At 69.3% G+C, this 81,468-nt stretch carries 77 protein-coding genes, 4 tRNA genes, 1 pseudogene and 1 riboswitch; of the genes and pseudogenes, 37 read left to right on the top strand and 45 right to left on the bottom strand.

The genetic code is table 11. The features are described 5' to 3' along the window. Positions 1–1,494: ABC transporter permease (locus AB0J09_RS04265; RefSeq protein ID WP_360684841.1), on the top strand; the 1,494-nt coding region annotated here is incomplete at its 5' end. A 50-nt stretch (positions 1,495–1,544) separates the two neighbouring features. On the opposite strand, the gene AB0J09_RS04260 is transcribed toward AB0J09_RS04265, so the two are convergent. The 4 genes from AB0J09_RS04260 to AB0J09_RS04245 all read right to left on the bottom strand — a co-directional run bounded on the left by AB0J09_RS04260 (position 1,545) and on the right by AB0J09_RS04245 (position 5,239). Further along, complete coding sequence (locus AB0J09_RS04260) at positions 1,545–2,207, bottom strand: response regulator transcription factor (RefSeq protein WP_360684838.1); 663 nt, start codon at positions 2,205–2,207, stop codon at positions 1,545–1,547. Next, positions 2,207–3,478, bottom strand: a complete 1,272-nt coding sequence (locus AB0J09_RS04255; protein ID WP_360684835.1) for a histidine kinase — start codon at positions 3,476–3,478, stop codon at positions 2,207–2,209. The genes AB0J09_RS04260 and AB0J09_RS04255 overlap by 1 nt, the downstream gene beginning before the upstream one ends. A gap of 481 nt (positions 3,479–3,959) precedes the next feature. Then, a tRNA-Lys gene (locus AB0J09_RS04250) sits at positions 3,960–4,035 on the bottom strand. 49 nt (positions 4,036–4,084) lie between these two features. Beyond that, the gene (locus AB0J09_RS04245) at positions 4,085–5,239 is read right to left on the bottom strand and encodes an acyl-CoA dehydrogenase family protein (protein ID WP_360684832.1); all 1,155 of its coding nucleotides are present in this window, start codon (positions 5,237–5,239) and stop codon (positions 4,085–4,087) included. A gap of 91 nt (positions 5,240–5,330) precedes the next feature. Between AB0J09_RS04245 and AB0J09_RS04240 the strand changes: the two genes are divergently transcribed. Then, complete coding sequence (locus AB0J09_RS04240) at positions 5,331–5,615, top strand: PspC domain-containing protein (protein WP_360684829.1); 285 nt, start codon at positions 5,331–5,333, stop codon at positions 5,613–5,615. On the opposite strand, the gene AB0J09_RS04235 is transcribed toward AB0J09_RS04240, so the two are convergent. Together AB0J09_RS04235 and AB0J09_RS04230 are read right to left on the bottom strand one after the other, a co-directional pair. After that, positions 5,616–6,878 carry an MFS transporter gene (locus AB0J09_RS04235; protein ID WP_360684826.1) on the bottom strand — a complete coding sequence of 421 codons (1,263 nt, stop codon included), beginning with the start codon at positions 6,876–6,878 and terminating at the stop codon, positions 5,616–5,618. 110 nt (positions 6,879–6,988) lie between these two features. Further along, a complete protein-coding gene (locus AB0J09_RS04230) occupies positions 6,989–7,330 on the bottom strand; it encodes a metallopeptidase family protein (protein ID WP_360684852.1) in 342 nt (113 codons plus the stop codon). A 42-nt stretch (positions 7,331–7,372) separates the two neighbouring features. Here AB0J09_RS04230 and AB0J09_RS04225 point away from each other — a divergent pair, with 42 nt between their 5' ends. From AB0J09_RS04225 to AB0J09_RS04190, 8 genes are all read left to right on the top strand, one after another. Beyond that, positions 7,373–8,932, top strand: coding sequence for a metallophosphoesterase (locus AB0J09_RS04225; RefSeq protein ID WP_360684823.1), 1,560 nt, complete (start codon positions 7,373–7,375; stop codon positions 8,930–8,932). Next, positions 8,933–9,005: transfer RNA gene (locus AB0J09_RS04220), tRNA-Glu, on the top strand. Between the two features lie 89 nt (positions 9,006–9,094). After that, positions 9,095–9,169 (top strand) — tRNA-Asp (locus AB0J09_RS04215). Positions 9,170–9,174: 5 nt separating this feature from the next. Next, positions 9,175–9,251, top strand: a tRNA-Phe gene (locus AB0J09_RS04210). Between the two features lie 447 nt (positions 9,252–9,698). Next, positions 9,699–10,610: an ABC transporter ATP-binding protein gene (locus tag AB0J09_RS04205; protein ID WP_360684820.1), complete on the top strand. Its 912-nt coding sequence runs from the start codon at positions 9,699–9,701 to the stop codon at positions 10,608–10,610. Positions 10,611–10,763: 153 nt separating this feature from the next. Next, positions 10,764–11,213: a helix-turn-helix transcriptional regulator gene (locus tag AB0J09_RS04200; RefSeq protein ID WP_360684817.1), complete on the top strand. Its 450-nt coding sequence runs from the start codon at positions 10,764–10,766 to the stop codon at positions 11,211–11,213. Positions 11,214–11,218: 5 nt separating this feature from the next. Next, a complete protein-coding gene (locus tag AB0J09_RS04195; RefSeq protein ID WP_360684814.1) occupies positions 11,219–11,629 on the top strand; it encodes a VOC family protein in 411 nt (136 codons plus the stop codon). A 267-nt stretch (positions 11,630–11,896) separates the two neighbouring features. After that, positions 11,897–14,275 carry an excinuclease ABC subunit UvrA gene (locus AB0J09_RS04190; protein WP_360684811.1) on the top strand — a complete coding sequence of 793 codons (2,379 nt, stop codon included), beginning with the start codon at positions 11,897–11,899 and terminating at the stop codon, positions 14,273–14,275. A 97-nt stretch (positions 14,276–14,372) separates the two neighbouring features. Here the strand turns inward: AB0J09_RS04190 and AB0J09_RS04185 are convergent, their stop codons facing one another. Continuing rightward, complete coding sequence (locus AB0J09_RS04185; RefSeq protein ID WP_360684808.1) at positions 14,373–15,047, bottom strand: hypothetical protein; 675 nt, start codon at positions 15,045–15,047, stop codon at positions 14,373–14,375. A 175-nt stretch (positions 15,048–15,222) separates the two neighbouring features. Between AB0J09_RS04185 and AB0J09_RS04180 the strand changes: the two genes are divergently transcribed. From AB0J09_RS04180 to AB0J09_RS04170, 3 genes are all read left to right on the top strand, one after another. Then, entirely contained in the window at positions 15,223–16,434 is a 1,212-nt protein-coding gene (locus AB0J09_RS04180) for a HupE/UreJ family protein (RefSeq protein ID WP_360684805.1), read from the top strand. Positions 16,435–16,552: 118 nt separating this feature from the next. Next, positions 16,553–18,094, top strand: a complete 1,542-nt coding sequence (locus AB0J09_RS04175) for a metallophosphoesterase family protein (RefSeq protein WP_360684802.1) — start codon at positions 16,553–16,555, stop codon at positions 18,092–18,094. 146 nt (positions 18,095–18,240) lie between these two features. Further along, on the top strand, positions 18,241–19,245 hold the full coding sequence (locus AB0J09_RS04170) for a DUF916 domain-containing protein (RefSeq protein WP_360684799.1): 1,005 nt from the start codon (positions 18,241–18,243) through the stop codon (positions 19,243–19,245). An 81-nt stretch (positions 19,246–19,326) separates the two neighbouring features. Here the strand turns inward: AB0J09_RS04170 and AB0J09_RS04165 are convergent, their stop codons facing one another. The 7 genes from AB0J09_RS04165 to AB0J09_RS04135 all read right to left on the bottom strand — a co-directional run bounded on the left by AB0J09_RS04165 (position 19,327) and on the right by AB0J09_RS04135 (position 27,399). Next, on the bottom strand, positions 19,327–20,547 hold the full coding sequence (locus tag AB0J09_RS04165) for a cytochrome P450 (RefSeq protein ID WP_360684796.1): 1,221 nt from the start codon (positions 20,545–20,547) through the stop codon (positions 19,327–19,329). Beyond that, positions 20,451–21,776 (bottom strand): cytochrome P450, encoded by a 1,326-nt coding sequence (locus tag AB0J09_RS04160; RefSeq protein ID WP_360684793.1) that lies wholly within the window; start codon positions 21,774–21,776, stop codon positions 20,451–20,453. Before AB0J09_RS04160 ends, AB0J09_RS04165 begins: the two co-directional genes overlap by 97 nt. Beyond that, positions 21,773–22,351, bottom strand: coding sequence for an ATP/GTP-binding protein (locus tag AB0J09_RS04155; protein ID WP_360684790.1), 579 nt, complete (start codon positions 22,349–22,351; stop codon positions 21,773–21,775). Before AB0J09_RS04155 ends, AB0J09_RS04160 begins: the two co-directional genes overlap by 4 nt. Next, on the bottom strand, positions 22,332–22,682 hold the full coding sequence (locus AB0J09_RS04150) for a DUF742 domain-containing protein (protein WP_360684787.1): 351 nt from the start codon (positions 22,680–22,682) through the stop codon (positions 22,332–22,334). The genes AB0J09_RS04155 and AB0J09_RS04150 overlap by 20 nt, the downstream gene beginning before the upstream one ends. Continuing rightward, positions 22,679–23,086 (bottom strand): roadblock/LC7 domain-containing protein, encoded by a 408-nt coding sequence (locus tag AB0J09_RS04145; RefSeq protein ID WP_360684784.1) that lies wholly within the window; start codon positions 23,084–23,086, stop codon positions 22,679–22,681. The genes AB0J09_RS04150 and AB0J09_RS04145 overlap by 4 nt, the downstream gene beginning before the upstream one ends. A 55-nt stretch (positions 23,087–23,141) precedes the next feature. After that, positions 23,142–24,740 (bottom strand): hypothetical protein, encoded by a 1,599-nt coding sequence (locus AB0J09_RS04140; RefSeq protein ID WP_360684781.1) that lies wholly within the window; start codon positions 24,738–24,740, stop codon positions 23,142–23,144. A 619-nt stretch (positions 24,741–25,359) separates the two neighbouring features. Further along, positions 25,360–27,399 (bottom strand): cellulose binding domain-containing protein, encoded by a 2,040-nt coding sequence (locus AB0J09_RS04135; RefSeq protein ID WP_360684778.1) that lies wholly within the window; start codon positions 27,397–27,399, stop codon positions 25,360–25,362. A gap of 114 nt (positions 27,400–27,513) precedes the next feature. Between AB0J09_RS04135 and AB0J09_RS04130 the strand changes: the two genes are divergently transcribed. Further along, a complete protein-coding gene (locus tag AB0J09_RS04130) occupies positions 27,514–28,371 on the top strand; it encodes a fructosamine kinase family protein (RefSeq protein ID WP_360684775.1) in 858 nt (285 codons plus the stop codon). Here AB0J09_RS04130 and AB0J09_RS04125 read toward each other — a convergent pair. The 4 genes from AB0J09_RS04125 to AB0J09_RS04110 form a co-directional block, all read right to left on the bottom strand. Next, complete coding sequence (locus tag AB0J09_RS04125) at positions 28,368–29,096, bottom strand: hypothetical protein (protein ID WP_360684772.1); 729 nt, start codon at positions 29,094–29,096, stop codon at positions 28,368–28,370. The two genes, AB0J09_RS04130 and AB0J09_RS04125, sit on opposite strands and share 4 nt — an antisense overlap. Before the next feature lie 127 nt (positions 29,097–29,223). Beyond that, positions 29,224–29,697 carry a hypothetical protein gene (locus AB0J09_RS04120; protein WP_360684769.1) on the bottom strand — a complete coding sequence of 158 codons (474 nt, stop codon included), beginning with the start codon at positions 29,695–29,697 and terminating at the stop codon, positions 29,224–29,226. 105 nt (positions 29,698–29,802) lie between these two features. Next, positions 29,803–30,357, bottom strand: a complete 555-nt coding sequence (locus AB0J09_RS04115; protein WP_360684766.1) for an exonuclease — start codon at positions 30,355–30,357, stop codon at positions 29,803–29,805. A gap of 19 nt (positions 30,358–30,376) precedes the next feature. Then, positions 30,377–30,931, bottom strand: a complete 555-nt coding sequence (locus AB0J09_RS04110) for a hypothetical protein (RefSeq protein ID WP_360684763.1) — start codon at positions 30,929–30,931, stop codon at positions 30,377–30,379. Positions 30,932–31,088: 157 nt separating this feature from the next. Here AB0J09_RS04110 and AB0J09_RS04105 point away from each other — a divergent pair, with 157 nt between their 5' ends. Next, a complete protein-coding gene (locus AB0J09_RS04105) occupies positions 31,089–31,553 on the top strand; it encodes an anthrone oxygenase family protein (protein WP_360684760.1) in 465 nt (154 codons plus the stop codon). 40 nt (positions 31,554–31,593) lie between these two features. Here the strand turns inward: AB0J09_RS04105 and AB0J09_RS04100 are convergent, their stop codons facing one another. The 4 genes and pseudogenes from AB0J09_RS04100 to AB0J09_RS04085 form a co-directional block, all read right to left on the bottom strand. Next, a complete protein-coding gene (locus AB0J09_RS04100; protein ID WP_360684850.1) occupies positions 31,594–31,776 on the bottom strand; it encodes a zinc ribbon domain-containing protein in 183 nt (60 codons plus the stop codon). 64 nt (positions 31,777–31,840) lie between these two features. After that, positions 31,841–32,782: pseudogene (locus AB0J09_RS04095) on the bottom strand (transposase); the annotation flags it as partial. A gap of 148 nt (positions 32,783–32,930) precedes the next feature. Then, positions 32,931–34,310 (bottom strand): dihydrolipoyl dehydrogenase, encoded by a 1,380-nt coding sequence (lpdA, locus tag AB0J09_RS04090; protein WP_360684757.1) that lies wholly within the window; start codon positions 34,308–34,310, stop codon positions 32,931–32,933. 20 nt (positions 34,311–34,330) lie between these two features. Beyond that, entirely contained in the window at positions 34,331–34,705 is a 375-nt protein-coding gene (locus tag AB0J09_RS04085; protein WP_360684754.1) for a tautomerase family protein, read from the bottom strand. Between the two features lie 19 nt (positions 34,706–34,724). On the opposite strand from AB0J09_RS04085, the gene AB0J09_RS04080 reads away from it, so the two are divergent. Genes AB0J09_RS04080 through AB0J09_RS04070 form a run of 3 tightly spaced genes read left to right on the top strand, consistent with a single transcriptional unit; the run spans position 34,725 to position 36,999 of the window. Continuing rightward, entirely contained in the window at positions 34,725–35,375 is a 651-nt protein-coding gene (locus AB0J09_RS04080; RefSeq protein WP_360684751.1) for a response regulator transcription factor, read from the top strand. 6 nt (positions 35,376–35,381) lie between these two features. Further along, entirely contained in the window at positions 35,382–36,434 is a 1,053-nt protein-coding gene (locus AB0J09_RS04075; protein ID WP_360684748.1) for a quinone-dependent dihydroorotate dehydrogenase, read from the top strand. A 10-nt stretch (positions 36,435–36,444) separates the two neighbouring features. Continuing rightward, positions 36,445–36,999 (top strand): GNAT family N-acetyltransferase, encoded by a 555-nt coding sequence (locus AB0J09_RS04070; protein WP_360684745.1) that lies wholly within the window; start codon positions 36,445–36,447, stop codon positions 36,997–36,999. Between the two features lies 1 nt (position 37,000). On the opposite strand, the gene AB0J09_RS04065 is transcribed toward AB0J09_RS04070, so the two are convergent. The 4 genes from AB0J09_RS04065 to AB0J09_RS04050 all read right to left on the bottom strand — a co-directional run bounded on the left by AB0J09_RS04065 (position 37,001) and on the right by AB0J09_RS04050 (position 41,008). After that, a complete protein-coding gene (locus tag AB0J09_RS04065; protein ID WP_360684742.1) occupies positions 37,001–38,593 on the bottom strand; it encodes a beta-N-acetylhexosaminidase in 1,593 nt (530 codons plus the stop codon). Then, positions 38,590–39,402, bottom strand: coding sequence for an N-acetylmuramoyl-L-alanine amidase (locus AB0J09_RS04060; protein WP_360684739.1), 813 nt, complete (start codon positions 39,400–39,402; stop codon positions 38,590–38,592). The genes AB0J09_RS04065 and AB0J09_RS04060 overlap by 4 nt, the downstream gene beginning before the upstream one ends. Before the next feature lie 92 nt (positions 39,403–39,494). After that, positions 39,495–39,743, bottom strand: a complete 249-nt coding sequence (locus AB0J09_RS04055) for a hypothetical protein (RefSeq protein WP_349454252.1) — start codon at positions 39,741–39,743, stop codon at positions 39,495–39,497. A 215-nt stretch (positions 39,744–39,958) separates the two neighbouring features. Next, positions 39,959–41,008: a LacI family DNA-binding transcriptional regulator gene (locus AB0J09_RS04050; protein ID WP_360684736.1), complete on the bottom strand. Its 1,050-nt coding sequence runs from the start codon at positions 41,006–41,008 to the stop codon at positions 39,959–39,961. Between the two features lie 155 nt (positions 41,009–41,163). Here AB0J09_RS04050 and AB0J09_RS04045 point away from each other — a divergent pair, with 155 nt between their 5' ends. Then, on the top strand, positions 41,164–41,814 hold the full coding sequence (locus AB0J09_RS04045) for a TetR/AcrR family transcriptional regulator (RefSeq protein ID WP_360684733.1): 651 nt from the start codon (positions 41,164–41,166) through the stop codon (positions 41,812–41,814). Positions 41,815–41,945: 131 nt separating this feature from the next. On the opposite strand, the gene bldC is transcribed toward AB0J09_RS04045, so the two are convergent. Continuing rightward, positions 41,946–42,149 carry a developmental transcriptional regulator BldC gene (gene bldC / locus AB0J09_RS04040; RefSeq protein ID WP_013133571.1) on the bottom strand — a complete coding sequence of 68 codons (204 nt, stop codon included), beginning with the start codon at positions 42,147–42,149 and terminating at the stop codon, positions 41,946–41,948. Between the two features lie 322 nt (positions 42,150–42,471). Next, complete coding sequence (locus AB0J09_RS04035) at positions 42,472–43,335, bottom strand: hypothetical protein (RefSeq protein WP_360684730.1); 864 nt, start codon at positions 43,333–43,335, stop codon at positions 42,472–42,474. Between the two features lie 107 nt (positions 43,336–43,442). On the opposite strand from AB0J09_RS04035, the gene AB0J09_RS04030 reads away from it, so the two are divergent. Both AB0J09_RS04030 and AB0J09_RS04025 read left to right on the top strand, forming a co-directional pair. Continuing rightward, on the top strand, positions 43,443–44,522 hold the full coding sequence (locus tag AB0J09_RS04030; RefSeq protein WP_360684728.1) for a Glu/Leu/Phe/Val dehydrogenase dimerization domain-containing protein: 1,080 nt from the start codon (positions 43,443–43,445) through the stop codon (positions 44,520–44,522). Between the two features lie 150 nt (positions 44,523–44,672). Continuing rightward, positions 44,673–44,900 carry a DUF3073 domain-containing protein gene (locus AB0J09_RS04025; RefSeq protein WP_345001228.1) on the top strand — a complete coding sequence of 76 codons (228 nt, stop codon included), beginning with the start codon at positions 44,673–44,675 and terminating at the stop codon, positions 44,898–44,900. Between the two features lie 154 nt (positions 44,901–45,054). Here the strand turns inward: AB0J09_RS04025 and purM are convergent, their stop codons facing one another. Next, complete coding sequence (purM, locus tag AB0J09_RS04020; protein WP_360684725.1) at positions 45,055–46,080, bottom strand: phosphoribosylformylglycinamidine cyclo-ligase; 1,026 nt, start codon at positions 46,078–46,080, stop codon at positions 45,055–45,057. Between the two features lie 67 nt (positions 46,081–46,147). Continuing rightward, entirely contained in the window at positions 46,148–47,584 is a 1,437-nt protein-coding gene (purF, locus tag AB0J09_RS04015) for an amidophosphoribosyltransferase (protein WP_360684722.1), read from the bottom strand. 231 nt (positions 47,585–47,815) lie between these two features. On the opposite strand from purF, the gene AB0J09_RS04010 reads away from it, so the two are divergent. Further along, a complete protein-coding gene (locus AB0J09_RS04010) occupies positions 47,816–48,808 on the top strand; it encodes a hypothetical protein (RefSeq protein WP_360684719.1) in 993 nt (330 codons plus the stop codon). On the opposite strand, the gene AB0J09_RS04005 is transcribed toward AB0J09_RS04010, so the two are convergent. Further along, positions 48,805–49,242 (bottom strand): sterol carrier family protein, encoded by a 438-nt coding sequence (locus AB0J09_RS04005; RefSeq protein ID WP_360684716.1) that lies wholly within the window; start codon positions 49,240–49,242, stop codon positions 48,805–48,807. The genes AB0J09_RS04010 and AB0J09_RS04005 overlap by 4 nt on opposite strands. A 114-nt stretch (positions 49,243–49,356) precedes the next feature. Between AB0J09_RS04005 and AB0J09_RS04000 the strand changes: the two genes are divergently transcribed. Further along, positions 49,357–51,417 carry a PhoX family phosphatase gene (locus tag AB0J09_RS04000; RefSeq protein WP_360684713.1) on the top strand — a complete coding sequence of 687 codons (2,061 nt, stop codon included), beginning with the start codon at positions 49,357–49,359 and terminating at the stop codon, positions 51,415–51,417. A 35-nt stretch (positions 51,418–51,452) separates the two neighbouring features. Beyond that, on the top strand, positions 51,453–53,327 hold the full coding sequence (locus AB0J09_RS03995; protein ID WP_360684711.1) for an ABC transporter ATP-binding protein: 1,875 nt from the start codon (positions 51,453–51,455) through the stop codon (positions 53,325–53,327). 24 nt (positions 53,328–53,351) lie between these two features. Here the strand turns inward: AB0J09_RS03995 and AB0J09_RS03990 are convergent, their stop codons facing one another. Then, positions 53,352–54,818, bottom strand: a complete 1,467-nt coding sequence (locus tag AB0J09_RS03990; protein ID WP_360684708.1) for a DHA2 family efflux MFS transporter permease subunit — start codon at positions 54,816–54,818, stop codon at positions 53,352–53,354. 72 nt (positions 54,819–54,890) lie between these two features. Here AB0J09_RS03990 and AB0J09_RS03985 point away from each other — a divergent pair, with 72 nt between their 5' ends. Together AB0J09_RS03985 and AB0J09_RS03980 are read left to right on the top strand one after the other, a co-directional pair. Continuing rightward, a complete protein-coding gene (locus AB0J09_RS03985) occupies positions 54,891–55,529 on the top strand; it encodes a TetR family transcriptional regulator (protein WP_360684847.1) in 639 nt (212 codons plus the stop codon). 10 nt (positions 55,530–55,539) lie between these two features. Then, a complete protein-coding gene (locus AB0J09_RS03980) occupies positions 55,540–56,286 on the top strand; it encodes a methylenetetrahydrofolate reductase (protein WP_360684705.1) in 747 nt (248 codons plus the stop codon). Here AB0J09_RS03980 and AB0J09_RS03975 read toward each other — a convergent pair. Genes AB0J09_RS03975 through AB0J09_RS03965 form a run of 3 tightly spaced genes read right to left on the bottom strand, consistent with a single transcriptional unit; the run spans position 56,247 to position 60,441 of the window. After that, positions 56,247–57,716 carry an MFS transporter gene (locus AB0J09_RS03975; RefSeq protein WP_360684702.1) on the bottom strand — a complete coding sequence of 490 codons (1,470 nt, stop codon included), beginning with the start codon at positions 57,714–57,716 and terminating at the stop codon, positions 56,247–56,249. The genes AB0J09_RS03980 and AB0J09_RS03975 overlap by 40 nt on opposite strands. A 16-nt stretch (positions 57,717–57,732) precedes the next feature. Then, positions 57,733–58,395, bottom strand: a complete 663-nt coding sequence (locus AB0J09_RS03970) for a Crp/Fnr family transcriptional regulator (RefSeq protein WP_360684699.1) — start codon at positions 58,393–58,395, stop codon at positions 57,733–57,735. Between the two features lie 33 nt (positions 58,396–58,428). After that, a complete protein-coding gene (locus AB0J09_RS03965; RefSeq protein WP_360684696.1) occupies positions 58,429–60,441 on the bottom strand; it encodes an adenylate/guanylate cyclase domain-containing protein in 2,013 nt (670 codons plus the stop codon). Between the two features lie 196 nt (positions 60,442–60,637). Here AB0J09_RS03965 and AB0J09_RS03960 point away from each other — a divergent pair, with 196 nt between their 5' ends. After that, positions 60,638–61,432 carry a hypothetical protein gene (locus tag AB0J09_RS03960; RefSeq protein WP_360684694.1) on the top strand — a complete coding sequence of 265 codons (795 nt, stop codon included), beginning with the start codon at positions 60,638–60,640 and terminating at the stop codon, positions 61,430–61,432. Between the two features lie 51 nt (positions 61,433–61,483). On the opposite strand, the gene purL is transcribed toward AB0J09_RS03960, so the two are convergent. The 4 genes from purL to purS form a co-directional block, all read right to left on the bottom strand. Next, positions 61,484–63,733, bottom strand: a complete 2,250-nt coding sequence (purL, locus tag AB0J09_RS03955) for a phosphoribosylformylglycinamidine synthase subunit PurL (RefSeq protein WP_360684691.1) — start codon at positions 63,731–63,733, stop codon at positions 61,484–61,486. Positions 63,734–63,800: 67 nt separating this feature from the next. Continuing rightward, the gene (gene purQ / locus AB0J09_RS03950) at positions 63,801–64,481 is read right to left on the bottom strand and encodes a phosphoribosylformylglycinamidine synthase subunit PurQ (RefSeq protein WP_360684688.1); all 681 of its coding nucleotides are present in this window, start codon (positions 64,479–64,481) and stop codon (positions 63,801–63,803) included. Positions 64,482–64,710: 229 nt separating this feature from the next. Next, positions 64,711–65,097: an ATP-binding protein gene (locus AB0J09_RS03945; protein ID WP_360684844.1), complete on the bottom strand. Its 387-nt coding sequence runs from the start codon at positions 65,095–65,097 to the stop codon at positions 64,711–64,713. A 219-nt stretch (positions 65,098–65,316) separates the two neighbouring features. Next, complete coding sequence (gene purS, locus AB0J09_RS03940; protein ID WP_360684685.1) at positions 65,317–65,562, bottom strand: phosphoribosylformylglycinamidine synthase subunit PurS; 246 nt, start codon at positions 65,560–65,562, stop codon at positions 65,317–65,319. Between the two features lie 227 nt (positions 65,563–65,789). Between purS and pdhA the strand changes: the two genes are divergently transcribed. The 4 genes from pdhA to AB0J09_RS03920 all read left to right on the top strand — a co-directional run bounded on the left by pdhA (position 65,790) and on the right by AB0J09_RS03920 (position 69,816). Then, complete coding sequence (gene pdhA / locus AB0J09_RS03935; protein WP_360684682.1) at positions 65,790–66,881, top strand: pyruvate dehydrogenase (acetyl-transferring) E1 component subunit alpha; 1,092 nt, start codon at positions 65,790–65,792, stop codon at positions 66,879–66,881. A 60-nt stretch (positions 66,882–66,941) separates the two neighbouring features. Further along, the gene (locus AB0J09_RS03930; RefSeq protein ID WP_360684679.1) at positions 66,942–67,922 is read left to right on the top strand and encodes an alpha-ketoacid dehydrogenase subunit beta; all 981 of its coding nucleotides are present in this window, start codon (positions 66,942–66,944) and stop codon (positions 67,920–67,922) included. A gap of 11 nt (positions 67,923–67,933) precedes the next feature. Further along, complete coding sequence (locus tag AB0J09_RS03925) at positions 67,934–69,391, top strand: dihydrolipoamide acetyltransferase family protein (RefSeq protein WP_360684676.1); 1,458 nt, start codon at positions 67,934–67,936, stop codon at positions 69,389–69,391. A 131-nt stretch (positions 69,392–69,522) separates the two neighbouring features. Continuing rightward, the gene (locus AB0J09_RS03920; RefSeq protein WP_360684673.1) at positions 69,523–69,816 is read left to right on the top strand and encodes a Dabb family protein; all 294 of its coding nucleotides are present in this window, start codon (positions 69,523–69,525) and stop codon (positions 69,814–69,816) included. Here the strand turns inward: AB0J09_RS03920 and AB0J09_RS03915 are convergent. The 3 genes from AB0J09_RS03915 to AB0J09_RS03905 all read right to left on the bottom strand — a co-directional run bounded on the left by AB0J09_RS03915 (position 69,813) and on the right by AB0J09_RS03905 (position 72,896). After that, positions 69,813–70,037: a hypothetical protein gene (locus AB0J09_RS03915; protein WP_349454212.1), complete on the bottom strand. Its 225-nt coding sequence runs from the start codon at positions 70,035–70,037 to the stop codon at positions 69,813–69,815. The genes AB0J09_RS03920 and AB0J09_RS03915 overlap by 4 nt on opposite strands. Positions 70,038–70,108: 71 nt before the next feature. Further along, positions 70,109–71,047 (bottom strand): MBL fold metallo-hydrolase, encoded by a 939-nt coding sequence (locus tag AB0J09_RS03910; RefSeq protein ID WP_360684670.1) that lies wholly within the window; start codon positions 71,045–71,047, stop codon positions 70,109–70,111. Positions 71,048–71,090: 43 nt separating this feature from the next. After that, positions 71,091–72,896 (bottom strand): acyl-CoA dehydrogenase, encoded by a 1,806-nt coding sequence (locus AB0J09_RS03905; protein ID WP_360684667.1) that lies wholly within the window; start codon positions 72,894–72,896, stop codon positions 71,091–71,093. Positions 72,897–72,998: 102 nt separating this feature from the next. On the opposite strand from AB0J09_RS03905, the gene AB0J09_RS03900 reads away from it, so the two are divergent. The 3 genes from AB0J09_RS03900 (at position 72,999) to AB0J09_RS03890 (ending at position 74,643) form a co-directional block, all read left to right on the top strand. Beyond that, a complete protein-coding gene (locus tag AB0J09_RS03900) occupies positions 72,999–73,796 on the top strand; it encodes a methyltransferase domain-containing protein (protein WP_360684664.1) in 798 nt (265 codons plus the stop codon). A 25-nt stretch (positions 73,797–73,821) separates the two neighbouring features. Next, a riboswitch (guanidine-III (ykkC-III) riboswitch) is annotated at positions 73,822–73,880 on the top strand. 32 nt (positions 73,881–73,912) lie between these two features. Beyond that, positions 73,913–74,227, top strand: a complete 315-nt coding sequence (locus tag AB0J09_RS03895; protein ID WP_360684661.1) for a multidrug efflux SMR transporter — start codon at positions 73,913–73,915, stop codon at positions 74,225–74,227. Between the two features lie 32 nt (positions 74,228–74,259). Further along, positions 74,260–74,643 carry a VOC family protein gene (locus AB0J09_RS03890; RefSeq protein ID WP_360684658.1) on the top strand — a complete coding sequence of 128 codons (384 nt, stop codon included), beginning with the start codon at positions 74,260–74,262 and terminating at the stop codon, positions 74,641–74,643. Between the two features lie 29 nt (positions 74,644–74,672). Here AB0J09_RS03890 and AB0J09_RS03885 read toward each other — a convergent pair whose 3' ends face one another. Then, a complete protein-coding gene (locus AB0J09_RS03885) occupies positions 74,673–75,122 on the bottom strand; it encodes a hypothetical protein (RefSeq protein WP_360684655.1) in 450 nt (149 codons plus the stop codon). A 76-nt stretch (positions 75,123–75,198) separates the two neighbouring features. Here AB0J09_RS03885 and AB0J09_RS03880 point away from each other — a divergent pair, with 76 nt between their 5' ends. Further along, positions 75,199–75,663 carry a GNAT family N-acetyltransferase gene (locus AB0J09_RS03880; protein WP_360684652.1) on the top strand — a complete coding sequence of 155 codons (465 nt, stop codon included), beginning with the start codon at positions 75,199–75,201 and terminating at the stop codon, positions 75,661–75,663. On the opposite strand, the gene AB0J09_RS03875 is transcribed toward AB0J09_RS03880, so the two are convergent. Then, on the bottom strand, positions 75,642–76,184 hold the full coding sequence (locus AB0J09_RS03875; protein WP_360684649.1) for a helix-turn-helix transcriptional regulator: 543 nt from the start codon (positions 76,182–76,184) through the stop codon (positions 75,642–75,644). The genes AB0J09_RS03880 and AB0J09_RS03875 overlap by 22 nt on opposite strands. 71 nt (positions 76,185–76,255) lie before the next feature. Between AB0J09_RS03875 and AB0J09_RS03870 the strand changes: the two genes are divergently transcribed. Further along, positions 76,256–77,020, top strand: a complete 765-nt coding sequence (locus AB0J09_RS03870; protein WP_360684646.1) for a hypothetical protein — start codon at positions 76,256–76,258, stop codon at positions 77,018–77,020. Here AB0J09_RS03870 and AB0J09_RS03865 read toward each other — a convergent pair. Further along, on the bottom strand, positions 76,998–79,013 hold the full coding sequence (locus AB0J09_RS03865; protein ID WP_360684643.1) for a molybdopterin oxidoreductase family protein: 2,016 nt from the start codon (positions 79,011–79,013) through the stop codon (positions 76,998–77,000). The two genes, AB0J09_RS03870 and AB0J09_RS03865, sit on opposite strands and share 23 nt — an antisense overlap. A 204-nt stretch (positions 79,014–79,217) precedes the next feature. Here AB0J09_RS03865 and AB0J09_RS03860 point away from each other — a divergent pair. Further along, positions 79,218–81,468 (top strand): lysylphosphatidylglycerol synthase transmembrane domain-containing protein (locus tag AB0J09_RS03860; RefSeq protein WP_360684640.1); only part of this gene is annotated, 2,251 nt, incomplete at its 3' end.

Below are 81,468 nucleotides of genomic sequence, written 5' to 3'. Positions count from 1 at the left end.
CTCGGCTACGGGCTGATCGCCCTGATCAACACCCTCGCACCCACCACCCCGATGGGCGCCCCCGAGCTGCCCACGCCCTGGCTGTTGGGCGGGTTCACCGTCGGCCTGGCCGTCACCATGCTCGCCTCCTGGTTGCCGACCCGGCGTGTGGTCCGGGTGAGCCCGCTGGCGGCGCTGCGCCCGGATGCCGCGGTCGACATACACACGGCCACCGGCCGGGTACGGCTGGCGCTCGCTGCACTCCTCCTGGTCACCGGGCTGGCCCTGCTCGGGGTGGCGATGAGCCAGGACAGCACGGCGCTCTTGCTGGCCGGCGGAGGCTCGGTGTTCACCGGCGTACTCCTGTTCGGGCCGGTGCTCGTTCCCCGCCTGGTCCAGATCACCGGCGCGCTGCTCGGCCCCGCGGGGCGGCTGGCAACCAAGAACGCCGTGCGCAACCCCCGCCAGACCGCCACCACCACCGCCTCCCTGCTGGTCTGCGTCACCCTGACGACCGCCGTGCTCACCGGATCGGCCACGACACGTGCGGCCGTGGACGAGGAACGCGACAGGTCTCACCCCATCGATGCCGCGCTCACCTCGCCCGAGACGCCCGTCACCACCGACCTCCTCGACCAGGTACGCCGCACTCCCGGTGTGGAGCAGGCCATATCGGTGGAGGGCGCCATGGCTCAGGTGGCGGGGCTCGACGAACCGATCCTGGTCGTCACCGCGCCGGACGCGGAGCAGGTGGCCCGCGACGGCGGGGCGTTCGCCCAGGTAGAGCCAGGGATGATCAGCCTCGATCCGGCGGCCTTTCGCAAGGACCTGGGCATCCAGCTCGGTGACCAGGTCACGGTGCAGGCCGGCGACCGCCAAGACCAGCTGCAGGCCACCTTCCTGTCCGGCTGGGGCCAGACGGGCGGGGTCGCGCCCGAGACCCTGGCACAGCTCACCGACTCCCCCGAACCGCATGCCATCTGGATTCGCGCCGCCCCCGACGCCGACCCGATCCAGCTCGTCGACGATCTGGCCGGGCTGGCGGATGCGGCTGGCGCGGAGATCCACGACCAGCTGCAGGCCCGGGCGACGGAGGACCAACAGCTGGACATCCTCACCTGGTCGGTGCTCGGCCTGCTCGGAATCGCCGTGGTGATCGCCCTGATCGGGATCGCGAACACCCTGGGGCTGTCCGTACTCGAACGCGCTCGCGAACACGCGATGCTGCGCGCGCTCGGGCTCACCCGCAGGCAGCTGCGGCGGATGCTGGCGGCCGAGGCGGTGCTGCTGTCCGTGGTGGCCACCCTGCTCGGCACCGTGATCGGCGTTGGGTTCGCCTGGGCCGGCTACGAGACGGTCGTGAAGCGGGCTCTCAGCGACGCCACCATGCAAGTCCCCTGGCTGTCACTCGGCGTCGTCGTCCTCATCGCCGCCCTGGCCGGACTACTCGCCGCTGTTCTCCCGGCGCGCCGGGCCGCCCGGGTGACTTCGGCCGCAGGGCTATCCCTCGACTGACACCCTCGTCAATCGCTCCGGCGGTGTGCCCACGGTCACGGGACGGTCGCTCAGACCAGACCGTGTTCGTGGGCGAACACGACGATCTGTACCCGGTCGCGCAGCGCCAGCTTGCGCAGGATGGCGCCCACATGGGTTTTGACTGTGGACTCGCTGGCGAACACGGTGCCAGCGATCTCCGCGTTGGACAGACCGCGGGCCACGGCGGTGAACACCTCGCGTTCCTTGTCGGTGAGCCCGAGAAACGCCGCCGGCGGCGCTACCTCGACCTGGAACTGCCTGTCCAGCAAGGTGGCCAGGTCCTGCGGGGCGAGTACGGCGTTGCCGCCGTGCACGGTGCGGATCGCGTCGCGCAGCATCAGCGGCGTCGTGTCCTTGAGCAGGAAGCCGCTGGCACCGTGCCGGATCGCGGTGGCGGCCCGTTCGTCGAGGTTGAACGTGGTCAGCACGATCACGCGGACGGGCTTGGCCCGCCGGGCGACCCGCTCGGATGCGAAGATCTGCCGGGACGCCTCGACGCCGTCCATCTCCGGCATCCGGATGTCCATCAGGACGACGTCGGGCCGCAACTCTTCGACCAGGCGGACCGCCTCCATCCCGTTGCCTGCCCCGCCGATCACCCGCATGCCTTCCTGCGCGTCGACGATGACTCGTACTCCTTCGCGGAACAGCTCTTGATCGTCGACGAGCAGCATGGTGATCTCGTCGCTCATCACTCGCCGCCCCGCACCGGCAGGTATGCGGTGACGGTGAAGGTGGTGCCGGCGAGTTGCTCGCGGCGGCGCACGTCGAGGTGGCCGCCGATCGCTTCGAGCCGGCGCCGCATGCCGTCCAGGCCACGTCCGGCGCGGGTGCCGTCGTGACCGGAGGCCTCGTGACCGGACGCCTCGGTATCGGAGGCCTCGGTCATGTTGGTCACCTGGATGCGCAAGGTGTCCTCGACGCCGCCGGCCGGTTGCGCCGCCGGCCAGTGCCGCTCGGCCGTAATGGGCTGGTCTCGCCGGCCGTGCTTGATGGCGTTGGTGAGCATTTCCTGGAAAACCCGGTAGGCGACCGCCCCGGTTTCGCGTGGCAGCTGACGTGGGGTGCCCAACTCGGTCGCGATGATCTCGTGTCCGCTGCGGCGCACCCCGGCGATGAGAGTGTCGAACCGGCCCGCATCATCGCGCACCATGGTCGTGTCCTGGGTCGAGGAGAGCACCTGGCGTACATCCCGCAGGGACGAGCGCGCCGAGGTGGCGATCGTCTGCAGGGTCTTCTTCAGCTTCACGGTGTCGTCCAGGTACTGCCCCGACTCGGCCTGCGCCAGGATCACCGCCAGCGAATGGCCGACGACATCGTGGACGTCAAGGGCCAGGCTGGTCTGCTGATCGCGCAGATGCGCGATTTCACGGGCATGCTCGGTCTCGCGCCATGCCCCGGCGGCGGCCTCCTCCGCCGCCAGCATCGAGGCCCGCGAGGTGCTCGCCCGTTCGAGGAAACGCATCACCAGGCCGGCCGGCCAGGGAGCGGCGACGACCAACAACGAGATCAGCGACAGGGTCAGTTGCACAGTCGGCTCCTGGCGGATCATGTCGCCCAGCTTCGATCCGCCCAGCAGCAGATGGAGGCTGACAACCTGGCCGTCGTGCAGGACGAACGCCACGACCACGGCCAGCGGCACTGACAGCGCGCTTATCACCACGGTCGGCGGGCGGCCCCACCGCGCACCGCCGAAGAACACGGCGGTCAACGCGAACTCGATCAGCATGATCGGCACACCGATCACGTGGATCAGGCCCAGCCCCCATACCAGTCCGAGCGCCGCGCCCGGCGCGCGGCGGCACAAGCCCACCGCGAACGCGATGGCCAGCGCCTGCGCGAAGACTTCCGGACGGCCGTTCAGCATCGCCCACGTCGGCACGGCCTCGGTGGAGCCGATCGCGAGCACTATGAGCGCCGCGATTGCCTCGGGCAACCATGGGCGCCAGCCCGTTTCGCTCATACGGTCATCCAGGTGGGTTGGAGCATGTCACCGCAAGGGAACCATCCGTAGGGCCTGACCGGCAACGTGGTGATGATCGCCACGCGGATTGGACGGTACTTCTGAGAAGAGTAAACGAGCGATCAGGCGCAGATCCGTTCCGTAGAGAAGATCAGAACGGCAGTCACTGTGAAGGCGCTCCACCTCGGCCGAAAGCGGCTTTGCCCAGCGCTTGGACGGGTCTGAGATCAAGTAGGGCGCGGCCCGCCCGCCAGTCCTTCCGCACGGCCCTTCTCTTGGGCTTCTCGGGAGTCTCGCTTTACCTGCCAGGTCTGGGCGGCGCGCGATGGCCCTGGCAAAGCGGCCCATTTCGGCCACGGTGTTCGGCCGCTGATGTGCCGGGCGCGTGCCGAAGAGCATGTGACGAGCATGGACTCGGCCATCTTCGCCTGACAAGAGATGATCGAGAACCGAGAAAGCGCAGGTCGGATGGGGTGTGGAATGGTAGGGCGCCCGGGGCTCGAACCCGGAACCTACGGATTAAAAGTCCGCAGCTCTGCCAATTGAGCTAACGCCCCTCGCAACAGCAAGGGTACAGAGATTACCGCCCTGCCCGCGACGCCTGCATCACCGGTAAGCGGCCAGTCCCGTCAGCGCCTCCCCGAGCACCAGCGTGTGGATCTCTTGCGTCCCCTCGTACGTCAGCACCGACTCCAGATTGTTCATGTGCCTGATCACAGGGTACTCCAGCGTGATCCCGTTACCGCCCAAGATGGAGCGGGCCTGGCGGGCGATGTCCAGGGCGGCGCGTACGTTGGCCAGCTTGCCGAAGCTGATCTGCCGGGGCTCCAGCTGTCCCGCGTCCTTGAGCGCACCCAGATGCAGGGCGGTGAGCCCCGCCTGGGCGGTGCCGACGTACATCCAGGCGAGTTTCTCCTGCGTCAGCTGGAACGCGCCGATCGGCTTGTCGAACTGGACGCGGGTCTTCGCGTACTCCACCGCCGCCTCCAGGCAGGCGCGGGCGGCGCCCACGACGCCCCACACGATGCCGAAGCGAGCCTCCGAGAGGCAGGAGAGCGGGCCGCGGAGGCCGGCGACGCCCGGGAGGACGGCGGAGGCGGGCAGGCGGACGTCGTCGAAGTAGAGGGACGAGGTGACCGAGGCCCTTAGGGACAGTTTCTTGTGGATCTCAGGGGCGGAGAAGCCAGGGGTGGAGGTCGGTACGACGAAGCCGCGGATGCCTTCGTCGGTCTGTGCCCACACCACGGCCACGTCGGCGATGGAGCCGTTGGTGATCCACATCTTGGAGCCGTTCAGGACCCAGTCGGATCCGTCCTTCTTGGCATAAGTCCGCATATTTGCGGGGTCGGACCCGTGGTCCGGCTCCGTCAGCCCGAAGCAGCCGATCGCCGTCCCGGCGGCCATCCGGGGCAGCCACTCATCCTTCTGCTCATCCGAGCCATATCGCCAGATGGGGAACATGGCCAGCGAACCCTGGACGGAGACGAAGGAGCGCAGGCCCGAATCGCCGGCCTCCAGCTCGCGGCACGCCACCCCGTACGACACCGCGTCCGTCCCCGCGCAGCCGTACCCCTCCAGGTGCATGCCCAGCAGGCCGAGCGAGCCGAGCTCGGGCGCGAGCTCGCGGGCCGGGAAGACAGCCTTCTCGAACCAGTCGCCCACGTACGGCAGGATGCGGTCGGAAACGAACGACTTGACCGTGTCGCGGATCAGCCGCTGGTCGGCGTTGAGCTGGTCGTCCAGGCGAAGCAGGTCGTCCATCGCGGGTCCCTTCGTTACATAGGGGGCTACCAGGGTTCTACCAGGGGGAATCCTGATGTGCGAACACCGGGCACAAGGGCAGTCTTGAGGCATGAGCGAATACAACGTCAAGAAGCTGCGTCGGACTCACAAGGGCAGGATCGTCGCGGGCGTCTGCTCCGGCATCGGCGAGTACGTCGGGATCGACGCCAACCTGGTGCGCATCGCACTGGCCATCGCGACGCTCTTCGGCGGACTGGGCGTCGGCGTGTACGCGATCGGCTGGCTCCTCATGCCCGAGGAGGACAGCGACACCTCCATCGTGCAGGACCTGATCCACAAGCAGCAGGACCGCAGCAGAACGGACTGGAGCGGCGAGCACAAGCCGCAGCAGTGATCAGACCGTGGCGGGCACGCGTTCCCGGGCCTCGGTCCAGATCATGGCGAGCACGGCCGCGCAGATCACTCCGGTGATCCCGGCCAGCGCGACCACCGGCTCTGGACCGAGTCTCTCCGCCGCGAACCCACCGGCCAAGATCCCGATCCCCTGTACGGCCATCAGCCCCGACTGCACGAGGCCGAACGCCTGGGCGCGACGTTCGGCCGGAACATGCTGGACGAAGGCGGCATTGGCCGCGAGCTGGTACGCCCCGCCGATCCCCGACAGAACCCACGCGGCGAGCACCACGGCCAGCGGCGGCCGGAGCGCCGTCACGATCAGGGGCGCGCAGCTCAGCATGGCCATCCACCCCATAAGCCGCAACCTCTGCTGCGGCCCTACGAACCTGCTGAAAAGGAACGCCCCCACCACCGTTCCGGTCGGCATCGCCGCCATCAGCAACCCAGTGATCACGGGGACCGGCAGCGTCCCCGTGGCGAGTTTGGCCGCGTACGGCACCGCGATGCCCTCAGGCAGGATGTAGAAGCCGCACAACCACGCGAACAGGACAAGCGTCCGCAGCTGCCGCGATCCGAAGACGAGCCGGGCTCCCGCCGCGGTCATGGTCCACATGGACGGTTTCGTGTCGTCGCGGTTGGCGGCGGGGCGGCGCCGTACCCCGGAGATCAGGATCAGCGCGGAGCCGAGGAACGTCGCGGCGTCCAGAGCGAGCGCCCGGTAGGGGCCTATGGTCGCGATGACCGCTCCGCCCGCCGCGAAACCGAGCATCTGTACGGCCTGGTTCGTCATGTTCTGGAGGGCCGAGCCGATGACGTACTGGTCGCCTTCGAGCACTTCGGGCAGCAGCGCGGCCCGCGCGGCCGAGAACGGCGCACTGAGCAGCACCACCAGGAACACCAGCGCGCACAGCGCCCAGAACGGCATGCCGGGAACCGCCATCACGCCCACCAGCACGGCCCTGATCAGGTCGCAGATGAGCATGACGCCCCTGCGCGCGAACCGGTCCGCCAGCCCGGCCAGCAGCGGCCCTCCCACGATCGGCGGGAGGTACGTCAGCGCGTACACCGCGGCCGTGGCCAGCGGCGAGCGCGTGCGATCGTAGACGAGTATGGCGAGCGCCACCTGCGCGAGCTGGTCACCCAGGAGCGAAAGGCCCTGGCCGTACCAGAGCGCCCTGAACTCCCTGATGGCGATGACTTCTCGGTATGTGGCTTGGTCCTCGGCACGGCGATGCCGTCCCTGCGGCCGTCGCGCCCGCATGGCCCCCATTGGACTCCGCTGTGCCTGACTTACGGTGCTCGGTGTGTTACCTAAGGTGCCCGATCATTATGGCAAGCCGCAACCCAAAGCAGCGAACCAAAAGCAAAGGGTTACCAACCCAGCTCGTGAAGTCTGGCGTCGTCGATGCCGAAGTGGTGCCCGACCTCGTGGAGGACCGTGATGCGGACCTCGTCGACGACATCCGCCTCCGTATCGCAGATCTGACATATCGGATGACGGTAGATCTCGATGCGGTCGGGCAGGACTGCTGAGTACCAGTCGCCGCGTTCGGTGAGGGGGACACCGGTGTACAGGCCGAGCAGGTGGGGCTCCGGCGGGTCATCGACGACCGTTACGACGACATTGCTCATGGCGCGGGCGAGGTCGGGAGGAATCGTGTCCAATGCCTCGGCCACGAGTTCTTCGAACTTCTCCCGCGAAACCTCGATCACGCTGCCCATTCTGCCTCGTCGCTCGGGTAGGCAAGAAACTGTATGAAGTTCGTTCACAGGTCAAAAGCAGTCATCAACTCCAGGACGGCGAGAGCGGCGGCGGTGCTCCTCGTCGCCGCTGTGGGTGCCTGGCTGGGCATCTTCCTCAGCGGCACCGTACGCGCCCAGATCGGTCCCGTGGAGACCGGAATGTCTCTCCGCCCGGCATGGAACGGCGAGACGGTCGTGGACGCCAGCCCGCTGGGCACGCTCACGTTCCGCACACACGACGCGCCGCTGCGGCTGCGCATCACGCTCGAGAACATCGACCAGGACCGCGCCAAAGCCCTTATAGAGGACCCGCGGCTGGCCGACCGTCTGCCCGGTCTCATCGAGAGCGACCTCCTGGACGGCGTACGTGCCCTTGTGATCCGCTCGCTCCTGTGCGCGGGGGCGGGGGCGCTGATCGCCGTCCTGATGGTCTTCAGGCGCCCCCGTGTGGCCTTCGTGGGCCTCCTGGCCGCCGCCGTGGGTCTGGCGGCCACGGGAGCCCTCGCAGCGCTCACCTTCCGTCCCAGCTCGCTCGTCGAGCCCCGCTACTCGGGGCTCATCGCCGCCGCGCCGTCGCTGGTGGGCAGCGCCGAGTCGATCGTGTCCCGCTTCGAGTCGTACAGGTCGCAACTCACCAAGCTCGTCACGAACGTCTCGAAGCTCTACGACACCGTCTCCACCCTGCCTCTGTACGACACCAACCCCAGGACCATCCGGGTCCTCCATGTCTCCGATATCCACATAAATCCCATCGCCTGGAACGTCATCCGCTCCCTCAAGGACCAGTTCGGCGTGGACATGATCATCGACACGGGCGACATTTCCGACCACGGCACCAAGGCGGAGAACAAGTTCGTCGACGAGATCGGCCGCCTGGGGGTTCCGTATGTGTACGTACGGGGCAACCACGACTCGATGACCACCCAGAAAGCGGTCGAGAAGCAGAAGAACTCCATAGTCCTCGACAACACCACGGAGACGGTGGCGGGCCTGAAAATCTACGGCCTAGGGGATCCTCGCTTCACCCCGGACAAGTCCGTGGCAACAGACTCAGACCCTGCCGTACTCAGCCAGTTCGCCCGCTCCCACCTCGGCCAGGTCGGCAACCCGGACGTGATCGCGGTACACGACCCGGACGTCGGTCAGGGCTTCTCCGGAGTGGCGCCCATGATCCTCGCCGGCCACACGCACGCGCGCAAGACGACCCTGCTTCCTTCGGGCACCCGCCTGCTCGTCCAGGGCTCGACCGGCGGCGCCGGCCTGCGCGCCCTCGAACACGCCCAGCCCACGCCCGTGCAGGCCTCGGTCCTGTACTTCGACAGGGAGACCAAGCGCATGCAGGCGTGGGACGACATCACGCTGGGCGGCCTGGGGGAGCAGTCGGTGTACATCCAGCGTCACGTGGAGCCCGACCCACAACGTATGATTTCTCCGGAGCCAGCGAACGCCCCGTCGCCAACGGGACCGGTCACTGGCACTCCGACGCCGACCACCGGTCCGCCGCTTTGGCATCAAGGGCAATCGTCCCCTATGCTTCAGAGGTCTCCGACGGAAGGCGACAGGGAATCCTGAGCCCCCATCGTCTAGCGGCCTAGGACACCGCCCTTTCAAGGCGGCGGCACGGGTTCGAATCCCGTTGGGGGCACTGCGAGCGTTTGGCGCACCGGAAAACGGCTGGTCCAAGACCACCGAAGAGCTGGTAAGCTAAGCGAGCGCAAACCGCAAGAAACGCAAGGTCCTGTAGAGCAGTTTGGAGTGCTCGCCACCCTGTCAAGGTGGAGGTCGCGGGTTCAAGTCCCGTCAGGACCGCTCTGGGTCAGGTAGCTCAGTTGGTACGAGCGTCCGCCTGAAAAGCGGAAGGTCGGCAGTTCGACCCTGCCCCTGACCACCAGTCTTGAACAGCAAAGATGCCCCGAGGCTTGATCGCTCCGGGGCTTTTTTTGTGTTTGTTGACGGCAACGCCAGGCGGACGGTCAGCCTCCAGGAGCCAGCGCGCCGAGGTCGCGGACGACGTGGGCGGGGATGGCGTGGATGGTCTCGTCGGTGCTCACGAGATTGATCAGTGCGTCGCTGTTGGTCAGGTGCGGGCAGCGTTCGATCGCGCGGCCTTTCGGGGTGTGGAAGGGCAGTAGCGGTCCTCTCAGCAGCTCGGCCTTGGGGGGTTACCTTGAACGGCAGCGCGGCTGACCGCAGCGAAGTGCCGATCGAGGTCATGAAAGTACGGCGTAGCTCCTCGGCGGTATCAACCGATCGGTGGATTTTCGGGTCAGCAGCATTCGCGGACGAGTATGGCCAGCAGATCGATTCGCCCCGGGCGCAGGCAAAAGATGCTTGAGCCATGGCAGTCATCGAAGTCACAGACCTCCGCAAGAGGTACGCGGACCTGACAGTTCTAGACGGGGTGTCGTTCTCCGTGGAGGAGGGCGAGATCTTCGGCATCCTCGGGCCGAACGGCACCGGCAAGACCACCACCGTGGAGTGCGTGGAGGGGTTGAGGCGGCCCGACGGCGGGTCGATCAAGGTGCTCGGGCTCGACCCGGTCAAGGACAGGCGCAAGGTACGCGAGCAGATCGGGGTGCAGCTCCAGCACACGCAGTTGCCGGAGAACATCAAGGTGTGGGAGGCGCTCGACCTGTATGCGTCCTTTTATGCCGAGCCGCGGGACTGGCGTGACCTGCTGGAGGAGTGGGGGCTGGCGGACAAGCGTAATGCCCGCTTCGGGAAGTTGTCCGGCGGCCAGAAGCAACGGCTGTTCATCGCGCTGGCGCTGGTGGGCAATCCGCGGGTGGCGTTTCTCGACGAGTTGACCACGGGGCTCGACCCGCAGGCTCGCCGTACCACCTGGGAGCTGATCAAGCGCGTCCGGGCGAGTGGCGTGACGGTGGTGCTGGTCAGCCACTTCATGGACGAGGTGGAGGAGCTGTGCGACCGCGTCGCCGTCTTCGACCGCGGCAAGGTCGTCGCTATCGACACCCCGGCCGGGCTGGTCGACGGGATCGACGCCGAACACCAGATGCGGTTCACGCTGATGGCGGGGGACATGGTCGAGCTGGGTGGGCTGCCTGGGGTGACCGGCGTGACCAGGACCGGAAACCTGGTGGTCGTCACGGGCAGGGGTGATTTCGCCACGGCGGTTACCGCTCAGCTCGCCCGCCACCACGTCCTGGTCAGCGATCTGCGCATCGACAAGCGCACCCTCGACGACGCTTTCGTCGCCCTGACCGGCCGTTCGTTCGACCCCAACCACTAACGGAGAAAACCATGACCAAGCTCACCATCGTCGAACTGAAGCTGTGCTCGTAGGCCTCCTGGACGAACTCGATGTCCTTGAACGTGGAGCAGAGCTGGGCGGGGACGTCGGCGGCGCTGGGCAACTCCGGCGCGACGTGGCACGATCGCGTAGGTGACCAGCAGACCCGCCGCGGCGCAGCACCTGCGTGACCTCGCGCGGCTGCGCCGCGTCCGCGACCGGATCGACCGGGAGTACGCGCAGCCGCTGGACGTCGAGGCGCTCGCCCGAGGCGTGAACATGTCGGCCGGGCACCTCAGCCGCCAGTTCCGGCTCGCCTACGGTGAGTCGCCGTACGCCTATCTCATGACGCGGCGCATCGAGCGCGCGATGGCGCTGCTGCGTCGTGGCGACCTCAGCGTCACCGAGGTCTGTTTCGCGGTCGGCTGCGCGTCGCTGGGCACCTTCAGCACCCGCTTTGCCGAGTTGGTCGGGGTGCCGCCCAGCACCTATCGGATCCAGACAGCTCACGCGACGGCGGGGATGCCGTCGTGCGTGGCGAAACAGGTGACCAGACCGGTCAGGAATCGAGAAGCGCGGGTCACGGAGCCGCAACTAGCCTGACCGCCATGGGCATCACTATTCACGCGAGCTTCCTCCCGCACGACGACCCGGACGCGTCCCTGGCCTTCTATCGCGACATCCTCGGGTTCGAGGTCCGCAACGATGTCGGATACGACGGGATGCGCTGGATCACCGTCGGCCCCGCCGACCAGCCCGGCACGTCCATCGTCCTGCAGCCGCCGGTCGTCGACCCCGGCGTCACCGACGACGAGCGCCGCACCATCGTCGAGATGATGGCCAAGGGCACCTACGCCGGCATCGTCCTGGCTACCTCCGACCTCGACGGCACCTTCGAGCGGCTGCAGGCCGGCGATGCCGAGGTCGTCCAGGAGCCGACCGATCAGCCGTACGGGGTTCGCGACTGTGCCTTCCGCGATCCCGCGGGCAACCTGATCCGCATCCAGGAACTGCGCTGAGCCGTCCGGCGATCGCAGCACACGCGGCACCGTGAAGGCGCCGAGGTGAACGGGCTGCCCGGCCGTGAGCTGATGCGCGACGGCCGCTGGCCGGTCTGACGCTGCCTCGGACGCGCATCGCGCCATGCCGGCCCACACCGACGATCAGGTAGACAGTAGAGCGTTGCCGCGACCGCGCTGAGGCGTACCTGCTCGAAGCTGGTCAGATCGAGCCAGGCGACGCCGATGGAGACCGCGAAGGCGGCCCCCGTAACAGATGGAGACACGATGAGAACGGACGCGCAGTCGCCTGCGCCGCACGTCGCCGACAGCCATGACTTGATCCGCGTGCACGGCGCGCGCGTGAACAACCTCAAGGACGTCAGCGTCGAGATCCCGAAGCGCCGGCTGACGGTGTTCACCGGCGTCTCCGGCTCGGGTAAGAGCTCGCTGGTGTTCGGCACGATCGCCGCGGAGTCGCAGCGGATGATCAACGAGACCTACAGCGCCTTCGTGCAGGGCTTCATGCCGACGCTGGCGCGGCCGGAGGTCGACGTACTCGAAGGGCTGACGACCGCGATCATCGTCGACCAGCAGCGGATGGGTGGCGACCCCCGCTCCACGGTCGGCACCGCCACCGACGCCAACGCGATGCTGCGCATCCTCTTCAGCCGGCTCGGGCAGCCGCATATCGGCTCTCCTCAGGCGTTCTCCTTCAACGTCGCCTCGATAAGTGGAGCGGGTGCGGTCACGCTGGAGCGCGCCGGGAAGACCATGAAGGAGCGTCGCAGCTTCAGCATCACTGGCGGCATGTGCCCGCGCTGCGAGGGCAGCGGCTCGGTCAACGACATCGACCTGACTCAGCTGTACGACGAAACCAAGTCGCTCAACGAGGGCGCGCTCACCATCCCCGGCTACAGCATGGACGGCTGGTACGGCCGGATCTTCTCTGGGTGCGGCTTCTTCGACCCGGACAAGCCGATCAAGAAGTTCACCAAGAGAGAGCTCAACGACCTGCTCTACAAGGAGCCGACCAAGATCAAGGTCGAAGGCATCAACCTGACCTACGAGGGCCTGATCCCGAAGATCCGGAAGTCGATGCTGTCCAAGGACGTCGACTCACTGCAGCCGCACATCCGCGCCTTCGTGGAGCGGACGGTCACCTTCGCAATCTGCCCCGAGTGCGACGGCACCCGGCTCAGCAAGGAAGCCCGGTCGTCGAAGATCAAGGGGGTCAGCATCGCCGACGCCTGCGCGATGCAGATCAGCGACCTGGCCGAATGGGTCCGCGGCCTCGACGAGCCGTCGGTGACGCCGCTGCTCACGACCCTGGAGCGGACCCTCGAGTCGTTCGTGGAGATCGGGCTGGGCTACCTCTCACTCAACCGGCCGTCCGGCACGCTGTCCGGCGGCGAGGCGCAGCGCGTCAAGATGATCCGCCACCTCGGCTCCTCGCTCACCGACGTCACGTACGTGTTCGACGAGCCCACCATCGGCCTGCACCCCCATGACATCCAGCGGATGAACGACCTGCTGCTGCGGTTGCGGGACAAGGGCAACACGGTGCTCGTCGTCGAGCACAAGCCGGAGGCGATCGCGATCGCCGACCACATCGTCGACCTCGGCCCCGGCGCCGGTACGGCGGGTGGCACCATCTGTTTCGAGGGCACCGTCGAGGGGCTGCGGACCGGCGGCACCATCACCGGGCGCCATTTCGACGACCGGGCTGCCCTCAAGGAGACGGTACGGACGGGCAAGGGCACCCTGGAGATCCGTGGCGCGACCGCGAACAACCTGCAGGACGTCGACGTCGACATCCCGCTCGGGGTGCTCTGTGTAGTCACCGGCGTGGCGGGCTCCGGCAAGAGCTCGCTCATGCACGGGTCGGTCCCCGCCTCGGCGGGTGTGGTGTCGGTCGACCAGGCGCCCATCCGCGGCTCGCGACGGAGCAACCCGGCGACGTACACCGGACTGCTCGACCCGATCCGCAAGGCGTTCGCGAAGGCCAACGGCGTGAAGCCGGCGCTGTTCAGCGCCAACTCCGAGGGCGCCTGCCCCAACTGCAACGGCGCCGGCGTCATCTACACCGACCTGGCAATGATGGCCGGCGTCGCCAACACCTGCGAGGAGTGCGAGGGGAAGCGGTTCCAGGCAGCGGTGCTGGACTACCACCTCGGCGGCCGCGACATCAGCGAGGTGCTCGCGATGTCGGTGAACGAGGCCGAGGAGTTCTTCGGCGCCGGCGAGGCGCGCACGCCGGCCGCGCACGCCATCCTCGGCCGGCTCGCCGACGTCGGGCTCGGCTACCTCAGCATCGGCCAGCCGCTCACCACGCTGTCCGGCGGCGAGCGGCAGCGCCTCAAGCTCGCCACCCACATGGCCGACAAGGGCGGCGTGTACGTCCTCGACGAGCCGACCACCGGCCTGCACCTCGCCGACGTCGAGCACCTGCTCGGCCTGCTCGACCGGCTCGTCGACTCCGGCAAGTCGGTCATCGTCATCGAGCACCACCAGGCGGTCATGGCGCACGCCGACTGGATCATCGATCTCGGCCCCGGCGCCGGCCACGACGGCGGCCGCATCGTCTTCGAGGGCACACCCGCCGACCTCGTCGCCGCCCGCTCCACCCTCACCGGCGAGCACCTCGCGGCCTACGTCGGCGCCTGATCGAGGCCCTCGCGGACACCGCGAGACGATTCATCCCCGGCGAACTCGAGGCGTTCGCCGGGGTGGCCGACTCGTCACCCATGCGCCCACAGGCCGGCTAGTCGAGCCAGACCACGATGCCGGTCAGGCCGTTGAGCACGGCCGCGACACCCGCCCGGACGGCGCGCCCGGCGCGCTCGGTGGTGAAGGTGGCGGGATCGTACGTCGAGGACATGCCGAGTCCCTCGCCGCGGAACGACGCGCCGGTCCAGTCGGCGGCGGTGACGTTCTCCGTGGGCTCGGCCAGCTCGGCGCCGACCACGAGGAACCGCTGGTCGAGGTGGTTCGGAGTGACCATGGCCAGGGGGTCGACGAGGTCGTTGCCGGCGCTGATGATGAGGTCGGGCGTCAGGTTGATCGCCCTGCTGATGCTCGGGATGAACTGGTCCGGCTTCGCGGCCGCGATGGTCTTGAGGCTGACGTCCTCCTCCTCGGCCCACTCTGTCACGGCGCTCACCAGCGTCCTGGTCTGAGGGTCTTCTCCCGCGGTGAGCAGCACCACGCGGTAGCCCTCCGACGGACGGACCCCGTCCCAGGAGCGGGGCCGCGGCGTGATCGTCGCCTCCGGGGCGGGTGGTGCGGCCGGGTCGGAGAACCCCGGGCCGAGAGTGCCGACGGCGGTGGGCTTCGCGTGCGGCTGGGACCAGTCGTCGCTTGAGCTGCACCCGCTGACCAGTACGGCGGTCGCGACTGCCGCGGCCAGTATGCCGGCGGGCAGAAGCCGGGAGCGCATAGAGATCGTCCTTCGGGGGTGGTGGGGAAGTGCGCCTACTTCCTACCCCATCACCTGGGGCATTTCGAGACGGCGGCCCTTTCCGCCGGGTGTGGTTCGTCGTTGGTTTGCGCATGAGCTGCCGTTCGTTCATCTGAGCCGAGCAGATTGCGTTCGCAAACCGAAGAGGAGTCACATGTTTCACGCCGCTCGGCGTCGTGCCTGTGCCGTCGTCGCCGCGGTAGCCGTGGCCGTTCTGCTCAGTGCCGTGCCCGCTCTTGCCCACGGGTTCACCTCGACCGTGTACGTCGACCTCACCTCGCCCGGGATCGGGCACGTCCGCTCCGAGCTCGAGCTGGAGTACGACCTGCTCGTCGTCTCGGCTGCCGACTCCGAGAAGGACGATCCGCTCTTCCGCGCGGGCACCGCGGCGTTCGAGGCCCGCGACGCGGCGGAGCAGGCCGCCGCGCTCCACGCTCACGCCGGCTCGGTGGTCGCGTACGTGACCGAGCGCTTCGGCGTCACGGCCGAGGGCGCGGCGTGCACGGCGGCCCAAGACGGCGACTTCACGATCGAGCAACGCGAGGGTGTCCCGTACGCGCTGCTGGTTCTCGACTACCGGTGCCCGGGGTCCGCCGAAGCGCACGAGGTGCGCAGCGGGCTGTTCCCGGATTCCGAGGGCTATGTGCGCGACACCAAGACGGTGGTCACCTACGACCTCGACCTGACGTCCGGAAGCGCCGCCCTCGACGCCAAGCAGCGGTCGTTCTCCACGCAACAGTCCTGGGCCGAGCGGTTCTGGGAGTTCTTCCGGCTCGGAGCCGAGCACCTGCTCACTGGGCTCGACCACATCCTGTTTCTCCTGGCGCTCATCGCGGGGTCACGCCGCCTGCGCGAGATCGTGCTGGCGGCGACGACCTTCACGCTGGCCCACTCGGTGACCTTCATCCTTGCCGCCCTCGGCCTCGTACAGGTGCCCGCGTCGTTCGTCGAGCCTGTCATCGCCCTCTCGATCGCGGTCGTCGCGGGCTGGCATCTGTGGCGGATCTGGCGGCGCCGATCGCATGCCACGGATCTTGAGAAGGCCGGGCACAGTCACCTCAGCCTGGACCCCGCCGGCTGGGCGCGGCTCGCGGTGGTCTTCTGCTTCGGCCTCGTGCACGGACTCGGCTTCGCCGCGGCGCTGGGCATCGACCAGGCCTTGTCGTGGACGCTTCTGTGGTCGCTGCTCGTCTTCAACGTGGGCATCGAGGCCGTCCAACTGGCGATCATACTCGTCGTCTTCCCGCTGCTCGCCCTGCTGCGCCACCGCCGACCTGTCGCGGGGCTGTGGGCGACCGGGACGATCGCAGCGGGTGTGTCCGTGATGGGCCTGGTGTGGTTCGTGCAGCGAGTCCTCGGAATCTGAGACTCCGTCACAACTTCTGCCGTGCGCAACAGTGCGCCTGTCCCGCGTTCACCCCGAGGACACCGAACTCCGCAATCTTGACAAAGCTCACTATCACCCTCAAATGGATGGAAATCTGATGAAGCTCGACAACCGGGCACAAGGCCCGGGGTTTGCTCGACGCCGGCTGGCTTCGGGTGCCACCGCGGTGGTCATGGGCGTGACCGCGGTGCTCGGCAGCGGCCTGACGACCGCGGCCCACGCTGCCGATGGCGCGCAGCTCACCGGCATCGTCCTCGGCGTGGGCGCCAATGAGTCGCAGCGTGTCGTGTCCTGGTACTCCTTGGCCAACACCGCGCAGGTGGTCGAGGTCGCGCCGACTTCCCGGCTCGTCGACGGCAAGTTCCCCGCGGACGCCGTGACGTTCCCGGCCACGGTCGCCGCCAACAGCGTCAACGGCGGCTACAGCGCTCACGCCACGATCGACGGCCTGAAGCAGAACACCGCGTACTCCTACCGCGTCGGCGCCGAGGGCAGCTGGTCCACGACGTACTCCTTCAAGACCCAGGACTTCAAGGGCAACAACCTCGACTTCCTGTTCTTCGGCGACCCGCAGATCGGCTCGTCCGGCAACGTGGCGAAGGACGGCGCCGGGTGGGAAGACACCCTGAACGTCGCCCTCGCCGCCAACCCGAACGCCGAGCTGCTGGTCTCGGGCGGTGACCAGGTCGAGAGCGCCAACAACGAGCCGCAGTGGGACGCGTTCCTCGCGCCCGACAAGCTGCGCCAGTACCCGTGGGCCGCCACCATCGGTAACCATGACGTCGGCGGCAAGGCATACGAACAGCACTTCTGGACTCCGAACACCGACCGATCGGCGCCGTACTACAACGGCGCGGCAACCACCCGGTCGGGCGGTGACTACTGGTTCACGTACAAGAACGTCCTGTTCATCGACATCAACAGCAACGCCTACGCCAGCGGCTCCGATGCCGCGCACATCGGCTACATCACCGATGTCGTCAAGAAGCACGGCGCCGATGCCAAGCACACGGTGCTCATCTACCATCACTCGATCTACTCGCCGGCGTCCCACGCGAACGACAGCGACAACAAGCAGCGTCGTCAGGACTTCCCGACCGCCTTCTCGCGTCTCGGCGTCGACCTGGTCCTGCAGGGTCACGACCACAGCTACTCCCGCAGCTACATGATCAAGAATGGTCAGAAGGCGAACAAGGACGAGCAGCCCGCCGCCACGGAGGTGTCCCAGGGCCCGGGCGGCGTCATCTACGTGACGGCGAACTCCGCGTCCGGGTCGAAGTACTACGACCTCACCGCTCCGGACACGACCAAAGACCCGAACTTCGGTCCCGACCCGCTCAACCCCAAGAGCCACTGGGCCAACTCGGTCGAGAACCAGGAGCACGTCCGCACCTACGTGAAGGTCCAGGTGCGTGGCAACAAGCTCGTCGTCGAGAACATCCGCAGCGGCACCTGCGCCGCCCCCAACGCCGCGGTGGAGCTGGGTCAGGAGTCGTGGTGCGGCCCGGACAGCGGCGCCAGCGCCGCCCAGCCGGTCGGCTCCACCGTCGACAAGGTGGTCATCCACTCGAACGGCGACGACAACGGCGAGGCCGACGTCGCCGCGTCGGCCTCGCCTGAGTCCAGCTGGCTTCAGTAGAGAACCGAGGGCGGTGCCGACGCCCTCACGCTGCAACGCGCTGAGTTGATGGGGCCCGCTCCACCTGGTGGGGTGAGCACCCTCGGGTGCCCACCCCACCGCACGCTTTTCATCCCGCCGCTCCCAGACTGCCCGAGGATCACCAGATGCGCCCGCCCACACCGCGTACGACCACAGCAGCCGGAACCCTCACCCAGGCCACTGTCGTGGTGCTGCTCGCCGCGCTCGGTTTCCTGGGGCTGGGGGCCGGACCCGCGGCGGCGGACGGCGACGTCCCCTGGACGGTCGGCACGGCCTCTAATGACTTCGGGTCAGGCCGGCAGAACTACAGCTACACCCTCAACCCGGGCGGGCAGCTCAAGGACGGTCTCGTGGTCGTCAACCGCGGCACCACACCGCTCCACCTGGCCGTGTACGCCGCCGACGCGTTCACCGCCGAGGAGGGCAAGCTCGACCTGGTCACCAAGGACACGAAGTCGACAGAGGTGGGTGCGTGGGTCCACACGGAGCGGCCCGACGTGACGGTCCGGCCGGGGGAGTCGGTTGAAGTGCCGTTCACGGTCGCTCTTCCGGACGACGCCGCGCCCGGCGAATACATGGGCGGCATCGTCACCTCGCTGACGGATGGGGTCAATACGGACCGGCGTCTCGGCATCCGGATCCGTCTGCGCGTGGGTGGCGAGCTCAAGCCGGGCCTGGCGGTAGAGGACCTGCGCGTGCGCTACTCGGGTACGCCCAATCCGTTCGGGAAGGGTGACGCCACCGTCACGTACACGATCCACAACACGGGCAACGCCATCCTCACCGCTCGGCAGGCGGTGTCCATATCCGGTCCCTTCGGGCGCCTGGGCGTCCGCGTGGGGCAGATCGACGACTCGCCCCAACTGCTCCCGGGCGATACCTGGAAGGTGTCCGTCCCGGTACACGAAGTGGTTCCCGCGCTGAGACTGACGGGGACGGTCGCCCTCGTCCCACTGCTCACCGACGCGTCGAACTCGGTCGCTCCGCTCGCCGTCGTCGAGACCACGACGCACGCCTGGACCGCCCCCTGGACACTGCTGCTTCTCGTCGTCGTTCTCTGCGGGCTGGTCGTCGCGGTCTTCCGGCACCGCCGCCGTCAGTCCAAGCTCCGCGAAGACGCTCAGGAGTGACGTCGGCGGGTCCTATAACGGCATCGGCAACCGGCAAGCCCGGCCGGTGAAGCGGCCCCGGCCGGGCGTCGCCGGTGACGGTCAGCGGTGCAGCAGGAGCGGCAGGCTGCTCCAGCCGTGTGCGATGAAGGACGGGACGTGCGTCAGGTCGCTCTCGTCCACGGCCAGCCGGAGGTCCGGGAACCGGGCGAACAGCGCCGGCAGGGCGGTGAGCGCCTCCTGGCGGGCGAGCGGAGCCCCGATGCAGCGGTGCACGCCGACGCCGAAGGCCAGGTTCTCGTCGCGTTCCTTGGTCGGGTCGAACCCGTCGGCGGCCGGACCGTGCTGGTCGGGGTCGTGCCCGGCCGCCAGGTAGCTGGTGATGATCGCGTCGCCCGCCTCGATCCGTACGCCGCCGATCTCGATCGGCTCGATGGCGAACCGCAGCGGCAGGTTGGCGATCGACGGCGCCCAGCGCAGCGTCTCCTCGATCACCGCGTCCCAGGAGATCTCTCCCGCCAGGACACGCCGGAGGTGGTCCGGATGGGTGAGCAGGGCGTGTATGGCGTTGCCGATCAGGTTGACGGTGGTCTCGTGCCCGGCCGCGATGAGGAGCAGCAGGGTGTCGCGCAGCTCGTCGTCGCTGAGCGAGTCGCCGCTGTCGCGGACGTTGATCAGCTCCGTGGTCAGGTCGTCGCCCGGGTGCTCGCGCTTGTAGGTGACCAGGGCGGGCAGTACGGTGCCGATCTGGACCGCCGTGGCCGCCGCCTGCTCCGGGGTGGCGGTGGTGTCCATGATGGCCTCCATGATCTGGGCCATCTCCACCCGCATGTCCGCGGGGACGCCGAACAACTCGCAGATCACCCGCATCGGCAGCGGGTGGGCGTAGGCGCTGCGCAGGTCGACGGCCTGGCCCGGCGGCACCGCGGCCATGGCGTCCAGCAGCTCCGCGACGATGCCCTCGACGATCGGCTGCATGGCCTTGGTACGGCGCGCGGTGAAGCTCGGGGCGATCAGCTTGCGCAGCCGTCGGTGCTCCTCGCCGTAGGCGCTGAGCATGTTGGACACGCCGATCCAGGTCATGATCCAGGTCCAGCCGGGCTCGATGAGCGCCTGAGGCAGCAGCCGCCAGTGCCGCTTGTCCTTGCTCACCAGCGGGTCGAGGATGAGCTGCTTGAGAAGGTCGTGCCGGGTGACCGCCCAGGCCGGGATGCCTCCCGCGAGCTCTACGAGGACCAGGGGGCCGAGGTCACGTAGCCGGCGGACCTCGCCGGGGAGGTCGGAGCCGAAGGGATCGAGGACGACGGGGGCTGCACTGCCCACGGGGATTCTCCTGGCTGATCGGGGCGGATGGGGGTGAAACGCACCGGCAGATGCGCCAGCGCACGGTGGAACGGGCCGGGCCGCCACAACAGCTCGTCGCGGGGCACGGTCAGTTCGAGGTCGCACAGGTGAGAGGTCAGGCGTTCGATCGCGGTCATGGCGATGACCACGGCCGGGTCGCTGGCCGGGCAGCGGTGCGGCCCGGCGCCGAAGCCCAGGTACGCGCCGCCGTCGGAGCGCAGCTCCTCGGGAACGTTGGTGGGCTCGGTGTTGGCCGCGGCGTAGGAGACGAGGACCAGCTCGGCCGGCTGGATCCAGGTGCCGTGGAAGTGCACGGGCTGGCGCACGAAGTACGGGCCGTAGTTCGACATGGCGGGCTCGGCGCGCAGGGCTTCCATGAGGGCGTCGTACGTGCTGAGCGCCCCGTTGGTCAGCGAGCTGTAGTAGCGGTCGTCGCTGACCATCCGGGAGATCGTGTTGGAGATCAGGTTGGCCGTGGGCTCGTAGCTGGCGGCCATCACCAGCACGATGTTCTGCGCCAGCTCGTCGGGGTTCAGCGTGGCCGGATGGTCGATGAACCAGGAGGTCAGGTCGTCGCCCCGCTGGGCGTACTTGGCCTGGATCAGCTCGCCGATGTAGCGGCTGAACGCGTCGCTGCCCCGCGCGCCCCTCTCGCCGTCAGCCTCCATCAGGTCCGCCAGTGCCTCGATCAAGCCGGCGCTGTCGGAGTCGGGCCGCCCGAAGAGCAGGTTGAAGACGCGCGCCGGAATGAGCTGGGCGAAGTCGGCGACCAGATCGGCCTCGCCCTTCGCGGCGAACTGGCCGATGAGTGAGTCCGACACCTCGCTCACCATCAGGCGCAGCTTGTGCGGCTGGATCAGCTGGAAGCAGTCGGAGATCACCTTCCGGTAGCGGGCGTGCTCGGCCCCGTCGGAGAACAGCGCGTTCGGCCGGTGGCCGAGCATGGCGATCGCCCCCGCGGCCTCCGGAGTGTCGGGGAGCCGCGTCTGCCAGGCGCTGGGGTTCTTGCCCCAGACGCCGCCGGCATTGGTGAGCACGTCCAGGGCGGCCTGGTAGCCGATCACCAAATGGGCCTCGATGCCCGGGGCGATCTCCACGGGCGCGACCGCGCCGTGCCGACGGCGCAGCTCCGCATAGATCGCCTGCGGGTCCCTGGCGTACTCCGGCCCGTACAGGCGCCCGGCTTCGGGCATATAGCGCATGGTCATGACAGCACCAGCTCTCTGATGTGCTCCACCAGCGCGATCAGCGAGGCGCGGGCGGAGGCGGGGTCGCGGGCGTCGCACACCACCAGCGGCGTGTGCGGGTCCAGGTCGAGCGCCTTGCGCAGCGCATCCGGCGGGTAGTCCGGCGAGTCGGGGAAGTGGTTGACGGCCACCGCGTAGCGGATGCCGGCGTTCTCCACCAGGTCGAGGACGGCGAAGCTGTCGTCGATGCGGCGGGTGTCGGCCAGCACCAGCACCCCCAGCGCGCCGCGGACCAGCTCGTTCCACAGGACCTGGAACCGGGTCTGCCCCGGCGCCCCGAACAGGTACAGCACCACCCCTGGCAGGGTGAGGCGGCCGAAGTCGATCGCGGTGGTCGTGGTCGTCTTCTCGTTCACGCCGGTGAGGTCGTCCACCAGAGTGCCCGCCTGGGTGAGCACCTCCTCGGTGTTGAGGGGCTTGATCTCCGAGAGGGCACTCACGATGGTCGTCTTGCCCACGCCAAACGGCCCTGCGATGACCAGCTTGACCGGGATGTGTTCGGTACTGATACGGCTGTCAGAGAGCGCGGAGGCCACTGAGCACCAACTCCAAGATCTCGATGTCGGGCAGGTCGGCGGCCGGCGGATCGCGGGTCAGCAGCGTTCCGCCGCCGACCAGCCCGGCGACCAGCAACCGCACCACGCAGTACGGCAGGCCCAGGTGCGCGGCGCACTCGTACACCGACAACGGCCCGTCCCGCAGCAGTGCCAGCAGATGCGACCCCGGAGGGTCCAGCCCGTCGGTGGCGGCGTCGGGCGCGATGTAGACCAGGGTCGTACGCTCGACGCTGATGTGCTCGGGCACGGTCAACCTCGCGGCGGCCATGTAGTCCGGAACGACCCGCCGCCGTTGCCGTCCGGAGGTCATGTCCGGACGCCCGGCACCCTGGCCGCGCTGGCCTCGTCGAGAGCCTTGATCAGCTTCTGCACCTGGAGCTGCACCTCGTAGGCCAGTGCGCCGATGTTGACCGACCCGGTGGCGGCGACGACGATGGCGGCGCGGTCGCCGGCCGGGGCGATGTAGTAGTAGCCGCTGCCGGCGGAGATGACGATGTCCACCACCTCGCCGTCGGTGCCGTTGCTGAGGCCGTCGCACAGGGCGCGCGCGGCCCCCAGTACGGAGCTCGTCATGGCGGCGGCCCGCTCGCCGCTCTCGGTGGTCACGTCGGCCGAGCCGCCGAGGATGAGCCCGTCACGGCTCAGCACAACGCCGCGGGCGACACCGGGCAGTGCCAGCAGGGGTGACAGGACCCAGGACACGTCGAGGGACAACGGGCGACCCTTGGTCTGAACACGGCCGGAAGCACTGTGAGTGTCCATGGAACGGTCAATTCCCTTCGGTGATGTCGTGCTGCTCGGTCGGGAGCGCTTCGCGGCGGCCCGCTTCCGCTCCGACCTGGAAGTCTCCCCACCGTTTCTGGGCCTCTTCCGGGGTGGTGAGCAACCTGCCGTCAGAGCCGTGAGAACTGCCTCCAGTGGGCCTGGAACCGGACGTGGCACGTGGCGGCGACTGGCGGCGACGCTGCGGCAGCGGCGCCAGATCCTCCGCCGGTCGTTGCTGGGGCGCCGTCGCGGGCTCGTTCCGTACGGCCTCGGTCCGTACGGAGGAGGCGACGGGCTCCGGCCGCGAGGCCGCCACCGGCTCCGGTTGGACAGCCATGGCGGTGGCCACCGGCTCCGGCTGGACGGCCGGGGCGGCGGCCATGGGCCCCGGCCGAATGGCCGTGGCGGCGGTCGGGACGGCGGCGCGGACCGGCTCGGGTGCCAGCACCGACGGCCGGCTGTCCTCCGGCATCTCCACCAGCAGGGCGGTGGGGATGTTCAGCACGGCCTGCACGCCGCCGAAGGCGCTCTTCTTGACCGTGACCTGCATGCCGTAATGCGCGACCTGGCGGCCGATCGCGGCCCAGCCGGTGCGGGGCGGGTTGCCCATGTCGACCAGGCGGACCGGCTGGGTGCCGCTCAGCAGGCGGGTCGCGCGGGCGTACTGGTCCTCGTTGAGGCCGACACCGGCGTCGTCGATGACGATGGCGGCGCCGTTGTTGGTCTCGTGCACGGCGATGGTCACCTTGAGCGTGCCGTGGGAGTGGTGGACCGCGTTGGCCAGCAGTTCGGCGGTGATGAACAGGATCGACTCCGCCGCGCGGGCGGCGACCCCGATCCGGCGGCGCAGGTGGTTGGCCGGGCCCTCGATGCGCAGCTCGAAGTTCTCCACGCGGGAGATGGCGCCCACCATCAGGTCCACCAGATAGGTGTCGTCACGCGACAGGCCGGTCGTGGCGCCGCAGGCGATGCCGGTGACCTGCACGCGACGGATGATCAGTTCGTTGAACATGTCGAGCCCCAGCACCTCACGCAGCAGCGCCGTGTGCTCGTCGCCGCTGTAGCGCTGCTGCACGCCGGCGAGCAGGTCCTGGGCGCGCAGCGCCTGGGTCTGCACGCGGGACATGGCGCCCCTGACGACCGCCTGGGCCGCCTCGTCGATGCGCTCGCCTTCCTCGCGGACGCCGCGGGTGAGCGCGTCGAGGATGGCGCGGTGCTGCCTGTCGATGTCGGTGCCGGCGAGCGCCGGGTTCTGCACGCCGGGCACGATCACGTGCGGGGCGCGCAGGTGGGACAGCAGGGCCGGGATGCGCTTGGAGATCAGGTGCTCGGTCTCGGCGCGCACGAGGTCGTGCTGGGCGCGGGCCTCGCGCAGCAGCTCCGCGCCCTCCTGGGTCTGGCGCTCCGCCTGAACCAGCCGCTGGTTCCTGGCGCTGGTCTCGCGCGTCAGGTGCTCCTGTGCCTGTCGGGCCTGAACGAGCTGCCCACGGGCCTGGGAGAGGTCACGGCGTACGCGCTGGTGGAGGATCAGGACGCCCCCGAGGGCGAGGGCGAGAATTACGGCGGCGATGATTATCGGGACGCTGAAGGAGTCTGGCGGCATGACAAGTCCTGGGGTCGGGGAGAGCCGGCGGGAGATGTCGACCGCCGAAGAGCCCGCTAGCGGCGCGTGTCGGTTTCACAAGGTGGCCGGCGGGGACGCGTCGGCGTGGCCCGCGCCCTTCCGCGACGTCGGCACGGCTGCGTGCCTGGTGCGGCTCTGCCTGAGGCGTGGCGGGGCCAAGCGACATGGGCAACCTCGATCTCAGCGGAACGACGGCCAAACGGGAAAACCAGTATTCCCGTTTAGTCACGATAGTCAACCGTGTGTAAGGCCGTCACTGGCGTTCGGCTGCACATTTTGTCCGCTTTGTCCGGATTGGGAAGCGGGGCGTGAGTGAAGGAGGCCGGGACGATCAGTCAGGGGGCCAGTTGGAGCCCGCATAGGTGGTGCACTCGTCAATTCCCAGCTTGGTTCGGAGCATTGTTCCGGGCCGTTCTGGTAAACGACATATCCGCTGCGGCACGCTTTGATGAAGTGATCGCATTCTTCACTGAGCGCCTTATATCCCCGGCAATCCTTCCCGTGGAAATCGCCCTTCTTGCACGAGGTGTAGTCGCGCCCGCGTATTCCACCTGCGTGCATCGGCCGCCCAGGGGCATGGCCCCCGGGCGGCGCGCGGTTACTGGGTCGTGCAGACGGTGCCGTTGAGAGTGGAGACGGCGGGCAGGACGTTCGGACCGCTGTAGTTGCCGACGAAGCCGATCGTGGTGGACGCCCCCGTGGCGAGGGAGCCGTTGCCGGACTCGTTGACGACCTTGACGTCCGGCCCGTTCTGCGTCCAGACGGCGCTCCAGCCGCTGCCCAGGCTCTGCCACGTCCTGGGCCAGCTGAAGTTCAGGGTCCAGCCGTTGACCGGGGCACCGTTGTTGGTGATGTCGATGCCGCCGACGTAGCCGCTGGCCCAGTCGGTCTGGACGGTGAACCGCACCGAGCAGGAACTGGACGCCGGGGTGCCGGTGGTGAACGTCAGCGGCGGTGAGGCCCAGGAGAGGCCGCCGCCGCTGTCCCGTGCGATCACGTTGAGCGTGTAGCGGGTGCCCGGCTTGAGGTTGTTGACCGTGAACGAGGTCCCGGAGGTCTCGCCGAGCTGCTCGCTGATGGCACCGTTCTGACGGTAGAGCTCGTACTTGACGATCGGGCGCGAGCCGGGAGTGGCGGCGGGCCAGGAGATCGTGGCGGCCTTGTCCGTCACCTGAGAGGCCGTGGGTTGTCCCGGCGCGCCCGGGCGGCCGGTCTGAGCTGTGGCGGGGTGCAGGATGAGCGTGGTCAGGGAGAGCGGCGGCAGGGTCTGGCTCGCCGCGCTGCCGGTGGTCGAGGTGGTGATGCTGGTGGCGCCGTTGGTGTGGGTCAGTACGGTGGGCGCCCCGGAGGCCGGGGTGTAGCCCGAGTAGTCGATCGCGACGGGGTACGACGTGTCCGACGAGGTGTTGATCAGCAGGACCGCCAGGTCGCCGTTGGGCCGGCGGGCGGCGTGCGCGCTGACCTTCGCCTGGTCGGTCGCGGCCCGGATGAACTGGTCGCCCGGCCGGGCGAACTTGCTCACCATCTGGAGCGCGTAGTACGGCGCGAAGGGCGTGTTGAGCGCCGGCTCGCAGACGCTGCCGTCGGACGTGCACACCCCGCTGGACAGCAGGCCGAAGTCGCCGTAGTCGGTGTGCCCCTCGACCTGAGTGACGTTGCCGATGCCGTTGTGCACGTTCCACCAGTCGACCGTGAACACCCCGTTCGCCAGCAGCGTCGCGTAGGAGTCGGCGGCGGCCAGCGCGCCGGGCTGGGTGTTCGTGCCGTTGCTGCTCGACCCGGTGTTGAACTCGGTCATGGCGATGCCGATCCGCTCGGAGCCGGGCCCCGCGTACTTCGCGATCTGCTGGCGGGTGAGCTGGATCGTGTCGGGCACGTGTCCGGCCTTGTCCAAGGCGCCCGGATACCAGTGCACGATCACGTAGTCGATCTTCGGGCCGGCGATCGACAGGACGACCTTGTTCCAGGTGCCGCTGTCGCCGTCGGCGACGATGGCGTCGGGCCAGTTGGCGGCCGCGGTCAGCACCGCGCCGATCTTGATGGTCGGGTCGACCGCCTTCATGGCGTCCGCGTAGGCCACGACGTTGCGGGCGTACTCGGCCGGGCTCTTGTCGGCGTGGTTGTCCGCCTCCCAGGCGGAGCCGTAGTGGCCGTTGCCGTAGTTCTCGTTGCCGATCTCCCAGTACTTGACGCCGTAGCCCTTGGTGACGTTGGCCTGGCGCACCCAGGCCGCGGCCTCCTCGGGGGTGCCGGTGCCGTAGTTGGCGGTCACCATCGCCTGCGCTCCGGTGCGCCGCACGCCGCGCATGAAGGTGTCGAAGTCGGTGTTGGGAGCCACGTAGCCGCCTGGGGCGGTGTGGTCGGCCCAGTGGTAGATGTCGGAGTAGGAGCCGCCCGGATAACGCAGCATTTTCACGCCCGCGTCCTTGAGCCGGTCGGCGGTCTCGTCAGTGCCCAGGTTGGTGTCCCAGATCGCATGGTTGGAACCGATGCCGGTCTCGGGGACGGTGGAGAGCGCGGCGCGCGCGTTGACGGTCACCGCTACAGGGGTGACGTCATCGGCGTACGCCGCTGGGGCGTTCAATGCGGTCAGCGTCAGCAGGAAGGCGGACGCGGCTCGTAACAACGTTTTGGGCATCGGCGTACCTCGCCTGGTCAGCGGTATTCACTCGACGCCTCCTCCTGACCGGGAGGCACCATGATCATGAGGTGGGGTAGCCAGACCCGTCAAACAACGGTGAAACTTTCAGACGTGGATCTTCTACTCGAACGGCTGCGCGAAGCCGGGTTCGATGCCGTGTCCGCGGAGACGGCCAGCGGGGGAGTGGTGGCGCTGGCGGGCCTGGCGACTCTGCGCGACGGCTCGCGCGTGTTCGCGAAGACCCTGCGCACGCCCGTACAGGACCTGTTCGAGGTCGAGGCCGAAGGGCTGCGGGCGCTGCGCGAGCTGGGCGGCGTCACCACCCCCGAGGTGCTGGCGGCCACCGCCGATCTGCTCGTACTCGAACCCTTACCGCCGCGCCGCGGCGACGACGAGCGCTTCTGGGATGCGCTGGCCCGCGCCGTCGCCACCCTCCACACCAACAAGGCCGACCGGTTCGGCTGGCACCGGGACGGCTGGCTGGGGCGCCTGCGCCAGGACAACGCCTGGGACGCGGACGGGCACGCCTTCTTCGCCCAGCGCAGGATCCTGCGCTGGCTGCCGGAGCCGCTGGTGGAGGCGGCGTTCGACCGCGAGGAGCGCCGAGCGCTCGAACGCCTCTGCGCCGCCCTCCCCGAGCTGCTCCCGCCACAGCCGCCGGTGCTGACGCACGGTGATCTTTGGTGCGGGAACATCCTCTCCGGCCTGGCCGGAGGCCCGGCGCTGGTCGATCCGGCCGTCTCCTACAGCTGGGCGGAGGCCGACCTCAGCATGCTCTGGTGCTCGCCGCGCCCGCCCGCCTCGGACCGGTTCTTCGAGGTGTACGCGGACGCGGCGGGCCTGGCCGACGGCTGGCGGGACCGCATGCCGGTGTTCCACCTGCGCGAGCTGCTGAGCAGCATCGCCCACGACGACTACGCCCCGGAGTGCGCCGCGGAGGTCCGCGGGATCATCAGACCCTTCGCCTAGTTGTACTTGTAGAGCCTGGTGGCGATTCGCCGGTTGTGGTGGTACACCGAGGCGCGGTACATGCTGACGGCCAGGTCACCGTGCTCGGCCTTGCCGCAGGTGTTCACCCCGGCCAGCTGGTGGATCTCGAAACGGGCGGTCGGGTCTCCGGCGACGAAGTACTGGGCGCGGGCCTGGTACGTGTCGGCGCCCGTGTCGCAGGCGAAGACGAACGTGTTCTGCTCGCCGAAGCACAGGGTCGCGGCGCCCTTGGTCGAAGTGCAGGTCTTGGCTCGAGCCCGGGCCTCGGCGGGCGTAACCCGCGTTTCCCGCTTTACCGGATATTTCGTCATATCGCGTACGGTTTTCCACCGCCCGAACCTGACCCGATGATTCCCTTCGTAGAGCGCCGCACGGAACGTCACGATTTTCCCGATTTCCCGATTACCTCGGATCTCGCCCGTCCGCCCCAGGTTGTGGATGACGTACTTGGTGCCCAGGTAGCCGTTGAGGTAGAACTCGACGGCGGGATGGAGGTTGTCGTTGGCCGTGTCCTCGATCGTGATCCCGGGCCGATCGCTCCCGTCCGGCCCCACGCACGCCTCCGCACCCTTGATCCGAAGGCACTCGGGCTCCTTCTCGACCGCTGCCGGCCGGGTGACGGCGGGAGCGGACGCGGTGACCGCCGGAGTGACCGGCCGGGGCTCCGCCTCGGCCGCGGCGGGGCTGAACACCGTGGTGGTCACCGCGACCGCCGCTATGAATATCCGACTTAACGCCATTCGAACCTCACCAGCCTCACAAGTCACACGTCGCCTGTTTCGGTGTGACGCGAAAAATGCGGGAAAGGTTCCGAATCCCGGCAAAGGGCGTTCAGCGGCCGTTCATACGATGCCGGGACGTCAGCGTGGCCAGCGTGAGCAGGAGCGCGCTCTGGGCGAGCATGCCGGGCGCGAGCGGTGGCGCCTGGCCGACCGACTTGGTGAGCGCGTACCACCATTGGGTGAACGGGGAGAGGGCGTCCCACGCGGGATCGGCCGCGCCCGCGCCGTGGTTGACGGACACGTGCATGAAGACGCCGTACGCGGACGCGAGCAGGACGACCAGCGCGATCACGCGCACCACGGTGGTCGTCCGCGGGGAGTCACGCAGGGCGAGCAGCACGAGCGCGAGTCCGAGCAGCGCCAGGGCCGCCCACGGGATCAGCTGGACCGGGCTCTGCCAGTGGCGTTCGAAGGCGAGCTCGAGTGCGGCGCCCAGGATGCCGATCGCGACGAGCCCCAGGAGTCCGAGGCGCACCAGGGCGGGGCGGGCGGCCAGTGCCGGTGAGGTCGAGGTCGAGGCCATGTGGGATCACCATCCGGTCCGAGAGGCTCTCCGGTCGCCTCCAAGCTCTCCGGGCTCCCTCAGAGGTTCCTGTGCGAATCCTGAAGATCTCGTGAAAAAAACCGCTCAACCCCGCGGCTGGCGGAGAGCCGCCTCGAACACCTGCGCCAGCTCCGCCGCGTCCTCCCCGGCATGATGCGTGTGCGGCACACCTTCGAGCCCCAGCTGATGCTTGATGGCCCCTTTGCGCGTCTCGACCCACTCGCAGCCGGTCCGCCCCATCCAGTAGCTCCGCAGATCCACGCCCGAGCCGGTCGCCCCGAACGGGCTCTTGCCGGTGAACCGCATGAAGTACCAGTGCACGAACATCCCGTCCCACACCGCGGGCGCGGCGAGGAACACGGGACGCCCGATCTCGCGCAGGCCGTTGACCCAGCGGGCGGCCGCCGCCATGGCCTCCTCGGGGGCGGGCGCCTCGCGCAGCAGCCGGTCACGGTCCAGGCCCGAGACGGCCAGCGCCGCGGGCACGAAGTCGTCGGAGATCGGCCGCAGCTCCGTGTAGAACGTCAGCTCCGCCCGCCCGGCCACGGCCATGCCCAGGGAGATCATGCTGTACGGGCCCGGGATCGGACCGTCGGCCTCCACGTCGACGGCGACGTACAGCTCAGGAAGTCGAGACACGGCTGAAAGGCTAGCCCCTTCAGAAGGCGCGCCACTCGTCGAACCAGGACCCCACCTCGCCCGCCGGCACGCCCGCCCGCTCCGCCAGCCCCATGAACGCGTCGCCCGCCTCCTCCCGGCGCAACGTGTCGATCAACCCATGGCGCTCGTCGAGGGCGTTGAGCGTCTCGACGAACTCCCTGAGCACCTCCCTGGCGTCCGCCACCGCACCGGGATCGTCGGGGCTCAACAGCCCGATGGCCTGCGCGGCGGCCGCGTACGCCCGGCACGCCGCCGCCCCCGCCCGCCGATCGTCGTCCACCCAGTCGCGCAGCGGATTGTCGATGTTGGCCGCCAGCCACTTGTCCGACTTGGCCCCACGCAGCCGGACCCGGACCTCCGAGCCCCGGAAACGCTCCTTGATCGGCCTGCTCTGGCTGCTCCTGAGCGAGGCGACGTTGAGGTGCCGGAGTGACCCGCCGGGCGGGGGCAACATCGGCGCCTCGACCCCGTACGCGTCGATCAACTGCAGCGTGTGCAGGCTCGGGAAGGCGGCCTCGCCGACGAGCCCGCCGTACGGGCCGAGCCACTCCACACGCAGCGACTCCAGGTCTCCCGCCGCTCCTCAGTCCAGGCGGGGGCGCGCCCCCGCGTGTTCATGGCCTCCGCTTCGTGGAGGCGGGCTCGGTCGCCGGGGAGTCGCCGCCTTCCCTCGCGTGGAAAAGAGCCCGCGCGGGGAGGATCATTGCCGCATGGATGTACTCGCGGCCGTCGCGGCGATCCTCGCCCTCGTGCTCAACGGCCTGATGGCCGGCCTCTACTTCGCGTTCTCGACGGCGGTGACGCCGGCCCTCGACGCCATCGACCAGGACCACGCGGCCGACGCCATGCGCAGCGTCAACAGGAAGATCCTCAACCCCCGGTTCCTGCCCACGTTCACGCTGTCGCCGGTCGTCGCGCTGGTCGCCGGGATCCTGCTGCTGCTGGCCGGGGCCGGCCTGCCGGGCGTGCTGGCCATCGCGGCCGCGCTGGCCGGCTTCCTCGGCTCGATCGTGGTGACGGCCGTGGTCAACGTGCCGCTGAACAACGCGCTGGACGCGGGCAGCGTGGACTGGCCGGGCTACTCGCCCCGCTGGACCCGCTGGAACAGCCTGCGCGGCTGGTCGTGCGCCATCGCTGTGGCCCTCCTGGGCATGGCGCTCTACCTCTGGAATTGACATCCTCCCCCTCTGCAAAGAAGGGGGATTCCAACAGCAACTACCCCACGAGGAGGAGGTCGCGTTGAGGTTCACGGTTCGCAGGCTCGCCCGACGGCGAGCCTCCCCGTGCAGACACGGCCTGCCCTGCCGCGTGTTGAATGTTGCGGGCCGCGTTCACGTCGGCGTTGCTGGCGTATCCGCAGGATCGGCAGCGGAAGACAGCTCTCGCGCGCCCTCCGATCCACGATCCCGCAGGCCGAGCACCGCAGACTCGTAAACGCGGGGTTGACCTTCACTAGTCGGCCCACGGCCTTGTGCTCCAAACGCCCGACCAGCAGGCCCCAGCCCGCCGCGAGAATGGAGCGGTTGAGCCCGGCCTTCTGGCGGACATTACGGCCCGGCACTTCCAACGTGCCCTTGGCCGACCTGGTCATATTCCTGATCTTCAGGTCTTCCACACCGATGACGTCGAAACGCCGGGCCAGGTCGGTGCTAATCTCCTCCGCCCAATCCTTGCGCCGGTCCGCCTCACGCGCTTTCAATCTCGCGATCGCCAAGCGGACCTTCCCACGACGGTTCGACCCGCGCTTGGCCCGTGTGATCTTGCGCAGCAGTCGCAGCAGCCGTCTCTTCTCGCTGTCGCGGAGCGTAGGCGCCTTCAGCAACTCACCCGTGGACAGGGCTGCGCTCGCGGCCACACCCCGGTCAACGCCGACCACCTGCCCCGTTCCCGGCATAGGGATGGGTGGCGGGATCATGGCAAATGCCACGTGCCAGCGGCCCGTATGGTCGCGGGTGACGCGGTAGGACTTCATACCTTCCGGTACGGCGTGGGACCAGCGGAAGCGTACCCATCCCACCTTGGGAATCTTCACCTCGCCCACATTGCGGGACAAGCGGCGCACGGCGTCCGGCTTGACCGCGACGATCCGAAAGCCCTCTCCCCGGCCGCGTTTGCGCCAGGTCGGCCTGCGGTGGGACCCGGCGAAGAAGTTGCTCACGGCCTGAGCGAAGTCCTTGAGGGCCTGCTGCTGGACGATGACCGAACCGGCCCTCAGCCACGCGAACTCAGCCCTGGCCTCTGTCAACTGACGGCACTGATCAGCGAACCCCGGCGCGGCCTTACGGCCCGACCTCCAGCAGGCATGCTGTTCGACGGCCAGATTCCAGACAAAACGGGCGTGAGCGCAATGCTCCAGTAGTGCCGCCTCCTGGGCGGGCGTGGGCTGGAGCCGGTAACGGGACACGCCGATCAACTTAACGACCGCCACCGACAAAACCGGGACTACTGGAAACGACCCGCCGTTCCACGTCTTCGTCACCGCCCTGAAGGACGGGGACCACGCTGCAGGCGTCCGATGATCGGTACGGTCGCGCCGTACCGATCACCAAAGGTCACATGTTGATCATGTGGCCGGCGAGGCCGTGGATCGCCTCCTTGACCGCCTCGCCGAGCGTGGGGTGCGCGTGGACGTTGCGCGCGACCTCGTGCACCGTCAGGTCCCACTGCTGGGCCAGCGTCAGCTCCGGCAGCAGCTCGGTGACCTCGGGCCCGATCAGGTGGGCGCCGAGCAGCTCACCGTGCGTGTTGTCGCTGATGATCTTGACGAACCCGGCCGTGTCGCCCAGCCCGTGCGCCTTGCCGTTCGCCGTGAACGGGAACTTCGCCACCTTCACGTCATAACCCAGGTCACGCGCCTGCGCCTCGGTGTAGCCGAAGCTGGCGACCTGCGGCTGGCAGTACGTCGCCCGCGGGATCATCACGTAGTCGAGCTCCATGGTCTCCGCGTTGGCGATCGTCTCGGCGGCGATGATGCCCATGGACTCCGCGGCGTGCGCCAGCATCAGCTTGGCGGTGACGTCGCCGATGGCGAAGATGTGCGGCACGTTCGTACGGCAGCGCCCGTCCACCGCGATGGCGCCCCGGTCGGTCAGGGCCACGCCCGTCTTCTCCAGGCCGTAGCCGTCGACGCGCGGCTGGAACCCGATGGCCTGCAGCACCTTGTCGGCCTCGAGCACCTGCGTCTGGTCGCCCCTGGTGACGGTGACCTTGACGGAGGCGCCGCTGTCCTCGATGGCGTCCACGCGGGTCGAGGTCAGCACCTCGATGCCGAGCCGCTTGTAACGCTTGGCCAGCTCGGCCGACACCTCCTCGTCCTCCAGCGGCACGACCCGGTCGAGGAACTCCACGATCGTCACCTTGACGCCGTAGTTGTGCAGCACGTACGCGAACTCCACCCCGATCGCGCCGGCGCCCGCGATGATGATGCTGCCCGGCAGCTCCTCGGTGAGGATCTGCTCCTCGTACGTCACCACGCGCTCGGACAGCTGCGTGCCGGGGATCAGACGAGTGGTCGCCCCCGCCGCGATGATGCAGTTGGAGAACGTGATCGTCTCGCCGTTCACCTGGATCGTGTTCGCGTCCAGGAACGTGCCGCGACCGTCGTACTCCGTGATGGCGTTCTTCTTCATCAGGTAGTGAACGCCCTTGACCCGCCCGTCGGCCACCTTGCGGCTGCGCTGGAAGGCCGCCCCGTAGTCGAAGCTGACCTGGCCGCTGATGCCGAACGTCTTGGCCTCGTTGTTGAAGATGTGGGCCAGTTCGGCGTTGCGCAACAGCGCCTTGGACGGGATGCAGCCCACGTTCAGGCAGACGCCACCCCAGTACTTCTCCTCGACGACCGCGGTGCGCAGTCCGAGCTGGGCGGCGCGGACCGCGGCCGTATACCCTCCCGGACCCGCGCCGAGAACGACGACGTCATAGTGAGTGCTCATGAGTCGGACCATACCGTCAGCTAGACATCGACCTTGTACGAGAGGGTGAGCTCATCCGCCGGCACCCCGCGGATGCCCCAGTTCGTCTTGGGCATCTCGATGATGGTGATCTCGACGTCCTCCGGGTCATAGCCCGATCTGTCGTAGATCTCCCTGATCAGGGCCCGCTTGGCGTCGTCGCTCCGCCCGGTGAAGCAGATCACCTCGATGATGAGGTAATTCTCACTACGCCCTGGGCAGACGAAGTCGTCCTCGTCCAGCAGCAGGAACCGGTGGAAGCGCTTCTCCGGAGGCAGACCCCACGCGCTCACCAGGCACGACTGCACCAGATCGGAGATCTCCCGCTGCCGTCCGGCCCACACGTCCCTGCGCCCGTACACCTTCACCTGTGCCATGTCGGCCAATATAGAGGTCGTGATCCGCATACTCCTGGCCGACGACGAGGCCATGATCCGCGCCGGGGTCAGGGCGATACTCGCGTCCGACCCATCGCTGGAGGTGGTGGCCGAGGCGGGCGACGGCAGGCAGGCCGTCGATCTGGCCATCAGCCACCGGCCCGACGTGGCGCTGCTCGACATCCGCATGCCCAGGCTCGACGGGCTGGCCGCGGCGGGGGAGCTGCGCAGGGTCGCGCCGCGGACGGCCGTGGTGATGCTGACCACGTTCGGGGAGGACGACTACATCGCCAAGGCGCTCGACGTGGGGGCCAGCGGGTTCCTGCTCAAGTCGGGCGACCCGCGCGAGCTGATCGCCGGGATCCACGCGGTGGCCGAGGGGGCCGCGTACCTGTCGCCGAGGGTCGCCCAGCGGGTGATCGCGCAGCTCGGGGGCGCCAGGATGGCCAAGGGGGCCAGGGCCCGCGACCGCATCGAGGTGCTCACCGACCGCGAGCGCGAGGTGCTCGCCCTGGTCGGAGCGGGCATGTCCAACGCCGAGATCGCCCGCGAGCTGCACATCGTCGAAGGCACGGTGAAGGCGTACGTGAGCGCCATCCTCACCGGTCTCGACGTACGCAACCGGGTGCAAGCCGCGATCATCGCCCACGAGGCCGGGTTGGTAGCCTGACCCGTGATGTATCGCCTCGTATTCACGCAGGTCTTGCGGCGTTTCGACGCCGAGGCCGTGCACCATCTCACCGTGGGCGCCTTCGCGCTCCTCGCCCGGCTGCCCGTGCTCAAGCGGCTGCTCCACCGGGCGCTCGCCCCGCACGACCCGGCCCTGCGGGTGACCGCGTTCGGCGTGCACTTTCCCGGCCCGCTCGGGCTGGCCGCCGGGTTCGACAAGGACGCCGCGTGTGCCGAGGCCATCGCCGCGCTCGGCTTCGGCCACGTCGAGGTCGGCACGATCACCGCGCACGCCCAGCCGGGCAATCCGCGCCCGCGCCTGTTCAGGCTGGTGCGGGAGCGCGCGCTGATCAACCGGATGGGCTTCAACAACTCCGGGGCCGCGGCCGCCGCCCGCAGGCTGCGTCGCGCCCGCGGCGTCCCCGTCGTGGTCGGGGTGAACATCGGCAAGACCAAGGTGGTGCCCGAGTCGGGGGCCGTGGCCGACTACGTGGCCAGCGCCAGGCAGCTCGCCCCGCTGGCCGACTACCTCGTGGTCAACGTCAGCTCGCCCAACACGCCGGGTCTGCGGAACCTCCAGGCCGTCTCGCTGCTGCGGCCGCTGCTCACCGCGGTCAAGGAGGTCGCGGACGCCACGCCCCGCCGCACACCGCTGCTGGTGAAGATCGCGCCCGACCTCGCGGACGAGGACGTGGACGCGGTCGCCGACCTGGCGGTGGAGCTGGGCCTTGACGGGATCATCGCCACCAACACCACGATCAGGCACGGAGGCGAGACCGGCGGGCTGTCGGGCCGCCCGCTCAAGGGCCGCTCGCTGGAGGTGCTCAGGCGCCTGCGTGCCAAGGTCGGCGACCGCCTCACGCTGGTTTCGGTGGGCGGCGTCGAGGACGTGGACGACGTCTGGGAGCGCCTGCTGGCCGGGGCGACCCTGGTCCAGGGCTACACGGGCTGGATCTACGGTGGCCCGCTCTGGGCCTCGCGCATCCACCGCCAGCTCTCCAGACGCGTGCGCCGCCACGGCCTGAAGTCCATTACGGAGGCCATAGGTCGTACGGCCTAATCTAGGACGGGTGATTGAAGACGTACCCCTTTCGGACGGCGTCATCCTGCGCCTGGCCGCCGAGCAGGACGCCGAGGCACTCCTGCACGCCTACAACCGCAACCGCGACCACCTGAAGCGGTGGGAGCCCCGCAGGCCCGCGGAGTTCTTCACCTTGCAGGGACAGGCCCTGCGGCTCAAGGACCTGCTGGAGCAGCAGGCGCAGGGCCGCTCCATGCCGTGGGTGCTGGCCGACGGCGACGAGATCGTGGGCCGCGTGACGCTCAGCGGCATCGTCCGCGGCCCGTGGCTGAGCGCCGATCTCGGCTACTGGGTGGACGGCGGCTACACGGGCCGCGGCCTGGCCACCGGGGCCGTGCGGGAGGTGTGCCGCATCGCCGACCAGGAGATGGGGCTGCACAGGGTCGCGGCGAGCACCCTGCTCGACAACGTGGCCTCACAGAACGTGCTGCTCAAGGCCGGGTTCGAGCCGTACGGCACCGCTGATCGCTACCTCGCGATCGACGGCAGGTGGCAGGACAACCGCCTCTTCCAGCGCATACTCAACGACCGCCCGGCCCCCTGAGTCACACGCTCGGCCGGGTCGACTCCGCGTCGTGGGTCATGGCGTCGATGCGGCCCATCACGTCGGAGACGTTCACCACGCCCGGCCGGTGCGGGCGCCGCCGCTGCCAGGGGTGCGGCCCGCCGAGGGGCCGGTACTCCACCCCGATCGCCTCCAGCCGCCCCAGGTGCTCCTCCAGCCGCCCCGTGAAGCCGCCCGAGGACGACCCTGCCCAGGCCACCTCCGCCAGGGCGCAGGCCCTCGGCCACAGGCGGTAGTCCACCGTGCGGGCGTCGGGCACGCGCTCGGTCCAGAGCTGCGCCTGCACCCCCAGGACCCGCGCACGCTCCTCGTCCGTCCACGAGGCGGGTGCGGGGTCGAAGCCGGCCACATCGGAGACGGTGATCGCGTCCCCGATGGCCATCGGCTCGTCGGCGGAGGACGCCTCCGCGTAGTCGAAGTACAGCGGGAACACCGGGGTCGCCACCACGTCGTGCCCCGCCACCGCGGCCCGGCGGCCCACGCCCATGCCCCGCCACGGCATGACCACGGTGTCCTCGCGCAGCCCGCCGCTGACGAACGCCTCGTCCCACACCACGGCCCGCGCGCCCCGCTCGGCCAGCTCGTCCGCGAGCCGCCGCAGGAACCACGCCTGCAGGTCGTTGGCGGAGGCCAGCCCGAGCGAGTCGCGGTACGCGGCGATCTCCGCCGACTCGGTCCAGTGGTCCAGCACGACCTCGTCACCGCCGATGTGCACGTAGGGCGTCTCGCCCAGCGCCCCGATCAGCTCGTCGAAGATCGTGGTCAGGAACTCGACGGTCGGCGGCAGCGGCGACAGGATCGCGGAGGAGATGCCCCAGCGGTCGAGCACGTCGTACGGCTCCCCGGTGGCCCCGAGCGCCGGGTAGGCCGCCAGGATCGCCGACGCGTGCCCCGGCACGTCGATCTCGGGGACGATCGTGACGCACCGCGCGCGGGCGTAGGCGCCGATCTCCGCCAGGTCGTCGAGCGTGTAGTAGCCGCCGTGCGGGACCCCGTCGTACGTCTCCGGCTCACGCCAGAAGTTGGTCGCCGTGCGCGGGCGGTGCGAGGAGACCTCGTGCAGCAGCGGGTATGCCCTGCTCTCCACCCGCCACCCCTGGTCGTCCACCAGATGGAGATGGAGGCGGTTGAGCTTGTGCATCGCCATCAGGTCGATCAGGCGGAGTATCTCCCGCTTGGGGAAGAAATGCCGCGCCACGTCCAGATGCAGCCCACGCCAGGCGAACCGCGGCGCGTCCTCGATCCGCACCCCGGGCACGGGCCACGAGGCCCCGGTGGAGAAGCGGTAGGAGGCGTCGGGCAGCAACTGGTGCAGCGACTGCGCCGCGTAGAAGGCCCCGGCACGCCCGCCGGCCACGATCTCCACGCCCCGGGAGCCGACCGTCAGCCGGTAGGCCTCCTCGCCCAGCCCCGGATCCCGCCGTACGTCGATCTCACCTGAGTCGCCGGGGCGCAGGTCCAGGCTGGGGAGCGCGAGGCGTACGGCGTCGACCAGGTCGCCGGACACGGTCGCGCCCGAGGTCAGCTCGAAGGATGCGGAAAGCTCGGTGAGCAGCTCTGGGCGAGGGATCATGCTTTGAGATACTGCTGCAATCCGTTCGCCAGCGCCACTGCGACCTTCTGCCGGAACTTCGGATCCTTCATCTTGGCCGCGTCCCCGGCGTTGCGCATGTTGCCGCACTCGATGAAGATCTTCGGCACCGTCGACAGGTTGAGCCCGCCGAGGTCGTTGCGGTAGTCGAGCGCGTTGCGGCCGACGTAGTTGGAGTACGGGACGCCGGTGCCCTTGGCGTAGGCGTTGCGTACGGCGATCCCGAGCTTGCTCGAGGCGCCCACGACCGGGTCCACGGGGCCGTTGATCTTCTTCGGCATGATGATGTGGAAGCCGTGGTTGCCCGGGGCCGACCCGTCGCCGTGAATGGAGATCGCCGCGGCGGCCTTGGCCTTGTTGCCGATCGCGGCCCGCTGGGTGATGCAGGGGCCGACGCCGTTGTTGCCGGTCCTGGTCAGCTTGACCGTGGCCCCGCGGTCTTCGAGGATCTTGACGAGCCGCTGTGAGACGTCCCAAGTGAAGGCGGCCTCGGTAAAGCCGCTGTTGGTCTCGGTGCCCGTCGTGTCGCAGGGCTTCCACTGGGTCAGCACGTTGACCTTGCGGTTGATGGCCTTCGGGTCACGGTAGTTGCCGCCGTTGTGGCCTGGGTCGATCGCGATGACCTTGCCCTCGAGCGGCTTGGCGCTGGGCGGGGCCTGTTTGGCTGGAGCCTGCTCCACGACGGTCGCGGGAGCGGCCTGACCTGCCGCGGCGCCACCGGAGCCGGTGCCGCCACACGCGGAGGCGATCAGGCCGCAAACGGCGAGTACTGAGGCTTGCAGAGCACGCATGGCATCCAACTTACGACAAGCCTGGAGCTCAAGCCTGCCTTATGCCGACTACGGCGAGTGGAGGGGGCCGTGCGTCCTCTGGGCCCGCGCCCTCACCAGACGTGCTCGCCGACCTCCTGTCGCTCCAGCAGGGCGGCCAGCTCCCGCGCGTCCTCGGCGTCGAGCCCGAGGACGACGCGGGGCCGCCCCCATGGGTGGTCGAGGGAGTGGGCGACGTAGCTGGCGACCGACTCCGCGGTGCCGTCGTTGCCCCGGCCCCTTCCCGCCCGCCAGTGCCCCCAGGCACGCTCGAGCTCGGCCGCCGCGCGCTGGGCGCAGGACACCAGTTCCGGATCACGCATGACTGTTCCCCCGGATCAGATCGTGACCGGAGCGAATCCGGCCACAATTAGCATGACCCTGACGAGTAAACAGCCGCGCGGCCACGGCACCGCGCGGCTTGACCCAGCCTTGAGACTTTGCGCACAAGAAACCTGCTGCAGCAGACTGCCGCCCTACGGTCGTGTGCGTGATCCTCGCCATAGCGGCAGTCGGCTTTGCAGATTTCTTATTCGTCTTAAGCGGGACCCGTGCTACGTCGCACGATCAGCTCGGGACGGATCTCCCGCAGGCGCGAGACCTTGGCGGGATCCCCGATCCGGTCACTCAGCAGCGCCGCCGCCGACCTGCCCATAGTGCGGCGAGGCTGGTCGACGGAGGTGAGCGAGATGTGATGGGAGGCCGACAGGTGTGTGTTGTCATAGCCGACCACCGAGAGGTCTTGCGGGACACGCAGGCCCAGTTCGCTCGCGGCTGACAGCACGCCGAGCGCTACCACGTCATTGGCGGCGAAGATCGCCGTAGGCCTGGGGTCGCGGGTCAGCAGCGCGAGCGCCGCCTCCCTGCCGCCCTCCTCGGTCGAGTCCGCGGCCTCGACCATGATGTACGGCGCCAGCGAGTGCCTGCGCATCGCCACGAGGTAGCCCTCGCAGCGTGACGATCGGCGGCCCTCGATGTGCGCGATGCGCTTGTGGCCCAGCTCGACAAGGTGGTCGATGGCCAGGCGAGCGCCGAGCTGGTCGTCGTCGACCACGATGTCGACGCCGTCGAGCTCGATGTCACGTTCCCCTACGACGACGGTCGGGGTGTAGGCGGTGGCCTCGATCAGCGTCTCGCTGGTCGGCGCGATGCCCAGGAGGACCAGCCCGTCCACCCGGAGCTCGAGGAAGGCCTCCACGGCCTCGTCCTCGAAAGCCGGGTCCCACTGGCTGTTCCCTATGAGCATGCGCAGCCCGTCGCCGTGCAGGCTCTCCTGCAGGCCGTCGAGGAACTCGGCGTAGAACGGATTGTGCAGGTCGGCGACGAGCGCGCCCACCAGATGCGTACGGCCTTCCACCAGGCTCCGCGCGACCGCGTTCGGCCGGTAGCCGAGTTCGCGGGCGGCCTGTAGCACGGCCTGGCGCCGGTGCTCGCTCACGTGCGGGGAGCCGCGCAGCACGAGAGAGACCAGCGATTTCGAGACGCCGGCTCGTTCGGCGACGTTACGGATGGTCGGTCTGGGCCGAGGCAGCGTGTCTACCTCTCTGAGCTCAGTAATGGTTGAAGTGTTGACGGGCGGTCCTGACATGTGTCTCCCCCGCGATGCGGATATGGGCACCTGTCTGACCAAACGATCGAGTTAGCCGCAGGGTACGGCCTCGGTCACTGATTGACTCAGGGATGCCGATATTGACCGGATAGCCACACGTCAACCGGCGGCATGGCGTCGGCTACTGTGCAGGTGTGACACCCGGGAAGTCAGCCGAGACGGCACGACCGGCGCGGCGCAGGCTCAGCGTCGACCGGCGTCGCGAGGAGCTCATGGCGGCCGCGCTCGAGCTGTTCAGCACCCGCGACGCGGAAGACGTCTCGATCGACGACGTCGCCTCCGCGGCAGGTGCTTCGCGGGCCCTGGTCTACCACTACTTCGGGGGCAAACAGGAGCTCTATGTGGCCGCGCTGAAAAGCGCGGCGGAGCAGTTGGAGTCCCGGCTGCGCCCCCAAGAGGGCGGCAGGCCGCTCGACGAGCTGGCCTCGGGGCTCAGGCGTTACTTCGATTTCGTCGAGGAGCACGCGACCGGTTTCGCCGCGTTGCTGCGTGGGGGACCCGCCGACAGGGCGGGCGAGGTCGGTGAGATCGTCGACGGTGTGCGCCTCCGCCTCTTCCGCCTCATCCAGAAGCAGATGAGCGTCGAGGAGCCGAGCCCGGTGCTCCGCATGACCCTGCGGTCGTGGATCGCCTCCGTGGAGACGGCCGGCCTCGACTGGCTCGAGCGCCGCGACATCGAACGACCGACGCTGGAAAAGCTGCTCGTCGATCACATGGTCGCGCTGCTCGGCGTGGCCGCCGCGCACGACGACGACGTGGCCAGGCTGCTCGAGCGGCTGGCGTAGAGATCCCTCGCGGGAAGAATGGCGCCGGGCGGGCGGCGCCAACTCTCCCATGCGACGTTGTCGTCACAGTGGTGCACCAGGCCGTCGGCCTGGCTCACCAAACCCCCCTGAGGTTCGTGACGACCCCTCACTTACTCCGAGCGCTGCTGCGGAATGCCCGCGAGCAGTGCCCGGACCTCGGTCTCCCGGTAACGCCGATGACCGCCGAGGGTGCGAATCGACGTCAACTTACCCGCCTTGGCCCACCGCGTAACGGTCTTGGGGTCGACCCTGAACATGGTCGCGACCTCGGCGGGCGTGAGCAGTGGCTCGGCCTCGGGTGTACGAGCTGACATTTGTGCGGCCTCTCCTCCGTGTGGACCGGCTTAGCGATCCTGTGACTGCCTTTGCGCGTGTCACGGATGTCCCTCTATGGCACAGAGCGTGCGGCTTTTCTGAGCCATATGCGGCATCACCCGATGTGACCATACCGCCACGCAGAGCGATTGGCGAGCCCTTCTTTGACCCAACTGCCCGCCCTCATGGGGATGTCACGCTCGGTGATTCTAGCGACACGGTTCGTGGTATCGCAGTGAAAACGGCAAACTACTCAGTTCGCAGAAGAGAGCAGCCGCGAGACGTGACCTACTCATGCAGGTCAGACGGTCGTATTGGGCCTCAGTTGGCAGATTCCAGCTGTTGCATTGACTTCCACCGGAGGATCACCCTCTGGTACATGGCGTAGGCAAGTTCTTCTTGACCCGTGTCCAGGCCCGTCAGAGCGGCCGCGAGCTCCGCGACCGACTGGTCCGCCTGCAGCGCGTCGTCGTCCATGAGGTGAACCAGCCCGCCGTAGTCGAGCTCGACCAGTGAGTGGGGATGGAACTCCTCCAGCCACCTGGCGATGTCCTCCACGTCGAAGTTGGCCGCGGCATCCCCCAGGTGCCGGCGCATCACGCCGAGCGCGCGAGCCGTCCGCCTCCTCGCCTGTGCCATGGAGGTGACGTAGATGAGGTTACGTCCGGTAGTGGTCGTCACATCCTGTCCAGGTGTGGAGGAGCCAAGCACCAGCCAGCGCTCGTTTCCATCAAACGGCACGAACCACGATGGCGGCACATGCCACGCCGTGGTGCGAATGTGGGTGCGCAACGCGGACGAACCGGCCTGCCGCTTGAACCGGTCGAAGTCGTCCGCGGTCTGGTCGGCGATGGCCTTGGGCACGAGACGGTCCATCAGCTTCACGGGAGTGGTGCCACGCAGCCTTGAGAAGGCCAGCCACGAGCGCAGACGGGTTTGCCAAGGGCATACGTATAGCCGGTCCTCAACGCGCCTCAGATAGGCGTTGGGGCTCTCCTGGGCGGGAACGGGTTGGGGGGGGATGCCGAGAAGGCGCATCACCGACTCGCCGTGCTCCGCATTGAGCGCGTTCGCGCGCCGTGGGCGGTCTCGTGAGTCGGCGTAGTCGGCCCACAGCTTGCGCTCGGACTCGGCGAACGCGGTCAGTGGCTCATAGACGCGGAGGTAGGCGGCATAGGGCAGCACGGAGGCATCGTGTCACGAAGCGAACCTGCGTGCACCGTTGAGGCTTACTACGCTGAGAGGCGATCTCCGTCGCGAAGGCGCGGCGGACCGGACAGGGAGTCACCACCGTGACCGACGTCTTCGGCTCGTCCCACAAGGACGTCCACGAGCAGGTCGTGTTCTGCGCCGACGAGCAGAGCGGCCTGCGTGCCATCATCGCCATCCACAACACGGCACTGGGCCCGGCCCTGGGGGGCACGCGGTTCTACCCGTACGAGAGCGAGAGCGCGGCCCTGGCCGACGTGCTCAATCTCGCCAAGGGCATGGCCTACAAGAACGCGCTGGCCGGGCTCGACCTGGGAGGCGGCAAGGCAGTCATCATCGGCGACCCGGCTCGCGACAAGAGCGAGGCGCTGCTGCGCGCGTACGGGCGATTCGTGCAGTCGCTCGGCGGCCGCTACATCACGGCGTGCGACGTGGGGACCTACAGCGAGGACATGGACGTCATCGCCCGCGAGTCCCGCTTCGTGACCGGCCGCACCCGGGCCCATGGCGGGGCGGGTGATTCCTCCATCCTCACGGCCTTCGGTGTGTTCCAGGGCATGCGGGCCTCGGCCGAGCGCGTGTACGGCACGCCGTCGCTGCACGGCAGGCGAGTCGGCGTCGAAGGGGTCGGCAAGGTGGGCCACCGCCTGGTCGAGCTCCTGCGCGAGGACGGCGCCGAGGTGGTGATCTGCGACGTCGATCCCAAGGCGGTCGAGCGCGTGCGCCAGCATCGCCCGGAGGTGGACGTGGTGGCCGACGCGGTGGAGCTGACCGGGTCCGACATCGACGTGTTCGCGCCGTGCGCGCTGGGCGGCGCTCTCGACGACGCCGCGGTCGTCAGGCTCCGGGCCAAAATCGTCTGCGGCGCGGCCAACAACCAGCTGGCCCATCCCGGTGTCGAGAAGCAACTCGCCGAGCGGGGCATCCTGTACGCGCCCGACTACGTCGTCAACGCCGGGGGAGTGATCCAGGTCGCGGACGAGATCGAGGGCTTCGACATGGAGCGAGCCAGGTCGAAGGCGACCCAGATCTATGACACGACTCTGAAGATCTTCCGAATCGCGGCCGATGAGGGCGTTCCTCCCGCCGTCGCAGCGGATAGGCTAGCCGAGCGCAGAATGTCGGAAGTCGGGCGTATTCGGGGCATTTGGCTGGGCCGCTGACGCCCCGCGCCCATACGACGTACCGAGCTGGGCACAAAACAGGTACGGTAATAGGCGAACGATAGGCTGACGCCCAAAGTGAGCGGCGTCAGTGTGTGGTGCGTTAGCGACGAGGGGTCGGGGACGACCCCACACGAGGGGGTCGAGCCAATGGGGCGCGGCCGAGCAAAGGCCAAGCAGGTCAAGGTTGCTCGCCAGCTGAAGTACAACAGCGGTGGCACGGATCTTGACCGTCTTCGCGACGAACTCGGGGTCGGAGACTCCAGCAGTGACGACGCCGACGACCTCAACGATGAGCTGGCGGATCGCTATGCCGATTACGCCGATGACTATGGCGCCGGAGACGACGACGATGGCCGTCCTTCCGGTCGTCGGTAGCCGTCCTGGTTGATGTGGCGAAGGCCCCGGCGCGGGTCCGCGTCGGATCTTCCCATGCTCGTCGGGCCCCACGGGCAACCGTGGGGCTTCGTCACGTGGACGTTATTTACGCTTTGAGCCCCCGCCCGCCAACGGGCCGGGGGCTCAAGTCGCGCTACCGGTAGTGCGACTGCCCGTTTCCAGGGACGATCTCACCCATCACCCAGGCGTCCACTCCCCGGGCCGCGAGCACCCGGATGGCCTCGTCCGCGGAGTCGGCGGCCACCACGGCCGCCATCCCGACCCCGAGGTTGAACGTCCGGTCCATGTCCGCCTGCGCGATCCCGCCATGCCCGGCCAGCACGCCGAAGACGGCCGGCGGCGTCCACGAGGACCGGTCCAGCACCGCGTCCAGATGCCCCGGCAGCGACCGCGACAAGTTGCCCTCGATGCCCCCGCCCGTGATGTGCGCGTAGGCGTGCACGTCGACGGCCTTGGCCAGCTCCAGGCAGTCGAGCGAGTAGATCCGGGTGGGCTCCAGCAGCTCCTCGCCCAGCGGCCGCCCCAGCTCGGGCAGCACCGCGTCAAGGGAGAGCGAGGCCTCGCGCAGCACGTGGCGCACCAGCGAGTAGCCGTTCGAGTGGATGCCCGAGGACGCCAGCCCCAGCACCGCGTCGCCCGCCTGGACCCGCGAGGGCCCCAGCATGGAATCGGCCTCCACGACGCCCGTGCCGGCCCCGGCCAGGTCGTACTCGTCCGCTCCCATCGCCCCGGGGTGCTCGGCCGTCTCGCCGCCCACCAGCGCGGCCCCCGCCAGGCGGCAGCCCTCGGCGACCCCGCCGACGATCTCGGCGATGCGCTCGGGGACCACCTTGCCGCAGGCGATGTAGTCGGTCATGAACAGCGGCTCGGCCCCGCACACCACCAGGTCGTCGAGGACCATGCCGACCAGGTCGATGCCGATCGTGTCGTGCTTGCCGTACTGCTGGGCGATCATGACCTTGGTGCCCACGCCGTCGGTGGAGGTGGCGAGCAGCGGCCGCCGGTAGCGCAGCAGCGCCGAGGCGTCGAACAGCCCGGCGAACCCGCTGGCGTCGTCGACGACCTCGGGCCGCCGTGAGCGCGCCACCTTGGCCTTCATCAGGTCGACGGCGCGCTCGCCCGCCGCGATGTCGACGCCGGCGGCCTCATATGTGCTCACGCAGCCTCCTTCGTCGGCAGCGTGAGCACAGTGCTGCTGTGTCGATTGGTTCGCTCGCTACGCTCGCTCACGCTTTGCTCTCCAGCACGAACTTGCCCACGTTGTCCTGGTCGATGGGAATGGGGTACGAGCCGTCGAAGCAGGCCCTGCAGAGGCGCTCCGCGGGAATGGTGGTGGCCTTGGTGAGGCCCTCCAGGGAGATGTAGCCGAGCGAGTCGGCGCCGAGCGAGGCCCGGATCTCCTCGACCGTCAGCGACCCCGCGATCAGCTCCGCCCTGGTGGCGAAGTCGATGCCGTAGAAGCACGGCCAGGCCACGGGCGGCGAGGAGATGCGTACGTGCACCTCCTTGGCCCCGGCCTCGCGCAGCATGCGGACGATGGCCCGCTGCGTGTTGCCGCGCACGATGGAGTCGTCCACGACCACCAGCCGCTTGCCCTCGACCACCTCGCGCAGCGGGTTGAGCTTCAGCCGGATGCCGAGCTGGCGGATGGTCTGCGAGGGCTGGATGAACGTGCGGCCCACGTAGGAGTTCTTGACCAGGCCCTGCCCGTACGGGATCCCGCTCTCCTGGGCGTAGCCGACGGCGGCCGGGGTGCCGGACTCCGGCGTGGGGATGACCAGGTCGGCCTCGACCGGGTGCTCGCGGGCCAGCACGCGGCCGACCTCGACCCGGGTGACCTGCACGCCACGCCCGGCGATGGTGGTGTCGGGGCGGGCGAGGTAGACGTACTCGAAGAGGCAGCCCTTCGGCTCGGCCAGGGCGAACCTGCGCGACCTGACGCCGCGCTCGTCGATGGTGAGCAGCTCGCCCGGCTCGATCTCGCGGACGTACGTGGCGCCCACGATGTCGAGCGCGGCCGTCTCGGAGGCCACCACCCAGCCCCGCTCCAGCCGGCCCAGGACCAGGGGGCGGATGCCCTGCGGGTCGCGGGCCGCGTAGAGCGTCTTCTCGTCCATGAACACGAGCGAGTAAGCGCCCTTGACCTGCGGGAGCAGCTCCGCCGCCGTGTCCTCGATGGAACGGCTGCGGTCCTGCGCGAGCAGCGTGGTCAGGACCTCGGTGTCGGTCGTCGCGCGGGTGGAGCCGGGAGCCAGGCGCTGGGCCAGCTCCGGGGTGTTGATGAGGTTGCCGTTGTGGGCGAGCGCGAGCCCACCGACCTCGGTGGAGCTCAGCGTGGGCTGCGCGTTCTCCCACACGCTCGAGCCGGTGGTGGAGTAGCGGCAGTGGCCGATGGCCAGGTGGCCGCGGAGGGTGCTGAGCACCGACTCGTCGAAGACCTGGGCGACCAGGCCCATGTCCTTGTAGACGAGAATGCGGCTGCCCTCGCTGACCGCGATGCCCGCGGACTCCTGACCGCGGTGCTGCAACGCGTACAGCCCGTAGTAGGTGAGTTTGGAAACTTCCTCGCCCGGAGCCCAGACGCCGAAGACGCCACAGGCGTCTTTAGGAGCGCGGTCATGGGGGTCCAGGTCATGGCCGAGCCGGCCGTCGCCCTTCAGCACATGCCTCAGTCTAGGTTGACGGCTTCTGTGCTCGCACACTCGGGGGCGATATCGAGGACCTGGGTTGACCTGCCCGGCCGTGGTTCGCGGCCCAACCGCAGGGCCGGCCCTCGCCGCTTTGTCGCATGGAGACCCAAGTATGGGCGGCCTTTTACCGTGTCGTCTGGTTTAACCGATGCCCTCCGCGAAAGGGTGAAGTATCCGGCATGCAGACCGTCGGGGAGACGCAGCGTGACCACATCTGGGGACCCGAACGAGCCCCGCCCGGGGCAGGACCCGCGCGAAGGCCGTCGGGAAGAGGAAGAGCCGGGCCAGCCCGCGCCCGATTGGTGGCGCGAGGGGGAGACTCCCGAGGAGGGCGGAGAGCGTCCTGGGGAGGGCGAGGAGCCGATCGCTCCCGTGCCACCCGTGGTGCCGCCGCCCGACGTGCCGCCGACGCACGAGCCGAGGCCGGGCGGCGAGCCGACCCATCCCGACCTGCCCACCTCGCCCGAGACCCCGCCGCCCGTCGGCGGCGATGCCGAGAAGACCCAGGCGTTCCCCGTTCCCGGGGCCACTCCGACGTACCCCGGCTGGGGAGGCACTCCCGGCGAGGGGGAGCCGCCGGCCAAGCCGACGCCGTCGCGCTATGAGGAGGGCGGGCCGCCGTCCTTCACGCCGCCGGAGCAAGGCGCGCCACCGTCCGGGGCGGACGCCGAGACGACCCCGCCCGGGGGATTCCCCCCGCTAGGGGGAGGCCCTCCGCCGACTGGTCAGGGCATGCCTGGTGGCGGCCCGTACCAGGGCGCGTACGGCGCCCCGCAGGGCCAGGAGCCGACGGTCCCGGGCACCATGCCCTCCAGCCCGTACGGCGGCCCGCCCGGCTACGGCCCGCCACCCGCGGGAGCCCCTTACGGCGTCCCCTACCAGCAGGCCCAGCCGGGCAGCGGCCTGGCCACCGCGTCGCTGGTGCTCGGCGTGGCCAGCCCGTTCCTGGTGTTCGTCTGCTTCACCGGCGTGATCACGGCCATCCTGTCGATCGTCTTCGGCTGCGTGGCGCTCGCCAAGCGCGTCGGCAAGGGCCGCGCCATAGCCGGCATCGTGATCAGCGCCCTCTCGCTCGTCCTCTTCGCGATCGTGGCCATCTGGTTCTGGAGCGTGGTCCAGGAATGCGCCCACCTGCCGGGCCAGCTCGCCGACAGGTGCTTCGAGCAGAAGTTTCCCTGGATGAGCGGCACCCGCTAGAGCGGTAGATGCTCCGACAGGTCCGCCCGCGCCCCGCTGGCGGACACCAGGCCTTTCGCCATGGCCTCGGCCCAGGTCAGGCGGCCCAGGGCGAGCTCGATCCAGGTGCGCCCGTCCATCTCCACCACGTTCGGCGGCGTGCCCCGGGTGTGGCGGGGGCCTTCGATGGCCTGGACGGCGGCGTACGGCGGGACGCGGACCTCGACGGTCCTGCCCGGCGCGGCGGTCGCCAGCTTGTCGAGCAGGAAGCGCACCGCCTGCCTGCCCGCGTCGCGCTCGGGCTTGACCCCGCGGTCGTAGGCGGCCAGCACGGCGGCCACGAGCGCGTCGGGGAGCGAGGAGGCGGGGCCGTCGTAGGGAGGCTCGTCCAGGGCGACGAGCTGGCCGTCGAGCGCCGATCTCAGCTTTTCCTGATCCAGTTTGCGTGGTGGCACCCCACCATTGTCTCCCTGGAAGCGTTCATCGAGACGGAGGTCTTCGTTCACCTCAGGTTTCGCCGGCAGCCGTACTCTCCCGGCGGTACAACCGCGCACACTTATGGAGGACCTGTGGCGAACCCCAACGCGGGCGGGCGGCTGCTGCCGTTGCTCTCGACCCCGCACAAAGGCGGTCGCTCCGCGCTGACCTGTCAGTTCCGCTGCGGCAACGCGTGCGCGCATGACGTGGCCAACACCACTGGCAACGCCTACTTCGGCGATGTGGTGAAGGAGGCGCTGTCGCGGCGCGGCGTGCTGCGCGCCGGCGCGCTCGGCGCCCTCGTGGCCGGCGCGGGCATCGCGGGGGCCGCGCCTGCCATGGCCGACGAGCCGGAGGCGGCGGCCGCGGCCAAGGGTGGGCCGACCGGCGACATTCGTTTCACCCCGGTGGCGCCGAACAAGAACGACGCGTTGAGCATCCCCGAGGGCTACCGCTCGTCCGTGGTCGTGCGCTGGGGCGACCCCGTGCTGCCCGACGCGCCCGCCTTCGACTTCGACAACCAGACTGCGGACGCGCAGAACAAGCAGTTCGGCTACAACTGCGACTACGTCACGCTCCTCCCGATGGGGCGCGACCGCGGCCTGCTCTGGGTGAACCACGAGTACACCGACGAGAGCCTGATGTTCCGCGGTTACACCGGTGGCGCGGCCGCGACCGAGGAGCAGATCAAGATCGCGCTGGCCGCGCACGGCGGCGCGGTCGTGGAGATCGAGCGGGCGAACGGCACGGGCGAGTGGAAGCTGGTCACCAAGGGACGCCGCCGCTACAACCGCCGCATCACCGCTCAGACCCCCATGACCTTCTCCGGCCCCGCGGCCGGCAGCGACCTGCTCAAGACGGCCGCCGACTCCGAGGGCCGCAAGCCCGTCGGCATGCTGAACAACTGCTCGGGCGGCACCACCCCGTGGGGGACGGTGCTGACCGCCGAGGAGAACTTCGACCAGTACTTCGTCAACGGCGACAAGGTGCCCGAGGCGCAGAAGCCGTACATCTCCCGCTACACGATCACCACGGGCACGCCGTCGAGCAGCCGCAGGTTCGACCGGGTCGAGGAGCGCTTCGACCTGGCCAAGCACCCGAACGAGGCCAACAGGTTCGGCTGGGTCGTGGAGATCGACCCGTTCGACCCGCAGTCCACGCCGGTCAAGCGGACCGCGCTCGGCCGGTTCAAGCACGAGGCCGCCAACACGACGCTGGCCCGCGACGGCCGTCTGGTCGTGTACATGGGTGACGACTCGCGCTTCGAGTACATCTACAAGTTCGTCTCGAAGAACCGCTACATCCCGGGCTTTGACCGGCACAACCGGACGCTGCTGGACGAGGGCACCCTGTACGTGGCCAAGTTCACCGGCGACAGCCCCGCCGCCGAGATCGACGGGAGCGGCAAGCTGCCCTCCGACGGCCAGTTCGACGGCTCGGGCGAGTGGATCCCGCTGGTCTCGGGCGACAAGTCGTACGTGGACGGCATGACCGCCGCCGAGGTCCTCGTCTACACCCGCGTGGCCGCCGACAAGGTGGGCGCGACCAAGATGGACCGCCCGGAGGACATGGAGCGCAACCCGGTCACCGGCGGCGTGTACGTGGCGCTGACCAACAACACCAACCGCACCGCGGCCCAGGTGGACGAGGCCAACCCGCGCCCGTCGAACAAGCACGGCCACATCCTGGAGCTCGTGGAGCAGCGGAACGACGCGGGCGAGAAGACGTTCGCCTGGTCTCTCCCGCTGGTCTGCGGCGACCCGAACGACGCCACCACGTACTTCGGCGGCTACGACAAGACCAAGGTCTCGCCGATCTCGTGCCCGGACAACGTGACGTTCGACAAGGACGGCAACCTGTGGATCGCCACGGACGGCAACCAGCTCGGCAGCAATGACGGCATGTTCGTGATGTCCGTACGCGGCAAGGAGCGCGGCCACCTGCGCCAGTTCCTCACCGTCCCGGTCGGGGCCGAGACCTGCGGTCCGCTGGTCACCGAGGACCAGCGCAGCGTGTTCGTGGCGGTGCAGCACCCGGGCGAGACCGACGGCGCCAGCCCGGACAACCCCTCCAGCCGCTGGCCCGACGGCGCCCAGCCGCGCCCGTCGGTCGCGGTGGTCTGGCACGGCCAGGGCAAGAAGATCGGCGCTTGACCTCAAGTTAACTCGAGGCCGTACTGTTCCGTGCCATGAGCATGGAGATGACCGCACGGCACCAGCTGTACTCGATGAACAACCAGACGGAGCGTCGCCCTGTCACCAGGGCGACGCTCCGTCGCATAGGTGGCTTCGCCCGGCCGCACCGCCTGAGAATCACGCTGTTCCTGCTGCTCAGCGTGGTGATGGCGGGCCTGGCGGTGGGATCCCCGCTGCTCGCGGGCCGGGTGGTGGACGCGATCTTCCACGGCGAGCCGCTGGACGTGGTCGTCGTGGTGGCGCTGGCGATCGCGGGCCTGGCGCTCGCCGAGGCGGGGCTCGGGCTGCTGAACCGGTGGCTGTCGGCGAGCCTGGGCGAGGACCTGATCCTCGACCTACGTACGGCCGTCTTCGACCACGTACAGAAGATGCCGATCGCGTTCTTCATGAGAACGCGCACCGGCGCGCTGGTCAGCCGCCTGAACAACGACGTGATCGGGGCGCAGCGGGCCTTCACCGACACCCTTTCCGGCGTGGTGGGCAACGCCGTGACGCTTCTGCTGACGCTCATCGCGATGATCGGCATCTCCTGGCAGATCACGCTGCTCGCGCTGCTGCTACTCCCGGTGTTCCTGCTGCCCGCCCGGCGGATGGGCACGAGGATCGCCAGGCTGCGGCGCGAGGCGGCCGACCACAACGCGGCCATGGGCACGCAGATGACCGAGCGCTTCTCGGCGCCCGGCGCGACGCTGGTGAAGCTGTTCGGAAGGCCCGCGCACGAGTCGGCCGAGTTCGCGAGCAGGGCCAGGCGGGTACGCGACATCGGCGTGCGCTCCGCCATGAACCAGTCGACGTTCGTCACCGCGCTGACGCTGGTCTCCGCGCTGGCCCTGGCGCTGGTGTACGGGCTCGGCGGCTTCTACGCCCTGCGTGACCAGCTCGCGCCGGGCGCGGTCGTGTCGATGGCCATGCTGCTCACCCGCCTCTACGCGCCCCTGACCGCGCTGGCCAGCGCCCGCGTGGACGTCATGAGCGCGGTCGTCAGCTTCGAGCGCGTCTTCGAGGTCCTCGATCTCAAGCCGCTCATCCAGGAGAGGCCCGGCGCCCGCGAGGTTCCGGAAGGCCCGGTGTCGGTCGAGTTCGACGACGTGCGCTTCGCCTACCCCTCGGCTGACAAGGTCTCCCTCGCCTCGCTGGAGGAGGTCGCCACGCTCGACTCGCGCGGCGGCGTCGAGGTGCTGCACGGCCTCTCGTTCAAGGCCGAGCCCGGCCAGATGGTGGCGCTGGTCGGTTCGTCCGGCGCGGGCAAGTCCACGATCGCGCAGCTGCTGCCCAGGCTGTACGACGTCGACTCGGGGTCGGTACGGCTCGGCGGCGTGGACGTACGCGACCTGACCGCCGACTCGATCCGCGACACGCTCGGCATGGTCACCCAGGACGGCCACCTGTTCCACGAGACGATCAGGGCGAACCTGCTGCTGGCCCGGCCAGAGGCGAGCGAGGACGAGATCTGGGACGCCCTCACCAGGGCCAGGCTGGCCACCCTGATCGAGTCGCTGCCCGACGGGCTCGACACGGTCGTGGGCGAGCGCGGCTACCGCCTGTCGGGCGGCGAGCGCCAGCGGCTGACGATCGCCAGGCTGCTGCTGGCCAGGCCCAGGGTGGTGATCCTGGACGAGGCCACGGCGGCGCTCGACTCCACCTCCGAGGCGGCCGTGCAGGCGGCGCTCGGGGAAGCGCTCGAAGGCAGGACCGCCGTGGTGATCGCGCACCGGCTCTCCACGATCCGCGCCGCCGACCTCATCCTGGTGATCGAGGACGGGCGCGTGGTCGAGCGCGGCACGCACGCCGACCTGCTCGCCGCCGGCGGCCGCTACGAGGAGCTGTACCGCACTCAGTTCGACGAGCCCACGGTGGCGGCGGCCTGAGGTTGGTCCTGCCGCTCCGCGTGTTCATGGCCTCACTTCGTGAGGCGGGCTCGGTCGCCCTCGATGCCGCCGCCTTCCCCCGCTCTGGTCGCTTCGCTCCCGCCGCTCCTCCAGGCGACGGCGCTCCCCTCGCAGCGAGTCTCGCAGGGAGTAGAGCGCGACAGGGATCGCCGCCAGCACCACGACGGCCGCGATGACCAGGGTGAACTGGTACGCGTCCAGGAAGGCCGTCAGCGGCGGCTGGTCGCTGCCGCTCTGCCTGGAGCTCAGGATCGCCCCCAGCACGGTGACGCCGAGCAGCCCGAACACCTCGCGTGACACGTTCAGGACGCCCGAGGCGATGCCGGACCTGCCCTTGGGCATGCCGCCGAGGACCGCGGCGGTCAGGGGCACCAGCATGCCGCCGCCCAGCCCGTAGAGGAGGAACCAGGGCGCCACGTCCGCGTAGTCGGCGTCGGCGCCCACGCCGGAGAGCAGGTAGATCGCCGTCCCCATGAGCGCCATCCCGAGCGCCACCGTGCGGGCGATGCCGATCCGCGCGCTGATCCGCTGCGACAACATCGCGATCACTGCCATGACCAGGGCCATCGGTACGAACGCCGCGCCCGCCTGGGTGGGGGAGAAGCCGAGCACGTTCTGCAGCCACAGGGCGCTGAAGAAGTAGATGCCGAAGACGCCGAACGACCAGACGCCCATGGTGAGCAGCCCGCCCGTGAACACCCTGGCCCTGAACAGCGACACCGCGATCATGGGCTCGGCGACCCGCGTCTCGGCCAGCACGAACGCCACGGCCGCCGCCGCGAACACGCCGAACGCGGCCAGGATCTCCGGCGAGGTCCAGCCGGCGCCCTGGCCTTCGATGAGCGCGTAGGTCAGGGCGAACAGGGCGACGGCGGAGGTGGCCAGGCCCGGCAGGTCGATGCGGCGCCGTACGCGGGTGAATGCGGGTTTGACCGCCCACATCCCCAGGCCGAAGGTCACCACCCCGATCGGGACGTTGATCAGGTAGATCCAGCCCCAGTGCAGGTTCTGGCTGATGAAGCCGCCCGTGATGGGGCCGAGCGCCATGGAGAGCGCCCCCGCGGCGCTCCAGATGCCCACGGCCCTCCCGCGCTCGCCCGGCTCGGGGAAGATCTGGGTGATCAGTGTCAGCGCGGTGGGTGTGAGCAGCGCCGCCCCGACGCCCTGCGCGGACCGCGCGGCGACCAGGGCCGCCCCGGAGCCGGCCAGCCCGGCGGCCAGCGAGGACAAAGTGAAGACCGCCAGCCCGCCGAGGAACACCCGGCGGGCCCCGAACACGTCCGCGAGCCGCCCGCCGACCAGCATGAGGCCGGCGAAGACCAGGATGTACGAGCTCGCGATCCACTCAAGACCGGAGATCGTCAGCCCGAGCTCCCGCTGGATCGTCGGCAACGCGACGTTGCCCACGTTGTTGTCCAGATAGGTCATGAAGGTGCCCAAGGTCACCGCGACCAGCGCCCACCATCTCACGACATTTCCTCCTATACGCCGTACTTGTACGTCGTATAGTTGAACTTGTACGGCGTATAGTTGTCAACCGTGATGGGAAAACTGACCGCGCAGGCGATCGCGGAACGGGCCCTGGAGATCGGCGACACCGAAGGGCTCGACGCCGTGACGATCCGGCGCCTGGCCACGGACCTGGGCGTGACCCCTATGGCGCTCTACTGGCACTACAAGAACAAGGAGCAGCTGATCGTCGGCATGGCCGACCACCTGATCGGCGGCTTCGCCCCCAAGCGGGCCGACGATCGCCCGTGGCAGGAGCAGCTGCGCGATCTGATCGAGGGCCTGATCAGGACGCTGCGCACGCATCCCTGCGCCAAGGGCGTGATCGAGCAGATCGACCCGGTCGAGGTGCCGAACTTCCTCGCCGTCTGGGACCAGGCGCTCGGCCTGGCCCGCAGAGCCGGGTTCGGCGTCGAGGAGAGCTGCCTGATCAGCAAATACCTGCTGCAGAGCGCCATCTCCATCGCCGACGCCCCCGTGCACGTCAAGGTCGTGGACCCGGCCGCGATCAGGGCCAAGCTGATCGGCCTGCAGTCGTTGCCCGAGGAGACGTACCCGCACCTGGTCGAGATGGCCTCACCGCTCGTCAGAGGGACGCAGCCGGGGCTGTATGACACGTTCGGCGTGGATCTCGTGCTCAGCGGCATCGAGGCGCTGGCGGCCAGGCGTTAGAGTCTCGAGCATGTCCTTCGAGCTGATCTGCGAGATCGAACCTCCCACCAAGCCCGATCTGAAGCACGTCAGGCACCAGATCGGCACGATGAGCAAGATCGCCCACTCGTTCCTCATCCCGGACAACCACATCGGCCGCGCCACGGTGTCGAGCGTGGCGGTGGCGCACGAGGTCGAGGCGATGGGCGGGCGCGGCATCGCCTGCCTCAACTCGCGCGACCGCAACCTGCTCGGCTTCCGCCGCGACCTGCTGACGGCGGCGGCGTACGGGGTGGAGCAGTTCCTCTTCGTCTTCGGCGACAAGCCGACGAGCGGCAACCGCACCAGCGACCTCACCGTGCGCTCGATGATCGAGGAGGCCCGCGAGTTCTCCCCGGGCTGCCGTCTGGGCGCGGCGGCCCCGATGCGCTCGCTGCCCGCCTGGAAGCGCACGGCCGACTTCCTGTTCCTCCAGGTCGGCTTCTCGCTGGAGGCGCAGCTGCGCTGGCGCGAGTCCCACCCGGTCGACGTGCCGGTCTACGCGGGCGTCATGGTCCTGGCCAGCGAGCGCCACGCCCGCACCCTGGCCGCCGCGATCCCCGACATCGACCTGCCCGAGGAGCTGATCGCGAAGGTGGCCGCGGACCGCATGGCGGGCGTGGAGGCGGCCTGCGAGCAGGTGCTCGCGATCCGCGACTCCGGCGCCTTCGACGGTGTCCACCTCGTCCCGGTCTCCCGCTACCGCGACGTCGAGTCCAGGCTCGCCGCCGCCCTCTGAGAGCGGGCCAGGGCCGCGAGCAGCGCGCCCGTGAGCGCCACCGCGAAGAGCACCGCGTACGCGCGGTGGAACCCGTCCATGAGCTGTCCTACCGCCACCGGCGACAGCTTGGACAGCGTGCCCGCGTACACCTGGGCGCGCAGCTCAGGCCCCACGGACGCGGTCAGGACGCTGAGCGACAGGCCGACACTGATCACGATGCCGACGTTCATGACCATGACGCGGAAGCCGTTGACCACGCCCAGGCTCCCGCTCGGCAGCGCCCGCATGACCTGGGTCGTGTTGCCGGTCAGGAACGTTCCGCTGCCGCAGCCGGCCACGAACAGGCCGATCCCGATCACCCAGTACGGCGTGGCAGGGTCGGCCGTCAGCATCAGCGTGCCGAGCCCGAGAGCGCTCATCGCCGCGCCGCCGATGGAAAGCGCGTACGGCGACACCCTCCGCCCCAGCACGCCCGTGATCGGCGAGGCCAGCCCGATCCCGACGGGCACGGGCAGGACGCTCAGCCCCGCCGCGAACGCGTCCACCCCCCTCGCCGCCTGGAAGTACAGCGCCACCACCAGGATCAGCGCCGACCGCGCCAGGGCGTTGCAGAACGAGGCCAGGTTCGCGTAGGCCAGCAGTCGCCCTCCGAAGAGCCGTAAGTCCAGCACCGGGTTGGACGAGCGCCGCTCGGCCAGCGCGATCAGCGGCAGCAGCACCAGGAAGATCCCCGCACCGGCCAGCACCACGGGGCTGGAGAGCCCGCCGGAGCCGGCCTCCGACACCGCCAGGAGCACCGCCGACAGCGCCGCGAACAACAGCACGTTGCCCAGCGCGTCCACCGGCTCCTTCGGCCTCGTGGGCATCTTCCGTAAGATCGCCGCGCCCACGCCGAGTGCGACCAGGCCGGCGGGCACGTTCACCCAGAAGATCCACTGCCAGCCGGCCGTCTCCGCGATCAGGCCGCCCAGCGTGGGCCCGGCCAGCTGCGCCACCGACAGTGTGCCGATGTAGACGCCCATGCCCTGGCTGAGCCGGTCGGGCGGGAACGCGTCCGTGATGATCACCGTGCCGTTCGCCAGGATCATCGCCGCCCCGACCGCCTGGAGCACACGCATCGCGATCAGGAACCACACGCCCGGCGAGAGCCCGGCCAGCAGCGAGGCCACCGTGAACAGCGCGAACCCCGCCAGATAGACCTCCCGCCTGCCGAGCAGGTCGGCCACCCGGCCGAAGAACACCAGTGAAGCGGTGTTGACCAGCAGGAACGCCAGCAGGATCCAGCCTGACTCCAGCGCGCTGGCATGGAAGTGCCGCACGACCGCCGGGAGCGCGACGTTGAGCGTGCTGCCGGCGATGCCGATGAGGACGAGCCCCAGGCTGGTGACCGCGCACACGCGCCAGGCGTAACGCAGGCGGCTGTCGTCGTGAGGGGTGACGGCTACCATGCTGCGACGTACGGCGTCATCGGGCTCTTCTGCGCAGGCCGTCGAGGTCGTGGATGACTACGCGCCGCCGGCCCGTCTCGATCAGCCCCCGGTCGCGTAGCGTGCGCAGCGCCTTGCTGACGGCCTCGCGGGAGGAGCCGGTCCAGCCGGCCAGCTCGTCCTGCGACAGGGGCAGCGCCACGCGCACCCCGCTGTTGGTCTTCTCTCCGTACCGGTCGGCCAGCTCCAGCAGGCGCGTGGCGACCCGGCCCGTGGTGTCGAACGCGCCGTACTCGATGCGTTTCCTGTCGGCGTCCCGCAGCCTGGCGGTGACGAGCTGCATGAGCAGCACGGCGATGCGCCCGTGAGACTCCAGGAACGACGAGAAGTCCCGCACCACGATGCCCGAGATCGGCTCCAGCGCGGTCACGGTGGCCGAGCGCGGCGATCCGTCGATGGATGACATTTCTCCGAGCAGCGCGCCGGGGCCGCGCACGGCCAGCACGACCTCGGTGCCGGCGCTAGTGTGCGACGAACACTTGACCCGGCCCTCCATCAGCACGAGCACCCAGTCGGACGTGTCGCCCTCGTTGATCACGGTCGTGCCGCGATCCCACCGCCGCGGGCGGCCGGCCGCGCGCAGGGCCGCGACCTCCTCGTCGGTGAGCATGGACAGGAACTCGCCGGACTCTGGCTCCATGCGCCCGATTATGTCGGTACGAGAGTCGCCCTTCTATTGCAAATCAGTCAGAACGTACGCGGCCACGAGCTCCTCCTTGCCCTTGAGGCTGAGCTGCCCCAGAGGGTTCACCGACGCGCCACGTCCCAGCTGCCTGAGCGTCGTCTCCCCGATGACCACCGTGCCGGGCTCGGCGATGCCCTCGAGCCTGGCCGCCACGTTGACGCAGTCGCCCATCGCGTTGAAGCCGCGCAACTCGGGGCTGCCGATGTTGCCGACCAGGGCGGGGCCCGTGTTGACGCCCACCCTGAACGTCGGCCACTGGACGTCGTCCACCCGCTTCCACGCCATCTCCTCGGCCACCTCGGCGGCGGCCCGCTGCATGTCCAGCGCGGCCCGGCACGCGGCCCTGGCGTGGCCCGCCTGCGTGGCGGGGGCGTTGAACAGGGCCAGCAGCGCGTCGCCGACGAACTGCACGATGGTGCCGCCGTTGTTGAGGATGCAGGGGACCGCGGCCGTGTGGTAGCGGTTGAGCATCTCGACGATCTCGCCGGGTGTGACCTTCTCGGAGAAGGTCGTGAAGCCCTTGAGGTCGGCGAAGAGCGCGGTCAGCTCCTTCAGCTCGCCGCCGAGCGCCGCCTGCGCCGGGTCGGCCAGCAGGGCGTTGGCCACGTCCGGCGACATGTACTGCCGGAAGAGCGTGTCGAGCTCCTGGTAGAGGCGGGCGTTCTCCAGGGAGATGGACAGCTGCCCGGCCAGGGTGGCGGCCAGCGCCTCGTCCTGCGGGGTGCGGCCGACGGGCACCTCCAGCACGCCCGCCAGGTGACCCTTGACCGTCAGGGGGAAGGCCAGCAGGTCGTTGCGCCTGATGGGCTGGTTTCCGGCGAACTCGTACTCGCGGGAGCCGATCTGCGTCTTGCCCTCCGCGACCAGGCCGATCTTCACGTCGCCGTACGCCTGGCGCACCCGCTCCAGCGCCGTGGCCAGGAGCTGGCCCTCGGGGAGGCCCACCTTGGTCTGGGCGCTCACCGACACCAGCGCGGCCAGCCGCTCGGACAGCTCGCGCTCGTTGGCCAGCGCCTCGCCGGCCCGGTCGAGCACCGCGGCCTGGCCCTCGTTCAGCCGGAACTTGCCCGACAACCGGGTCGCGGCCAGCGGCTCGCCCCGGCGTACGTGCTCGACCAGCTCCTCCAGCGCCTGGTCATAGTCCTGCTGGATACGCGCCACGGTCGCCGACAACGTCACCGAGTCGAACAGGCCCGCGCTCGATCCCTCCCGCCTGAACTGCAGGTACGCGCTGTAGGCCACGAAGACGAAGGCCAGCGTGAGCAGGAGGTGCCACTCCCACCAGGACAGATGCCAGTTGAGCTGGGAGATCCCGGCGACCATGGTCTCGGCCAGCAGCGCGTACGCCGTGATCAGGCTGATCAGCATGGCCGACGGGCGCCGCCGGTGCAGCAGGAACATCATCACGCTCGCCGCGCCGTACAGCAGGACGCCGGGAATGGACGCCCAGGCCAGCCAGGGGACCGGCGACTGGGGCGGCGGCTCGCTGAGCGGCGTCAGCCCCGGGATCAGCGACACCAGCCCCCAGGCGACGATGAAGCCGAAGAGCACCGCGCGGACGAAGTGCTGGGAGTCCAGCACGGCCTTGGCCGCCCGCTCGCCCAGTGGCAGCGCGGAGGCGAACGCGAACGCGGCCGCGATCGTGAGCCCCGCCTGCTGGCCCAGATCGAACCCCAGCGAGCCGGTCGGCAGGATGATCTTCGGGGTGGCCAGCCCGTGCAGGAAGAAGAATCCGGCGCTGCTCAGGAAGACCATGGAGACCAGGAACAGCCGGGCGTCCTGCCGCCGCCGCGACGCCTCGCTGATCATGATGCCCAGCACCACGTTGAGCCCGGCCACCGTGATGATCATCCAGAAGTGGCTGGGATTGTGCTGCCAGGGGATGTTGACGTCCGGGTGCGCCAGCAGGAGCCAGAGGCCCAGCAGCGGCAGTACCAGGTGGATGCCCCAGACCACGCCCCGCACGGGGTGGGTGGCCGGGGGCAGGTAGGGGGTCGGCACAGACCCGATTATCCACGGGCGATCGTGGCCGCCAATGCGTTGTTTTACCCACAGAGGTCACCAATTCCAGTCAATCTGGTCAGTAACCCTCCGTTTCGTGACGAATACGTTACGTAGTTTCTGTCACCCCTTGGAACGTTTGAAACGTGACTCTCTTGCACAACACGAGCATCACTTGTTCTTTGGAAGGACAACCGTGGCTATCAAGGTTCGCGGTGGGCGCACGCTCACCCTCGCCGCCGTCGGCGCACTCGCCGCCTCGCTCCTCACCGTCGGCGGGGTCGCCACCGCCTCGTCCGCCGCCGGCGAGGTGCACGCCTGCGTGCACAAGAAGTCGCGGTACGCCCGCATCGTCAACCCCGAGACGAAGTGCCGGAAGACGGAGGAGCGGATCCTGATCGGCGGCACCTCGACGACGACCGTCCAGCAGGGCCAGCAGGGGCAGCAGGGCGAGAAGGGAGCGACCGGCCCTCAAGGGCCGCAGGGACCCCAGGGATCGCAGGGCCCGAAGGGCGCGACCGGGCCGGCCGGTCCACAGGGTCCGAAGGGCGAGACCGGCCCGCAGGGCCCCAAGGGCGATGACGGCAAGGACGGCCTGCCCGGCAAGGACGGCAAGGACGGACTCCCCGGCAAGCAGGGAGAGCAGGGCGAGCAAGGCCCCCAGGGCAAGCAGGGCGAGCAGGGCAAGACCGGCCCGCAGGGTCCGAAGGGCGAGCCCGGCGACGGCGCCGGCTACACGTCTTACACCAAGACCGCGTCCCTGAGCTCGACCGGCTCCGCGACGGCCAGCTGTGGGCAGGGCGGCGTGGCCACCGGCGGCGGCTTCTCGTTCAGCGCGCTCAAGAACGCCATCGTCATGAGCAGCGCACCCAGCGGCACCGATGGTTGGACGGTGAGCGTGGCCAAGGATGACAACGGCTCGGGCGGCCACGGCGACAACGGCACCACCGTCAGCGGCACCGTTTACGCGGTGTGCCTCAAGAAGGCGTAGCACGCGACGAGGGCCGGCACGGAACCCCGTACCGGCCCTCTCAAGCGATCCTCAGCCGAACAGCGCCGGCAGCGCCGCCGAGTGCGTCTCCCGCAGTTCCTCGACCGGCACCTCGAACGCGCCCTCGACCACCAGCGACGCGCCCTCGGTCGTGCCCAGCCCGTAGCAGGGCACGTCGTGGCGACCGCACAGCGACGCGAACTCCTCGTAAGCCTCCGGCCGCACCGCGACCAGCGCCCGCGCGGAAGACTCGCTGAACAGGTCGGTGAACGCGTCCCCGCTCAGCACCACCGAGGCCCCGACGCCCCGCGCCAGGCAGGACTCGGCCAGTGCGACGGCCAGCCCGCCGTCCGACAGGTCGTGCGAGCCCTCGAGCAGCCCCCGCCTGGCGGCCTCCACCAGCACGGTCGCCAGCGCCTGCTCGGCCTCCAGGTCCGCGTGCGGCGGCAGCCCGCCCAGGTGGCGGTGCACGACGTGGGCCCACTCCGAGCCGCCGAACTCCTCGCGCGTCTCGCCGAGCAGCACGACCTTGAGCCCCTCGGCGGTGAACCCGGACGGCACCCGCCGGGCCACGTCGTCGATGACGCCGAGCACGCCCACGACCGGCGTGGGGTTGATGGCCGTCGAGCCCGTCTGGTTGTAGAAGGAGACGTTTCCGCCGGTCACCGGCACGCCAAGGGTCCTGCACGCGTCGGCCAGGCCGCGCACGGCCTCGGCGAACTGCCACATGACCTCGGGGTCCTCGGGGGAGCCGAAGTTGAGGCAGTTGGTCACGGCGAGGGGCTTGGCGCCGGTCACGGCCACGTTCCGGTACGCCTCGGCCAGCGCCAGCTGCGCACCCGCGTAGGGGTCGAGCTTGGCGTAGCGGCCGTTGCCGTCGGTGGCCAGCGCGATGCCCCTGGTCGTCGGCTCAGCCCCGGCCATCGCCTCCGAGATACGCAGCATGCCCGCGTCCGCCGGCTGGGCCAGCACGGTGTTGGAGCGGACGTAGCGGTCGTACTGGGAGGTCACCCACTCCTTGGAGGCCAGGTTGGGCGAGCCGAGGAGCTGGAGCAGCGTGGCCCGCAGGTCGGCGGGCCGCTCCAGCCCGTCGGGGGTGTCGGCGTTGAGCGCCGCCTGCCCGGAGGGCTCGTGGTACGGGCGCTCGTAGACGGGCCCCTCGTCGGCCGCGGTGCCCGGCGGGATGTCCACGATGACCTCGCCGTCCCAGGTCATGACCAGGCGGCCGGTGTCGGTGACCTCGCCGATGACGGTGGCGGGGACGTCCCACTTCTGGCAGATCGCCATGAACGCCGGGATGTCGTCGGGTCTGACGACGGCCATCATCCGCTCCTGCGACTCGCTCATCAGGATCTCCTCTGGCCTGAGCGAGGGATCGCGGAGCGGGACGAGGTTGAGGTCGACCTGCATGCCACCGGTGCCCTTGGCGGCCAGCTCGGTCGTGGCGCACGACACACCGGCCGCGCCGAGGTCCTGGATGCCGACGACGACGTCGGCCGCGTACAGCTCCAGGCAGCACTCGATGAGCAGCTTCTCCATGAACGGGTCGCCCACCTGCACGGCGGGCCGCTTGGCGTGCGACTCGTCCTCGAACGTCGCCGAGGCCAGGACGCTCGCCCCGCCGATGCCGTCGGGGCCGGTGGACGCGCCGAACAGCACGACCTTGTTGCCCGGCCCTGGCGCGGTGGCCAGCTTGATCTGGTCTTTCCTCAGCAGGCCGACGCACAGGGCGTTGACCAGGGGGTTGCCGATGTAGCAGGGGTCGAAGACGACCTCGCCGCCGATGTTGGGCAGGCCCAGGCAGTTTCCGTAGTGGCTGATGCCCTCGACCACGCCGGGCAGCACCCTGCGCGTGTCGACGGCGTCCGCGCCGCCGAAGCGCAGCGAGTCCATGACGGCGATCGGGCGCGCGCCCATCGACATGATGTCGCGCACGATCCCGCCGACGCCGGTGGCCGCGCCCTGGTGCGGCTCGACGTAGGACGGGTGGTTGTGCGACTCGATCTTGAACGTGGCCGCCCAGCCGTCGCCGATGTCCACCACGCCCGCGTTCTCGCCCATGCCCACCAGCAGCGCCTCGGACTTGGGCGCCTTGGTGGCGAACTGCTTGAGATGCACCTTGGACGACTTGTACGAGCAGTGCTCGGACCACATGACGCTGTAGATGGCCAGTTCGGAGCCGGTGGGACGGCGGCCGAGGATCTCCTTGACCCGGTCGTACTCGTCCTGCTTCATCCCCAGCTCGGCGAAGGGCATCGGCTCGTCGGGCGTGTCCACCGCCCGCTTCACACTGTCCGTCATTCGCCCTCCTCCGTCGGTCGAATGACGGACTTGTCCACTGTGTTGATTGGTCGCTCGCTCCGCTCGCTCATACGTTCACCAGCTTCTTGAGGATGGAGGAGAAGAACCCGAGCCCGTCGGTGCTCGGGGCGCCGACCAGCTCCTCGACCGCGTGCTCCGGGTGCGGCATGAGGCCGACCACGTTGCCCGCCTCGTTGCGGATGCCCGCGATGTCGTTGAGCGAGCCGTTGGGGTTGCCGATGTAGCGGACGACCACGTGACCGCCCGCTTCGAGTGCCGCCAGCGTGTCGTCGGAGGCCACGTAGCGGCCCTCGCCGTGCTTGACGGGCAGCACGATCTCCTGGCCCTGGCCGAACGAGCTGGTCCACGCCGTCGCGGTCTGCTCGATCCTGACCTTCTGGTCGCGGCAGACGTAGTGGAGCGAGCCGTTGCGGGTCAGCGCGCCGGGCAGCAGGTGGGCCTCACAGAGGATCTGGAACCCGTTGCACGTGCCGAGCACGGGCAGCCCCGCCCTGGCCGCCGGGATGAGCTCCTCCATGAGCGGCGCGAACCGCGAGATGGCGCCGCAGCGCAGGTAGTCGCCATAGGAGAAGCCGCCGGGCAGGAAAACGGCGTCGACCCCCTTCAGGTCGTGGTCGGCGTGCCACAGCGGAACCGCCTCAGCGCCTACGAGGCGCACGGCTCTGGCGGCGTCCTGGTCGTCGAGAGTTCCTGGAAACGTGACTACGCCCACACGGGCAGCGCTCATGACAGTCGTCCCCTCCGAGGAATGCGCGCGCACGCGCCACCGTCTGTCGGACGGCAGCGGTGTACTCAGGTTATCGGGTGCTGTCGCGTGGTCCGCATCGGCTCGTGGGTCCGGCGGACGTGCGAGGGAAGGCGACGGCTCCCCAGCGACCGAGCCGCCTCCGCGAAGTGGAGGCCATGAACACGGCTTTCCAGCGACCGAGCCCGCCTCTGCGGGGCCATGGACGCAGTCAGACGGCTGCGAGCTCGCGGGGACGGGCATCGGCCTCGTCGTCCCAGGCGAGCTGCTTGCGCAGGTGGACCGTGGTGCCGCGGCCGGGCGTGACGCCGAAGGAGATCTCGTCGACCACGGAGCGCATGATCAGCAGGCCGCGGCCGTTCTCTGTGTCAGGCGGGGGGAAGTGCAGCGGCATCGTCGGCAGACCCTCGCCGTTGTCCGCGACGCGTACGTCGCAGCGACCGTAGCCGATTGCCGCGGTCACCTCGTAGCGGTTGGCGGGACCCCCGTGCCGCACCGCATTGGAGCACGCCTCGGAGACGGCGAGCAGCATGTCGGCGATGCACGTCTCGCTCACGTTCAGTGAACGCATGGCATCGCCTAGCACTCGCCTGACCATCGGTATGCCGATCGCATCCCGAGGCAGTGCCAACGAGAACTCAATATCCACCGGACTCCTCCGGGCGCCAGAATGTCACCTGGAGTAGGTTTCCCTGTGAAAACGGGGCTAACCGCAAAATCACCCTGTTGTTATTTAGTGTTGGCATGCCCGTGGCATTGTGGCATGTCCGAACCGGGCTTTAACCGGCCAGGGGGAAATCCAGGGACCTAATCTCCCTTACTCCTCAACCCGGACGCTGTAGTCCTCGATCACGGTGTTGGCCAGCAGGGTCTCGGCCATCTTACGGACCTCGCCGAGCGCCGTCTCGTCGGCGGGGCCGTCGAGCTCGATCTCGAAGCGCTTGCCCTGGCGCACGGCCGCCACGCCGGAGAAGCCGAGCCTGGGCAGCGCCCTGGCGATCGCCTGGCCCTGCGGGTCGAGGATCTCGGGCTTCAACATGACGTCCACGATGACGCGGGCCACTGCGTTCCTCCTGGATGCGGTGGGTGACTGGGAAGCACAGCCTACCGGCGCGTGTGGCTGACGACACAACGGGAACGGGGAGGGCATGGGGCTTGCGCGGAGGGTTGTGATGTCTGCCACCATGGCCCCAAACGCGTACGAACCACCACCAGATGGTTCTTCGCATGGACGGCTGGCCTAAGGTGGCAACCCCATCGAGACCTGCCCCGACGATGCACAGGAGTGGCATGACAGCCGAAGCCTCTCAGGGTGCTACCGCACCTCCGGAGCTCGTCCAGCTGCTCACCCCCGAGGGCGAGCGGGTCGAGCACCCCGACTACGACATCGACCTGACCGACGAGGAAGTCCGATCGCTCTACCGCGACCTGGTCCTCGTCCGGCGCATCGACCTGGAGGCCGTGGCGCTGCAGCGCCAGGGTGAGCTGGGCATCTGGGCCTCGCTGCTGGGCCAGGAGGCGGCCCAGATCGGCTCGGGCCGCGCGTTGACCGATGCCGACATGGCCTTCCCCACCTACCGTGAGCACGGTGTGGCGTGGTGCCGCGACGTGGACCCGGTGAAGCTGCTGGGCCTGTTCAGAGGCGTGAACCACGGGGGCTGGGACCCCAAGGAGCACAACTTCCACCTCTACACGATCGTGATCGGCAGCCAGACCCTCCACGCGGTCGGTTACGCCATGGGCATCCAGCGCGACGACGCGAACGCCGCCACGATCGTCTATTTCGGCGACGGGGCCACCTCGCAGGGCGACGTGAACGAGTCGTTCATCTGGGCCAGTGTGTTCAACGCGCCGATCGTGTTCTTCTGCCAGAACAACCAGTGGGCCATCTCCGAGCCCCTGGAGAAGCAGACCCGCATCCCGCTCTACCGCCGTGCCTCGGGCTTCGGCTTCCCCGGGATCAGGGTGGACGGCAACGACGTGTTCGCCTGCCTGGCGGTGACCAGGAAGGCCCTGGAGGCCGCCCGCACCGGCCAGGGGCCCACGCTCATCGAGGCGTTCACGTACCGGATGGGCGCCCACACCACCACCGACGATCCGACGCGCTACCGCGTGGCCAGCGAGCTGGAGGCGTGGAAGCTCAAGGACCCGATCGAGCGGGTCAGGTCGTACCTCTTCAAGAACGAGCACGCCGACCAGGCGTTCTTCGACTCCGTCGACGCCGAGGCCGACCAGCTCGGAGCCGACCTGCGCAGGCGCTGCCTGGCCATGCCCGACCCCGGCCCGCTCGACATCTTCGACCACGTCTACCGCGAGCCCCACGCCCTGATCGACCAGGAGCGAGCCCAGTTCGCCGCGTACCTGGAGGGGTTCCGTGACTGAGCGAAGCGAAGGCACCAATAAACACAGCATGACTGTCATGAGGCCGACGAAGGAGGCGTCATGACGATTTTGAGCTTGTCGAAGGCGCTCAACGAGGGCATGCGCAAGGCCATGGAGGACGATCCCAAGGTTCTCATCATGGGCGAGGACGTCGGCAAGCTGGGCGGCGTCTTCCGTGTCACGGACGGCCTGCAGAAGGACTTCGGCGAGGACCGCGTCATCGACACGCCGCTGGCCGAGTCGGGCATCATCGGCACCGCGATCGGGCTGGCGCTGCGCGGCTACCGGCCGGTGTGCGAGATCCAGTTCGACGGGTTCGTCTTCCCGGCCGCCGACCAGATCATCACGCAGCTCGCCAAGATGCCGATGCGCTCGCTGGGCGCGATCAAACTCCCCGTGGTCGTACGCATCCCGTGCGGCGGCGGCATCGGCGCGGTCGAGCACCACAGCGAGTCGCCCGAGGCGTACTTCACCCACACCGCCGGGCTGCGCGTCGTGGCCTGCTCCAACCCGGCCGACGCCTACACCATGATCCAGCAGGCCATCCGCAGCGACGACCCGGTGATCTTCTTCGAGCCCAAGCGTCGCTACTGGGAGAAGGCCGACATCGACACCTCCTCCACCGACTGGTGGCCGTCGCTGCACGCCGCCAAGGTCGTCCGCCCGGGGACCGACGTCACGTTGCTGGCCTACGGTCCCATGGTCAAGACCTGCCTGGAGGCGGCCAAGGCCGCCGAGGACGACGGCCGCTCGCTCGAGGTGGTCGACCTGCGCTCGCTCAACCCGCTGGACGAACCGCTCGTGATGGACTCCGTCCGCCGTACCGGGCGGGTGGTGGTCGTCCACGAGGCCCCGGTCAACAGCGGGTTCGGGGCCGAGCTGGCGGCCAGGATCACGGAGCAGTGCTTCTACCACCTGGAGTCGCCGGTGCTCCGGGCCGGTGGCTTCTCCACTCCCTACCCTCCGTCACGGCTGGAGGAGCACTACCTGCCCGACCTGGACCGGGTGCTCGACGCCGTCGACCGGGCATTCGGGTACTGAGGGGGGTTGTCATGCGACGCGAGTTCAAGCTCCCCGACGTCGGTGAGGGGCTGACGGAGGCCGAGATCGTCCGCTGGCACGTCAAGGCGGGTGACCCGGTCAAGGTCAACCAGATCGTCGTGGAGATCGAGACGGCCAAGTCGATCGTCGAGCTGCCGATCCCATGGGACGGGGCGGTGACGGACCTGTTGGCCGACGAGGGCCAGACGGTCGACGTCGGCGCCCCCATCATCGCCGTCGACACCTCCGAGGCGGGCGCCTCGGAGGAGGTCAAGGCGCTGGCCGACGACATGGTGCCCAAGCCGCCGGCGGAAGGAGCCGTCGAGCCGGGCGCCCACGGCAGCCCTGCCCCCAAGGAGGAGCGCCAGGCGGTCCTGGTCGGCTACGGCGTGAAGACCGGCGCCACCAAGCGCCGCCCCCGCAAGCGCCAGGCGACCGGCGTCCCGGCCGGCCCGTCCCGCGTGGAGGTGGACGGCCGCCAGGCCCCGGCCCCCACGCCACCGCCCGCCACGACTCCGCCCACCGCCACCACTTCCGGCGCCGGGCCGGCGGGACGCGGTACGGCGGAGGGCGGTGCGACCCGCACGGACGTCAACCGGATCTCCGTCCTGGCCAAGCCACCGGTCCGGAAGCTGGCCAAGGATCTCGGCATAGACCTGGCCGGCATCAACGGCACCGGCCCCCAGGGCTCCATCACCCGCGAGGACGTCCACGCAGCGGCGGAGACCGAGGAGGCCGTGGCAGTAGAGGCCGTGGCGGTAACTGAGCGGCCGGAGGAGCGCATCCCCATCAAGGGCGTGCGCAAGATGACCGCCCAGGCCATGGTCGCCAGCGCCTTCACCGCCCCCCACGTCACCGAGTTCCTCCAGCTCGACATGACGAACACCATGGAGACGGTCCAGCGCCTGCGCACCTTCCAGGACTTCGCGGAGGTCAAGGTCTCCCCGCTGCTCCTGGTGGCCAAGGCGGTGCTCACCGCCATCAAGCGCCACCCAATGATCAACTCATCGTGGGACGAGGCGGCCCAGGAGATCGTGGTCAAGCGCTACGTCAACCTGGGGATAGCCGCAGCCACCCCCAGGGGCCTGGTGGTGCCCAACGTCAAGGACGCCCACGCCCTGTCGCTCCCCGACCTGGCCAAGCAGCTGGCCCAGCTCACGGAGACGGCCAGGGCAGGCCGCACCCAGCCGGCCGAGATGGCGGGCGGCACCTTCACCATCACCAACGTGGGCGTCTTCGGCATCGACGCCGGCACCCCGATCCTGAACCCCGGCGAGGCGGCCATCCTGGCCTTCGGCCAGGTCAGGGACATGCCATGGGTGGTGGACGGCGAACTGGCGGTACGCAAGGTGACGACCCTCGCCCTCTCGTTCGACCATCGCATCGTGGACGGCGAGCTGGGCTCGCTCTTCCTGCGCGACGTGGGCGCCATGCTGGAGGACCCGCTGCACATGCTGGCCTGGAGCTAACCGGGCAAGAACCACGGCGACCGCCGGGAGGACCCCTCCCCCGGCGATCGCCGTAGGCCCGGGACACCCGCACCCACCACGTACAGAGTCACGTCGGACCGGTTTGATACACCGCCGATAAGATTGATCGCATGATTCGCCACATCGTGCTGTTCACCTGGGCCGACGCCGCCACCGACGAGCAGAAGGAGACGGTGACGGCCGAGCTGCGCAAGCTGCCCGGCGTCATTCCCCAGCTCCGCTCCTACACGGTGGGCGCCGACGCGGGCATCAACCAGGGCAACCACGACTACGGGATCGTGGCCGACTTCGACAGCGTCGACGACTACCTGGTCTACCGCGACCACCCGCAGCATCAGGCGGTGATCGCCCAGTACATCAAGCCGATCGTGGCCTCGCGCGCCGCGGTGCAGCTGAGCCTCTAGATCTCCGGCGGGTTGTTCTCGCGGCGCATCAGCCTGTCATCGGACGTGCGCCCCCTCCTGGGGGCCAGCACGATGCTCAGCACCACGCCGATGCCGCCGACGATCATGAAGATGAGCCCGACGACGTCCATGTGGACACTCTTGCCGAACACATCGGGCTCGATCGCGAACCTCAGGATGGCGCCAAGCGTGAGGAAAAAGATGCTGACCCCGACACCCATGACGACCTCCACGCAAACGGCGAGTACAGCCACGGTCATACCCGGCTATCGGTGATCACACCCGTGGCTTCTCAGGCGAGGCACGACAGCGGCTGGCCGCCGTTGTAGGTGATCATGTCGAGCACGGCGGCGACCAGGTCGATCGGGGCGCCGAGGGGCTGCCCGTCGAGCTCGGCGTACGCGCGGTGCAGGTTGCCCACGATGCGCTCGGAGTCGAGCAGCCCGCCCCACTCGCCCAGGTCGGCCTCCCTGGCCGCGTCCAGAGGCGACAGCCCCGCCGCCCGGCCGCGCTCGGCTACCTCCTGTACGAACCGCAGGTAGCCCTCCACCCGGTCGTACACCTCCGGCCCGCACACCCCTCCGTGCCCCGGCACGATCATCTCCGCCCCCAGCTCCCTGAGCTGGTCGAGGGCGTCCAGCGCCCCGGTCACCGAGCCCATCAGCACGAACGGCGTGCCGCCGTTGAACACGAGGTCGCCGGAGAACAGCAGCCGCCGCTCGGGAATCCACACGTACGAGTCGTTCGTGGTGTGGGCGGCGTGGCCGACGTGCCTGACCTCGCACGGCAGGTCGTCGGAGTACACGGTGATCCGGTCGGTGAAGGTGAGGAAGGGCGGCGCCACCTCCATCTCGCCCCAGTCCACCTCGGGCGACCACGCGGCGCGGTAGGCCGGGACACCGTCGGCCAGGACCTGCTCGCGCACGCCCTCGTGGCCGACGATCGTGGCCTCAGGGAAGAGCCAGTTGCCGAACGTGTGGTCGCCGTGGTGGTGGGTGTTGATCAGCGTGGTGATCGGCCGGTCGGTGACCTTGCCGATGGCCTCGCGGAACGCCCGCGTACGGCGCTCGGTCGAGCAGGCGTCGACACAGATCACGCCGCGCCGCCCGGCCAGGAAGCCGGTGTTGTTGATCCACCAGCTTCCGTCGGGCTGGATGTAGGCGTAGACGCCGTCGGACACCTCCTGGACCCGGGGAGGCGGCAGGGGGTGGTCGTGACTGCTCGAGCTCATGCCGCGACGGTACCCGTACGGGCCCCGTCGCGGCAGGGGACCCCTAGAAGGCCTCCTCGGGAAGCTCCATGAGCTCCTGGCCGGTGGAGTCGACCACGCGCCGCTCGGCCGCCAGCCGGGGCAGGACGGTCTTGGCGAAGAACGAGGCCGCCGCGACCTTGCCCAGGTAGAACGGGTCCTCGCCCTCGGCGAGCTTCTCCAGCGCCACCTCGGCCTGGCGCAGCAGCAGCCAGCCGATCACCAGGTCGCCCAGTGCGAGCAGGAGCCTGGTGGTGTTCAGCCCGACCTTGTACACCTCGGCCGGCGTCTCCAGCGAGGACAGCGCCCAGCCGGCCATGGTGTCGCCCATGGCCTTGACCTCGGCGGCGGCTTCGGCGAGCAGCTTGCGCTCCTCCTTCAGCCGGCCGTTGCCCGCCTCCGAGCCGGCGAACTCGCCGATCTCGGCCAGCAGCGACCCGACCGCGGCGCCCTGGTTGCGCAGGATCTTCCTGAAGAACAGGTCGAGGCCCTGGATCGCGGTCGTGCCCTCGTACAGGGAGTCGATCTTGGCGTCGCGGATGTACTGCTCGATCGGGTAGTCCTGCAGGTAGCCCGAGCCGCCGAGGGTCTGCAGCGAGCGGGAGAGCAGTTCGTACGACCGCTCGGAGCCCACGCCCTTGACGATGGGCAGCAGCAGGTCGTTCATGTCGTGGGCGTGCCGGTCGTCCGGGTTGACGAGCAGGGTGTCCTGGAACGTGGCCGTGTAGAGCACCAGGGCCCGCATGCCCTCGGCGTACGACTTCTGCAGCATGAGCTCGCGCCGCACGTCGGGGTGGTGCGTCACGGTCACGCGCGGGGCGCTCTTGTCGGCCGTCCGGGTCAGGTCCGCGCCCTGCGCGCGTGCCTTGGCGTACTCCAGCGCGTTCAGGTAGCCGGTGGAGAGCGTGGCGATGGCCTTGGTGCCGACCATCATGCGGGCGTGCTCGATCACCATGAACATCTGCCTGATGCCCTCGTGCACGTCGCCCACGAGGTAGCCGATCGCCGGGTGCTTGTCGCCGAAGGTCAGCTCGCACGTGGTGGAGACCTTCAGGCCCATCTTCTTCTCGACGTTCGTGACATAGGCGCCGTTGCGCTCGCCGAGCTCGCCGGTCTCCACGTCCACGAGGAACTTCGGCACCAGGAACATCGACAGCCCCTTGGTGCCGGGACCGTGGCCCTCGGGGCGGGCCAGCACGAGGTGGAAGATGTTCTCGGCCATGTCGTGCTCGGCGCTGGTGATGAAGCGCTTGACGCCCTCGATGTGCCAGCTGCCGTCCTCCTGCCGCACCGCCTTGGTACGCCCGGCGCCCACGTCGGATCCGGCGTCCGGCTCGGTGAGCACCATCGTGGCGCCCCAGTTGCGCTCGATGGCGAGCTCGGCGAAGCGCTTCTGCTCCGGCGTGCCGACCTTCCAGAGCGTGTAGGCGAAGTTGGGGCCCGCCGCGTACATGTAGAGCGCCGGGTTCGAGCCGAGCACCAGCTCGGCCGCGGCCCAGGCCAGGCTCCTCGGGATGCCCGGGCCACCGAGCTCGGCGGGCAGGTCGAGGCTCGCCCAGCCGCCGTCGACCAGCGCCTTGAACGACTTCTTGAAGCCCTCGGGAACCGTCACGGAGCCGGTCGCCGCGTCGAACACGGGCGGGTGCCTGTCGCCCTCCTCGAAGGAGTCGGCGAGGACACCGGTGGACAGCCTGTTGAGCTCGTCCAGGATGCCGCGGGCAACGTCCTCGTCCACATCCGCGAAGGGCCCTGTGCCGAGGATCTCGCGCCTCCCGAACACCTCGAAGAGGTTGAACTCCAGGTCACGAACGTTGCTCTTGTAGTGGCCCATGGGTGTCGATCTCCTTGAACCGAGGTTTCTGTACTGGTGAGTAACCTTACTCTGAAATGCTACCCGCGGGTAACCCGGGCCATGCATGGCATGCTGCTCTCCATGGACGCCGAAGAACTCGCCGCCAGATGGCGAGAGCGACTGGAATCCTGGGCCATCCCCGCCGAGATCATGGCCAAGGCTCCCGCTGATCCGTGGGGTCACTCGCCCGAGCGGTTCGGCGCCCGTACCGACAGGGCGCTCGCCGAGCCCGACGACGGGCCCACCATGACCCGGCTCTCCGAGGCGCTGCCCGACAAGGGCACGCTGCTCGACGTCGGCTCGGGCCCAGGCGCGGCGTCGCTGCCGCTGCACGAGCGCATCGGCCACCTCTACGCGGTCGACTCCTCGGCGCCCATGCTGGAGGGGCTGGCGGCCAGGGCGGAGAAGCTCGGGGTGCCGCTCACGGCGATCGAGGGCCGCTGGCCCGACGTGGCCGACCAGGTGCCCGTGGTCGACGCCGCCGTCGCCGCGCACGTGGTCTACAACGTCCCCGACCTGGCGGACTTCCTGCGCGCCCTCGACGCCCGCACGCAGGGGCGGGTGGTGCTGGAGTTGCCCCACCGCCATCCCATGAGCTGGATGACGCCGCTGTGGGAGCACTTCCACGGGGTGGACCGGCCGGTGCGGCCCATCGCCGAAGACTGCGTGGCGCTGGCGGCGGCACTCGGCTACGCGGTCCAGGTGGAGGAACGGGAAGCGCCCCTGGAACGATTCACGTCGCTGGAGGAGCTGGCGAGGAGCGTGTGCCGCCGGGTGTGCCTCGACCCGTCAAGGGCGCAGGAGGTGGCGGATACCGTGCTGGCGCTGGGCATGTGGCCGGTGCCCCGCGACCGGTGGGTCACCATCTGGTGGGAATGACCCCACTGAGCGCCGTGTTCTTGTAGATGAGCTGACAGCTCCCGGACGAGACGCGCCGTACCCGGAACGCCAAGACGACGCATCCGCAACAGCCTCGTCTCAAGGGAGTTCGGATCATGGCGTGGATCGTCCTCGTGCTGGCCGGCGTCTTCGAAGTCGCCATGGCCCTTTCGCTCAAGCTCAGCAACGGGTTCAGCAATGTGTGGTGGGCGCTGTCGTTCTTCGTGACGGCCGTCCTGAGCTTCGGTCTGCTCTCGTACGCGCTCAGAACCCTCGAGGTCGGCACCGCGTACGCCGTCTGGACCGGCGTCGGCGCGGCGGGCACCGCGGTGCTCGGCATGATCGCCATGGGTGACCAGGTCTCGTTGCCGCGCCTCATCTCGATCGCGCTGATCCTGATGGGGGTCGTCGGGCTGCGGCTACTCGCTTGACGGCGCGGGCCACCCCCGGCTTAGGTGGCTGCGTGATTGAAATCCATGCCGTCACCATCGACGCCGCCGACCCGTACGAGATCGCCAGCTGGTGGAGCAAGGCGACCGGGCTGCCCCTCGGCGAGGGCGACAAGCCGGGCGACGACGAGATCATGCTGCGTACCAAGCAGGACCCGTTCCTGCTGTTCATCCGCGTGCCCGAGGGCAAGACCGTGAAGAACCGGCTGCACCTCGACGTCAACGGGACCGAGGGCAGGACCCGTGACCAGGAGGTCGAGCGGCTGATCGGGCTGGGCGCGACCGTCTTCGACGACCGGCGGCAGCCCGACGGCACCGGCTGGGTGACCATGCTCGACCCCGAGGGCAACGAGTTCTGCGTGTGCCGGAGTCAGGCGGAGAGGGAAGCGCAGAGCTGACCTCACAGCGCTGACTTCGCAGCGCTGACTCACTGGGCGGATCGGGCGCGGCCCTGCATGACGAGCGTCAGGACGCCTGCGATCAGGTAGACCAGCGCGCCGTGCCACAGGGCCTGCACGGCCGAGCCGAAGACCCCCTCGCCGTCGAGCACGAGCTGCACCGGATAGTCCAGCACGGCCGTGATGCCCGCGGGCAACAGGGAGAACCTCCACGGGTGCCGCAACGACCAGAGCCTGGCCTGGCGGGTCACCCGGTCGCCCTCGTCCGGCTTGGCGACCGCGCCGATGGCGGCGATCAGGGCGAACAGGCTGATGCCCAGGCCCAGCGCCCAGACCAGGTCGCCACCGCCCGTGAGCACGCCCAGGCCGAAGCTGGCCGCGGAAACGGCGCCGCCGCCGATGGCGGCGGCCTTCCAAGGGGCGCCGCGGAGTGCGGCGCCCGACAGCGAGATCTCATCGCGTCGGCTGATTTCGTTCATGTCATCCATGCTGCATTTTCCGGACACCCGGGGGCATCGGGGACGGACCCTGAGCTGTCCCTGACATCATTCGGACATGCAGCAAACAGAGAAAGTGCTCTTCCGCCCCGCCCGTAAGGAGGACGTGCCCGCGATCGTGGCGATGCTCGCCGACGACCATCTCGGCGCCACGCGCGAGGGAGACCCGGAGGACGAGCGTTACCTGGCGGCGTTCGAGCGAATCGACGCCAACCCGTACGACGAGCTGATCGTGGCCGAGCAGGACGGCGAGGTGGTCGGCACCATGCAGCTCACGTACCTGGCCGGGCTGTCACGGCTGGGCGCGGAGCGGTGCCAGATCGAGGCCGTCAGGGTCGCCGCCTCCACCCGCGGCCAGGGCCTCGGCCGCCGGATGATCGAGTGGGCCATTGACAGGGCGCGGGAGCGCGGCTGTGCGATCGTGCAGCTCACCTCCGACAAGTCGCGTACGGACGCGCACCGCTTCTACGACAACCTCGGCTTCACGGCCTCCCACGTGGGCTACAAGCTCTCGCTGAGCTGAGCCAGCATCCACCGGCACCAGTCGGCCCGATGCCGCTCGTAGCTCAGTCCGCACCGCAACGTCGCGTAGTTGCCGAATCGGGGATCGCCGAACGCGGGCGGCCCGTCGAATGACGCCTCCTGCCGCTCGTACTCGGCCAGCCGCGCCTCGTGCGCGGCGAGCTGGTCGGCGAACATCCGCCTGACCAGTTCCGGCTCGGCCAGCCACGACGCGTACGTCTTCAGCACCAGCTCGTCTCGCTCCGGCCGCTCGCGCGGCGGCTCGGTGACCCACTCCCGCAGCGCCCGCATGCCCTCGGCCGTCAGGTGGTAGACCTTCCTGCCCTGCGGCCCCGGCCCGTGCTCGGCCTCGAACCCGACCAGCCCGCCCGCGCGCAGCTTCTGCAGCTCAGCGTGGATCTGGCTGTGTCCGGCCGTCCAGAAGTAGCCGATCGGCCGCCGCATGGCCGCGGCGAGGTCATATCCCGTGCGGTCGCCGCGCGCGAGCACGGCGAGAATCGCGAATCCGAGCGTTGAGGTCATGGTTCGCCCAAGGATAAAGTGCTTCCACAACTATGTCAGTTCTGACATAGTCTGCCGGGAAGGGGACAGTCATGCGCGGGTTCATCGGTGTCATGGGGCTCGTGGTGGCGCTGACGGCGTGCGGGAGCGGGGGTACCGCGGGGGCGGCCCCCGCTTCGACTGGCCCCGCCGTCCCCGGCACGAGCGTCCCCAGTGAGAGTGTCTCGGCGAGCACCCCGCCGCCCACGGGCCCCAACGTGTCAGGGTGCTACCACGCGAACGACGGCAAGATCTTCACCTACGACGGCAGCATGCCCGGGATCATCGGGGGCACCGGCTCCGTCGGCGTGGTGATCACTTACGAGCGCCGCGGCACCGTGTGCTCCTGGCGCCCGCTCTTCGACCGCCTCGCTCCCCACTACCGCGTGCTCGTCTACACCAGGTCATCGCAGGCCCTGCCCGAGGACACCGCCGTCGCCATGGCCCGGCGCCTGCTCAAGGAGCGGGGCGTCGAACGCGTCTTCATGCTCGGCGGCTCGATCGGCGCCACCACCGCGGTCCCCGCGGCCCTGCGGCTCGGCCCCAAGGTGGCCGGCGTTGTGGCCGTCTCAGGCCAGATCAGCCAGGAGAACGCCGGCAAACTGACTGTCCCGCTCCTCCAGATCGGCTCAGAGCACGACGGTTACGGCGGCGCCGACGACCTGACGAGATCGCACGACGCCGCCACCAAGGCCCCGGACAACGAGCTGCTGGTCATCCCGGGGGAGAGCCTGCACGCCTCGGCCCTGCTGACCGGCCCTCACTCGAAGCAGGTGCTCGACAAGATCGATGCCTTCATGGCGCGGCACAAGGGCTGATCTCGACCAGGTTGTCGTGGAAGCCGGGGCCCCGGCCCATGTCGCCGTCCCGCTCCGCCACGACCGCGTTCGGGTTGGCGCCGCCTGGGGTGAGCTTCGGCCAGCGGCCCTTCGGCGAGGCCACCACCCCGGGCGCCACGCGGTCGCTGATCTCCACGTCCGCCAGGAACTCCCCGCCGTCGTTGTGGACGCGTACCCGCTGCCCGCCTTCCAGACCGCGCGCCGCCGCGTCGGCCGGATTGACCAGCACCACCGGGTCCTTGGCCCGCCGCCGCAGCTCGGGGTTGTTGCCGAAGGTGGTGTTGAGGAACGTGTGCGAGGCGGGCGTGACCAGCGCCAGCGGGTACGGCGAGCGCCCCCGTGCACGGGCCGTGTGGGGCGGCGTGTACGCCTTGCCCGCCGGAGGGAAACGCAGCTTGCCGGACGGCGTAGGGAAGCCTTCGGCGAACGGCGTGAAGGGCTCGGGGTAGTTCATCCGCACCCAGCCCTCCTTGCGCAGCCGGTCGAGCGTGACGCCCTCCAGCGACGGATGCCCGCTGGAGAGCAGCTCTTCGGCCAGCTCCAGATCCGAGTCGAACAGCGACGGCTCGGTCATCCCCATGTGCGCCGCCAGCCGCCGGAACGTCTCCGTCGTGGACAGGCACTCGCCGGGCGGCGGCACGGCGGGCTCGTTCCACAGCAGGTAAAGGTGTCCGTACCCGGCGTGCAGGTCATGGTGCTCGGTCTGCATGGTCGCCGGCAGCACGATGTCGGCGTAGTCCACGGTGTCGGTCGGGAATTGCTCCATGACCACCGTGAACAGGTCCTCACGGGCGAGCTGCCGCCTGATCGCGTTCGCGTCGGGGCTCGAGCCCGCCGGGTTGGCCGCGTACACCCACAGGCACTTCACGTCGTCGAGCTGAGACGCCAGCTTGGTCATGACCAGGGTGCGGACCGGCTTGGCCAGCAGGTCGTCGCGTGTGTCGATGTCGAAGTGGACGTGGCCGCTGGTCGAGTACGCGATACCGCCGCCGGGGTGGCGCCAGTCGCCGGTGACGCCGGGGATCGCCGCGATCGTGCGCAGCGCGGTGCCCCCGCCCTCGTGGCGCTGGAGGCCCTGGGTGGCGCGGATGGCGGTGGGGCGGGTGTGAGCGAGCCGCATCCCCAGGCTGTGGATGGCCTCGGCGGGGATGCCGGTGATTTCGGCCACAGTCTCGACCGGATATTTGAGGATTTCCTGATGGAAGCCCTCCCAGCCGTCGGTGTGCTCGGCCAGGAACTCCTCGTCCTGTGCGTTCTCCGCCAGCACGATGTTGAGCAGCCCGAGTGCGAGCGCCGCGTCCGTGCCCGGCCTGATCGCCAGGTACTCGTCGGCCTGGTCGGCCGTCCTGGTGCGGATCGGGTCGATGGCCACGACGTGCGCGCCGTTCGCCCGCGCGTCCTGGATGAACTTCCACAGATGGTGGCCGCTGGTCAGCGTGTTCGTGCCCCAGAGCAGGATCAGCTTGGCCAGCGCGAAGTTCTCCGGGTCCATGCCGGCCGCGGTGCCGTTCGTACGGGCCAGGCCGCTGCTGCCGGCCGACGAGCAGATGTTGAGCCAGTGCTTGGAGGCGCCGAGCACGTTCCAGAACCGCCGCCCGGCCACGCCCTCGCAGCCCTGCAGGTAGCCGAGCGTGCCCGTGCCCAGGTAGGGCCAGATGGCCTCGCCGCCGTGCTCCTCGACGATGCCGCGCAGCCGTACGGAGATCTCGTCGAGCGCCTCGTCCCACGTGATGCGCTCGAACTGGCCGGACCCCTTGGGCCCCGTGCGGCGCAGCGGGTAAAGGATGCGGTCGTCCGCCTGCGTGTGCTCCAGGTACCGGTTGACCTTCACGCAGAGGGCGCCTCTGGTGTAGGGCTGGTCGGGGTTGCCGCGTAGTTTGACGGCCTTGCCGTTCTCCACTGTGACGATCCAGGAGCACGTATCTGGGCAGTCCAGTGGACATGCCCCCAAAACCCTCAGTTCACCCGACATGGCTCACAGACTACGTCCCGAACCTGGGATGACGAGAGACACGGAAAGCCGTGTAGCCTGCCCCGTGCGACGACTACGGGGACGATTTAGCAGACTGGAAATCTGGAGATCGTACGGTCGGGCCGGGAAGGTGCAGAATCTCTGTCGGTGGCCGAAATCAGGGAACGAGATGACACGGAGGACCTCACGGAGGGGGATCCAGCCGTGGCAGAGTCACGCGCGGAAAGCGACATCTACGTCGTAGAGCCGCTGCTGCCCCAGCGCCTGCGCCGCCCCTCCGACCTGCTGCGCTTCTTCGCCACGCTTATCACGCTCGCCGCGGCCATCCTGCTCATGCTGGTCGCGAAGCAGACCCTCATCGGGCTCGAGCAGGACGTCAAGGAAGGCGCGCAGCTGGTGCCCCTGCTCAGCAGGGTCGCCGCGTTCCTCGGCGGCGCGGCCGTGCTCATCGTGCCTGCGGCGTTCGCGGTCGAGCGGGTCTTCCACCGCGACGGTCTACGTGTCGCGGAGGGGCTGATCGCCGCGATCGTCGGCATGGCCGGATCGTTCCTGCTCGGGCAGTGGCTCGTGGCGGGCAACGCCGACGATCTCCGGGTGCTGCTGACCGGCGACAGGACGATCGAGCCGCTGAACACGCTGCTCACCTCGGTCGTCGCGTACGCCACCGCCGTCCGCATCTCGCGCCGGCCCACGTGGCGCATGCTGATGTGGACCACGATCGCGCTCTACATCCTCGCGTTCTTCTCCGGCAGGCAGATCACGCTGCCCAGCGCCATCGTGACCGTGCTGGTCGGCATGGCCATCGGCTACGCCACCCTCTACGGCGTCGGCAGCCCCAACACCAGGCCGCCGGGGAGCGCCGTGGTGGCGGCGCTGCGCAAGCTGTCGTTCCCGGTGGTCTCGGCCCGCCGCATCGAGGACGACCACCAGGGCAGCCGCCGCTACGCCATCGGGCTCAAGGACGGCGCCGGCCTCGACGTCACCGTGCTCGACCGCGACCTGCAGGTGGCCGGGCTGCCGTACCGGCTGTGGCGGCGCATCAGGCTCAACTCCGAGACCCGGCGCAAGGCCATCAGGTCGCTACGGGCCGAGCTCGAACGCGAGGCGCTCATGGCGTACGCGGCCCAGGCGGCCGGCGTCAGCACGCCCCGCCTGCTCGGCACCAGCGAGATCGGCACCGAGGCCGCGCTGCTCGCGTACGAGCACATCGAGACGCGTCCGCTCGACGAGGTGCCCGACGAGCAGATCGACGACGACCTGCTCGCCCAGATCTGGGAACAGGTCGAGCTGCTGCAGGTCCAGCGCCTGGCGCACCGGCGCCTCACCGGCGACAGCATCCACCTCGACCGCGCGGGCCACGTCGTGCTGACCGACGCGCGCAGCGGCGAGATCGCCGCCGGAGACCTGCTGCTCAGGCTCGACGTCGCCCAGCTCCTCACCTACCTGGCGCTGCGGGTGGGCCCCGAGCGCTCGGTGCGGACCGCGGCGGCCGCCATGGGCCCGGACACGCTGGCCGCCGCCATGCCGCTGCTCCAGCAGATCGCGCTGGCCCGGGAGACCCGCGCGGCCCTGTCGAAGGCCAAGCACGTGCTGCCCGGCATCCGCGAGCAGATCGTCGCGCTCAAACCGCAGGGCAAGGTCGAGGAGGTACGCCTCGAGCGGTTCAGGCCGCGCACCCTGTTCACGATCATCGCCAGCACGATGGCCGCGTACTTCCTGCTCTCCCAGCTCAGCCGGGTCAACGTCTACGAGGTGGTCACCACAGCCAACTGGGCCTGGTCGGGGCTCGCCCTGGTCGCGTCGTTCGTCAGCTTCGTGGCGGCCGCGCTGATGCTGAGAGGGTTCGTGCCCGAGCACCTGCCGCTCTGGCGCACGGTGCTCGTGCAGTTCGCCTCCTCGTTCGTCAAGCTCGTCACGCCCGCGGCCGTGGGCGGCGTCGCCATCAACACCCGCTACCTGCAGAAACGCGGCATCTCGCCGGCCAGCGCGGTGGCCAGCGTGGGCGCCTCGCAGCTCATCATGCTGGTCTTCCACATCGCGCTGCTGCTGCTGTTCGCGTACATCACCGGCTCCAACACCAACACCTCGTTCACGCCGTCGCGCGGGCTCGTCCTGGTGCTGCTGGCCGTGGCGGTGCTGGTCGTGGTGGTGCTCGGGGTGCCGCCGCTACGCAGGATGGTCACCTCGCGGATGCGCAAGCTCTTCTCGAACGTGCTGCCGCGACTGCTCGACGTGCTGCAGTCGCCGCGCAAGATGGTCGAGGCGTGCGCGGGCACGCTCATGATCACCATCGCGTTCGTGGTCTGCCTGGACGCCTGTGTGGCGGCGTTCGGCGGTGACATCAGCTTCACCGCCGTCGCCGTCGTCTACCTCACGGCCAACGCCATCGGCTCGGCCGCGCCCACTCCCGGCGGGCTGGGCGCGGTCGAGGGCGCGCTCGCGCTGGGGCTGACCG

Origin of the sequence: Nonomuraea sp. NPDC049784 (assembly GCF_040659615.1) — a bacterium.
Taxonomy (GTDB): Bacteria; Actinomycetota; Actinomycetes; order Streptosporangiales; family Streptosporangiaceae; genus Nonomuraea.
This window is presented reverse-complemented; position numbering and strand designations above follow the sequence as displayed.

Bases quoted from the DNA above. Each gene is read 5' to 3' on its own strand.
- AB0J09_RS04260 (WP_360684838.1), bottom strand. From the start codon at position 2,207: ATGAGCGACGAGATCACCATGCTGCTCGTCGACGATCAAGAGCTGTTC.
- AB0J09_RS04255 (WP_360684835.1), bottom strand. From the start codon at position 3,478: ATGAGCGAAACGGGCTGGCGCCCATGGTTGCCCGAGGCAATCGCGGCG.
- AB0J09_RS04245 (WP_360684832.1), bottom strand. From the start codon at position 5,239: ATGGACGACCTGCTTCGCCTGGACGACCAGCTCAACGCCGACCAGCGG.
- AB0J09_RS04240 (WP_360684829.1), top strand. From the start codon at position 5,331: ATGAGCGAATACAACGTCAAGAAGCTGCGTCGGACTCACAAGGGCAGG.
- AB0J09_RS04235 (WP_360684826.1), bottom strand. From the start codon at position 6,878: ATGCGGGCGCGACGGCCGCAGGGACGGCATCGCCGTGCCGAGGACCAA.
- AB0J09_RS04225 (WP_360684823.1), top strand. From the start codon at position 7,373: ATGAAGTTCGTTCACAGGTCAAAAGCAGTCATCAACTCCAGGACGGCG.
- AB0J09_RS04205 (WP_360684820.1), top strand. From the start codon at position 9,699: ATGGCAGTCATCGAAGTCACAGACCTCCGCAAGAGGTACGCGGACCTG.
- AB0J09_RS04195 (WP_360684814.1), top strand. From the start codon at position 11,219: ATGGGCATCACTATTCACGCGAGCTTCCTCCCGCACGACGACCCGGAC.
- AB0J09_RS04190 (WP_360684811.1), top strand. From the start codon at position 11,897: ATGAGAACGGACGCGCAGTCGCCTGCGCCGCACGTCGCCGACAGCCAT.
- AB0J09_RS04185 (WP_360684808.1), bottom strand. From the start codon at position 15,047: ATGCGCTCCCGGCTTCTGCCCGCCGGCATACTGGCCGCGGCAGTCGCG.
- AB0J09_RS04180 (WP_360684805.1), top strand. From the start codon at position 15,223: ATGTTTCACGCCGCTCGGCGTCGTGCCTGTGCCGTCGTCGCCGCGGTA.
- AB0J09_RS04175 (WP_360684802.1), top strand. From the start codon at position 16,553: ATGAAGCTCGACAACCGGGCACAAGGCCCGGGGTTTGCTCGACGCCGG.
- AB0J09_RS04170 (WP_360684799.1), top strand. From the start codon at position 18,241: ATGCGCCCGCCCACACCGCGTACGACCACAGCAGCCGGAACCCTCACC.
- AB0J09_RS04160 (WP_360684793.1), bottom strand. From the start codon at position 21,776: ATGACCATGCGCTATATGCCCGAAGCCGGGCGCCTGTACGGGCCGGAG.
- AB0J09_RS04150 (WP_360684787.1), bottom strand. From the start codon at position 22,682: ATGACCTCCGGACGGCAACGGCGGCGGGTCGTTCCGGACTACATGGCC.
- AB0J09_RS04140 (WP_360684781.1), bottom strand. From the start codon at position 24,740: ATGCCGCCAGACTCCTTCAGCGTCCCGATAATCATCGCCGCCGTAATT.
- AB0J09_RS04135 (WP_360684778.1), bottom strand. From the start codon at position 27,399: ATGCCCAAAACGTTGTTACGAGCCGCGTCCGCCTTCCTGCTGACGCTG.
- AB0J09_RS04120 (WP_360684769.1), bottom strand. From the start codon at position 29,697: ATGGCCTCGACCTCGACCTCACCGGCACTGGCCGCCCGCCCCGCCCTG.
- AB0J09_RS04105 (WP_360684760.1), top strand. From the start codon at position 31,089: ATGGATGTACTCGCGGCCGTCGCGGCGATCCTCGCCCTCGTGCTCAAC.
- lpdA (WP_360684757.1), bottom strand. From the start codon at position 34,310: ATGAGCACTCACTATGACGTCGTCGTTCTCGGCGCGGGTCCGGGAGGG.
- AB0J09_RS04085 (WP_360684754.1), bottom strand. From the start codon at position 34,705: ATGGCACAGGTGAAGGTGTACGGGCGCAGGGACGTGTGGGCCGGACGG.
- AB0J09_RS04075 (WP_360684748.1), top strand. From the start codon at position 35,382: ATGTATCGCCTCGTATTCACGCAGGTCTTGCGGCGTTTCGACGCCGAG.
- AB0J09_RS04065 (WP_360684742.1), bottom strand. From the start codon at position 38,593: ATGATCCCTCGCCCAGAGCTGCTCACCGAGCTTTCCGCATCCTTCGAG.
- AB0J09_RS04060 (WP_360684739.1), bottom strand. From the start codon at position 39,402: ATGCGTGCTCTGCAAGCCTCAGTACTCGCCGTTTGCGGCCTGATCGCC.
- AB0J09_RS04055 (WP_349454252.1), bottom strand. From the start codon at position 39,743: ATGCGTGATCCGGAACTGGTGTCCTGCGCCCAGCGCGCGGCGGCCGAG.
- AB0J09_RS04050 (WP_360684736.1), bottom strand. From the start codon at position 41,008: ATGTCAGGACCGCCCGTCAACACTTCAACCATTACTGAGCTCAGAGAG.
- bldC (WP_013133571.1), bottom strand. From the start codon at position 42,149: ATGTCAGCTCGTACACCCGAGGCCGAGCCACTGCTCACGCCCGCCGAG.
- AB0J09_RS04025 (WP_345001228.1), top strand. From the start codon at position 44,673: ATGGGGCGCGGCCGAGCAAAGGCCAAGCAGGTCAAGGTTGCTCGCCAG.
- AB0J09_RS03995 (WP_360684711.1), top strand. From the start codon at position 51,453: ATGAGCATGGAGATGACCGCACGGCACCAGCTGTACTCGATGAACAAC.
- AB0J09_RS03985 (WP_360684847.1), top strand. From the start codon at position 54,891: ATGGGAAAACTGACCGCGCAGGCGATCGCGGAACGGGCCCTGGAGATC.
- AB0J09_RS03980 (WP_360684705.1), top strand. From the start codon at position 55,540: ATGTCCTTCGAGCTGATCTGCGAGATCGAACCTCCCACCAAGCCCGAT.
- AB0J09_RS03975 (WP_360684702.1), bottom strand. From the start codon at position 57,716: ATGGTAGCCGTCACCCCTCACGACGACAGCCGCCTGCGTTACGCCTGG.
- AB0J09_RS03970 (WP_360684699.1), bottom strand. From the start codon at position 58,395: ATGGAGCCAGAGTCCGGCGAGTTCCTGTCCATGCTCACCGACGAGGAG.
- purL (WP_360684691.1), bottom strand. From the start codon at position 63,733: ATGACGGACAGTGTGAAGCGGGCGGTGGACACGCCCGACGAGCCGATG.
- purQ (WP_360684688.1), bottom strand. From the start codon at position 64,481: ATGAGCGCTGCCCGTGTGGGCGTAGTCACGTTTCCAGGAACTCTCGAC.
- AB0J09_RS03945 (WP_360684844.1), bottom strand. From the start codon at position 65,097: ATGGTCAGGCGAGTGCTAGGCGATGCCATGCGTTCACTGAACGTGAGC.
- pdhA (WP_360684682.1), top strand. From the start codon at position 65,790: ATGACAGCCGAAGCCTCTCAGGGTGCTACCGCACCTCCGGAGCTCGTC.
- AB0J09_RS03930 (WP_360684679.1), top strand. From the start codon at position 66,942: ATGACGATTTTGAGCTTGTCGAAGGCGCTCAACGAGGGCATGCGCAAG.
- AB0J09_RS03925 (WP_360684676.1), top strand. From the start codon at position 67,934: ATGCGACGCGAGTTCAAGCTCCCCGACGTCGGTGAGGGGCTGACGGAG.
- AB0J09_RS03920 (WP_360684673.1), top strand. From the start codon at position 69,523: ATGATTCGCCACATCGTGCTGTTCACCTGGGCCGACGCCGCCACCGAC.
- AB0J09_RS03915 (WP_349454212.1), bottom strand. From the start codon at position 70,037: ATGGGTGTCGGGGTCAGCATCTTTTTCCTCACGCTTGGCGCCATCCTG.
- AB0J09_RS03910 (WP_360684670.1), bottom strand. From the start codon at position 71,047: ATGAGCTCGAGCAGTCACGACCACCCCCTGCCGCCTCCCCGGGTCCAG.
- AB0J09_RS03905 (WP_360684667.1), bottom strand. From the start codon at position 72,896: ATGGGCCACTACAAGAGCAACGTTCGTGACCTGGAGTTCAACCTCTTC.
- AB0J09_RS03900 (WP_360684664.1), top strand. From the start codon at position 72,999: ATGGACGCCGAAGAACTCGCCGCCAGATGGCGAGAGCGACTGGAATCC.
- AB0J09_RS03895 (WP_360684661.1), top strand. From the start codon at position 73,913: ATGGCGTGGATCGTCCTCGTGCTGGCCGGCGTCTTCGAAGTCGCCATG.
- AB0J09_RS03885 (WP_360684655.1), bottom strand. From the start codon at position 75,122: ATGAACGAAATCAGCCGACGCGATGAGATCTCGCTGTCGGGCGCCGCA.
- AB0J09_RS03880 (WP_360684652.1), top strand. From the start codon at position 75,199: ATGCAGCAAACAGAGAAAGTGCTCTTCCGCCCCGCCCGTAAGGAGGAC.
- AB0J09_RS03875 (WP_360684649.1), bottom strand. From the start codon at position 76,184: ATGACCTCAACGCTCGGATTCGCGATTCTCGCCGTGCTCGCGCGCGGC.
- AB0J09_RS03870 (WP_360684646.1), top strand. From the start codon at position 76,256: ATGCGCGGGTTCATCGGTGTCATGGGGCTCGTGGTGGCGCTGACGGCG.
- AB0J09_RS03865 (WP_360684643.1), bottom strand. From the start codon at position 79,013: ATGTCGGGTGAACTGAGGGTTTTGGGGGCATGTCCACTGGACTGCCCA.